The 112,168-nt window shown below is 51.0% G+C and carries 118 protein-coding genes, 3 tRNA genes, 2 pseudogenes and 1 CRISPR repeat array (1 of these 124 cut by a window edge); of the genes and pseudogenes, 59 read left to right on the plus strand and 64 right to left on the minus strand.

Annotation, left to right across the window (positions count from 1 at the left end; translation table 11 throughout):
- Positions 1-499 precede the first annotated feature (499 nt).
- Together pyrE and rph are read right to left on the minus strand one after the other, a co-directional pair.
- Complete coding sequence (gene pyrE, locus OA57_RS07830) at positions 500-1,141, minus strand: orotate phosphoribosyltransferase (RefSeq protein WP_034615998.1); 642 nt, start codon at positions 1,139-1,141, stop codon at positions 500-502.
- A gap of 9 nt (positions 1,142-1,150) precedes the next feature.
- Positions 1,151-1,870, minus strand: a complete 720-nt coding sequence (gene rph / locus OA57_RS07835) for a ribonuclease PH (RefSeq protein ID WP_034616000.1) — start codon at positions 1,868-1,870, stop codon at positions 1,151-1,153.
- A 131-nt stretch (positions 1,871-2,001) separates the two neighbouring features.
- Between rph and OA57_RS07840 the strand changes: the two genes are divergently transcribed.
- Positions 2,002-2,865: a YicC/YloC family endoribonuclease gene (locus tag OA57_RS07840; protein ID WP_034616002.1), complete on the plus strand. Its 864-nt coding sequence runs from the start codon at positions 2,002-2,004 to the stop codon at positions 2,863-2,865.
- Between the two features lie 39 nt (positions 2,866-2,904).
- Here the strand turns inward: OA57_RS07840 and OA57_RS07845 are convergent, their stop codons facing one another.
- The 3 genes from OA57_RS07845 to epmB form a co-directional block, all read right to left on the minus strand.
- The gene (locus OA57_RS07845) at positions 2,905-3,312 is read right to left on the minus strand and encodes an MliC family protein (protein ID WP_034616004.1); all 408 of its coding nucleotides are present in this window, start codon (positions 3,310-3,312) and stop codon (positions 2,905-2,907) included.
- A gap of 71 nt (positions 3,313-3,383) precedes the next feature.
- A complete protein-coding gene (locus OA57_RS07850; protein WP_034616006.1) occupies positions 3,384-4,493 on the minus strand; it encodes a LysM-like peptidoglycan-binding domain-containing protein in 1,110 nt (369 codons plus the stop codon).
- Between the two features lie 110 nt (positions 4,494-4,603).
- Entirely contained in the window at positions 4,604-5,632 is a 1,029-nt protein-coding gene (gene epmB / locus OA57_RS07855) for an EF-P beta-lysylation protein EpmB (RefSeq protein ID WP_034616008.1), read from the minus strand.
- Between the two features lie 74 nt (positions 5,633-5,706).
- Between epmB and efp the strand changes: the two genes are divergently transcribed.
- Positions 5,707-6,273 (plus strand): elongation factor P, encoded by a 567-nt coding sequence (efp, locus tag OA57_RS07860; RefSeq protein WP_034616010.1) that lies wholly within the window; start codon positions 5,707-5,709, stop codon positions 6,271-6,273.
- Positions 6,274-6,363: 90 nt separating this feature from the next.
- Here the strand turns inward: efp and folA are convergent, their stop codons facing one another.
- From folA to OA57_RS07875, 3 genes are read right to left on the minus strand one after another with little or no spacing between them, the layout of a single operon-like run.
- The gene (folA, locus tag OA57_RS07865) at positions 6,364-6,843 is read right to left on the minus strand and encodes a type 3 dihydrofolate reductase (RefSeq protein ID WP_034616013.1); all 480 of its coding nucleotides are present in this window, start codon (positions 6,841-6,843) and stop codon (positions 6,364-6,366) included.
- A 24-nt stretch (positions 6,844-6,867) separates the two neighbouring features.
- A complete protein-coding gene (locus tag OA57_RS07870) occupies positions 6,868-7,335 on the minus strand; it encodes a threonine/serine exporter family protein (RefSeq protein WP_034616016.1) in 468 nt (155 codons plus the stop codon).
- A 1-nt stretch (position 7,336) separates the two neighbouring features.
- On the minus strand, positions 7,337-8,128 hold the full coding sequence (locus tag OA57_RS07875) for a threonine/serine exporter family protein (protein WP_052122434.1): 792 nt from the start codon (positions 8,126-8,128) through the stop codon (positions 7,337-7,339).
- A gap of 116 nt (positions 8,129-8,244) precedes the next feature.
- Between OA57_RS07875 and proB the strand changes: the two genes are divergently transcribed.
- Both proB and proA read left to right on the plus strand, forming a co-directional pair.
- Positions 8,245-9,384 carry a glutamate 5-kinase gene (proB, locus tag OA57_RS07880; RefSeq protein ID WP_052122435.1) on the plus strand — a complete coding sequence of 380 codons (1,140 nt, stop codon included), beginning with the start codon at positions 8,245-8,247 and terminating at the stop codon, positions 9,382-9,384.
- An 85-nt stretch (positions 9,385-9,469) separates the two neighbouring features.
- Complete coding sequence (gene proA, locus OA57_RS07885) at positions 9,470-10,732, plus strand: glutamate-5-semialdehyde dehydrogenase (RefSeq protein WP_034616019.1); 1,263 nt, start codon at positions 9,470-9,472, stop codon at positions 10,730-10,732.
- A 33-nt stretch (positions 10,733-10,765) separates the two neighbouring features.
- Here proA and OA57_RS07890 read toward each other — a convergent pair whose 3' ends face one another.
- Positions 10,766-11,197 (minus strand): hypothetical protein, encoded by a 432-nt coding sequence (locus OA57_RS07890; RefSeq protein WP_034616022.1) that lies wholly within the window; start codon positions 11,195-11,197, stop codon positions 10,766-10,768.
- Between the two features lie 208 nt (positions 11,198-11,405).
- Here OA57_RS07890 and tpiA point away from each other — a divergent pair, with 208 nt between their 5' ends.
- Positions 11,406-12,173, plus strand: a complete 768-nt coding sequence (tpiA, locus tag OA57_RS07895; protein WP_034616024.1) for a triose-phosphate isomerase — start codon at positions 11,406-11,408, stop codon at positions 12,171-12,173.
- Positions 12,174-12,233: 60 nt separating this feature from the next.
- Here the strand turns inward: tpiA and OA57_RS12920 are convergent, their stop codons facing one another.
- Entirely contained in the window at positions 12,234-12,500 is a 267-nt protein-coding gene (locus tag OA57_RS12920) for a YchJ family metal-binding protein (protein WP_084589899.1), read from the minus strand.
- 525 nt (positions 12,501-13,025) lie between these two features.
- Between OA57_RS12920 and OA57_RS07905 the strand changes: the two genes are divergently transcribed.
- Positions 13,026-13,334 (plus strand): hypothetical protein, encoded by a 309-nt coding sequence (locus tag OA57_RS07905; RefSeq protein ID WP_034616026.1) that lies wholly within the window; start codon positions 13,026-13,028, stop codon positions 13,332-13,334.
- Here the strand turns inward: OA57_RS07905 and OA57_RS12900 are convergent.
- The 3 genes and pseudogenes from OA57_RS12900 to OA57_RS12610 all read right to left on the minus strand — a co-directional run.
- On the minus strand, positions 13,316-13,453 hold the full coding sequence (locus tag OA57_RS12900; protein WP_084589900.1) for a GpE family phage tail protein: 138 nt from the start codon (positions 13,451-13,453) through the stop codon (positions 13,316-13,318). The genes OA57_RS07905 and OA57_RS12900 overlap by 19 nt on opposite strands.
- Positions 13,453-13,776, minus strand: a complete 324-nt coding sequence (locus OA57_RS07910) for a phage tail assembly protein (protein WP_034616029.1) — start codon at positions 13,774-13,776, stop codon at positions 13,453-13,455. Before OA57_RS07910 ends, OA57_RS12900 begins: the two co-directional genes overlap by 1 nt.
- Positions 13,777-13,859: 83 nt before the next feature.
- A pseudogene (locus OA57_RS12610) lies at positions 13,860-13,958 on the minus strand (phage major tail tube protein); the annotation flags it as partial.
- A 171-nt stretch (positions 13,959-14,129) separates the two neighbouring features.
- On the opposite strand from OA57_RS12610, the pseudogene OA57_RS07915 reads away from it, so the two are divergent.
- A pseudogene (locus OA57_RS07915) lies at positions 14,130-14,805 on the plus strand (helix-turn-helix domain-containing protein).
- Between the two features lie 212 nt (positions 14,806-15,017).
- Here the strand turns inward: OA57_RS07915 and OA57_RS12615 are convergent.
- The 7 genes from OA57_RS12615 to OA57_RS07945 form a co-directional block, all read right to left on the minus strand.
- Positions 15,018-15,155 (minus strand): SEC-C metal-binding domain-containing protein, encoded by a 138-nt coding sequence (locus OA57_RS12615; protein WP_152596735.1) that lies wholly within the window; start codon positions 15,153-15,155, stop codon positions 15,018-15,020.
- Between the two features lie 44 nt (positions 15,156-15,199).
- Positions 15,200-15,276 (minus strand) — tRNA-Arg (locus tag OA57_RS07920).
- Positions 15,277-15,338: 62 nt separating this feature from the next.
- Positions 15,339-15,415 (minus strand) — tRNA-Arg (locus OA57_RS07925).
- Positions 15,416-15,425: 10 nt separating this feature from the next.
- Positions 15,426-15,515 (minus strand) — tRNA-Ser (locus OA57_RS07930).
- A gap of 141 nt (positions 15,516-15,656) precedes the next feature.
- Positions 15,657-17,675, minus strand: coding sequence for a DNA helicase Rep (gene rep, locus OA57_RS07935; RefSeq protein WP_034616031.1), 2,019 nt, complete (start codon positions 17,673-17,675; stop codon positions 15,657-15,659).
- Positions 17,672-17,893: a YceK/YidQ family lipoprotein gene (locus OA57_RS07940; protein WP_034616034.1), complete on the minus strand. Its 222-nt coding sequence runs from the start codon at positions 17,891-17,893 to the stop codon at positions 17,672-17,674. Before OA57_RS07940 ends, rep begins: the two co-directional genes overlap by 4 nt.
- A 139-nt stretch (positions 17,894-18,032) precedes the next feature.
- The gene (locus tag OA57_RS07945; RefSeq protein ID WP_034616036.1) at positions 18,033-18,635 is read right to left on the minus strand and encodes a DUF1349 domain-containing protein; all 603 of its coding nucleotides are present in this window, start codon (positions 18,633-18,635) and stop codon (positions 18,033-18,035) included.
- 356 nt (positions 18,636-18,991) lie between these two features.
- Between OA57_RS07945 and OA57_RS07950 the strand changes: the two genes are divergently transcribed.
- Both OA57_RS07950 and OA57_RS07955 read left to right on the plus strand, forming a co-directional pair.
- Positions 18,992-20,209 (plus strand): YbfB/YjiJ family MFS transporter, encoded by a 1,218-nt coding sequence (locus OA57_RS07950; RefSeq protein WP_235424657.1) that lies wholly within the window; start codon positions 18,992-18,994, stop codon positions 20,207-20,209.
- A 122-nt stretch (positions 20,210-20,331) separates the two neighbouring features.
- Positions 20,332-21,267 carry an AraC family transcriptional regulator gene (locus OA57_RS07955; RefSeq protein WP_161788341.1) on the plus strand — a complete coding sequence of 312 codons (936 nt, stop codon included), beginning with the start codon at positions 20,332-20,334 and terminating at the stop codon, positions 21,265-21,267.
- Between the two features lie 281 nt (positions 21,268-21,548).
- Here the strand turns inward: OA57_RS07955 and OA57_RS12770 are convergent, their stop codons facing one another.
- The 4 genes from OA57_RS12770 to OA57_RS07975 form a co-directional block, all read right to left on the minus strand.
- Positions 21,549-22,157, minus strand: a complete 609-nt coding sequence (locus tag OA57_RS12770; RefSeq protein WP_200883612.1) for a DNA/RNA helicase domain-containing protein — start codon at positions 22,155-22,157, stop codon at positions 21,549-21,551.
- On the minus strand, positions 22,078-22,776 hold the full coding sequence (locus tag OA57_RS12775) for a hypothetical protein (protein WP_052122437.1): 699 nt from the start codon (positions 22,774-22,776) through the stop codon (positions 22,078-22,080). The genes OA57_RS12770 and OA57_RS12775 overlap by 80 nt, the downstream gene beginning before the upstream one ends.
- A gap of 219 nt (positions 22,777-22,995) precedes the next feature.
- Positions 22,996-24,105 carry an alpha/beta hydrolase gene (locus tag OA57_RS07970; RefSeq protein WP_034616045.1) on the minus strand — a complete coding sequence of 370 codons (1,110 nt, stop codon included), beginning with the start codon at positions 24,103-24,105 and terminating at the stop codon, positions 22,996-22,998.
- A 170-nt stretch (positions 24,106-24,275) separates the two neighbouring features.
- Complete coding sequence (locus tag OA57_RS07975; RefSeq protein WP_034616048.1) at positions 24,276-25,253, minus strand: aldo/keto reductase; 978 nt, start codon at positions 25,251-25,253, stop codon at positions 24,276-24,278.
- 29 nt (positions 25,254-25,282) lie between these two features.
- Between OA57_RS07975 and OA57_RS12710 the strand changes: the two genes are divergently transcribed.
- Positions 25,283-25,444 carry a hypothetical protein gene (locus OA57_RS12710; protein WP_161788342.1) on the plus strand — a complete coding sequence of 54 codons (162 nt, stop codon included), beginning with the start codon at positions 25,283-25,285 and terminating at the stop codon, positions 25,442-25,444.
- Here the strand turns inward: OA57_RS12710 and glsA are convergent.
- Genes glsA through OA57_RS07990 form a run of 3 tightly spaced genes read right to left on the minus strand, consistent with a single transcriptional unit; the run spans position 25,434 to position 29,371 of the window.
- On the minus strand, positions 25,434-26,357 hold the full coding sequence (gene glsA / locus OA57_RS07980) for a glutaminase A (RefSeq protein WP_034616050.1): 924 nt from the start codon (positions 26,355-26,357) through the stop codon (positions 25,434-25,436). The genes OA57_RS12710 and glsA overlap by 11 nt on opposite strands.
- Before the next feature lie 59 nt (positions 26,358-26,416).
- On the minus strand, positions 26,417-27,976 hold the full coding sequence (gene gadC, locus OA57_RS07985) for a putative glutamine/gamma-aminobutyrate antiporter GadC (RefSeq protein ID WP_034616052.1): 1,560 nt from the start codon (positions 27,974-27,976) through the stop codon (positions 26,417-26,419).
- Positions 27,977-27,991: 15 nt separating this feature from the next.
- Positions 27,992-29,371, minus strand: a complete 1,380-nt coding sequence (locus OA57_RS07990) for a glutamate decarboxylase (RefSeq protein ID WP_034616055.1) — start codon at positions 29,369-29,371, stop codon at positions 27,992-27,994.
- A 214-nt stretch (positions 29,372-29,585) separates the two neighbouring features.
- Here OA57_RS07990 and OA57_RS12620 point away from each other — a divergent pair, with 214 nt between their 5' ends.
- From OA57_RS12620 to OA57_RS08030, 9 genes are all read left to right on the plus strand, one after another.
- Positions 29,586-29,768: a hypothetical protein gene (locus tag OA57_RS12620; RefSeq protein WP_152596736.1), complete on the plus strand. Its 183-nt coding sequence runs from the start codon at positions 29,586-29,588 to the stop codon at positions 29,766-29,768.
- A 231-nt stretch (positions 29,769-29,999) separates the two neighbouring features.
- Positions 30,000-30,902 carry a LysR family transcriptional regulator gene (locus OA57_RS07995; RefSeq protein ID WP_034616058.1) on the plus strand — a complete coding sequence of 301 codons (903 nt, stop codon included), beginning with the start codon at positions 30,000-30,002 and terminating at the stop codon, positions 30,900-30,902.
- 158 nt (positions 30,903-31,060) lie between these two features.
- Entirely contained in the window at positions 31,061-31,903 is an 843-nt protein-coding gene (locus OA57_RS08000; RefSeq protein ID WP_034616062.1) for an SDR family NAD(P)-dependent oxidoreductase, read from the plus strand.
- Between the two features lie 30 nt (positions 31,904-31,933).
- Positions 31,934-33,055, plus strand: a complete 1,122-nt coding sequence (locus OA57_RS08005; protein ID WP_034616066.1) for an MBL fold metallo-hydrolase — start codon at positions 31,934-31,936, stop codon at positions 33,053-33,055.
- 29 nt (positions 33,056-33,084) lie between these two features.
- Entirely contained in the window at positions 33,085-33,885 is an 801-nt protein-coding gene (locus OA57_RS08010) for an SDR family NAD(P)-dependent oxidoreductase (protein ID WP_034616069.1), read from the plus strand.
- Positions 33,886-34,302: 417 nt separating this feature from the next.
- Positions 34,303-34,743 (plus strand): MarR family winged helix-turn-helix transcriptional regulator, encoded by a 441-nt coding sequence (locus tag OA57_RS08015; protein WP_034616071.1) that lies wholly within the window; start codon positions 34,303-34,305, stop codon positions 34,741-34,743.
- A 483-nt stretch (positions 34,744-35,226) separates the two neighbouring features.
- A complete protein-coding gene (locus OA57_RS08020; RefSeq protein ID WP_034616074.1) occupies positions 35,227-36,285 on the plus strand; it encodes a DNA cytosine methyltransferase in 1,059 nt (352 codons plus the stop codon).
- A 22-nt stretch (positions 36,286-36,307) separates the two neighbouring features.
- A complete protein-coding gene (locus OA57_RS08025; RefSeq protein ID WP_034616077.1) occupies positions 36,308-37,972 on the plus strand; it encodes a TIGR02391 family protein in 1,665 nt (554 codons plus the stop codon).
- 6 nt (positions 37,973-37,978) lie between these two features.
- Positions 37,979-38,413 (plus strand): very short patch repair endonuclease, encoded by a 435-nt coding sequence (locus tag OA57_RS08030; RefSeq protein ID WP_034616081.1) that lies wholly within the window; start codon positions 37,979-37,981, stop codon positions 38,411-38,413.
- Positions 38,414-38,460: 47 nt separating this feature from the next.
- Here the strand turns inward: OA57_RS08030 and OA57_RS08035 are convergent, their stop codons facing one another.
- The 3 genes from OA57_RS08035 to OA57_RS08045 all read right to left on the minus strand — a co-directional run bounded on the left by OA57_RS08035 (position 38,461) and on the right by OA57_RS08045 (position 41,328).
- Positions 38,461-39,564, minus strand: coding sequence for an alpha/beta hydrolase (locus OA57_RS08035; RefSeq protein WP_034616085.1), 1,104 nt, complete (start codon positions 39,562-39,564; stop codon positions 38,461-38,463).
- A gap of 27 nt (positions 39,565-39,591) precedes the next feature.
- Positions 39,592-40,035: a nuclear transport factor 2 family protein gene (locus OA57_RS08040; RefSeq protein ID WP_034616088.1), complete on the minus strand. Its 444-nt coding sequence runs from the start codon at positions 40,033-40,035 to the stop codon at positions 39,592-39,594.
- 363 nt (positions 40,036-40,398) lie between these two features.
- Entirely contained in the window at positions 40,399-41,328 is a 930-nt protein-coding gene (locus OA57_RS08045; RefSeq protein WP_034616092.1) for a LysR family transcriptional regulator, read from the minus strand.
- 113 nt (positions 41,329-41,441) lie between these two features.
- Between OA57_RS08045 and OA57_RS08050 the strand changes: the two genes are divergently transcribed.
- A complete protein-coding gene (locus OA57_RS08050) occupies positions 41,442-42,611 on the plus strand; it encodes an MFS transporter (RefSeq protein WP_034616438.1) in 1,170 nt (389 codons plus the stop codon).
- Positions 42,612-42,723: 112 nt separating this feature from the next.
- On the opposite strand, the gene OA57_RS08055 is transcribed toward OA57_RS08050, so the two are convergent.
- On the minus strand, positions 42,724-43,836 hold the full coding sequence (locus OA57_RS08055) for a cupin domain-containing carboxymuconolactone decarboxylase family protein (RefSeq protein WP_161788343.1): 1,113 nt from the start codon (positions 43,834-43,836) through the stop codon (positions 42,724-42,726).
- A gap of 40 nt (positions 43,837-43,876) precedes the next feature.
- On the minus strand, positions 43,877-44,968 hold the full coding sequence (locus OA57_RS08060; RefSeq protein ID WP_084589901.1) for an alpha/beta hydrolase: 1,092 nt from the start codon (positions 44,966-44,968) through the stop codon (positions 43,877-43,879).
- Positions 44,969-45,273: 305 nt separating this feature from the next.
- Between OA57_RS08060 and OA57_RS08070 the strand changes: the two genes are divergently transcribed.
- The 4 genes from OA57_RS08070 (at position 45,274) to OA57_RS08085 (ending at position 47,628) form a co-directional block, all read left to right on the plus strand.
- Positions 45,274-46,158 (plus strand): LysR family transcriptional regulator, encoded by an 885-nt coding sequence (locus OA57_RS08070; RefSeq protein WP_034616100.1) that lies wholly within the window; start codon positions 45,274-45,276, stop codon positions 46,156-46,158.
- A gap of 42 nt (positions 46,159-46,200) precedes the next feature.
- Positions 46,201-46,620 (plus strand): cyclophilin-like fold protein, encoded by a 420-nt coding sequence (locus OA57_RS08075; protein ID WP_235424658.1) that lies wholly within the window; start codon positions 46,201-46,203, stop codon positions 46,618-46,620.
- A gap of 268 nt (positions 46,621-46,888) precedes the next feature.
- Positions 46,889-47,152 (plus strand): hypothetical protein, encoded by a 264-nt coding sequence (locus OA57_RS08080; protein ID WP_034616104.1) that lies wholly within the window; start codon positions 46,889-46,891, stop codon positions 47,150-47,152.
- Positions 47,153-47,265: 113 nt separating this feature from the next.
- A complete protein-coding gene (locus OA57_RS08085) occupies positions 47,266-47,628 on the plus strand; it encodes a hypothetical protein (protein WP_034616106.1) in 363 nt (120 codons plus the stop codon).
- Positions 47,629-47,736: 108 nt separating this feature from the next.
- On the opposite strand, the gene OA57_RS08090 is transcribed toward OA57_RS08085, so the two are convergent.
- Positions 47,737-48,654 (minus strand): LysR family transcriptional regulator, encoded by a 918-nt coding sequence (locus tag OA57_RS08090; RefSeq protein WP_034616110.1) that lies wholly within the window; start codon positions 48,652-48,654, stop codon positions 47,737-47,739.
- Positions 48,655-48,792: 138 nt separating this feature from the next.
- Here OA57_RS08090 and OA57_RS08095 point away from each other — a divergent pair, with 138 nt between their 5' ends.
- Entirely contained in the window at positions 48,793-49,791 is a 999-nt protein-coding gene (locus OA57_RS08095) for a zinc-dependent alcohol dehydrogenase family protein (RefSeq protein WP_034616113.1), read from the plus strand.
- A gap of 104 nt (positions 49,792-49,895) precedes the next feature.
- On the opposite strand, the gene OA57_RS08100 is transcribed toward OA57_RS08095, so the two are convergent.
- Positions 49,896-50,828 carry a poly(ethylene terephthalate) hydrolase family protein gene (locus OA57_RS08100; RefSeq protein WP_052122439.1) on the minus strand — a complete coding sequence of 311 codons (933 nt, stop codon included), beginning with the start codon at positions 50,826-50,828 and terminating at the stop codon, positions 49,896-49,898.
- Positions 50,829-50,880: 52 nt separating this feature from the next.
- A complete protein-coding gene (locus OA57_RS08105; protein WP_034616115.1) occupies positions 50,881-51,108 on the minus strand; it encodes a glycine zipper 2TM domain-containing protein in 228 nt (75 codons plus the stop codon).
- Between the two features lie 132 nt (positions 51,109-51,240).
- Between OA57_RS08105 and OA57_RS08110 the strand changes: the two genes are divergently transcribed.
- The 8 genes from OA57_RS08110 to OA57_RS08145 all read left to right on the plus strand — a co-directional run bounded on the left by OA57_RS08110 (position 51,241) and on the right by OA57_RS08145 (position 60,874).
- The gene (locus OA57_RS08110) at positions 51,241-51,771 is read left to right on the plus strand and encodes a TetR/AcrR family transcriptional regulator (protein ID WP_052122440.1); all 531 of its coding nucleotides are present in this window, start codon (positions 51,241-51,243) and stop codon (positions 51,769-51,771) included.
- A gap of 349 nt (positions 51,772-52,120) precedes the next feature.
- A complete protein-coding gene (locus tag OA57_RS08115) occupies positions 52,121-53,677 on the plus strand; it encodes a class I SAM-dependent DNA methyltransferase (protein ID WP_034616117.1) in 1,557 nt (518 codons plus the stop codon).
- Positions 53,667-54,968 (plus strand): restriction endonuclease subunit S, encoded by a 1,302-nt coding sequence (locus OA57_RS08120; protein ID WP_034616119.1) that lies wholly within the window; start codon positions 53,667-53,669, stop codon positions 54,966-54,968. Before OA57_RS08115 ends, OA57_RS08120 begins: the two co-directional genes overlap by 11 nt.
- Positions 54,969-54,970: 2 nt before the next feature.
- Positions 54,971-55,549: an anti-phage protein KwaA gene (gene kwaA / locus OA57_RS08125; protein WP_034616122.1), complete on the plus strand. Its 579-nt coding sequence runs from the start codon at positions 54,971-54,973 to the stop codon at positions 55,547-55,549.
- On the plus strand, positions 55,546-56,517 hold the full coding sequence (kwaB, locus tag OA57_RS08130) for an anti-phage protein KwaB (RefSeq protein WP_034616125.1): 972 nt from the start codon (positions 55,546-55,548) through the stop codon (positions 56,515-56,517). Before kwaA ends, kwaB begins: the two co-directional genes overlap by 4 nt.
- Positions 56,514-59,699 (plus strand): type I restriction endonuclease subunit R, encoded by a 3,186-nt coding sequence (locus OA57_RS08135; protein WP_034616128.1) that lies wholly within the window; start codon positions 56,514-56,516, stop codon positions 59,697-59,699. Before kwaB ends, OA57_RS08135 begins: the two co-directional genes overlap by 4 nt.
- Positions 59,700-60,028: 329 nt before the next feature.
- Positions 60,029-60,223: a nuclear transport factor 2 family protein gene (locus tag OA57_RS08140; RefSeq protein ID WP_235424659.1), complete on the plus strand. Its 195-nt coding sequence runs from the start codon at positions 60,029-60,031 to the stop codon at positions 60,221-60,223.
- A 9-nt stretch (positions 60,224-60,232) separates the two neighbouring features.
- Positions 60,233-60,874 (plus strand): NAD(P)H-binding protein, encoded by a 642-nt coding sequence (locus OA57_RS08145; protein WP_034616131.1) that lies wholly within the window; start codon positions 60,233-60,235, stop codon positions 60,872-60,874.
- 41 nt (positions 60,875-60,915) lie between these two features.
- Here the strand turns inward: OA57_RS08145 and OA57_RS08150 are convergent, their stop codons facing one another.
- From OA57_RS08150 to OA57_RS08175, 6 genes are all read right to left on the minus strand, one after another.
- On the minus strand, positions 60,916-61,605 hold the full coding sequence (locus tag OA57_RS08150; RefSeq protein WP_034616135.1) for a type 1 glutamine amidotransferase domain-containing protein: 690 nt from the start codon (positions 61,603-61,605) through the stop codon (positions 60,916-60,918).
- Positions 61,606-61,698: 93 nt separating this feature from the next.
- Positions 61,699-61,998: a DUF1330 domain-containing protein gene (locus OA57_RS08155; protein WP_034616138.1), complete on the minus strand. Its 300-nt coding sequence runs from the start codon at positions 61,996-61,998 to the stop codon at positions 61,699-61,701.
- Between the two features lie 230 nt (positions 61,999-62,228).
- On the minus strand, positions 62,229-62,966 hold the full coding sequence (locus OA57_RS08160; RefSeq protein ID WP_052122441.1) for a carboxymuconolactone decarboxylase family protein: 738 nt from the start codon (positions 62,964-62,966) through the stop codon (positions 62,229-62,231).
- On the minus strand, positions 62,944-63,354 hold the full coding sequence (locus OA57_RS08165; RefSeq protein WP_034616141.1) for a cupin domain-containing protein: 411 nt from the start codon (positions 63,352-63,354) through the stop codon (positions 62,944-62,946). Before OA57_RS08165 ends, OA57_RS08160 begins: the two co-directional genes overlap by 23 nt.
- A gap of 95 nt (positions 63,355-63,449) precedes the next feature.
- On the minus strand, positions 63,450-63,929 hold the full coding sequence (locus OA57_RS08170) for a (R)-mandelonitrile lyase (protein ID WP_034616144.1): 480 nt from the start codon (positions 63,927-63,929) through the stop codon (positions 63,450-63,452).
- Positions 63,930-64,047: 118 nt separating this feature from the next.
- The gene (locus tag OA57_RS08175) at positions 64,048-64,272 is read right to left on the minus strand and encodes a hypothetical protein (protein ID WP_034616147.1); all 225 of its coding nucleotides are present in this window, start codon (positions 64,270-64,272) and stop codon (positions 64,048-64,050) included.
- 61 nt (positions 64,273-64,333) lie between these two features.
- On the opposite strand from OA57_RS08175, the gene OA57_RS08180 reads away from it, so the two are divergent.
- Positions 64,334-65,227: an AraC family transcriptional regulator gene (locus OA57_RS08180; protein ID WP_052122442.1), complete on the plus strand. Its 894-nt coding sequence runs from the start codon at positions 64,334-64,336 to the stop codon at positions 65,225-65,227.
- 94 nt (positions 65,228-65,321) lie between these two features.
- On the opposite strand, the gene OA57_RS08185 is transcribed toward OA57_RS08180, so the two are convergent.
- From OA57_RS08185 to OA57_RS08200, 4 genes are all read right to left on the minus strand, one after another.
- The gene (locus tag OA57_RS08185) at positions 65,322-66,512 is read right to left on the minus strand and encodes an NAD(P)-dependent alcohol dehydrogenase (RefSeq protein WP_034616149.1); all 1,191 of its coding nucleotides are present in this window, start codon (positions 66,510-66,512) and stop codon (positions 65,322-65,324) included.
- 139 nt (positions 66,513-66,651) lie between these two features.
- Positions 66,652-67,416, minus strand: a complete 765-nt coding sequence (locus OA57_RS08190; RefSeq protein WP_034616152.1) for an SDR family oxidoreductase — start codon at positions 67,414-67,416, stop codon at positions 66,652-66,654.
- Between the two features lie 512 nt (positions 67,417-67,928).
- Positions 67,929-68,222: a DUF3861 domain-containing protein gene (locus OA57_RS08195; RefSeq protein WP_034616155.1), complete on the minus strand. Its 294-nt coding sequence runs from the start codon at positions 68,220-68,222 to the stop codon at positions 67,929-67,931.
- Positions 68,223-68,346: 124 nt separating this feature from the next.
- Entirely contained in the window at positions 68,347-69,237 is an 891-nt protein-coding gene (locus OA57_RS08200; RefSeq protein WP_034616158.1) for a LysR family transcriptional regulator, read from the minus strand.
- Positions 69,238-69,355: 118 nt separating this feature from the next.
- Here OA57_RS08200 and OA57_RS08205 point away from each other — a divergent pair, with 118 nt between their 5' ends.
- The 3 genes from OA57_RS08205 to OA57_RS08215 are packed head-to-tail and all read left to right on the plus strand — an operon-like array spanning position 69,356 to position 71,685.
- Positions 69,356-70,420 carry an alpha/beta hydrolase gene (locus OA57_RS08205; protein ID WP_152596737.1) on the plus strand — a complete coding sequence of 355 codons (1,065 nt, stop codon included), beginning with the start codon at positions 69,356-69,358 and terminating at the stop codon, positions 70,418-70,420.
- The gene (locus tag OA57_RS08210) at positions 70,420-71,097 is read left to right on the plus strand and encodes a nitroreductase family protein (RefSeq protein ID WP_235424660.1); all 678 of its coding nucleotides are present in this window, start codon (positions 70,420-70,422) and stop codon (positions 71,095-71,097) included. Before OA57_RS08205 ends, OA57_RS08210 begins: the two co-directional genes overlap by 1 nt.
- A gap of 6 nt (positions 71,098-71,103) precedes the next feature.
- Positions 71,104-71,685, plus strand: coding sequence for an NAD(P)H-dependent oxidoreductase (locus tag OA57_RS08215; protein ID WP_034616161.1), 582 nt, complete (start codon positions 71,104-71,106; stop codon positions 71,683-71,685).
- 74 nt (positions 71,686-71,759) lie between these two features.
- On the opposite strand, the gene OA57_RS08220 is transcribed toward OA57_RS08215, so the two are convergent.
- Positions 71,760-72,677: a LysR family transcriptional regulator gene (locus OA57_RS08220; RefSeq protein ID WP_034616164.1), complete on the minus strand. Its 918-nt coding sequence runs from the start codon at positions 72,675-72,677 to the stop codon at positions 71,760-71,762.
- 121 nt (positions 72,678-72,798) lie between these two features.
- Between OA57_RS08220 and OA57_RS12270 the strand changes: the two genes are divergently transcribed.
- A complete protein-coding gene (locus OA57_RS12270; RefSeq protein WP_052122443.1) occupies positions 72,799-73,194 on the plus strand; it encodes a cupin domain-containing protein in 396 nt (131 codons plus the stop codon).
- Entirely contained in the window at positions 73,175-73,924 is a 750-nt protein-coding gene (locus tag OA57_RS08230; RefSeq protein ID WP_034616166.1) for an SDR family NAD(P)-dependent oxidoreductase, read from the plus strand. Before OA57_RS12270 ends, OA57_RS08230 begins: the two co-directional genes overlap by 20 nt.
- A gap of 79 nt (positions 73,925-74,003) precedes the next feature.
- On the opposite strand, the gene OA57_RS08235 is transcribed toward OA57_RS08230, so the two are convergent.
- Complete coding sequence (locus OA57_RS08235; RefSeq protein ID WP_326979603.1) at positions 74,004-75,263, minus strand: mandelate racemase/muconate lactonizing enzyme family protein; 1,260 nt, start codon at positions 75,261-75,263, stop codon at positions 74,004-74,006.
- A gap of 52 nt (positions 75,264-75,315) precedes the next feature.
- Between OA57_RS08235 and OA57_RS08240 the strand changes: the two genes are divergently transcribed.
- Positions 75,316-76,233, plus strand: a complete 918-nt coding sequence (locus OA57_RS08240) for a LysR family transcriptional regulator (protein ID WP_034616172.1) — start codon at positions 75,316-75,318, stop codon at positions 76,231-76,233.
- 118 nt (positions 76,234-76,351) lie between these two features.
- Here OA57_RS08240 and OA57_RS08245 read toward each other — a convergent pair whose 3' ends face one another.
- From OA57_RS08245 to OA57_RS08255, 3 genes are all read right to left on the minus strand, one after another.
- On the minus strand, positions 76,352-77,767 hold the full coding sequence (locus OA57_RS08245) for an aldehyde dehydrogenase family protein (protein WP_034616174.1): 1,416 nt from the start codon (positions 77,765-77,767) through the stop codon (positions 76,352-76,354).
- A gap of 39 nt (positions 77,768-77,806) precedes the next feature.
- Complete coding sequence (locus tag OA57_RS08250) at positions 77,807-78,652, minus strand: SDR family NAD(P)-dependent oxidoreductase (protein ID WP_034616177.1); 846 nt, start codon at positions 78,650-78,652, stop codon at positions 77,807-77,809.
- 62 nt (positions 78,653-78,714) lie between these two features.
- Positions 78,715-79,536, minus strand: coding sequence for an SDR family NAD(P)-dependent oxidoreductase (locus tag OA57_RS08255; protein WP_034616180.1), 822 nt, complete (start codon positions 79,534-79,536; stop codon positions 78,715-78,717).
- Between the two features lie 106 nt (positions 79,537-79,642).
- Between OA57_RS08255 and OA57_RS08260 the strand changes: the two genes are divergently transcribed.
- On the plus strand, positions 79,643-80,551 hold the full coding sequence (locus tag OA57_RS08260; RefSeq protein ID WP_034616183.1) for a LysR family transcriptional regulator: 909 nt from the start codon (positions 79,643-79,645) through the stop codon (positions 80,549-80,551).
- Between the two features lie 173 nt (positions 80,552-80,724).
- Here OA57_RS08260 and OA57_RS08265 read toward each other — a convergent pair whose 3' ends face one another.
- The 6 genes from OA57_RS08265 to OA57_RS08290 all read right to left on the minus strand — a co-directional run bounded on the left by OA57_RS08265 (position 80,725) and on the right by OA57_RS08290 (position 84,421).
- Positions 80,725-81,381, minus strand: coding sequence for an FMN-binding negative transcriptional regulator (locus tag OA57_RS08265; RefSeq protein WP_034616186.1), 657 nt, complete (start codon positions 81,379-81,381; stop codon positions 80,725-80,727).
- A 157-nt stretch (positions 81,382-81,538) separates the two neighbouring features.
- On the minus strand, positions 81,539-82,216 hold the full coding sequence (locus tag OA57_RS08270; RefSeq protein WP_034616188.1) for an alpha/beta hydrolase: 678 nt from the start codon (positions 82,214-82,216) through the stop codon (positions 81,539-81,541).
- Positions 82,207-82,893 (minus strand): DsbA family oxidoreductase, encoded by a 687-nt coding sequence (locus tag OA57_RS08275; RefSeq protein ID WP_034616191.1) that lies wholly within the window; start codon positions 82,891-82,893, stop codon positions 82,207-82,209. The genes OA57_RS08270 and OA57_RS08275 overlap by 10 nt, the downstream gene beginning before the upstream one ends.
- A gap of 92 nt (positions 82,894-82,985) precedes the next feature.
- Positions 82,986-83,303, minus strand: a complete 318-nt coding sequence (locus OA57_RS08280; RefSeq protein WP_034616194.1) for an ArsR/SmtB family transcription factor — start codon at positions 83,301-83,303, stop codon at positions 82,986-82,988.
- Between the two features lie 329 nt (positions 83,304-83,632).
- The gene (locus OA57_RS08285; protein WP_034616198.1) at positions 83,633-83,956 is read right to left on the minus strand and encodes a DMT family transporter; all 324 of its coding nucleotides are present in this window, start codon (positions 83,954-83,956) and stop codon (positions 83,633-83,635) included.
- A 33-nt stretch (positions 83,957-83,989) separates the two neighbouring features.
- Complete coding sequence (locus OA57_RS08290) at positions 83,990-84,421, minus strand: MarR family winged helix-turn-helix transcriptional regulator (protein WP_034616199.1); 432 nt, start codon at positions 84,419-84,421, stop codon at positions 83,990-83,992.
- Between the two features lie 185 nt (positions 84,422-84,606).
- Between OA57_RS08290 and OA57_RS08300 the strand changes: the two genes are divergently transcribed.
- Positions 84,607-84,936, plus strand: coding sequence for a DMT family transporter (locus tag OA57_RS08300; RefSeq protein WP_034616204.1), 330 nt, complete (start codon positions 84,607-84,609; stop codon positions 84,934-84,936).
- A 146-nt stretch (positions 84,937-85,082) separates the two neighbouring features.
- A complete protein-coding gene (locus tag OA57_RS08305; RefSeq protein ID WP_034616207.1) occupies positions 85,083-85,796 on the plus strand; it encodes a pirin family protein in 714 nt (237 codons plus the stop codon).
- Positions 85,797-85,870: 74 nt separating this feature from the next.
- Here OA57_RS08305 and OA57_RS08310 read toward each other — a convergent pair whose 3' ends face one another.
- The 3 genes from OA57_RS08310 to OA57_RS08320 form a co-directional block, all read right to left on the minus strand.
- Positions 85,871-86,794: an alpha/beta hydrolase gene (locus tag OA57_RS08310; RefSeq protein WP_034616210.1), complete on the minus strand. Its 924-nt coding sequence runs from the start codon at positions 86,792-86,794 to the stop codon at positions 85,871-85,873.
- A 94-nt stretch (positions 86,795-86,888) separates the two neighbouring features.
- On the minus strand, positions 86,889-87,902 hold the full coding sequence (locus OA57_RS08315) for an NAD(P)H-dependent flavin oxidoreductase (protein WP_052122445.1): 1,014 nt from the start codon (positions 87,900-87,902) through the stop codon (positions 86,889-86,891).
- Positions 87,903-88,090: 188 nt separating this feature from the next.
- Positions 88,091-89,188, minus strand: coding sequence for an SMP-30/gluconolactonase/LRE family protein (locus OA57_RS08320; protein WP_034616212.1), 1,098 nt, complete (start codon positions 89,186-89,188; stop codon positions 88,091-88,093).
- 231 nt (positions 89,189-89,419) lie between these two features.
- Between OA57_RS08320 and OA57_RS08325 the strand changes: the two genes are divergently transcribed.
- Positions 89,420-90,283, plus strand: a complete 864-nt coding sequence (locus OA57_RS08325) for a LysR family transcriptional regulator (protein ID WP_034616215.1) — start codon at positions 89,420-89,422, stop codon at positions 90,281-90,283.
- Between the two features lie 59 nt (positions 90,284-90,342).
- Here OA57_RS08325 and OA57_RS08330 read toward each other — a convergent pair whose 3' ends face one another.
- Entirely contained in the window at positions 90,343-91,230 is an 888-nt protein-coding gene (locus tag OA57_RS08330) for a LysR family transcriptional regulator (protein ID WP_034616219.1), read from the minus strand.
- 170 nt (positions 91,231-91,400) lie between these two features.
- Here OA57_RS08330 and OA57_RS08335 point away from each other — a divergent pair, with 170 nt between their 5' ends.
- Positions 91,401-92,492: an alpha/beta hydrolase gene (locus OA57_RS08335; protein WP_084589906.1), complete on the plus strand. Its 1,092-nt coding sequence runs from the start codon at positions 91,401-91,403 to the stop codon at positions 92,490-92,492.
- Between the two features lie 263 nt (positions 92,493-92,755).
- Positions 92,756-93,046, plus strand: a complete 291-nt coding sequence (locus tag OA57_RS08340; protein ID WP_152596739.1) for a hypothetical protein — start codon at positions 92,756-92,758, stop codon at positions 93,044-93,046.
- An 84-nt stretch (positions 93,047-93,130) separates the two neighbouring features.
- Here OA57_RS08340 and rplS read toward each other — a convergent pair whose 3' ends face one another.
- The 4 genes from rplS to rpsP are packed head-to-tail and all read right to left on the minus strand — an operon-like array spanning position 93,131 to position 95,115.
- Complete coding sequence (rplS, locus tag OA57_RS08345; RefSeq protein WP_034616228.1) at positions 93,131-93,478, minus strand: 50S ribosomal protein L19; 348 nt, start codon at positions 93,476-93,478, stop codon at positions 93,131-93,133.
- A 36-nt stretch (positions 93,479-93,514) separates the two neighbouring features.
- Positions 93,515-94,264: a tRNA (guanosine(37)-N1)-methyltransferase TrmD gene (gene trmD / locus OA57_RS08350; RefSeq protein WP_034616232.1), complete on the minus strand. Its 750-nt coding sequence runs from the start codon at positions 94,262-94,264 to the stop codon at positions 93,515-93,517.
- Between the two features lie 54 nt (positions 94,265-94,318).
- Complete coding sequence (gene rimM / locus OA57_RS08355; RefSeq protein ID WP_034616234.1) at positions 94,319-94,843, minus strand: ribosome maturation factor RimM; 525 nt, start codon at positions 94,841-94,843, stop codon at positions 94,319-94,321.
- A gap of 23 nt (positions 94,844-94,866) precedes the next feature.
- Complete coding sequence (gene rpsP / locus OA57_RS08360; RefSeq protein ID WP_034616236.1) at positions 94,867-95,115, minus strand: 30S ribosomal protein S16; 249 nt, start codon at positions 95,113-95,115, stop codon at positions 94,867-94,869.
- Positions 95,116-95,368: 253 nt separating this feature from the next.
- Between rpsP and cas3 the strand changes: the two genes are divergently transcribed.
- From cas3 to OA57_RS08425, 13 genes are all read left to right on the plus strand, one after another.
- Positions 95,369-97,993: a CRISPR-associated helicase Cas3' gene (gene cas3, locus OA57_RS08365; RefSeq protein ID WP_052122446.1), complete on the plus strand. Its 2,625-nt coding sequence runs from the start codon at positions 95,369-95,371 to the stop codon at positions 97,991-97,993.
- Between the two features lie 133 nt (positions 97,994-98,126).
- Positions 98,127-99,650: a type I-E CRISPR-associated protein Cse1/CasA gene (gene casA, locus OA57_RS08370; RefSeq protein ID WP_052122447.1), complete on the plus strand. Its 1,524-nt coding sequence runs from the start codon at positions 98,127-98,129 to the stop codon at positions 99,648-99,650.
- A 12-nt stretch (positions 99,651-99,662) separates the two neighbouring features.
- Positions 99,663-100,181: a type I-E CRISPR-associated protein Cse2/CasB gene (gene casB / locus OA57_RS08375; protein ID WP_034616238.1), complete on the plus strand. Its 519-nt coding sequence runs from the start codon at positions 99,663-99,665 to the stop codon at positions 100,179-100,181.
- Positions 100,174-100,821 carry a type I-E CRISPR-associated protein Cas6/Cse3/CasE gene (cas6e, locus tag OA57_RS08380; protein ID WP_034616239.1) on the plus strand — a complete coding sequence of 216 codons (648 nt, stop codon included), beginning with the start codon at positions 100,174-100,176 and terminating at the stop codon, positions 100,819-100,821. The genes casB and cas6e overlap by 8 nt, the downstream gene beginning before the upstream one ends.
- Positions 100,822-100,836: 15 nt before the next feature.
- Positions 100,837-101,886: a type I-E CRISPR-associated protein Cas7/Cse4/CasC gene (gene cas7e / locus OA57_RS08385; RefSeq protein ID WP_034616242.1), complete on the plus strand. Its 1,050-nt coding sequence runs from the start codon at positions 100,837-100,839 to the stop codon at positions 101,884-101,886.
- Entirely contained in the window at positions 101,879-102,592 is a 714-nt protein-coding gene (gene cas5e, locus OA57_RS08390; protein WP_034616245.1) for a type I-E CRISPR-associated protein Cas5/CasD, read from the plus strand. Before cas7e ends, cas5e begins: the two co-directional genes overlap by 8 nt.
- A 20-nt stretch (positions 102,593-102,612) precedes the next feature.
- Positions 102,613-103,488: a type I-E CRISPR-associated endonuclease Cas1e gene (gene cas1e / locus OA57_RS08395; RefSeq protein WP_034616248.1), complete on the plus strand. Its 876-nt coding sequence runs from the start codon at positions 102,613-102,615 to the stop codon at positions 103,486-103,488.
- A complete protein-coding gene (gene cas2e, locus OA57_RS08400; protein WP_034616250.1) occupies positions 103,466-103,750 on the plus strand; it encodes a type I-E CRISPR-associated endoribonuclease Cas2e in 285 nt (94 codons plus the stop codon). The genes cas1e and cas2e overlap by 23 nt, the downstream gene beginning before the upstream one ends.
- Positions 103,751-103,799: 49 nt before the next feature.
- A CRISPR array of direct repeats spans positions 103,800-104,743; the repeat unit is 29 nt; unit sequence GTCTTCTCCACGCCTGTGGAGGTGTTTCT.
- A gap of 108 nt (positions 104,744-104,851) precedes the next feature.
- A complete protein-coding gene (locus OA57_RS08405) occupies positions 104,852-105,220 on the plus strand; it encodes a YbaN family protein (RefSeq protein ID WP_034616251.1) in 369 nt (122 codons plus the stop codon).
- Positions 105,221-105,310: 90 nt separating this feature from the next.
- Positions 105,311-106,972: a bifunctional UDP-sugar hydrolase/5'-nucleotidase UshA gene (gene ushA, locus OA57_RS08410; protein ID WP_034616253.1), complete on the plus strand. Its 1,662-nt coding sequence runs from the start codon at positions 105,311-105,313 to the stop codon at positions 106,970-106,972.
- 91 nt (positions 106,973-107,063) lie between these two features.
- Positions 107,064-108,851, plus strand: coding sequence for a protein-disulfide reductase DsbD (locus OA57_RS08415; RefSeq protein WP_084589903.1), 1,788 nt, complete (start codon positions 107,064-107,066; stop codon positions 108,849-108,851).
- 231 nt (positions 108,852-109,082) lie between these two features.
- Positions 109,083-111,497, plus strand: a complete 2,415-nt coding sequence (locus OA57_RS08420; protein ID WP_052122448.1) for a TonB-dependent receptor — start codon at positions 109,083-109,085, stop codon at positions 111,495-111,497.
- Positions 111,498-111,777: 280 nt separating this feature from the next.
- Positions 111,778-112,168, plus strand: the 5' portion of a protein-coding gene (locus tag OA57_RS08425; protein WP_034616255.1) for a TonB-dependent receptor. Its footprint extends 1,937 nt past the window's final position; the window shows 391 of its 2,328 coding nt (coding positions 1-391); it begins with the start codon at positions 111,778-111,780; its stop codon lies beyond the right edge, outside the window.

Raw genomic sequence — 112,168 nt, forward strand, 5'->3', positions numbered from 1 at the left:
CCGACCGCACTTGGGGGAGATAGCCTCAAGGCTTACGGTTTATCTTTATTGAGAAATTTTACGGCTAAATCCGGGAATAACTCTTTATTAGATTTTTTGTAACCGGTTTTGAGATTGGATTTGTTGATAATAAGTTTAGATCAGTAAAGATTAAAAAAAACCGCACTTCAAACCCAGAAATAAAAGTGCGGTAAAAAAGGCGGCTTTAACCAGCCAACCTAAAAATCAAGTTTGGCTGATTAAATTCAAGTTTTCTGCGCAGAGAAAAATAGCCACATATTTGCTTTCCGAAAAAATATAAAGAAAAAATAAAATATGCTTTATTTATACAATATAGAAATCAATGTATCAATCTTTTTATGCGGATTATTTTTTATTTTTACGCTATAGTTTGATTGTTTTTTATAAAAAATCTTATTTTATTAGATATCATCTAATACTAACCGGTGTTGCGAACAGGAATGGCTGAGTAAATATATTACTTCAGCCTTAAGTGCGGTTAAATGCCGTATTGTTGTTGGTAACGGCGCATTGACGGCAGGTACTGCTGATATGTCGGATTGGCAGCCAAGAATTGTAATAAATCGTCTAGATTGATAATGGAAAAAACTCGACAGCCATAATCACGTTCGACTTCCTGAATGGCTGATAACGCCCCTGCGCCACGTTCTTGGCGGTTTAATGCGATCATGACCGCACTGAGTTTCGCCTGATTGTTTTCGATTAGGCGCATAGATTCACGGATCGCTGTACCGGCAGTAATCACATCATCGACCAGTAGAACTTTGCCCTGTAAAGGGCTGCCGATAAGGTTGCCGCCCTCACCGTGATCTTTGGCTTCTTTGCGATTAAAACAGACAGGCTTGTCGTTGTTAAATCGATTGGCTAGGGCAATGGAAACGGTGGTTGCAATCGGTATGCCTTTATAGGCGGGGCCGAAGATAACATCATAGTCAATATTTGAAGCTTGAATGGCGGCTGCGTAGAACTCGCCTAAGCGAGCGAGATCCTTGCCGCGATTAAACAGACCGGCATTAAAAAAATAGGGGCTGAGCCGACCGGATTTCAGAGTGAATTCACCAAATTTCAAGACATTACGACTCAGGGCGAATTCGATAAATTGCTGTTTGTATGCTTGCATACGCCGTCCTTATTCGGTGTCCAACGCTTGGCGTTGTACGGCAAAAATCTGTTCAATGCCGCCTTTTGCCAAATCCAGTAATTGTAATAATTCCCCATGGCTGAACGGATCACCTTCAGCTGTCCCTTGTACTTCAATCATTCTGCCGTCTTCCGCCATGACGACATTCATATCGGTTTCAGCGGCGGAGTCTTCCACGTATTCCAAATCACATACCGCATTACCGTTTACGATGCCGACCGAAACGGCGGCAACCAACCCTTTAATCGGATTGGTTTTTAAATCGCCGCTTGCCAGCAGGGCATTGACAGCATCGATCACTGCCACGCAAGCCCCGCTGATTGCGGCAGTACGGGTGCCGCCGTCCGCCTGGATAACATCACAGTCAACGGTGATAGTACGCTCCCCAAGTGCGGTTAAATCAATCATGGCGCGTAGTGAACGCCCGATTAAGCGCTGAATCTCCAGTGTACGGCCGCCTTGTTTGCCTCGCGCCGCTTCACGCTGCATTCTGACATTGGTTGAACGCGGCAACATGCCGTATTCGGCAGTAATCCAGCCTTGCCCTTGACCTTTCAAAAAGCGCGGAACACTGTTTTCCAGACTGGCGTTGCACAACACTTTGGTATCCCCGAATTCGATCAATACCGAGCCTTCGGCATGTTTGGTGTAGTGACGAGTGATTTGAATCGGGCGGGCGGCTTGTAAAGGACGGTCATTCGGACGCATTAGGTTCTCCATTATTCTCTTGAGTTATCCGACATATTCTAACACTAAACCGCACTTTTAAACACGACAGTCCGAGAAATAAGCAGTACAATGTTTGCGGTTTAATCATAGAATAATATCGAGGAAAAAACATGATTTACAGTATGACAGCCTTTGCCCGTTTGGAAGTTAAGCAGGCTTGGGGCAATGCCGCATGGGAAATTCGTTCCGTTAATCAGCGTTATTTGGAAAATTTTTTCCGCTTGCCGGAATCGTTCAGAGGGCTGGAAAATACACTGCGCGAGAAAATCCGCCGGCGAATTACCCGCGGTAAAGTCGAATGCAATCTGCGCTTGGAGTTGAAAAATCAAAGTGCGGTTGAATTGCAGCTCAATCAAGATCTGGCGCAACAGGTATTGAAATCATTGCAATGGCTGAAACAGCAAGCCGGTGAAGGTGAAATCAGTCTGACTGATGTATTGCGCTATCCGGGGGTGGTTGAGTCGGCGGAGCAGGATTTGGATCAAATCGGGCAGGATTTATTAACTGCTTTCGATCAATTACTGGACGATTTTATTGCCATGCGTGGGCGTGAAGGGGAGAAATTGCAAACCATTATCCGGCAAAAGTTGGATTTGATTAGCGTGGAAGCTGAAAAAGTGCGGTCGCAAATGCCGCAAGTTTTGCAATGGCAGCGGGATAAATTGCAACAGCGCTTTGATGAAATCCAACTGCAAGCCGATCCGCAGCGGCTGGAGCAGGAAATGATTTTGCTGGCTCAGCGGGTTGATGTTGCCGAGGAGCTGGATCGGCTGCAAATGCATGTAAAAGAAACGACATCAACCTTGAAAAAGGGCGGTGCGGTCGGTCGTCGATTGGATTTTATGATGCAGGAACTGAATCGGGAATCCAATACGTTGGCATCAAAATCGATTAATGCTGAGATTACGAATTCGGCGGTGGAATTGAAAGTGCTGATTGAGCAGATGCGGGAACAGATTCAGAATTTGGAATAGCGATAATGATAAAGTGCGGTCGAGAACCGCACTTGACGGTTATTGCGCTTTCGGCACGCATCCGCTGACAATCACTTCGCCTAAACTGTTGCTCAATACCGCACTTTGGGTTTTTTCCCACCAATTCCATTGAATATTGGCATAGCGTTTGCCGCTGTCGGATACCACCGGTTGTAAGTGTTGTTTAATGTTATTCAAGGTCAGTTGGATAGAGGGATTTTTCGAATGTTGTTTGATTGCCAGGGAATTCAGGACGATGACTTTGATTTCAACGTCGTTGTCGCAGTGATAATACTGTGTGGCATCTTCGCTTGGCAAGGTTTGCGTGGAAATAGCGGAGCCTGAGGTGTTTTGTCGGATCGGTTGCAGGGAGGAGGTGCCGTGATCGATATTCTGGCAGGCAGACAATAAGGCAATCAAGCCACCAAATAAAAGCGCTTTTATCATCGAATGTTCCTCGTCATAACTTAATGTGCAAAGTGGAAACGCCATTACCGGTGCGGTAATGGCGTTTGTGCTTATGGTCGATATTGATAAGAGCCGTCACTGTTGCGGCTGAAGCTGCTGCCGTTTTGTAGTGTCAATCGGCTGACCCTGCCTTGCGAATTCAGCTGAATAGTCACTTTATCGCCCGGTTTGAAGCTGCTTAGCGCTTTTTCGCCGCCATTGGCTTTGGTCATGGCGTTGACATCGGCAATATTCAGATTATTGTTACGGAAGACCTGCATTAATGACACGCCTTTTGGAATTGTCAACGTGCGGTTTGAAACCGATGCGCCGCTTTCTGTTGCCGCTTTGTTTGCCGTAGCTTTTGGCGGTGTGGCGGTTTTGGTCTGGTTTGACGTGGTATTGCTTGGTTTGCTTGTTGTTTTTGGCTGTGTTTTCGGCGCTTCATACCGTGGCGGCGTGACGGCGGTCGGCTGCTGTGCCGCTGGGGATTGCGTTGACGGCGGAGCCGACGGTTTTGTCTGTAGTTGTGTTGCGGCAGCTGCGGTATTGGTCACGGTATCGGTCAGCGAGACATGACTGCTCGGCAGGCTGTTTGTTGCCGTATTTGTCTGACTGTTCGGCGGTAACGGCAGATTGTTATCGGTTTGTTCAAGCGGCTGATTGACCGCTTCTTCTTCCGATTGGTTCAGCGGTTGGAATTCGATAGGCAGCGAGTTGGCATTTTGTGCTTGCAACGCATCAACCGTCGTGGTGGAGCTGGGTTTCAGCCAGAAGAATATCAGTAAAACCAGAATCAACCCGAGCAGGGCGATAAACAGGCGGCGGTGTTTAGCCGGCAGGCGATTGAGCAGCCCCCAGGTTTCCGGTTTTTTCAGGCGGTGGCTGAGCGGCTCGCGTACAGTGTCTTCCGTTGTTTTGTTAAGTGTTTCGGGCTGTTCGGTTTCAGTCTCGGTTTCGGTTTGTAGCGGTTGTTGCGGATTCGTCGGGTTCACGCTTTCCTCCTTGTGCTCACGTTTTGGTAAAAAACCTTTGGCTTTGTCCAAAAATGAAGGTTTCTCTTCAATCGGTTTTTTGGGCGTGATGGGCTCCATATTACTGAATTCAAATTTTAATTGATTTTGTTTATCGTTAGACGATGCGCCGCTATCGCCTGCGTTTTGTGAATTGTCAGAAGTCACACTGCACCTCAAATGTAAAAATACGTTTTTATGGATAAAAATATTTTTCTATTCTAAAGGAATTAGACAAAAGAAAAACTGTTTTTGCTGGAATTCGCCTGAATTTTTTTTCAATCGCCAGTAATCAGGGTTTTATTCGGTTCGCCGGCAATTTCTCGTGCCAGTTTCGGCACCAGATAGCCGGAGCTGATTTTTTGCAGCTCATGATAAATCGCCAGTGCTTGCCGATCATTGAGATAAAAATGCGTCGCTCCTTGTACTTTGTCGAGCAAGTGCAGGTAATACGGTAAAATGCCGGCGGCAAACAGTTTGTCGCTGAGACGCTTCAAGATTAATGCCGTGTCATTAATACCTTTCAACAATACCGATTGATTCAGTAGGGTGACATTGGCGGCTTTCAAGAGCGCCAAATGCTCAGCTAAAGTGCGGTCGATTTCGTTCGGGTGGTTAATATGTGTTACCAGCACTTTATTGAAACGTGAGCTTGCCAAGCGCCGACAAAGTGCGGGGGTAATCCGTTGTGGGATCACCACCGGCAGACGGGTGTGAATCCGCACCGTTTTAATATGTCCGATTTGTTCAAGTGCGGTCAGCAGCCAACCAAGCTCGTGGTCTTTTGCCATCAGCGGATCGCCGCCGGAAAAAATCACCTCTTCGATTTCGCGATGCTGTGCAATATAGTCAAGTGCGGTTTGCCAGTTGCGTTTGTTGCCTTTGTTGTCTTGGTAGGGAAAATGACGACGGAAACAATAACGGCAATTCACCGCACAACCGCCCTTGACCATCAGCAATACCCGATTATGGTATTTATGCAGCAGGTTCGGTACCGCACTTTGCTGCTCTTGCAGTGGATCGATACTGAAGCCCTCCGCTTGGATAAACTCCTGTTGAGCCGACATCACCTGTAAAAACAGCGGATCATGCGGATTACCTTTTTCCATTTTGTCGACAAACGGTTGCGGTACGCGCAACGGAAACAGACGACGTGCGGCGATATCATGTTCGAACCGCACTTTGGGTAAGTTCAGTTGCTCCAGTAGAATTTCAGGATCATTAATGGCATTGGCAAGGTAATCTAACCAGCTTGGTTGATCAATTGGTTCTTCTCTAAACAGGGGGTTTTGGGTTATCATATGCAAGTTTTAGGCAAAATTTTTGTGATCTTAATTCAGGATTGCCTTTAAGATCGCTTTTTTCAAATAATGAGGACATTATGGCAACATATTCTACCAGTGATTTCAAACCGGGTCTTAAATTTATGCAAGACGGCGAACCTTGCGTGATCGTGGAAAATGAATTCGTGAAACCGGGTAAAGGGCAGGCGTTTACCCGCACGCGTATCCGTAAACTGATCTCCGGCAAAGTATTGGATGTGAACTTTAAATCCGGCAACACCGTGGAAGCGGCGGATGTGATGGATACCAACTTGACGTTTTTGTATAAAGACGAAGATTTCTGGCATTTCATGAATAACGAAACATTCGAACAATTATCGGCGGATGCCAAAGCGGTCGGCGACAATGACAAATGGTTGCTGGATCAAGCGGAATGTATCGTGACCTTATGGAACGGCAGTCCGATCTCGGTGACACCGCCGAACTTTGTGGAACTGGAAATCGTGGATACCGATCCGGGCTTGAAAGGCGACACCGCCGGCACCGGCGGCAAACCGGCCACATTAAGCACCGGCGCAGTGGTGAAAGTGCCGCTGTTCGTGCAGATTGGTGAAGTGATTCGTGTGGATACCCGTTCCGGCGAATATGTTGCGCGCGTGAAGTAGTTTCTTCGGGAAAACGGGCGCGAATTTTTCGCTGTTTTCTTGTTTTACCCGTAAACAGATTGAAGGTAAAAACGGCTTTATCGCCGTTTTTTATTTTTCCAATATTAAGAACCGACAAGCGTAGGCATTTTTCTCATCGGCTTCACTGAACGTTTCTTCCACGGTTTTCCATTGCGTGAAATCAATCTGCGGAAAGAAAGTATCGCCGTCAAGTGCGGTTTGAATTTCAGTCAAATACAATTTATCGGCTAGCGGCAGGCTCAGTTTGAACAGCTCGCCGCCGCCGATAATCATCACTTCGGCTTCATCTTTACAGTGTGAAAGTGCGGTTTGCAGGCTGTCTGCCCATTGTATGCCGTGGTACACAAACGGATTGCGCGACAACACGATATTACGGCGGTTGGGCAGTGGGCGTCCGATCGATTCAAAGGTTTTACGCCCCATAATCACAGGTTTGTTCAGGGTGTTGCGTTTGAACCAAGCCAAATCTTGCGGCAAGTGCCACGGCATTTGATTGTCTTTGCCGATAACCCGATTTTGGGTGAAGGCGACGATAAGACTGATTTGCATGGATTTCCCCCCAGAGGATATCATTTAGATAACCGGTCGCCGACGATAGAACAGTAATCCCGGTAACGCCAGCCCGAACGCCAATGCGCCGATGATAAAACCGGATTTGACAAAATTATCAACGGCTTGCTGAAACAGAACGTCAGAATACCCGATATGGTGGATCTGTACAACCGCGATCATGGCTTTATAGGCAAATACACCCGGAATCATCGGAATAATGGCGGCGACGGTAAACACTTTCGGGTGCGCCAGATAGCGTTGCGACAGATAAACGCCGATAAAGCCTATCAGTGCGGCGGCAAAAAAAGTGGCGAATACCAATGGCATATCGACCGTCATTAACAATAATTTGCGAAAGCCGTGGCCTAATCCGCCGAGTAAGGCACAATATTTCAGTGCATTTTGCGGCACGTTAAACAGCAGGGCAAAACCGATCGCCGGAATGGCGGCAAACAGCATGTCGTCGAGTAACGTTAATAACACGTTCATATTATGCCCCCCATTGGCTGATATTCAGCAAACTTAATGCAAATACAATGCCGATGCAAGCGCCGAGCGTCAGTACGGTCGCCAATGCCCAGCGTCCGATTCCCATGTTGGTATAGCCTTTCAAAATATCGGACAAGGCGTTGATAAACGGAAAGCCGGGAACCAGTAATAATACGCTGGAAGCAATGGCGATTTGGGCGTCATTGCCAAGACCGAAACGCAATGATAAACCGGAAACACAGGTGGCGACAAATGCGGTGGCGGCAAAGACAATCATCGGGTTGTAGTGGTGCGCCGCCAGTTGTTGTCGGACGAACATGCCGCAACAGGAGGCGAGAAAGGTGATCAGGCAAATTAGGGCATCGCCGCCCGCCAAATGGGCAAAGCTGGCGCAGGACAATCCGACCATGAACAAGACATAATAACGGTTATATTTGAGCGGTTTTATATTATAGAGTTTCTTTCTGACCACTGCGCTGTCGTAAATATGGTGTTCGGCGGCAATCACAATGTGTTGCACTTCGGTGACCACATGCATATTGATACCGTGATCCTGATTGCGGCGTGCGGTGGTGATGCAATGTCCCTGATGTAACGTCGTCAGTACTACGGCATTGGCGGTCAGTGCCACTTCCACGCTTTCCACACCCAATGCTTTGCCGAGGCGGGTGGCGACTTGGCTGATAAGCGTGCTTTCAGCGCCGTGCTGTAACAATAAAAGTGCGGTATGCACACAAAGCCGGGTGATTTCCTGTTGTTCCGCTTGGTTGATGGCGGCATGTTGTGTTGCCATAATTTCTCCGAATAATACTGAATCAGACGCCTGTAAAAGCGATTTTATTACATGATTTTTATGCTGATTAATGGTAACGTAACATTCACTTTGTTATTTATTTTAGATCAAGAATTATGCAAAAACATTCGCATTCCGGCACTATTGAGAAAAAATCAGCAAAAACCATTGTATTGAAATTCGGCACCAGCGTGCTGACGCAAGGTTCGTCCAAGCTCAATCGTCCGCATATGCTAAATATCGTGCGGCAGTGCGCGCAATTGCAGCAAGAGGGATTTCGTGTGGTGATTGTGACCTCCGGCGCAATGGCGGCAGGAAGGCATTATTTGCAACATCCGCAATTGCCGCCGACCATTGCGTCTAAACAGCTGTTGGCGGCCGTGGGGCAGAGCCAGTTGATTCAAACCTGGGAGCAGTTGTTTGATATTTACGATATTTATATCGGGCAAATGTTGCTGACCCGTGCCGATGTAGAGGATCGCGAGCGTTTTTTGAATGCGCGCGATACGCTGAATGCGTTGCTGGACAACAATATTATTCCGATTATCAATGAAAATGATGCGGTGGCAACAGCGGAAATCAAAGTGGGCGATAATGATAATTTATCGGCGTTGGCAGCCATCTTGGCAAATGCGGATCAATTGTACCTGTTGACGGATCAGCAAGGACTGTTCGACAGTGATCCCCGAGCCAACCCGAACGCCAAACTGATTCCGTGTGTCGACAAGATTACCGATCACATTCGCGCCATTGCCGGCGGCAGCGTATCGGGCTTGGGGACCGGCGGTATGAGTACGAAAATTACGGCGGCGGATATCGCTACCCGCTCCGGAATTGAAACCATTATCGCCCCCGGCAGTCAGGCGAATGTGATTGTCGATTTGGCGCACGGTGAAGCGATCGGGACCAAATTCAACGCCTTGCTTTCGCCGTTGCAAAGCCGTAAACAGTGGTTGTTTGCCGCCCCGTCGGTCGGCGTATTGGTGATTGATGCCGGGGCGCAAAGTGCGGTTTTGACACAACAGCGTTCCTTACTGCCGGCGGGGATCGTGCGGATAGAAGGGCGCTTTTCCCGTGGCGAAGTGGTGAAAATCCGCACGTTACAGGGCAAAGATATTGCCATTGGCGTCGCTTGCTACAACAGTGATGCGCTGGCATTAATCAAGGGCAAAAAATCGACTGAAATCGCCGCAACAATCGGTTATGAATACGGTGCGGTGGCGATTCACCGTGATGATATGGTGGTGTTGTCGTAAGTGAAATCGACATCGTGTCATGTAGATTAAGGTCTGATTCCGCACCACTTTTGTCACACCGACATAATAACGGGAGAAAACGAGAATGACGATAAATATCATTGAAATGGGCAAAAAAGCCAAACAGGCGGCATTTGTACTGGCTCAGCTTTCCACGGCAGAAAAAAACCGGGCGCTGCAAGTGATAGCCGATCAACTGGAAGCCGGAGAAAGTGAGATTTTGGCAGCCAATGCGATCGATATTGAGCAGGCACAAGAGCAGGGCATCAGTGCTGCGATTATTGATCGCCTGCTACTGACGCCCGAACGTTTAAAGGGGATTGCCAATGATGTGCGTCATGTCATTTCGCTAGCTGATCCGGTGGGCAAGCTGATTGACGGCGGTACACTGGACAGCGGCTTGTCGATTCAGCGAGTGCGTGTGCCGCTCGGCGTGGTTGCGACCATTTATGAAGCTCGTCCGAATGTAACGATTGATGTGGCTTCGCTGTGTTTGAAAACCGGCAATGCCGTTATTCTGCGCGGCGGTAAGGAAACGCGCCACACCAATGAGGTGCTGCTGCAAGTGGTGCGGCAAGCCTTGCAACAGGCTAATCTGCCGGCGGAAGCCGTGCAGGCGATTATTGATCCGGACCGCACTTTAGTAATGCAATTATTAAAACTGGATCGCTATGTCGACATGGTTATTCCGCGCGGCGGCGCCGGGTTACATCAGTTATGCAAAGAGAATTCGACCATTCCGGTGATTGTCGGCGGGATTGGAATCTGTCATCTTTTTGTCGAACAAAGCGCTGATCTGCAACGTGTACTGGCATTGATTGATAATGCCAAAACGCAGCGCCCGAGTGCCTGTAATTCGGTTGAAACCTTGTTGTTGCAGCACAGTATTGCGGCAGAATTTATTCCTCGTTTGGTCAAACAATTGGCTGAAAAAAACGTGCATTATTATGCTGATGACAAGGCTCTGCCGATATTACAAAAGTACGGTGCGACGGCAAGTGCGGTCTGCGATGAAAAATTACGTAATGAAGCGCTGTGTAACGATGTCAATGTGGTGATTGTGGACGATATTGATCAGGCGGTTGCGCACATTCAGGAATACGGCAGCCACCATTCCGACGGCATTCTGACCGAATCACAGGCACTGGCGCGTCAATTCGTCAATCAGGTGGATTCGGCAACGGTGTACGTTAACGCCAGCACCCGTTTCACCGACGGCGCGCAATTCGGTTTGGGCGCCGAAGTGGCGGTCAGCACACAAAAATTACATGCCCGCGGCCCGATGGGGCTGGAAGCCCTGACTACCTATAAATGGGTGTGTTATGGGGATTATGTAAGCAGAAAATAAACCGAAAATCGGGCGTAACGCCCGATTTTTCTCTTACAACCGCACTTCAAACACACCTTTATTCGGATTGAGTTTAAAGCCCTGCTGGTGCCAGAATTCCCGCTGCGTTTGGGCGCTTTCCACCACCAACAGATTACTTTGGGTAAAGCTGACGAACTCTCGGCTTTTGCGCAGCAGCTCGCGTAAAATCTCTTGCTGATTGGGGATTTGGGTGACAAAGATATCGGTCAGTTGCCAATAACGTTGTAATCTGACGGACGATAAACGGGGATAAAGCTGAACAAAACCGACGGCTTGCTGATCGTTGACGGCGATAAACAGAATACTTTCGCTGAAACGAATCCGGTTTGCCAGAAAAGCCAATGCTCTTTCCGGATTGTCGTTCATGCCTTGCTCACGGCGGTATTGCTCGAACAAGGGCAGAATTAACTCAAGATTCCATAACTCAGCTTTAAATATCCGCATAACTGCCTCTAAATTAATCGGTTATTGCGCAAATTGTAGCGTTTTTATAAGCAATAATCATCTGTTGTTACAGAAAAAACGGCAAAAAAGTAAAAAAGCCGAAATTTTTTGAACGGAAAAAAGCAATTTAAGACAAGTTTTGCTATAGTGAGGAAAGTTTTTATTAATTAATCAGGCGCCGACGGAAGGCGCAAACAAGGAGAAAAAAATGGCACGTCGTCCTTTAGTGATGGGTAACTGGAAATTAAACGGCAGCAAAGCGATGACCCGTGAATTAATCGCCGGGTTAAAAGCGGAATTGGCCGAAGTGAAAGGCTGTGATGTGGCAATTGCACCGCCGGTGATGTATCTGGCGGAAGCAGAAGCCGCTTTGCAAGGCAGCAATATTGTCTTAGGTTCGCAAAATGCGGACGTGAATGTATCCGGCGCTTATACCGGTGACATCTCGACCGATATGTTAAAAGATTTCGGCGCGAAATATATTATCATCGGCCACTCCGAGCGCCGTACTTATCACAAAGAAAGTGATGAATTTGTGGCGAAGAAATTTGCCGCTCTGAAAGCTGCCGGTCTGATTCCGGTATTGTGTATCGGCGAATCCGAAGCAGAAAACGAAGCGGGTGAGACCGAAGCGGTTTGCGCCCGTCAAATTGATGCGGTGTTAAATACGCTAGGCGCAGAAGCATTCAATGGGGCGGTTATCGCTTACGAACCAATCTGGGCAATCGGCACCGGCAAATCGGCGACGCCTGCGCAAGCGCAAGCAGTGCATAAATTTATCCGTGATCACATTGCGAAACAAGATCAAGCCGTTGCGGATCAAGTCATCCTGCAATACGGCGGTTCTGTCAATGATGCCAATGCCGCAGAATTGTTCACCCAGCCGGATATTGACGGCGCACTGGTCGGCGGCGCTTCACTGAAAGCGGCGGCATTTGCGGTGATCGTCAAAGCGGCGGAAAAAGCGAAAAATTAATGTTGCGTTAAGCACACTTTCCACAAAAAAACCGAATCCTGACAACAGCGATTCGGTTTTTTATTGTGTTGAGTTTCTTAAAAAAGGTCCGCAGCATTGTTTAAATTTTTTGCCTGAGCCGCACAAGCAGGCCTGCTTCATACTGAGATTGATTTCAACGGTAGGATCAAGAAAATACCAAAGCCCATTGATATTGACAAAGGTGGACAACTCATGATGAACTTCCAGTCCGTTTGCGCTGCGGTAACAGGCGTTAAACGCCACTGTTGCCGCCCGCGAAATTTGAGAAACGCAACCGCTTAAAGTGAGAAAATTTAACGGCTTTATTTTTTCTCATTTAAAGCGGTTTTTTATACCGTTTAAATTCTCTTTTAATGATGTTTTAAATTCCATTTTAGACCTCCATACCTCTCCAGCCGATCTACTCGCCAGTCAGTTGTTTTAACCCCACTTTAGACTTCACTTCACCCACTAACAGAGTAATGCTGTGTCCAACAAAACAACAGGATAACAAGACGAGGTGAAGTATTCTTCCATTTAAAATGAGAACAGAAGATGAAATGATGGCAGAACTAGCACTGGTTGCTGTTCATTAAGCAGAGACGTTTGAGGTAGATGGTTCAACCTATACCATTAGCAATGACCGAGGTTTTACATTTGTCTATAACACCGATTTCCTACCCATACGCTTTATTGAAAGCGGCAAAAAAGACTGTGTAGTTCGCTTTCGTTCAACACTGGTGCCTAATAGCGATCCATTTTATGCACTACTTTCTGAAACCGATAACTAATTCATTTGCCATTTCAGATGTCCTGTGTTAAAAATGCGTCAAATACGGAAAAGGAGACGATATGTCAGACCTGTTTGAAATGTTGTTTGATAGCGACAACCCAGTCGGCGTAAAAGTGGCTGTTTTTAGCGTTCTTATCGCCTTAATTGGTGCCGCCGGTTGGCTACTGTTTTTCACGGTTTCCCTTGCCGCTGAATATAGCGCGCTACTTGCCACTGCTGTCACGCTGGGAATCATCGCTATCGGGGTCGTTATCGCACCGGCTATCGGTATAGCCTTAGCGGCGATAGCCGGTGTTGCAGGTTTACTCGCCCAAGGTGTTGTCAGCCTTATAACTTATATTCGTCAGCGTCAAAATACTCGCGCATAACCTGCTTTAATTTGCCTGTGCATTTGCGCTATCCACATTGGCAACTCCATTACATCGAGTTGCCAAATGTCGCTCGGCGACCAGCCAAACCACCACGCCAAGTCAGATAAAACCGGCATTAACTCGGCGATTTCTCCAACTTTCCCCCTTTAATCAACTCAACCGCGAAACCTTCCAGAACAATAAAATCCTCATTATCCAGTTGCTCCAAGTCTTCTGCGACTAAGTTGGATAAGCGCAATAAAACAAATTTAGCGGCTTTTACCCCTTGCTTTTCATAATCAAAGTTTTGATTTTCAATTTGCTCACGATCAGCTAATGTCATGCGGCGAATGGAGATTTCAGTAATATTCTCGCCGCTAGGGGTGGAAATCGGGTATTTCAGTACGTGGGTTTTGTACACGCGCAGATTAGATAAGACTTTTTGGGCTTCGTTAGACATAAAAACTCCTTAGTGATTGATTGTTTTCACTAAGGAGAATAGAGGAAGTTGCCGATAATTGATTTTAAACGGCTTTAAAGATTTTACTGCCCGATATTCGTGCGGTACTTCTGCAACACATCTTGTCCGTTGACACGGAAGGTGTTCGCTATCGCATCAAAGAATAAAATTTCCTTGCCGCTCTTAATACTAATAATTTACACTTGTGAGTAACTGGAAAGAACTATGATGCCATTTTGTTAGAGGCTCAATAGTTCTTTTCAAAAAAATCCAATTATTTTTAAATTCTTTTTTAAATCAAATAATTGTATTCTCACTTCTTTTGAAAAACTGAGTTCCTAAAAGGGGTTCTTATGGGGAACTTTAAAGAGTGGTTTTCCGTCGCTGAACTACTAGATAAAGAATTAAAGGATTTTCCAGCATCTGATAAGGGGCTGAGCAAAAAAGCAGAGCGTGAAAATTGGGTTAAAAGACAACGTTCGGGGGGTAAGGGAAAGACCTTTGAATATCACTACAGCTCTTTACCTGCTGAAGCTCAAGAGGCTTTAGGCTTTAAGGTGGAACCGGTCACTAACAAAGAAGTGAAGTACACCGAAGATGAGCTATCGTATATGGGTGATTTTGAGTTTATCCCATATTACGCTATTCGTGCATCGGCAGGTTATGGCGCATTTACTGAGGGCACTGCTGAACCCACACGCCACCTGGCATTCACTAAAGAGTGGATTGCGCGCAAAGGCCTGCGTAAAAAAGATCTCGTGATGATCAGTGCTGTTGGGGACAGTATGGAACCAAGCATTTATGATGGCGATGTGTTGTTGGTTGACACCGGCAATAAAACGCCACGTGACGGCAAAATCTATGTGATCCGCATTGATGGTTAAACGCATTCAGGGCTTGATTGGCGGCATTCGCTTGATTAGTGACAACAAAGATATCTATGCGCCAATTGATGTTGAGTTCGCGAAAAATACCAATATCGACATCATCGGTCAGGTTGTTCACGTGGGGCATAACTTGCTCGTTTAAACGCCGTTTTAACAGCATTTAAAAGATTTTGCCGTTTCTCATTTAAAGCGGTTATTTTCACGTTTCGGCCAAAATTTTTCTCACTTTCCATTTTCATTTTTTAATGGCACAAAAAAGGGGCTGAGTTTTCTCAAGCCCCGTTTTATCGGTATTTTCTCCCACTTATTCCCGCATTCTCCAACTTAATCCCTAACTTTTATTTTTTTCTCATATTAAGTGGTTGGATACAGCGAACGCATTAATTGTTCGGCATTGAGGGCGGTGTTTTTGCCGTTATGCAGTAAACCGCAGCAATCTTGATACTGTGTTTGGGATTGGCAAGGACACAATGAAGAAGTTGCAATTGTCATGGCGATATCGCAAGAAAATAAAAGAGATGAAACAGAGAAAAAAATGGCGCATCCGAGAGGATTCGAACCTCTGACCGCTCGGTTCGTAGCCGAGTACTCTATCCAGCTGAGCTACGGATGCGTCGTTTGAATGGCTAACCTGCATTTTTTCTTTTTACATTTTAATGAGAGTAAGCATTAAAATGGCGCATCCGAGAGGATTCGAACCTCTGACCGCTCGGTTCGTAGCCGAGTACTCTATCCAGCTGAGCTACGGATGCGCAGAACAAATGGCGGTGAGAGAGGGATTCGAACCCTCGATACAGTTTCCCGTATACACCCTTAGCAGGGGTGCGCCTTCAGCCTCTCGGCCATCTCACCGCAATCGGTTTGAGCGCACATAATACGGTTTTCGAAAAATATGTCAATTGCTTTTTAACGGAAACCGCACTTTTGTCTTTGTTTTGCTCTCGTTTGCTTGATTTGCAAGCAATTGCGGTGAAATCATCATCATAGCACGATTCAGTTTTTTCGTTTTAGCATCGCTTTTAAATTGGATACGTGACTGCTGGTTTTCTGTTCGATTTGGGCTTCGGTCATCGCCGGCTTATCCCGTTCCCATTGCAGATCATCTTGCGGCAATTCTTGTAAGAAACGGCTGGGTTCAGGACGAATCAGTTCGCCGTATTGCCGCCGCTCTTTACATAACGAAAATGTGAGTTCCTGTTGTGCACGGGTAATGCCGACATAGGCTAAACGTCGTTCTTCCTCTACATTGTTTTCGTCAATGCTGGTTTGGTGCGGCAAAATGCCTTCTTCCATGCCGATCAGATAGACATACGGAAACTCCAAGCCTTTTGAGGCGTGCAGCGTCATTAATTGCACTTGATCACTTTCGTCGTCTTCTTCACCGCGTTCCAGCATATCGCGTAAGGTTAGACGGGTTACCACTTGATTGAGCGTCATGGCTTCGTTGTATTCATCACCGCGTAACATGCCGGCGACCCATTCAAACAGTGTCGCGACATTTTTACTCTGCATTTCCGCCTGTGTCGGGCTGGCGGCGTGTTCATACAAATATTCCTGATATTGCAAGCCTGCCAGCATATCTCTGACCGCACTTTCGGCATCGCTGCGATGGGCTTGATCATGGCGTTCGACTATCCAGCGTGCGAAATTTTGTAATGCTTGGTAGCCGCGCGGCGGCAGGCGTTGAATCAGTTCAAATTCAAAAATGGCGGCAAACAGGCTGATATGCTTTTCTTGTGCCAGAATGCCGAGCTTTTCCAAGGTTGCCGTGCCGATTTCCCGTTTCGGGGTATTTACAATGCGCAGAAACGCCGCATCATCGTCTTGATTCACCACCAAACGTAAATAGGCCATCATGTCCTTAATTTCGGCTCTGGAAAAAAACGAGGTGCCGCCGGAAATTTTGTACGGAATGCGGTTTTGCATCAGCATTTTTTCCAACAGACGGGATTGATGGTTGCCGCGATATAAAATCGCATAATCACGGTAATGACTGCGGCGCAGAAAACGGTGCGCGACTAATTCCGCTACAATGCGTTCCGCTTCGTGTTCTTCGTTTTTGGCTTCGATAACAGCCAGTTTTTCGCCTTGCCCTAAATTTGAAAACAGCTTTTTCTCAAAAACATGATCGTTGTTGTCGATCAAAATATTGGCTGCGTGCAAAATCCGTGCGGTAGAGCGGTAATTTTGTTCCAGTTTGATGACATTCAGTGTCGGGAAATCGTCGCGCAAGCGGATCATATTTTGTGGGCGGGCGCCGCGCCAAGAGTAAATCGATTGATCGTCATCGCCGACCACAGTAAAGTTCGCTTGTTCTCCGACCAACAATTTGATCAATTCGTATTGGCTGGTATTGGTATCCTGATATTCGTCCACCAACAGATAGCGGATTTTTGCCTGCCAGCGTGACCGCACTTTGGGATATTGCCGAAACAGCAGGGTAGGCAGCATAATCAAATCGTCAAAATCGAGCGCATTATAGGCTCGAATCTGGTTATGATACTGTTCGTAGCAGAGCGCAAACAGCGTCTCTTTTTGCCCGTCGGCAATGCCTTTCGCCCGTTCCGGCAGGATCAGATCGTTTTTCCAGTTAGATATAGTGCTTAACAACTGATTGAGCAGATCTTTATCTTCTTTCAAATACGGCTCGGTCAGCGCTTTTAACAAGGCGAATTGATCGTGCTGATCAAACAGCGTGATATTGGCTTTGTAGCCCAAATGGCGATATTCCCGTTTGATAATATCGAAGCCAAGGGTGTGAAAAGTCGAAACAATCAGTCCTTTGCCGGCTTCTTTGCCGATCGAATGAGCTACCCGTTCTTTCATTTCACGAGCCGCTTTGTTGGTAAAGGTGACGGCGGCAATCTGCTTCGGCGAGTAACCGCACTTGGCGATTAAATAGGCGATTTTATTGATGATTACCCGTGTTTTGCCCGAACCGGCTCCGGCCAAGACCAGACACGGCCCGTGGGCATAGTCGACGGCATGTTGTTGTTGCGGATTGAGTTTCATTGGCCGTCCTGTGCCAAAGCGTAGGGCAAAAGTGCGGTATCCAGAATAAACGACAGCGGAATATCCAAAATCGGCAATCCCCAACGTTGTGCCATCTGGTAATCGTATTTCACTCCGGCATACGCCGAATAGGGCGTAGCCGGATTAATCAGGGTCACAATCGTGCCGCAGCCGCTTAACGTTAGACAAAATAACGAGAGTGAGAGGAATTTATACATGCGCTTTTGTCCGAATGGAAAATGGGGTGATTATAAAGAGAATCGCCGGCAAGGGGAAACGGTTTGTGTGCTGCTGAACCGCACTTGAATGCCGCCGCTGAGCAGCCTCTTAAAAGTGCGGTTTCAGACGGCCTCAACATTAATCGGGCGCTTGCCCGTTATGCGCCGGCCAGCGGCATTCGGTTAAAGCGAATTCGCTGAAAACAGCTTCAAAGCTCGATTCTTCCGGGCTGCACGCATAGATGCCGAAACGGATTTCGGCTTCGGCTTTGCTTAGGTGGCAAATGCGCATTTGGCTGAAGTTGATGCCGTCAAAAGAGGATTCGATACAAAAATCGGCTTCCCGCCGGCTCAGGCGGTAATAGATGGATTTGTGGGCGCTGTCGATGGCGGTTGTCGCCCAATCCGAATAGCCTTGATTGGTGACCACGCTGCCCAAATGCTGGAAATCGGCATTTTCATATTCAACCGAAGCTTTCAGCCAGTTTTCACTGTCCAGATAAACCACGATGCCGGCCTGATCAAAGCGGTGTTTGCTGTCAAAAGCAACTTTCACGCTGAAGGAAAAGTAGGCTTCGGCACTGGCCGTCTGAAATAAGGGCGCATTGTCATTTTGAAAATGGTAATAAGTGCGCTGCCACAAATCGGTATGCGGGCGCGTTTTGATGCGGATTTGCCGGTTCTGAATTTCCCATTCGGCCGGGTGGCCGGCCCATTGGAAGGTGTTGAAATCGATGGTCATGGTTGGCTCGTTTGTGTGTTAGGGCTGTTAATATTTCAGTTCGATTTGTGACGGCTTTTCACCCAAGAAAAGGCGTTTATAACGTAATATAAAGAAAAACAGTCTTAAAAGCTACAGCAGCGGAAAGTGAAATAGTGAGTATCCGTCGCATTTGATGCAAAAATTGTCGTGTTTTGCCACATTTTTGTCGTATACGGACTCGCATGATTGCCGGACGGTCTGTAAACTTCCTGTATCCAAATAGGCGTGAAAGTGAAACCCTATCAAATAATCGGTATTGGTTTCTACCGCTGAAATAACGCCCCATTCGTTTTACGGGCGCTTAAAGCGCCTTTTTTCATTGAGGATTGCAACCCATGTCACACACCATGCCGCATGCCGTTTCCCGCAGTGCGATGATGCGCTATATTTTTGCAGGTTTGTCGGCCAGTTTGATTGCTATCGGGCTGGCGCGTTTTGCCTACACGCCGCTCTTGCCGGAGCTGATTAACCAGCATTGGTTTTCTTCGGCCGATGCGGCTTATCTGGGGGCGGCCAATCTGGCCGGTTATCTGATCGGGGCGTTGCTCGGGCGGCCGCTGGCGGCGCGTTTTTCCAACAACCACACTTTGCGGCTGATGATGTTGGCGGTCACTTTGTCGTTTTTCGCCTGTGCGTTTCCGTTGTCGGTGGGGTGGTATTTTGTGTGGCGGTTGGTGTCGGGCATTTCCGGCGGGGCGATTATGGTGTTGGTGGCGGCCACGGTGTTGCCGCATGTGCCCGCCGGCAGCCGCAATTTGGCCAGTGGGGCGATTTTTCTCGGCATCGGGTTGGGCATTTTTGCCTCGGCCACGCTGGTGCCGCTGTTGATTGATTTGGGGCTGCGCGCTACTTGGTACGGCTTGGGCGTGGTGTCGGCGCTGCTGACCTTGTTGAGCTGGTGGAATCTGCCCAAGCCTGCGCCGCTGTTGCACGTGGTGCCGGCACATTCCGATGCGGCCGCAAACGGCAACGCCGCACCGCACTTGTCGTCCCCCAAACCGCTGTGGATTCTGTATGCGCAATATTCGCTGATTGCGGTCAGCATTGTGGCGCCGGCGGTGTTTCTGGTGGATTTTATCGCACGCGGTATGGCGCTGGGCACGCACACCGGCGCGCTGTTTTGGGGCGTGTACGGTATCGGCTCGATGATCGGGCCGGTGCTGTACGGCTATTTTGCCGACCGTTTCGGCGCCAAGCCGACCCTGCGCATGGTGTTGCTGGCTCAGATGCTGGCCTTGTTTGCACTGGCTTACAGCGATCATTATCTGCTGCTGATCGGGCTGACCGTTATCATCGGCACGTTTCCGCCGGGCATTGTGCCGCTGATGTTGGCGCGGATTAACGAAACCGTGCCCGAGCCGCACAAACAGCATCTGGGCTGGAGCCGGGCAACAGTGTTTTTCGCCGCCTTTCAAGCCGCTGCCGGTTATTTGCTGTCGATGGTGTTCAACCTCACCCACGGCGGCCACCGCACGCTGTTTGCCATCGGCGCGGCGGCGCTGGTGCTGGCGCTGTTGTTGGAAGCGCTGAACCGCCGGCGTGGAAAATTTTAGCGTGACTTCCCGCCCAATTGTTCTACAATCAAACCACCGGCAACCGATAAAGCAACCGTATGCACGCACCCGATAAATTTCCCTTGAATCACAACATCTTAATCCAAATCAGCAGCATGGGTATGGACATCGTGCAGCTGATGAAAGCGGCCGGCATTTCGCCGACCGTATTATCCGACAGCCGCCCCACCCTGCCGACTGCGCACTATTTCGCCTTTTGGCAAGCCGTGGCACAGCAAAGCGGCGACCCGCTGCTCGGCCTGAAAATCGACGGCGGCGACAATCAGGCCGGCTGCGACCCCGCCACCATCGTGATGATGCATTCCTGCCATTTTCTCGCCGCACTCGAACGGCTGGCGCGCTACAAAAAAATGGTCTGCCCGCAACGGATCTGCATCGACCGGCGCGCAGAAGAAACCGCCGTTTCCTCACAATGGCCGTTCAGCGAGCAGCCCGAACCCGACATCATCAGCGATATGTTTTTCCGCTCCATCCAGCACACCCTCGTCCTCAGCCTCAACCCCACACCCGCCCCGTTGCGGATCGAGCTCACCCGCAACCGCATTCCGCCGGGCTATCAGGCTTATTTTGGCTGCCCGATTATCACGCAAGCCGAACGCAATGCCATTGTTTACGCCAACCGCACCCTCGAGCTGCCGCTCAACAACCACAACGCCGAACTGCTGCACCTGTTCCAACCGCTGTTGGCGCAAAACAGCGGCGCGCCCTATCCGCAAAGCCTGCAACAACAAGTGCAGCAGGAAATCGCCCGCCTGCTCAACGGCAACAAACCCACGCTCGAACAAATCGCCGCCCGCCTGTTTATCACCCCGCGCACCCTGCAACGCCGTCTGAAAGCCGAAAACCTCAGCTTCGGCCGGCTGCTCGAAGCCACCCGTGCGCAAACGGCGGAACAACTGCTGCAACGCCAAGACATGGGCATCGGCGAAATCGCCTTTTACCTCGGCTACCAAGAAACCCACTCCTTCAGCCGCGCCTTCCACCAATGGCACGGCATCTCCCCGCTGCAATGGCGCAAACAGCACGGGCTGGCTTGACAGCAGTTGGGAACCGGCCTCGGTTTGCTTTGTCGGGATACCCGAGGGTGTCCTAAACAGCTTCGTCGAATGAAATGACACTGTTTAAACAAAGGCCGTCTGAAACCGCACTTTGGCTTTTTTCAATCAAACACGGCAATAAATACCGTTTCCCGCGAATATGTGTTAATTGGCGGCACGTTATCCAATGCATTGATGTGAAAATGATTTTATCTGTTGAATAAGACAAAGGCCTTTTATTTATTGAATTAGAACTAACTCACAACCAACCCATAATAGTTTTATATCACAGATAAGCCACATTTTTTTAGGTACTCAAAAGTACTATCATAAAGATTCTTAGGTCTTGTCACATCAGTACCATCAACTTCCGGAATATAAATAATCATTCCTTGTCTGGCTCTGGTCAATAAGACACGGTATGAGTTTAATAAATAATCTTTAGCAGACTGTTGATTGATATTTTGCCACTTTGTCCCTTTAAAATTCTGATAATGCCATTGGCTGTTATTGTGATACAAATTGATATCCCATGCTACACAAGTAAAATCAATCTCCAAGCCTTGTATATCAAATTCGGTCGCAATTTCTTCTAAGTAATATGATGCACGAACATCATTTTGATCATTTAAAAACCAATTGGCTGGAGATATTTCATTTTTAACATCAATGCCTTCTGAACGTAGCCTTCGCCCACCAGAACTTGCAACAATACCTATTCTTTCTGTTCCTTTTGCTTTTTGTTTTAACCAATTTTTTGCGGTATTTAAATTTCTGGTAAGCAAAATAGGGTAGCTATCTTTGATTAAATCAAAAATCGCTTTTTGCCTTATCAATAATGCGATTAATTGCAGCGGCAGTTCGAGAAAGATTGATTGCGCCGGAATCACTTCTCGAAATTTCCTGAACATTATGCCCTTTATAAAGTGCTGCTTGAGCCGCTTCAATAATGGTTGGCGTCGGTTTGTATACGCTAGCTTCCCAAGCTGCAGCATTGATATTGGATTGTGCACTTTGAGCCGATAAGATCGCTTTTAACGTGTGCTCAAAATTACTTTCATTACACAATATGCAATCGTCTAAATGGGGGGCGGCTGTTATGTTGTTTACTTGATTGGGAGCTTTTGTTGCAACCAATATAGGAATAATGGTCTGATTATGGCTGCCTTCATGAAAATTCAATAAATCCAAGCAATAATCAATAGTTTGATCCTGAGCGTCTTTTGTGTAGCGCGTGTCGCCAATCTTGAATTCGATAACAAAAATGATATTTTTTGAAATAATGATGTTATCAACCCGCTTTCCCATTCTGGGAATCGAAAATTCAAAGTAAATATTTCCCTCAATATTCTGAAGCTGTGATTTTAAAAATGCAATTTGCTTTAACCAAGCATTTTTTTGTAAATCCTCAAGATCGTGTTGATGATTTTTTGCCAATCGCCCAAAAATTGCATTTGTATCTTCTGATAAAAATTTTTTTATCGTATTTTGATAATAGCTTCTATTCATTTTTAATATCTTTTGTTTAGGTATGATTCGTTATTTATATCACCAATTATACTTTTAAAATTTAAAATCAGAAGCTAATAATTTCATCAATCTCTCATCATGATACGGCTTAACTGCAAGCGCATGATCAAAATCATCATGTTGCTGTTTTTGTGGAAGTAAATATTCCCGTTCGGCATCTGCACCCGTCGTGCCGCAAGTTAAGCGGCACGACGGTGTTTAGTTATCCAACCCTTTTGCCTTCAGCCAACCCGCCAAATGTTCCGCTACTTCTGCATTGTTTAAATCGGAAAACGGGAAATGGGTGTTGCCTTTGATGCCGGCTTTAGGCAGCTCGACCACGGTAACATCACCGCCGTGTTTGTTGACCGCATCGGCCCATTGTTTGGCCAACTGCAACCGCACATGCCATTGCTCGCCGCCTTGTGTGCCGTCTAATTGCTCGGGGATAAAGTCGCCGAAATAAATCACAATCGGCAGGCGGGTCAGCTTGTCAAATTGCGCTTTGGGTACGCTCATCGGGGCGACATCGCCGAAGCGGCTTGTTAATGCCGGCGGCGTTTCGCCTTCGGGAAACGGGAAGTTGCCCGGCTCATAGGCGGCGATGGCGTTGACTTTGTCGCTTGCCATGGCGGTTGTCCAGCCAATCACGCCGCCGGCGGAATGGGTGATGAAAATGCCGCCGCCGGTTTTGTCAAACAGCTTCACCATGCTGTCGGTTATCACGCCGACGTCAAATGCGCCGGTGCTCGGGGTCATTTGGCGGAAGAATTGTGCTTGGGCGGCTTTGTCGCTCGGAAATGCCACGCCGGGATTCATGTTCGGATATACGCCGATGCGGAATTGGGCGTACCAAAATTGGTCGTCAGGCACGGCGGCGAGTTCGGCGGCTACGGTGCTTTGCCCGGCTTGGCCGCGCCGCGGTTGGTCGACCAGATAAATCGGGTAGCCTTTGCGTAAAAACAGCGTGTCGAAGCCTTCACGGCCGTCGGGCGTGGTTTGCCAGCTGCGTGCGGATTGGCCGTAGCCGTGTAAAAACACCAGCGGGTGCGCTTTGGCACGGGTCGGAATTTGGTAAAACACGCTGGCGTGATCGCCGTGCAGGGTTTGACCGCCGGCCTGCACCGAGGCGTTGTATACGTCCCAAAAGTTGTTGCTGCTTTTGCCGGCGATTGCGGCGGGAACCGGTGTGTAAGTGCCGGGGCTGGTTTTTACTGTGCCGCCCACGGCAAAACTGCCTTGTTGTTCAATCGACAAGGGCGCGGCGAAACCAACGGTTGCCAGTGAGCAGGCTGCTATCAATAATGTACTAAGGCGTTTTTTAAACATAAAATCTCCTTGGATTTGACGTTTCAGCGGATCAATACCGACATCATCGGCTTGTTAAACCTGAATGTTATTATTTACCAACGACTCGCCCATCGGCGGATCATGATGGGCGAAAACAGCTACTGCCGCTTTTAAACCGCACTTAAGCTTGCAGACGGCCTGAAGCGGTATCAATACCGCGCGCCCACCACGTCAATCTCTGCCATCGCTTGTTCGATGGACGATAAATCGGCGGGGGTCAGTACAATATCCGCCGCGCCCAGATTTTCGTCTAAGCGTTTCAGGTTGCGGCTACCGGGAATCGGTACGATCCACGGTTTTTGTGCCAGTAGCCAGGCTAAGGCGATTTGCGCAGGTGTCGCACCGCCCTTTTCCTGCCCGATGCGCAGCAGTAAATCCACCACCGCCTGATTGGCGCGGATGGCTTCATCGGTGAAGCGCGGGTTGTTGGCGCGGATGTCGTTGGCGGCGAATTTTTGGCCGACGGTGATGGTGCCGGTGAGAAAACCGCGCCCGAGCGGGCTGTAGGGCACTAACCCGATGCCCAATTCTTCGCAGGCAGCCAGCACATTATTTTGCTCGATTTCGCGCCAAAACAGTGAATATTCGCTTTGCAGGGCGGTAACGGGTTGTACGGCATGGGCGCGGCGGATCTGTTCGGCGTTCGATTCCGACAGCCCGAAATGCTTCACTTTGCCCTCGGCGATCAAATCTTTCACCGCTCCGGCCACCTCTTCCACCGGCACTGCCGGATCGGGGCGGTGTTGGTAAAACAGATCAATCGCCTCAACCTGCAAGCGTTTGAGCGATGCTTCCGCCACTTGGCGGATACGCTCGGGGCGGCTGTTCAGCCCGGCGGCGATGGTCGGCTTGCCGTCTTTATCGGGATTGAAACCGAATTTGGTGGCGATAACCACTTGGTTTTTAAACGGCGCCAGCGCTTCGCCCACCAATTCTTCATTGTCAAACGGGCCGTATACTTCGGCAGTGTCGAAAAAGCTGACTCCATGTGCAACCGCTTGGCGGATAAATTCAATCATCTGCGCTTTGTCGCCGACCGGCGCATCGCCGAACGTCATGCGCATGCAGCCCAAGCCCAGCGCCGATACGCTCAAGCCTTGTGCGCCGCCCAATTGTCTGTGTTTCATGATTTGCTCCTGTGGCTTGCGATAAAAATATGTCAAGATTCAGCATAACCCGATCTGCCGTTGAGATAAACCGCACTTTGCCGAATAAGCCGTTTAGCGTGGTTAAACAATCGGGCGCGGGCATGAAAAGGCCGTCTGAAAGCCAAAGTGCGGTTTCAGACGGCCTCGGGTTGGGTTTGCTCAGGCGTTGAAAAGGTTGAAGCCCAAATCCTGTGCCAGTTGCGCCACCATTTTTTGCGCGCGCACGCTGTTGCCGTGTTTGTCGAGCGGCGGGGAAAAGGCGGCGATGCCGAGTTTGCCGGGCACGACGGCCATCAGTCCGCCGCCGACACCGCTCTTGGCGGGCAGGCCTACGGTATACGCCCATTCGCCGGAGCCGTCGTATAAGCCTTCCATCATCATTTCGGCCAGAATAGGCGCCACATTCTGCGCTTTCAATACGCGCTTGCCGCTGCGTGGGTTGATGCCTTGGGCGGCCAGTGTGGCGGCGATGGTGGCGAGGTCGACCGTATTGATCAGGGTGGAACATTGGCGGGTGTAGACATCGCAAGCCTCCATCGGGTCGCCATAGATAAAGCCGGCCGAATACAGCAGCCAGGCGATGGCGCGGTTGTGGAAATTGGTGGTTTGCTCCGATTGGTTGACCTCGGCCGACAACTGAACCGCATCGCTGCCGAGTGCGCGTTGGCAATCGAGAATTTTCTGCCAGCGTGCTTCGGCCGAATCCGCTTCAATCAGGCTCACGCTCGCCATCGCGCCGGCGTTGACCAGCGGCGATAGCGGTTTGTCGTGGTGCAGCTCCAGCGCCATCACCGAATTAAACGGCAATCCGGTCGGGCTGGCGCCGATTTTGCTGCGCACCGCCGCCGCGCCCTTTTCTTCCAACGCCAGCGCCAAGGTGCAGACTTTGGAAATCGATTCGATGGCAAAGGCGAAATCGGCATCACCGGCGCTGAACACTTCGCCTTCTGCGGTCACCACCGCCAACGCCGCCAGCTGCGGCGGCACGTCGGCCAGATAAGGAATGTAATCGGCATTGCGGCCGCCGTGGGCTTGGGCGTGCTGTGCATAGGCTTTGGCCACCGCTTGTTGCAACTCTTTCATGATAAAACTCCTTGAAAAAACGGCCTCTGCCGTTATCGGGCAGGAGGCCGTCTGAACACTTACTGCGTGTGGGTGTCTGCTTTTTGCGCCGCAGCTGCGTTTTGCACGACAGTGGCGGTATCTGCCGCCGATGGCGACGGAATACCCGGATGGCCGTTGGCTTCAGCCTGCCAGGTAAACGGCGCGAAATCGCTGTTTTCCGCCCGCCAGTGCGGTTTGCGCACGTGGTAAATCACAAACGGAATGATGCAGAACACCACGGTGGCGGCGATCAAAATACCGATATACAGCTCAGGGCTGCCGACGGCAATCTGATTGGGCGGAATAAAGCTGAACAAAAACGCAATCGCCGAGCCGATAAAGCCGGCACCGCCGATAATCCACATGCCGATATCGCCGCCGGGAATGCGGTATGGGCGCGGGCGTTGCGGCTGGCTGTAGCGCAGATAAATCGCCGCCGCAAACATCAGCAGATACATAATCAGATACAGAATCACGGTCAGCTGCCCTAAAATCTGATAGGCCGACTGCACGCTGGGCAGCACCACAAACAAGATCGACAGCAAGGTCACAATCAAGGCCTGCAACAGCAAAATATGCGTGGCCATGCCGTTTTGATTGGTGTGTTGCCACCAGCGCGGCAGGTAGCCCGCTTTGGCAATTTCCAGCAAGCCCGACGAAGGCCCCGCCACCCAAGTGACCACGCCGGCCAACACGCCCACGGCCAAGGCCACCGCCACCACCGGCGCCAGCCACGACAAGCCCGCCCATTTAAACATATCGCCATAAGCCACCAGCAGGCTTTGGGTGAGATTGATGTCGGCATGCGGAATCACAAACGCAATCGCCAGCGTGCCGAGAATAAAAATCGTCACCGTGCCGATGGCGGCAATCATGATGGCAATCGGGTAATTGCGGCGCGGATTGTCGACTTCCTGCACATGAATGGCGTTCATTTCCATACCGGCATAAAACAGGAAAATGCTCGCCGCCAACACGATATTGTCAAATTTTGAGAAATCCGGCATCAGCTGACTCCAAGAGAGCTCGATTTGCGAAGGCTGGCCGGAAAAGAGATAGGCAAAGCCCAACACAATCAGAATTACCGCCGGCACAATGGTGCCGATGATGCCGCCCCATTTCGACACCTTGGCAAACGCATTCACGCCTTTAAAGGCGATAAACGTCGCCAGCCAGTAAATCGCCAGCACAATCGCCAACACAAAAAACTTGTTGGCCGACAGCGCCTGATCCCAAGTTTGATCGGGGCCGATAAACGCCAGCGACACCGAGCCGAAGGTCAGCGCGGTGGGAAACCACACCGTCACCTCGATCCACAGCATAAACATCGCCAAAAAAGCCCATTTCGGCCCGAAGGCCTCGCCCACCCAGCGGAAGACCCCGCCTTTTTCCGGCCAGCCGGTCGCCAATTCGGCCGCCACCAGCGAAACCGGAATCAGAAAGAAGATTGCCGCAAACACATAATAAAAAATCGAACTCAAGCCGTATTCGGCTTCAGCCGGCAAACCGCGAAGGCTCACCACCGCCACAATGTTCATAATAACCAGTGTGGTGATGCCGAGCTTTTTCACGGCGCCGTTTGCAGATTGTGTCGCCATGATAAAACTCCTTCATCAAGTGTGATTGAAACTGCTGCCTTCAGCAAGGCCGCTGCGTTGCGGATGGTCGTGCAGATATTGCAGCACCGCTTTATAGTCTTTCAGCAGCAAATCGGCAAAATCCATCTCAAAGCCGCGGCGGCACATAATCCGCATCACGGTCACATCGCTGCAATCGCCGGTCAGCGCAAACGCCGGCACCTGCCAGCCGCGCAGCCGCAGCCGTTCCGACACGTCATAAAGCGTGTAGCCCGGGTCACTGCCGTCTTTCAACTTGAAACACACCGCCGGAATGCCTTCTTTCGGGTCGCCCTTGCAGATAAACTCATACGGCCCCAAATCCGCCAACGCCTCGGCCAAATACGCCGCCACCAGATAAGACGCCGTATGCACCTTGCGGTAGCCCTCACGCCCCAAGCGCAAAAATTCATAATATTGCGCAATCACCTGACCGGCGGGGCGGGAAAAATTAATCGCAAACGTGCCGACCTGCCCGCCCAGATAATCCACATTAAACACCAGCTCCTGCGGCAGCGAAGCCTGATCACGCCACAACACCCAGCCGCAGCCCAACGGCGCCAGCCCGAATTTATGGCCGGAGCTGCTGATTGATTTCACCCGCGGCAGGCGGAAATCCCACTCGATTTCCGGCGCGCAGAAAGGCGCCAAAAAGCCGCCGCTGGCCGCATCGACATGAATATCGATATCCAGCCCCGTTTCGGCCTGCAATTGATCAAGCGCATCGCTGATGGCTTTCGGAAACTCATAATTGCCGGTATACGTTACGCCGAAGGTCGGCACCACCCCGATGGTGTTTTCATCACAAGCCGCCAGCATCCGCTCCGGATCCATAAACAGCTTGCCCGGCGCCATCGGAATCTCACGGATTTCCACATCCCAATAGCGGGCGAATTTATGCCAGCACACCTGCACCGGCCCGCACACCAGATTCGGCTTATCGGCCGGCTTGCCCGCCGCTTGCCGTTTTTGGCGCCAACGCCATTTCATCGCCATACCGCCGAGCATACAAGCCTCAGAAGAGCCGATGGTGTTGGTGCCGACCGCACTTTCACCTTTTTTCAGCGGTGCATGCCACAAATCGGCCATCATGCGCACGCAGCGGGCATCGATTTCCGCCGACTGCGGATACTCTTCTTTATCAATCCAGTTTTTATTGATGGAAAGATCCATCAGTTTGTGTACATTTTCGTCATCCCAGGTTTGGCAGAAGGTCGCCAGATTTTGTCGGGCGTTGCCGTCAAGAAACAGCTCGTCATGAATCATTTGATAAGCCACATCTTCCCGCATTTCCGTTGGCGGAAAACGGTTGGCCTCTGCCGCCAAGCGCATGCTCACCGAGCCGAAACGCGAATCGTAAATGTCTTGCTTACTCATTTTGAACCTCCTTGGGTAGAATAGATAAATGTGAATATCACAACTATTCACCCCTTCACCTTACGCCCCAAAAATGAAAAAACCAACGTTTTTTCACCCAAAATCGATGGAAATCAAAAAATCACCACAACGATTTTTATTTTTTCAATATTGCGACAACAGCCTGATTCCAAACACAAAATGCCGCAGTACAATAAAAGGTTTGGCCGTTGAAATGAAATCATTATCCATTACCCGACGCCGCCCTGCACACCACGCCAAGCCACAACAAGGCCGTCTGAAAAAACACCGAAGTGCGGTTTTCAGACGGCCTCAAATGAAGAGCAAATCTTGCGCGGCTAAGCCACACACACGGCAAACCTGCCGACAGGCGTTTCGGCTCATCATGCGCAAATAAACCGCAATGCCGTCTGAAAAAACAGCAAAGCGCGGTTTCAGGCGGTATCAAATAGAGTGGAATATTCGGCGGCTAAGCCACACACAAGCGCTTCAGACAAGCACCTGAAAACAACCCGCAAGGCCGTCTGAAAAACCCAAAGTGCGGTTTCAGACGGCCTCGGTTCAGCACAATATAACTTGCCCTCGGATTTTGCTATAGTGTTCCCCAAAACCCAAACAGGACGGTGATATGCTGAACAAACCGGAAGCATTGCGCATTTTCTGCACGGCGGCGGAAACGCTGCAATTCAACGAAGCGGCGGTGCGCTTAGGCGTGGCGGCGCCGATAGTGTCGCGCACCATTCGCCGGCTGGAAAGAGAGCTGGGCGAAATTCTGTTTCAGCGCAACACCCGCCAAATCAAGCTCACCCGTTACGGCGAATATTTTTACCCGTTGGCACGGCAATGGCTCTCAGACGGCGAGGCCTTGTTCCAAGCGGCGCAAACCCCGTTGCAGGGCGAAATGCGCGGCGTGGTGCGGGTGGCGCTGCCGCGCTTTATCCAAAACGAAGCGCTGCTTCAGGCGGTGTTAAGCCGTTTGGACGACTACCCCGACATCGTGCTCGACTGGCGGGTGAGCGAGGCGCATGTGAATATTGTCGATGCACAGATTGATGTCGGCATCCGCATCAGCAGCATGCCCGACAACCGCTTGGTGGTGCGCCCGATTATGCCGATGGGGGCGCAAGTGGTGGCGGCGCCGTCGCTGCTGGCACAATGGGGCGAGCCGAAAGATTTACACGATTTGCAGCAGCGCTTTCCGCTCAGCGGCCTGATCAACCCGCACACCGGACGAATGTGGCAGTGGCAGTTTGCCGACGGCGCCGCATTTCTGCCGAAAAATCCACGCTTTATCACCGCCAATGCCGAAGCGGAAGTGGCGGCGGCGCTCGGCGGACGAGTGTTTGCCCACTTGGCCGACCATCTGGCGATGCCGTATATCAAGCGCGGCGAGTTGGTGCCGGTGTTGAACCGATATAAAGCAGAGCCGTGGCAGCTGTATGTTTACCGCCCCTCCGCCACCTTACTGCCGGCACGGGTGAAACTGGTGTTCGACATCTTGGCAGACATTTTGCGCAAAGAATTTTTATAGTCATATCAACACCATCAGGCCGTCTGAAAAGCCAAAGTGCGGTTTCAGACGGCCTGATTATTGCATTTTCGTTCATTCTGAAATCACATTTCAATACATTGTTTCCCGTGCTTGTTTTGCCGATAATAGTCAAAATCAATGCAACACGGAGCAGCAACATGAAGCAGGATATTTTACAACCGGGGCGGGCGGCGGTGATTACCGGTGCGGCCAACGGCATCGGCGCGGCGCTGGCGCACAAATTGGCCGGATTCGGCATGCGCTTGTGCCTGTTCGACCGTGATGCGGCGGCGTTAAACACACTGGCGGCAACGCTGAACACCGAAACCGAGGCGGTGGTCGGCGATGTGGCGTCGAGTGATGATCTCACCCGTTTGCGCGACACCGCTTTCGGGCGCTTTGGCGAAACCGCACTTTTAATCAACAATGCCGGCATTCTCGCCGGCGCCGGGCCGTGGGGCGAAATGGCGGCGTGGCGGCGGCAGCTGGAGGTGAACCTGTTTGCCATCGTGCAGGCGCAGGCGCTGTTTGTGCCGCCGATGCTGGCGCAATCCGGGCGCAGTGCCGTGGTAAACCTCGGTTCGAAAGAAGGCATCACTACACCGCCGGGCAATGCCGCCTACTCGGTCGCCAAGGCCGGGGTGAAAGTGCTGACCGAGCAGCTGGCACACGAATTGCGCCAAACCGCCGGCGACAAAATCAGCGCCCATCTGCTGGTGCCGGGCTATACCTGGACGCCGATGAACTTCCCCGATCAGGATTTGCGCCGGCCGGCCGACAAACCCGATGAGCCGTGGACGGCGGCGCAGGTGGCCGATTATTTTGCCGACCGTTTTACGCAAGGCGATTTTTACCTGATCTGCCCCGACAATGCCGTCAGCGCCGAACTCGATGCCAAACGCATTCAATGGGCGGCAGACGACATGATTCACAACCGACCGGCGCTGTCACGCTGGCACCCCGATTGGCAGGCACGTTTTGCCGAATGGGTTCAATCATAAGGCTTCCCGCCGCGAAAGGAACGTGATTTGATGAAAAAATGGCAACGCTACAGCCTCTACACCTTGACCGCACTGGCTGTTGCCGTGGCGGCGGCGGGCTGTCAGCTATCCCGCAATATCGGCGCGCTGCCCGATGAAACCCGTTTCGCATCACTCGATTATTACCGTGACGGCCGCTTTCACAACCTGTATGACGAATTGGTGTTTTACCCCGAAAAAGCGGCCGGCAAAGGCGGCTGGCGGCGCTACAGCGGTTATGCCCCCGCCGCGCCGCTGCCGATGGCGGCATTAGACGGCGGCAGCTTTGCCCAAGCCGAACCTTTTGCTTATTACTGGCTCGGCCACAGCAGCGCCATTCTTGAATTGGACGGCAAACGGCTGATTATCGACCCCGTGCTCGACAATGCCGCACCGCTCAACCTGCCGTTTGTGGTGCCGCGCTTCCAAGCGGCGCCGATCACACGCAACGCCTTGCCCGCCGCCGATATCGTGCTGATCACCCACGACCATTACGACCACCTCGAAGCCGCCACCATCCGCCGTTTGGCAAAACCGACAGCGGGTGCGATACCGCACTTTGTTGCCCCGCTCGGTGTGGGCGCACGCTTGCAATCGTGGGGCGTACCGTCTGAAAACATCACCGAGCTGGGCTGGGGCGACAGCGCCACCGTTGCCGGGCTGACTTTCCATGCCGAAACCGCACTGCACTATTCCGCCCGCTGGCGCAACGACCGCAATAAAACCCTGTGGGCTTCGTTTGTGATCGAAGGCGCAGGCAAACGGCTGTTTTGGAGCGGCGATTCCGGCTACGGACGGCATTTCGCCGAAATCGGTAAAAAATACGCCGGCTTCGACCTCGCCTTTATCGAAATCGACGCCGCCAACCCCGGCTGGCCGAACACCCATATGTTCCCCGAACAAGCCGTGCAAGCCGCCCTCGATCTCGGCGCCGCGCGCATGCTGCCGATTCACTGGGGCGTATTCAGCCTCGGCCGCAACCCGTGGAACGAATCGATCAAGCGCACAAACGCCGCCGCCCAACGTGCCGGCCTGCCGTTAGACGTGCCGAAAATGGGCGAAAAATACCAGCCGCACCGCTTCCAAAACGACCATTGGTGGCAAAACCCGGCCTTGTTGCAAAGCGGTCAGTAACCCCTAATCATTAAAATAAGGAGATTCACATGAGCAAACCTTTAGCCCTGATTACCGGCGGCTCCGCCGGCATCGGCCTCGAAATCGCCCGCCTGCTGGCAGCCGACGGCCATGATTTAATCATCACCGGCGCCGGCGAACGCGTATTTGCCGCCGCCGACAGCCTGAAAAGCCACGGCGGCGAAGTCATCTCCGTGCAGTCCGACTTGGCGACCGAAGCCGGCAATCAAGCCGTGCTTGATGCCGTCCGCCACAGCGGGCGCACGGTGCGGGTGTTGGTGCTCAACGCCGGCATCGCCGTCGGCGGCGCCTTTATCGACAACCCATTGGAAAAACATTTGCAGCTGATGGCGCTCAACATGGCCTCGCCGGTGCGGCTGGCACATGCGCTGATTCCGCCGATGATCGCCGCAGGCGGCGGCAAAATTCTGCTGGTCAGCTCACTTTCCGCCAGCACGCCCACCCCGTATGAAAGCGTATACGGCCCGTCGAAAGCCTTTTTAAGCGCCTTCGGCAACAGCATTCGTGAAGAGTTGAAAGACAGCGGCATCAGCGTAACCAACCTCCACCCCGGCGCCACCGCCACCGAATTCCACGCCCGCGCCGGCATGCAAACCACCGCTTTCGGCGACAACAGCTGGAAAAACGACCCCGCCCAAGTCGCCCGCCAAGGCTACCAAGCCATGCAGCGCGGCGACACCAACGTCGTCGGCGGCGACAGCACCACCCAACAAGCCTGGCACGACAACAAAACCCGCAGCGAGGAAGAAAAAGCCCGTATTCACGCCGAACGTGCAAAACCCGGCTCCCCCCTAAGCCGCGGCGTATAGCCGCTTGCCGTCTGAACCGCACTTTGGATAATAAAAGTGCGGTTCAGACGGCCTTTGCCTTATGCAACAGATAAAATCATTTCCACATCAATGCATTGGATAACGTGCCGCCAATTAACACACATTCGCGGGGAAACGGTATGGATTAGGGTGTTTGATTGAAAAAACCAAAGTGCGGTTTCAGACGGCCTGATATTCTTTCAGCCGCTTCAATCACAACCGGCATGGCGCTTTTCCACCCTTCGCCCCACCGCATTGCTTGTTCCTCAATGCCATTTCCGCGCCGTCTGAAAAATAAATTTCATCAAACTAGATTGCGAAAAATTTAATTTTTCTCTATTCTATTCGGCATGAAACAACCCGCGCGGCTTTTTTAAACCGCTATTTATCTTTATTTGCGCCATCGAGGCCGTCTGAATGTACCAACAATTAAAACTGGATAACCAATTCTGCTTTCCGCTGTATGCGCTGTCGAAAGAAATCACCCGCCGCTACACCCCGTTTTTAGAGGCGCTCGATTTAACCTATCCGCAATATCTGGTGATGATGGTGCTGTGGGAACACGACGGGCAGAGTGTCAGCCAAATCGGCGGCAAACTGCATCTCGACAGCGGCACGCTCACCCCGCTGCTCAAGCGTTTGCAGCAAAAAGGGCTGCTTGAGCGCCGGCGCGCCGAATATGATGAACGCATGGTGCAAATCGCGCTCACCGCACAGGGCCGCGCACTGGAATCGCAAGCCGCCGCCGTGCCCGAGCAAATGGCACAATGCGTGCCCATCAGCCCGGAAGAAGCCGCCCTGCTGCGCAGCATCAGCAAGCGCCTGCTGGCACACGACCCCAACCAAGCATCATCGTAAAAAGCGTGCATTCTGAATTGTCAGGACACCCTAAGGCTTTAGTGCCGTAAAATAAGTTATTATTGGCTCACATAAAATCTAGCCCAATCCGCAAACAAGATTTTTTGGAGCAACTTCCTAAACATCGAGAAGAAGATGGAAATACGTCTGTCTCGATGAAAAACTGCTTTGAGCGGCTACTACCTCATAGTCTACTTTGAATCCCATAGAAAATACCTGAGTATGGATCGAAAGCTTGTGTAAGATTTGACGCCTAATATTTTGTTAATGCTTTATTTTTTCTAAGATATTGCGAATTTACAGCACATTTGCATGATTTAACTATGTCATTTATTTGGAATACGGATACATTAAGTTCAATTAAAAGGACACATCGAATGAAAAAAGCTATGCAACGAAAAGCTATCACTTTAAACTATTGGAAATCTATCACTTGTATGATACATAAACCAAATTTATCTAAAAGGGTTAAAAACTTTAAAGATGAAATATAAAAATTTGAAAGCATTGGACTTTTTTTGTGGTGGCGGTGGGATGAGTTACGGTTTGCAAGAGGCTGGAATTCGCGTGCTCGCAGGAATCGACTATGAAATATCCTGTAAAGAAACTTACGAAGCGAACATCCGAGATGCGGCTTTTATTCATGCCGACGTTTTTGCCTTGCAGGAAAGTGAATTGGCTCGCTCGCTAGGTCTTTCCCGAAAAGACGACAACTTAATTTTAATAGGTTGCAGCCCTTGTCAATATTGGAGTGTCATTAGAACTAGTAAAGAGAAATCCGAACAATCAAAAAGCCTGTTATCCGAATTTCAACGTTTCGTCGAATACTTCATTCCCGGTTATGTCGTCGTGGAAAACGTACCGGGCATTTTTAGTCGCCGAAAAGAGAGCGGATTGGATGTTTTTGTTAATAAATTAGAAGTTTTGGGTTATACCGTCCATTTTGGAATACATAACACACAATACTATAATGTTCCTCAAAGTCGCAAACGTTTTACTTTAATTGCAAACAGAGTGAGCAAAGATAAACTGGAACCAATAGAATCCAAAGACAAAGTTTTGACCGTCAGGGATGTATTGGGTGAAAAAAACGGTTTCCCTAAAATTACCGCAGGACATCAGGATAATACCGATTATATACATAGTTGCGCCGGATTATCCGATATCAATATGCAAAGAATACGCCTAATTCCTAAAAACGGCGGTAATCGTTTGGCATTTGCGAATCGACCTGATTTACAATTGAAATGTTTCGTCAACAAAGACAACTGTTTTAAAGATACTTTCGGGCGTCTGTGGTGGGATCAGCCCTCTCCGACCATCACCACTAAATTCTTTAGCGTTTCTAACGGCCGTTTTGTTCATCCGGAAGAGGACAGAGCCTTGTCTTTGCGCGAAGGCGCCACTTTACAATCGTTTCCGAAACATTATGTTTTCAAGGCGAACAGTAGAGACAAAATCGCTCGATTAATCGGCAATGCCGTACCGCCTAAATACGCTGAACAAATCGGGAAGGCGATTATTAATAACAGTTTAAAATGATAATAACGAAGCGGAGATTAAAATGTCTGATAAGCAATTAAAAATGAGTTTTCAGCCGACTGTAATCGAACATCTCGGCGTAAAAATGTATTCTCATACCATCCCTGCTATTGCAGAGTTGGTGGCGAATGCTTACGATGCGGGCGCAACGGTAGCTGAAGTTCTTCTTTACGATAAACCTGAACATAAAATTGTAATACGGGATGACGGAATAGGTATGAGCTTTGATGAAATCAATGATTTTTATTTGAAAATCGGTCGTAATCGTCGTAAAGAAAATCAAATTTCTTGTCCAAATAGAAAACCGACTGGAAAAAAAGGGCTCGGCAAGTTAGCCTTATTCGGACTGGGTAATAAAATTGAAATATCCACGATAAAAAACGATGAAAAAGTCACCTTTACATTAGATTATAAAGAAATTTTAAACAGTGAAGGCGATTACAGCCCTACGTTCGATATTACTGAGGTCAATTCTTCCGACGGCGTCACCCACGGAACAACGATAACGCTTACGGAATTAACTAAGAAGCAAGGCTACCCTTTAGATAAGTACGTTGAACACCTTGCAAGATTATTCAACTTCACTGATTCTAACTTCATTATTCAAATGTGTTTAAATGATGGAGAAGTAAAAGTTATAGACAATCATTTGAAATATAAATTCATTACGCCGCAATTTGAATGGAATTATGAAGAATTGATTAAAACGGGGACATTAGCGGATAAGGCTGAAAAATACACTTCTTCCGGATTAATAAACGGTAAATTCATCACCACAGAAAAACCGTTGAAAAACAATATGAAAGGCATTACTCTCTTTGCAAATGGGCGTAGGGTTAACGCTCCCGAATTCTTCAGAAGCAGCGAATCTAGCCATTTTTATTCTTATCTGACCGGTTGGTTAAACGTCGATTTTATTGACGATGATAACGAAGACTTAATTTCTACGGATAGAACTTCGTTGGACTGGAAACAACCCATTACCACAATGTTAAGGAGTTTCTTAAGCGAAACTGTCTCTGTAATCGAACGTGATTGGAGAGAGAAAAGAAAAACTGAAAAAGACAAGAGAATGAAAAGCGAAAATAATATTGACATACAGGATTGGCAAAGTAAATTACCTATTGATATTAAAAATTCGGTTCAGGATATTTTACGGCAGGTCGAAGATTCTGAATTAACGGTATTAGAGCAAGTCGAAGTGGTTAAAGCTTTACGCACTTTAGTTCCTGAGTATCCCTATTATCACTGGAGAGGATTGCATACTGAAATCCGGGACTCATCACAAAAATATTATGAAAAAGAAGATTATTATAATGCCTTTGCAGAAAGTGCCAAAAGATATGTTGCTAATACTCGAAAAAAGTCTGGATGTACACAATCCAAAGACCAAGGATTGATGGGAGAAGTGTTTGGTATAGCAAGGGATGGTAAGAAAAAATTAAAGGTTACAAAGAAATATAAAGAATTAAATCAAAATGTATTTTCAGAAGATACTTTAACTTCAATAGAAGAGGGACAGAAGTATCTTTCTATGGGAATAATAAGCGGATGTAGAAATCCTATAGCACATTCTGAAATTAAAGATTTAAAGAATTCTGGGCTTTTTAATGAAAAAGATTGTCTAGATGCATTAGGATTGCTTTCACACTTACAAAGAAGATTAGATGATTCCGAATTAGAATAATTTGAGATGACTGATATTTTCTCTCCGAAAAAACGTTCCGAAATCATGTCGAAGGTTAAAAGTAAAAATACCAAACCCGAGATATTAGTCGGGACGTTTTTATTTTCAAAGGGATTTCGGTATCGAAAGAACGATAAACGATATACCGATGTTCCCGATATTGTTTTGCCTAAATACAAAACCGTCATATTTGTACACGGCTGTTTTTGGCACGGGCATACCTGCCCTAGGGGAAATCTTCCAAGTAGTAATCGTGAATTTTGGCAAGAAAAAATAACGAAAAATAAAAAACGGGATGTAAGAAGCTGCAACTCACTTGAAGATTTAGGATTTAAAGTTATCGTTATTTGGGAATGTGAGTTGAAAAATAAGACGTTACGCGAAGCTCGTTTACTTCGGCTTATCGATGAAATCAGAAACGCCGCCCAAACCGCACTTTGATAATCCAAGTGCGGTTTCAGACGGCCTGACTGATGAACTCGTTAACCTTACCGATCCAGCCCTTTTTCTTTCAGCCATGCAGCCGCCAGCGCAACCAGTTGGCGGTTGTTTTTTTCGCCCATCAGGAAATGTGAGTTGCCGCTGATGCCGATGTCGGGCAGGTGGACGAGGGTGGCGTCGCCGCCGTGGCGGTTGATGGCGGCCACAAATTGTTTCGCCATTTCCAGCTCGGTGCCCCATTTGTCTTCGCCGACGTGCTCGGAGCCGACCTTGATGTAGTCGCCGTAATACAGCACGATCGGCATGCGGGTGAGTTTCAGAAATTCTGCCATCGGCACGCCGAGGGCGGTGGCGCTGAGGGCGGCGAAGCGGGCTTGGGTAACGGCGGGCATTTCGCTGTCGGGGAAGATAAACGGGGTGCCGCCGGGTTCATAGGCGATGATGGCTTTAACGTTGTCGCTGCGCAAGGCGGTACGCCAGCCGATGGTGCCGCCCATGGAGTGGGTAACCAGCACGGCGCCGCCGGTTTGTTCGACCAGTTGCGCCAGCACATCGGCGTTCAAATCATTGTCCAGCGGGCCGGAGCCGATGGTCCAGCTTTGTTGGAATGCCTGATAATGAGCTTCGCCGCTCGGAAATTGGGCGTTGGCCACAGCTTCGCCTTGGGCGTTGTAATGCCCGATGCGCGAGAGCAGGTAGAGGGTTTTGTCGCCGTACATCGGGTTGGCTGCCCACGGCGTGTCGGGCGTAACCGCTTGGGTCGACAGATTGGCTTCGCCGCTGCGGGGCTGGTCGAGCAGATACACGCTGTAGCCTTGTTTCAGAAACAAGGTGTTGAAGCCGTCGCGCCCGTCGACGGTAGATTCCCACGTGCGCTTCGATTGTGCGCCGCCGTGCTGGAAAATCAGCGGATAAGGCTTGGCGTTGACCGGCGTTTGGTAGCTGACGTAGGCGAAATCGCCATAAGCCCGCTGGCCTTGCGGTGAAATGAAATGATCGGGGCTGAACGTGCCGGGGTGGGTGATGTAGCGCCCGCCCACGGTAAAGCTGCCTTGTTTGGCGAGATGAATCGCTTGCGGATCAAGCTGTTGGCAGCCCGCCAACGCCAGCGATAAGGCGGCGAGCAGCCAGGCGGATGTTTTGGCTTTCATGCGCTGTTCCTCTTGCGGCACCGGTGCTTAAGCGCCGATTTCGCGGCTGTCGCTGATCATAAAGTTGGCAATGCGTTTTGAAATCAGCCACTTGCCGTCTATTTTGCGGTAGCTGTCCTGATAGCGCACGCTGTGGCTGTGCAGCACCTGTTTGCCCTCTTGCTCGCCGACCAATTGCACCGCACAATAATTAATCGCATCGGCGCTGTCGCTGCTGTTAAATGTCACCGTGTGCTGGCCGTTCAAATGGTAAACACGCTCAAAACCCGCCAGAAAATCGGTAAACACTTTTTCAATCTCGCCCCGCCCGTGCATATCGGCAAATAATTCGCCGCCGATATAGGTGGTGACTTGCGCATCTTCGGTAAACAGCGGCATCTGCTCCGCCACCCGTTTTTCATCAGCCAAGTTGGAGAACGTGTCTACCAAATCTTTTAACGCTTGGCGCTCGATCAGTTGTTCTAAAGTCATTTTCTTTTCCTTTAATCGTGAAATCAATCGGTTGACAGCCCGTCACATAGCCGTCGATGGGATTTATCATAAGCAGAAACAGCCGGCTTGACTAGCGGGGCAATGCTCATAGAAATCATGAGGGAAATTCATGAATTGAATGGTTGCCTTAGGATTCTCTCGTGAAGAACAGGCCGTCTGAAACCGCACTTTGGCTTTCAGACGGCCTTTAACGATTGTTTTAATCAATCTGCTTATCAGCAAACGATTGGCTGTGTTTATCCTCATTCACAAACATAAGCGGACAGGCGGCATATGGTTTTCAGCCTGCCCGCTTGTCGGCTTGTATCGATAAAAAACCGCACTTTGGCTTTTCAGACGGCCTCAGCCTGCCGATGGCTGCGCCGCCTGCGCCCGATACCACGGCATTTGGGGGATTTGCTGCGCCAGAAAATCAATCCACACGGCGGTGCGGGCGGATAAGGTGCGGTGGCGGTAATACACGGCGTAGAGCGGTTGGGTAACGGTTTGCTGCTGCGCCGGCAACACCGGCACCAGCGTGCCGTTTTGGCGGTCTTGCCAGGTCATCAGCTCGGAAAGGCAGACGATGCCGTTGCCGGCGAGGGCAAGGTGGCGCAGGGTTTCGCCGCCGGAAGCCCGAATGGCGGGTTCGATCTCCAGCAGCCTGCCGTTGTGGTCGAGAAGCGGCCATTGGTTGAGCGAGGCGGGGCTGCGGAAGCCGAGCAATGCGTGGCGTGCCAAATCGGCGCTGGTTTGCGGCGTGCCGTGTTGCGCCAGATAGGCGGGCGCAGCCAGCACGCAGACGGCGGTGTGCCCGAGCAGACGGGCGTGCATGGCGGAATCTTGCAGGCGGCCGATGCGCAGGGCGACATCGGTGCGCGCTTCGATTAAGTCAATCAGGTTGTCGTTGCTGTCGAGCTCGATGTCGATCTGTGGATATTGGCGGCGGAATTCGTGCAGCAGCGGCGCGAGCACGTGCAGCATCACCGGCACCGACGTGTTCACCCGCAACAGGCCGCCGGCTTCGGCGCGCCGCATCGCCAACCGCTCTTCGGTCAGGTGTACTTCATCCAGTATCCGCCGCGCTTGTGCCAACAGCAGCCGCCCTTCATCGGAGAGCTGCATACGGCGGGTGCTGCGTTGCAACAGCGTCAGTTGCAGGTTGCCCTCCAGCCGTGCAAGCTGGCGGCTCACTGCCGACACGGGCAAATCAAGCCGTGCCGCTGCGCCGCTGAGCGAGCCGCTGTCGACAATCTGCACAAAGATATTCAAGGCGTCTAAATCCAGTTTCATGCTATTTTTGCGGTTTTTGTAAAAGTAATTTGCATATTACCGTGTTTTTTCGCAAAGATAAATGCGGCATGATGCCCTCTGTTGCATCTGAATCCGTCAAAGAGGAAAAAATCATGCCGCTTGCTTTGTTTGCATTAATGCTCGGTGCGTTTGCCATCGGCACCACCGAATTTGTGATTGTCGGGCTGCTGCCCACCATTGCCGCCGATTTGGGCGTTACCCTGCCTTCCGCCGGGCTGGCGGTGAGCCTGTATGCCTTGTCGGTTGCCGTCAGCGCGCCGCTGCTGACCGCCGCCACCGCCCGCTGGCCGCGCAAAAATGTGCTGCTGATGCTGATGGCCGTTTTTGTGGTCGGCAACCTGCTTGCCTGGCAGGCGACGGGCTTTGCCACTTTGCTGAGCGCCCGTGTGGTCACCGGGCTGGCGCACGGGGTGTTTTTCTCGATCGGCGCCACCATTGCCACTCAATTGGTCGCCAAAGAAAAAGCCGCCCAAGCGATTGCGATGATGTTTACCGGGCTGACCGTGGCGCTGGTTACCGGCGTGCCGCTGGGCACATTTATCGGCCAACATTTGGGCTGGCAAACCACGTTTTTAATCGTGTCGGCACTGGGCGTGGCGGCGTTTGCCGGCAGTCTGCTGTTTATCCCGCGCCAATTGCAGCAAAGCACCCCGCCCACCCGCAGGCAGCAGCTGGCGGTGCTGACTTCGCCGCGCCTGTGGCAGGTGTATGCGATGACCGTGATCGGCTACGGCGGCACTTTTGTGTTGTTTACCTTTCTGACGCCGATACTGCAACAGCTGGGCGGCTTCGGCAATAACGCCGTCAGCCTGATGCTGGTGGCTTACGGCACCGCCGTGGCAAGCGGCAACATTCTCGGCGCCAAGCTGGCCGACCGCAGCGGCGCACGCACGGCCTTGAAAATTTTGTTTGCCGCGCAGGTGTGGGTGTTGCTGTCGTTTATCCTCACCGCAACCCACCCCGCCGCCCTCGCCGTCAGCACCATCCTGCTCGGGCTGACCAGCTTCGCCACCGTGCCGCCGCTGCAACTGCTGGTGGTGCAGCAAGCGCAGCAAGACGCCCCGCAAGCGGTTGAAGTGGCCTCCGGTTTCAACATCGCCGCCTTCAATCTGGGCATCACCTTCGGCGCCGCCCTCGGCGGACAAATCGTAGCGCACAGCAGCCTGATCCACACCGCCTGGGCCGGCGCCCTGCTGCTGACCATCGCCGCACTGATGGCCGGCCACCGCCACAAAACCACCCCCACACCCACCCGCGCTTGAGCAGGCGGAAAGGCTCAATAGGCTTGACTAAGGAAAGGCCGTCTGAAAATGCACTGATACAAAGTGCAGTTTCAGACGGTCTCGTTTTTAGCCTATATTGTTATTTGCCTTACTACCGATTCAACACCTCGCGTGCGTGTTGGGCGGCGGTGGGGTTGGCTTGGGCGGCGAAGGTGTCGAGCATTCGTTCCAGTTGGGCTTGGCTCACGCCGAGGTTTTGGGTGTTGCGAAAATGGGAGGCGAGTTGTGCTTCGACGCCCGGGCCGAGTGAGGCGATGGTGGCGAGTACCACCAGCTCGCGGTCGACATAGCTGAGGGTGTCGCGGCTGAACAGGTAGCCGAACAGGTTGGCTTTGAGGGCGTAATCGATGCCTTCGCTGTCGAATAAGAGGCTGTTGCCGGCGGCGCGGCTGCCCATGTCGGTTAATGCTTGTATGCCTTTGTGGTAGTTGTTGCTCTGGTCGGCTTCGGTGGCGGCTTGGCTTGGTTTGCCCGGCGGGTCTTGAATGCCGTTGTCTGCCCGCTCTTTGAGCAGGTTGTTAAAGGTGGTCAGGCCGTTCAGGGCTCTGGGAAAGCCGGCGTAGGCGTGCAGGTGGGTGAAGATTTCGCGGATTTCGTTTACGCTTAAGCCTTGTGCCAAGCCGTTTTCAAGTGCGGTTTTCAGTTTGGCGGTGTTGCCCTCGGCGGTGAGGGCGGCAATCGGCACAATGGCGAGCTGGCGCGCGGTCAGTGGGGTGGTTTGTTGCACGCTGTGGTTTGCTTGGGCTTGGAAGGCGGTGAGGGTGGCGGGGTCGACGGCTTCCAGCCAGGTGGTTTGATTGCCGGCGGCATTGGGGCTGATGGTGATGTGCGCCATGCTGCGGTTGGGGGCGGCGCCGTGCCAGTGTTTGACATCCGGCGGAAACCACACGGCATCGCCTTTTTTCACGGCTTGAATCGGTTTGCCCCATTCTTGCACCAGCCCTTCGCCTGCGGTGATGATCAGGTATTGGCCGTTGCTGTGGCGGTGCCAGTGGTTGATGGTGCCGCTGTCGAATTCGACAATCGCCCAGCCGTCGGCGCTTTGGTCGACGGTGGGATAGCGGGCGAAACGGGCTTTGCCGCTGAAATAGGCGCTCGGCGCATCGGTGTATGGTAAGGCGGATTGCGGCAGGTGTTGCAGCTCGGCGGCGCCTTTGAAATCGGCGGCGAAGGCGCTGCCTGCCAGTGTTAGCCCTAGCCCCAATGTGGCGTGAAGTGCTTTTTTCATTTGCTCTCCTGATGGATTATAGGTTTTTGCCGTAAAAATCGTTGAGCTTGGTGCTGATTTGGCTGACGTATTCCGGTTTCCAATAGGTTTGGATATGGGTGGCGCCGGGGATCAGAAACAGCTCTTTATTGTTTGTGCCGGTGGCGTTTTTAAACACTTCTTCGGTCATATACAGGCTGTCGGCCTTGTCGCCCGCCATCATTAACAATGGCTGGTTGATCAGCTCGACTTGGGTGTTGGCATCAAATGCCATCAAATCCGCCAGGCTGCTGAGGGTGGAATGGGTTTGCGAATTGGGGTGGAAGTGGCTGCGGGCGTAATATTCGTAGCCTTCACGATACATTTCAAACGGCAGCGCGGCAATTTGCGCTTCGGTCATACCTGCGGCAAAAGAGGGGGTGTATTGCACTTCGCCGCCGGCGGCTTCTTGCGCACGGGCAGCGGCGGCTTGTGCCAAACGCGCTTGAATGCTGTCGGTTTGCGAACGCATAAAGCCGTTGCGGCGGGCGTCGCCGCTGTTGAACAGGCTTAGGGTGGCAACCGCTTTAAAGCGTTTATCCGCCTGTGCGGCTTTAATCGAATAACCGCCGCCGCCGCAAATGCCGAGCAGGCCGAGGCGGTCGGCGTCGGCGCCGGGATATCGGCTGACAAAGTCGGCGGCGGCGCGAATGTCTTCAATGCGGTTTTGCGGTTTGTCGACATAGCGCGGGCTGCCGCCGCTGCCGCCTTGATAAGCGGCGTCAAAGGCAATGGCGATGTAGCCTTGCTGCGCCAGATTCTGCGCATACAGCCCCGCCACTTGCTCTTTCACGCCGCCGTTGGGGTGCGCCACCACGATGGCGGGGTATTGTTTATTCGGGTCGTATTGCGCCGGCGTGTAGACATTCGCTGCAATATCAATGCCGTTGATGTGGTATTGCACCGGATGGATGTTGACTTTGCCCGCTTCGTTGCGGGTAATTGCGCCGCGATACACCAGCCCGAACGGGTTGGCTTGGGCGGTTTGGGTGGCGGCGGTGTTGTCCGCCGAGGTGTCGGCATAGCTGTTCATGGTGCTGAATCCTATTAATATGGCCAAGAAAGCGGGTTTGAGTATGCGGTTTTTCATTGTCTGCTCCGGGCTGTGTGTTTATCAGTGTTTATCTTAAACGGCTGAATCGTTCGGATAAACCGCCTTTTGCTGAATAAACTGTTTAGCCGTTTGAAACAATATGATTGAGGCCGTCTGAAACCGCACTTGGCTTGATCGTCGGCGCCACGGCGGCGGAAACCCTTTGCCATTTCGCCCGAAATGGTTAAGATGTAGCGGAATGAAGAAAGAAGTGATACAAGGCGAAGCAACGCCGCCGCACTTTTTGTTCATTTCACGATAAAGCCATCTTTGCCCGCCGCATCGCAAGACAGGGGAACATCATGCGCCATTTCAACGAGCTTCACGCCTTTATCACCGTTGCCCGAGCAGGCAGCTTCACCGCCGCCGCGCAACGGCTGGGCGTGTCGAAATCGGCGCTCAGCCAAACCATCGGCCATCTCGAAGGCCGCCTCAACCTGCGCCTGTTTAACCGCACCACCCGCAGCATTTCGCTCACCCCCGCCGGCGCGCAGTTGTTTGGCGAAACCGAACCGCACTTTGCCGCCATTCAAGACGGCATCGACAATTTGGGCAATTTCAAAGACACCCTCAGCGGCAGCATCCGCATCAACACCAGCGAGCTGGCCGCCAACTTGATTCTCTATCCCAAACTCAAACCGCTGCTGGCGCAATATCCTGAGCTGCATATCGATTTAGTGGTCGACAACCGCTGGGTCGACATTGTCGGGCAGGGCTTCGATATGGGCGTGCGGCTGGGCTATGCCGTGCACCAAGACATGATTGCGGTGCAAATATCCGCCGCCGCCAAAATGGTGGTAGTGGCCAGCCCCGACTACTTGCACGGCAAACCCGCCGTAGCGGACATCAGCGATTTGCTGCAACACCGCCTGATCGGCATGCGTTTTTCGTCCGACCATCAACAGACGGCGTGGGAGTTTAGCGTTAACAACCAAACCGTCGCCTTCCAGCCGCAAGCGCCATTTTCAGCCAACAACAACCTGCGCTACCAAGCCGTGCGCGACGGGCTGGGCATCGCCTGGCTGCCCGAAATGGCGGTAAAAAACGACCTCGACAGCGGCAGCCTGATCGAGCTCTTGGGCGAATACGCCATCGTTTACGAGCCGCTTTATCTGTATTACCCTAACCGCAAAGGCCACTTAAACATCTTCAAAATCGTGGTAGACGCGCTGCGTTGGCGCGATTGACCGTTTGAGGCCGTCTGAAAGACCTGAAAAAAGGAGAAGAACATGAAAAAACGCTTAGCCGCCATCACCTTAGCGCTGATCGGATTGGCGCTTCACCCCCTATCGGAGGCCAAAGACATGAAAGTCAAAATCACGCTCGACAACCACGTGCGCTACGCCACCCTCGCCGACAACCCCGCCGCCCAAAGCCTGTTTGCGCGCCTGCCGCTCAGCCTGCCGCTGAAAGATTACGCCGCCACCGAAAAAGTTGCCTACCCCAACTTCAAACTCAACACCAACCGCGCCCCCGCCCGCTACCGCGGCCGCCCCGGCGACATCACCTATTACGCCCCGTGGGGCAACCTGGCGCTGTTTTACCAACGCGGCCCCGAAGCCGCCGGCCTGATTTACCTCGGCCGCTTCGACAGCGACTACCAACCCCTGCTCAACGCCGGCCATATCAAAATCGAAGCCGCACATTAACCCTAACCGCACTGCTAAGGCCGTCTGAAAACCGTTTCACATCAAAAGTGCGGTTTCAGACGGCCTATGGGCTTCCAAGACGGATATGTGATACGCATTTTATCAAGTTGGCGTGTTATGATTTGCTGTAATAAATATACAGGTTTTTAAATAAGTATCGTCAAATCAGCAACTAACGACAACATGATGATGAAGAATGGTTTTTTGTGCTTTACCGCTTTGGCATTACAAAATCCGAAATCATCAACAATCTTAAAGGCGGATACCCATGGCAAACAGAATCTTAAAAGACATACGCTACTACGAAAGCACGCATCAGAATATTGAAGGGCAAAGCCTTCCCAACAATTTAGGCAAACTTTTCGTTCCGACCGGCGATACGCCCTACATCGGGCAACGCATCGCAAGAAAGTTGAACGAGCTGAAATACTCTTATGGGGAGTTTGACCATATCTATATCAACTTCACAACCTTCATTCAAGCGCATGAAATCATTGTTTCCGACAGGGATACTGATAGTAGAATCAAATAGATAGATTTGGCATTGATGCGGATAAATTAAACTCGCTTCAAGACATTGAAAAAGACCATTTTATAAAATCTTCAACTTTCAAAATATTAAGCCATATAAGCCAAGGTGAGAATTTGGCATTGGTGAAGCAGACTGAAAAATTGTTGGCTGAATTGGATACAGAAATCAAAATTCACTTCAAAACCAAGGAAACAAATTCGTACAAAGTGGTTATCTATTATCAAATAGCATCGATAAACGGCGGCACGCAAGCATTAATCGAGTATCACGACAAGAAAAACAATATTGGTAAAACAGCGAGCTATAAACTTCAACATGATGAAGATATTGATACGCAGGTCGACACCATAAGTGTCAAAGACGGCCTAATTATGTTGAAACTCAAAAAATCGTTTAGCGCCACACTCATCAATCAACGATACAACACACCGATAGTATTGAAAATTAGCGAACTCACAGAAATAAACTGCCATTAAATATACTGTATCTTGATGCCGTCTGAAAGCCTCACTTTTGATAATAAAAGTGCGGTTTCAGACGGCCTTAAACAGACAATCGACGCCCAAGTGCGGTCGGATGGGCGGTTATGGCTGTGGTGTTTGCAGTTCGGCAAGTAAAAAATTTGTTAACGCTTTAATTTTCATGATGCTTTTGCTGGCGGGCGGGTAAACCAGATAAATACCGTCGCGCTCTTTTGCGGTGTCGGGCATGAGTGTCCACTCGGGCAGAAGGCGAACGAGCCGGCCTTGGGCGAGCGGGGTGTCGATCAGCCAGTCGGGCAGGTGGGCGATGCCGATAGCGGCTAAGGCGTAGTTCAGCAGCAGCTCGGTGTGGTTGGTGCTCAGGCTGCCTTGCACTTGCACGGTTTGCGTGCCGTGGTGTGGGTGGCTGAACGACCATTTTGCCGCCGTATGATGAGGCGGCATGAAAACCAGACAATTGTGCTGCGGCAAATCGCTTGGTGCGGCCGGCGTGCCCCGCTGCACCAGATAGTCGGGGCTGGCGCACAACACGCGTTGCTGCGGGGCAAGGTATTTCGCCACCAGCCCGTCATCGCCGACCCGACCGACCCGAACGGCCAAATCATAGCGCCCTTCCGCCAAGTCAAAAAAATCATCGGCGGCATGGGCTTCCAGCCGGATATGCGGATAGCGGCGGGCAAATGCGGCCAACAGCGGCGCCAGCTTGGCATGGCCGTAAGCCGGCGGATAGGTAATGCGCAGTTTGCCCTGCAATTGCTCGGCTTCCTGCTTCAGCGAAAGGTTGGCGGCATGCAGCTCGTCTAAAACCGCGCGGGTTTGCTGCAAATAATGTATGCCGGCATTGGTTAGGGTGATGCGGCGGGTGGAGCGGTTTAACAGGCTCACGCCTAAGGTTTGCTCCAAGCGGTCGATTTGTCGTGCCACCGATGAAACGGCCAGATTAAGTTGGCGGGCGGTGGCGCTGAAATTGGCAGTTTCGGCAACGGAATGAAAAATGGTAAGTGCGGAAAAAAAGTCCATATCAGGTTTCTCTTTTGCGTAAAAGGCAAAGCTGTTTCGCTTTTATGGCATATTATCATTATTTTTAGGTGTAATATAATGGTGTCGAACGGATTTTTTAGTCATCGAAACCTTTACCGCAAAACCAAGGAGCGCAACATGTCAAAACGCATTGTATTTAATCAAACCGGCGATGCCGATGTATTAGAGATTATCGAACACACCGAGCCGGCACCGGCCGCAGGCGAAGTTCAAATCAAGGTGCACGCCATCGGCTTGAATCGGGCGGACATTATGTATCGCAACGGCGAAACCGGCGTGAAGGATTTTCCCGCCCGTTTGGGTTATGAAGCCAGCGGCGAAGTGGTGGCGGTGGGCGGCGGCGTGGCCGGATTTGCCGTGGGCGATCGGGTGGCGTCGATTCCGGCATTCAGCTTTGCCGACTATGCCGCTTACGGCGAAATCGTCAATCTGCCCGCCCGCGCACTGGTGAAAATGCCTGCCGGCCAGTCGTGGGTTGAAGCGGCGGCGAGCTGGATGCAATACATCACCGCATTCGGCGCACTGGTGGCATATGCCCGCTTGCAGGCGGGGGATTTTGTGATTATCAATGCCGCCTCCAGCAGCGTGGGTGTGGCAGCGATTCAAATCGCCAATATGGTGGGGGCGGTGCCGATTGCCGTCAGCCGCAGCGCCGCCAAAACGCAGGAATTGCTCGATGCAGGCGCTAAGCAGGTGATTGTTGCCGCCGAAGAAAACCTGAGCGAGCGGGTGCTCGCCATCACCGGCGGCAAGGGCGCCCGTGTGGCGTTTGATCCGGTCGGGGGCAAAGGCGCCACAGAGATTCTGAATGCCTTGTCTGACGAAGGGCAGTATTATCAATACGGCACTTTATCGGGCGAACCGCTCACCGTGCCGGCGTGGACGCTTATCGGCAAACGTCTGACTTTGCGCGGCTATGTGTTGTTTGACATCACGCAGAATGCGCAAAAGCTGGCGCAGGCCAAAGCCTTTATCACCCAAGGGTTGAGCGACGGCCGATTGAAACCGCTGATTGCCAAAGTGTTTGACTTTGATGATGTCCGCCAAGCACACCGCTTGATGGAGCAGGGCAGCCAAGTGGGCAAAATCGTGCTTCAAACCCATTTGCAACAATAAGCCAACGGCGTTGGCCCGACTCATTATCATCTTCCTATAAGAAGCCGTCTGAAACCGCACTTTGATGATGAAAGTGCGGTTTTCAGACGGCCTTGATGCTTCATTTAGCGCTTAATCTGCACATCCTGCCAGTTTTGCGTATTGCGGCGGATTTCGGGCGCAGCGCCGGCAAACACTTGTGCGGCTTCGCTGTCGTTCATCAGCGTATAGCGGAACCATGCCGTCATGTAGCCGTCGGGCAGATAGAGCAGTTCGCCATGGTCTGCATGGCTGCGCCGTGCCATCACGGTGAGGCCGTTGCCGGATATTCGGGCGTAATTGTCGCGCAGGGAGGTGAGCGGTGCAATGCCGCTGTCGGGGTCTTTGCCGTCGCCGCCGTCAAAAGGGCCTGTGCCGGCGTTCATAAAATACGGCACGTTTATTTTGCCTACGTTATACGGCCATTTCAGCGCTAAAGCCAAGGCATGTTTGGGGGTGCTGGCCGTGTAGAGCGCTTTGAACTGATGGCTGTTGGCGAAGTTGCCGACCGCATTAATAGCGCCGACACCGCCTTGCGAATGACCACTCACGCCGGCACGGTTGATGTCGAGCTTGCGGTAGAACAGGCTGTCGGGATGTTGATTTTGCTGCTGCAAAAAGGCCAAGCTTTGCGATGTAGACGAGCCGTCCCAACTGCTGGAGTCGTCGTTGCCGATGACCACAAAACCCCATGAGGCCAGATGGTTAAAAATGGCTTCATATTTGTAATATGCCACACCGGAGCCGTTGGCAAATACCACCACCGGATAAGTCTGCTTGCTGTGCGGCAGATCGGCGGGATACCAAACCTTGTATGTTTTAAAACGCTGCCGGCCGCCGGCAAAGGTTTGCGAGGCGGTATGAAAAGTGCCCGGCGCGGTGTATTTGCGCTCCAGCGGCATTCCGGTTTGCGTTTTCTGATAGTAGTCTGATGCGACCATCGCCGGCATCATGCGGTCTAGCGCCGAGCAGCCGGCTAAAGCGAGCAGCGTTAAAGCAGCCGCTAAGATCTTTTTCATGGGCTTTTCCTGATTAAAATATCGCGTGAAACTGTTTCAGACGGCCTGCGGCTTATCGGCGGTAATAGCGGTCTTCTTTATTCAACTGGCTGCCGATCACGCCGCCCAGCGCCGCACCGCCCAACGTTGCGCCCGAATCACCGCCGATCAGATGGCCGGCGGCACCGCCGATGACCGCACCGGCAACCATATTACGCTGTTGGCGGTCCAAGCTGCCGCACGCACTTAATGACAGAATGATGGCAAACACAGCCAATATTTTGAAAACAGTTTTCTTCATGATGTATCCTTACCGGTTGGCATATTGATGAAAAGTGTTACATCTGTAACAATGTATACGGTATGGTAATCAGCGATTCAAGCAAAGGCAATGCAAAATCGGCAAGCTGAAACAAAACGGGGAATATGTAACATGGCAAAAACGCTCAACACAGTGGTGAAAGAAAGCATCACCCAAGCCCTGCTGCGCCTGATGGAAACGCAGGATTTCTATGCCGTCAGTATTACCGACATCACTAAACTGGCAGGGGTGAGCCGCATTTCGTTTTACCGTAATTTCGACTCGAAAGAAGATGTGCTGATCAAACATCTGCAAACAGAAACCATGGCGGAATTGGCGGCAAACATCATCGAACCCACCACCCGCTATATTTTTATCGGGATTTTTCATGCCATCAACCGTGTCGGTGAGCTGGTAGATTTATTGTATGCCCGCAATCTGTCACACCTGTTTTTAGCATACATCCGCGCCTGCTGCGGCGCCCGCCCTGAATTGGACAACGAAACCGCACATCGGAATTCACTAATTATGGGCATTTGCTTTGGCGCATTAGATGAATGGATACGGCGCGGCCGTCAGGAAGACGTGGAAGAAATGGCGGCGTCGGTGCACCGGCTGTTGGATAAAATCGCAACGGAATGGGATACGCCCAAAGAAACGTAGCGCTGCTGTCAGGCCGTCTGAAAACCGTTTCGTATTAAAAGTGCGGTTTCAGACGGCCTGATGAAATTCCAAAATCATGTATAGCAACATGATTGAAAATAACAAATTTTGATTGATGTGTGAGATGCTGGCTTTAAAAGCTCTTTATGATTAATGCGCATGGAAAATCAGTTTTTAGTTATTTTTATGGTCACGGATTGAACTGTTTCTATATTTAGATATTTATTCAATGATATAATATTTATTTGTTAATTTAATTGTGCTATCTCAAATGAATGCCATAAGCATTATTATGTTAAAAAATGGTAGTTTGGGCTAATAGAGACATTACACAAAGGATAAAAACACTATGGCACAAAACGACACCAAAAAGAACGGTAATGGGGGCAATCTCGGTTTCGAGGCAGACCTTTTCAGGGCTGCCGACAAGCTGCGTGGCAATATGGAGCCAAGTGATTACAAGCATGTGGCACTTGGGCTCATCTTCTTAAAATATATCTCCGATGCTTTCGAGGCTAAGCACAATGCACTGCTTGCAGAAGACGTGCAGGCAGCCGAGGATAAGGACGAATATCTCGCCGACAACGTGTTCTGGGTGCCAAAAGAAGCGCGCTGGTCACATCTGCAAGCCAACGCTAAATTACCCGCCATCGGAACATTGATTGATGATGCAATGCGTGCCATTGAGAAGGATAACGAGTCGCTCAAGGGCGTTTTACCCAAAGATTACGCCCGCCCTGCACTTAACAAGGTGATGCTGGGTGAACTCATCGACCTGATATCGGGTATTACTTTGAACGAAGAAGGCGACCACTCAAAAGACATACTTGGGCGGGTATATGAATATTTTCTCGGTCAGTTTGCAGGTGCTGAAGGCAAACGTGGCGGTGAATTCTACACCCCGCGCTCAGTGGTGCGTGTACTGGTTGCAATGCTTGAACCTTACTCTGGTCGCATCTATGACCCGTGCTGTGGCTCCGGCGGGATGTTTGTGCAGTCGGAAAAGTTCGTACAGGAGCACGGTGGACGCATCGGCGACATTGCCATCTACGGGCAGGAATCGAACTACACCACATGGCGACTGGCAAAAATGAATCTGGCTGTGCGGGGTATTGACTCTGATATTCGCTGGAATAATGAAGGAAGCTTTCATAAAGACGAACTGCGGGATTTAAAGGCAGACTACATCCTCGCCAATCCCCCATTCAATATCTCCGACTGGGGCGGCGACCGCCTGCGCGACGACGTGCGCTGGAAGTTCGGCGCACCGCCCGTGGGCAATGCCAACTACGCGTGGCTGCAACACATCCACCACCACCTCGCACCCAACGGCACGGCCGGTGTGGTACTGGCCAATGGATCGATGAGTTCCAACCAATCCGGCGAAGGCGAGATCCGCAAGGCGATGCTCGAAGCCGACGCGGTGGATTGCATGGTGGCACTGCCGGGTCAGCTCTTCTACTCCACGCAAATACCAGCGTGCCTGTGGTTTCTGGCCCGCAACAAAAATCCCGGCAAAGGCTGGCGTGACCGGCGCGGGCACGTCCTGTTTATCGATGCCCGCAAGCTGGGCGTGCTCATCGACCGTACCCGACGCGAATTGAGCGACGCCGATATTCACCGCATCGCCACCACCTACCACGCCTGGCGCGGTGAGCAAGGCGCGGGCGAATACGCCGACGTGGCCGGTTTTTGCAAATCCGCCTCACTGGCAGACATCCACAAACACGGCCATGTACTCACACCGGGGCGCTACGTCGGCGCGGCCGCCGTGGAAGACGACGGCGAGCCTTTCGCCGAAAAAATGGCGCGGCTCTCGGCGCAGTGGCGCGGGCAACGCGCGCAAGCGGCCAAGCTGGATGCGGCGATTGAGGCCAACCTGAAGGAGCTTGGGTATGGGGAGTGAGTGGACAGAAGAGCGGTTCGGCAGTCTCGTTCGATTCATTTCAGATAAATCACAGGCCAAAGACGCAAGTATTGACACCTACATATCCACTGAGAACATGATGGTGGATTTTGGAGGGATTGCACCTGCGTCTGCGCTTCCACTTACTGGCAGCGTTACCAAGTTCAAGGTTGGCGACACGCTTTTTTCAAACATCCGTACTTACTTCAAAAAAGTATGGCACGCGCGATTTGATGGATGCTGCTCGAACGACGTGTTGGTGTTTCGACCCGTAAATAAAGGTGCGCTGGCGCAGGACTACTTGCATCAGATATGTCGATGGGAAAAATTTACCGAACTGAGTATCCGAACATCAAAAGGCGCAAAGATGCCGCGTGGTGACAAGGGCGCCTTGGCAGATTTTAAATTTCGGCTCCCTCCCATCGACGAACAACGCGCCATCGCCCACATCCTCGGCACGCTGGACGACAGGATCGAACTCAACCGCAGGCAGAATGAAACGCTGGAGGCCATGGCCCAGGCGCTGTTCAAGGCGTGGTTTGTTGATTTTGAGCCTGTACGAGCCAAAATGTCGGGCCGCTGGCAGCGAGGGCAATCATTGCCCGGCATGCCCGCACATCTTTACGACCTGTTCCCCGAACGGCTGGTAGCGTCGGAATTAGGAGAGATTCCGGAAGGGTGGCGTTATTCGACGATTGGTGAAGAAGTCACGGTCTGTGGCGGCTCTACGCCCAGCACGAAAGAATCGGATTTTTGGGAAGGTGGGCAACACTGCTGGGCAACGCCCAAAGACCTGTCTGCCCTGAGGTTTCCTGTTTTGCTAGACACGAATCGAAAGATTACGGATGCTGGTCTTGCAAAGATCAGTTCTGGGCTCTTGCCAGTCGGCACGGTGTTGCTCTCTTCACGGGCACCAATTGGCTATTTGGCGATTGCCGAAGTTCCGACAGCGATCAACCAAGGCTTCATCGCCATGAAATGTGATGGCGCTCTGCCAAATGTCTTCGTGTTGCCGTGGTGTAGGGAAAGCATGGATGCCATCGTCGGCAACGCTAATGGTTCGACTTTCCAAGAAATCAGTAAAAGCAACTTCCGACCACTTCGTATCGTAGTTCCTTCCGACCCGGTGCTGACAAGTTTCACCAGGTCAGCAGGGTCTCTTTATCGACAACTGGCGGAAAACGAACGTGAGTCCCGCTCCCTCGCCCAACTGCGCGACACCCTGCTGCCTAAGCTTATTTCTGGCGAGTTACGCGTGCCGGATGTCGAGCGCATTTTGGGAGAGACGTAAGCATGACAAACACACGTCAGAAGATTGATCTTTACATCCTATCTCTGGGTTTATTGTTTATCTTCTTTTTCATTATTTCGGTGGAGCCTCCAACGTCCTTTTTTTTTGAGGAGTTCGAGAGCTGGGAAAATCTCGTAATGAATAACCCTCTCCCCGTGATTTCAATATTCGGCCTGCTTTATTGTCTGTTTGCATATCTTCGATTTGACTTCGATTTGAAAGGCGCGAACGAAATACCTTTCGAAGTAAAGAAGCTGGAAAATATTAACTACGAGCATCTGACGTTTCTTGCCACCTATGTAGTGCCACTGATCAGCTTCGATTTTGACAGTGGCCGACAACTGATTGTGCTGGCGCTTCTGCTTGTAGTGATGGGGATAATCTATATCAAGACGGATTTGTTTTATGCCAATCCGTCCCTAGCGCTTCTTGGTTTCCACATATACCGTGCCAGCGGTCATTTCAAGAACGGTGAGAGGGAAGGAATTACATTGATTTGTCGTGAGCGGTTGGTGGAGAACCAGAGGGTTTCGTACATAAAGTTGGATGAAAAAATTTACTATGTAAGGAGTGTCAAGTGACTACAGATGAACTTAAAGAGGCTTTGCGGGCCTACTACGACGATCAAGGCAATATCGGCGTTTGTGTGTATGCGCTGATGAAAGATGCAAAGAATCCAGGCCCCTTCAAACTGGACATTGAAGCCGATGCAGAGGCTGGACTCAAAGCCTTATTCATGCAAAGTCTGCAGGATGAAATTTTAAGTCGAGATGAACTTTCAGTCCTTAACTTATCCAGTGCAGATGAGCGTGTCAATGCCATCTATATTTACGATCTCGACATTCCCGAAGAACTGGCCTCTTTTGAAAAAGAGATAGCACAAGATAATCTGCCTGCACTGGATTTAAATAAAAGAAGTCTGTCGTCTATCAAGGCGCTTCTCATCGAAATTGGCAATAATACTGGTCAGTTAGTTTTGTACAAGACGATGGCTCCTGTCAATATATTTGGTCGCTCAAGTTTTTTCCTTCGAAAGCATAAAAGTCGCCTCGAAAAGCTGAATGACGAATTTCTGCGTGTCAGTGCTGGCTTCCAAATGATGAGGATTAACGAAACCGTGCTGGTGCTGAATCTTGAGGCACTGGAACGCAACTTCGGGTTTCACGATGTGATCAAAAAGGAGGCCGAACTTGGCATTGATGCCATCGTCTCGGCAGAATTGCTGACTAATCCAGATGTCTTGCAAGAACTGATTGATGATGTGAAATATGCCCGCCGATTTACCAAGGTTGCAAAAGCATCGCCTGTGCTTAAAGCGGGGGTGTCAGGAGAAAGCATCGTCCAGTTCTGCAAGACATTTCCCAATCTTGTTGGCCGCATCAAATTCAATGAAGAGAACAACAAGGTGTTTCTCGATACCAAGGTATCCAAGGATTTGTTCATCAAGGTTTTGATGGACGATTTTCTCACCTCTGAACTCACCGAATTCCACTACGCCAGTGTCGCAAAAGATGCGGTGGAACCAGGTGTCGAGGGGACTGGCCAATGACGTTTCTACCGGAAGCCGCCGTAGAGCTGGCACTGCTGACACAATTGCAAGAGTTAGGCTACAACGTCGAACGTGAGGAGGATATCGGCCCTGATGGATATCGACCAGCGCGTGAGAGTTACAGTGAGGTTATACTCAAACAACGCTTTGAAGATGCCGTTGCACGTCTGAACCCTAGCCTTCCGCTAGAGGCGCGTCAAGATGCCGTGCGGCAGGTGATGCAGTCCGAGTTGCCATCGCTGCTTGAAGAGAACCGCCGCCTGCATAAGCTGATGACCGAAGGCGTGGACGTTGAATATTACGCCGACGACGGCACGCTGACAGCAGGCAAGGTCGCGCTGATCGACTTTGAGCGGCCAGAACAGAACGACTGGTTGGCAGTGAGCCAGTTTGTGGTGATTTCCGGGCAGTACAACCGCCGTCCTGACGTGGTGGCGTTTGTAAATGGCTTACCTCTGGCTGTCATCGAGCTGAAAGCACCGGGCAGCGCGGGTGCACATCTGCTGGGTGCATTCAACCAGCTTCAGACCTATAAGAAGCAGATTCCAGCATTATTTAGCACCAACGCATTACTGGTGACTTCAGACGGCATCTGTGCCCGTATGGGGTCACTTTCGGCAGATTTTGAACGCTTTATGCCGTGGCGCACCACAGACGGAACGGATGTTGCTCCAAAAGGGGCGCCGGAACTCTCTACATTGATTGAAGGTGTCTTTGAGCATCGCCGCCTGCTTGATCTTTTGCACCACTTCACGGTGTTCGGCGAAACTGATTCGGGGCTGGCTAAGATCATTGCGGGCTATCACCAGTTTCACGCGGTGCGGCGCGCGGTGGCGTCCACCGTTCGTGCATCCGCCCCGTGGGATGGCGTGCGCGAAGAGCCCGCCAGTTACGGCCTGCCCAGTGTGAAAACGCAGGCCCAAGGTGACAAGCGCGCGGGGGTGATCTGGCACACGCAAGGTTCTGGCAAAAGCCTACTGATGGCATTTTATGCGGGGCAACTCGTTAAGCATCCCGCAATGGCTAATCCGACGCTGGTGGTGTTGACCGACCGCAACGACCTTGATGATCAGCTCTTCTCTACCTTCTCGATGTGCCAAGATCTGATACGGCAGACGCCGGTGCAAGCCGAGAGCCGGCAAGATTTACAAAATGTGTTAAATCGAGCATCGGGTGGTGTGATTTTCACCACCTTGCAGAAATTTGTTGAGGTTGCACAGCCACTTACCACGCGCCGCAACGTAGTCGTTATCGCCGATGAAGCGCACCGCAGTCAATACGGCTTCAAGGCCAAGGTGGATACGAAAACCGGTGAAATCTCTTACGGCTTTGCCAAATACATGCGCGATGCACTGCCGAATGCATCCTTCATCGGCTTCACCGGCACGCCCATCGAGGCGGACGATGTCAATACCCCGGCGGTGTTTGGCCACTACATTGATGTGTATGACATCAGCCGCGCAGTGGAAGATGGTGCGACTGTGCCGATCTATTACGAATCGCGGCTGGCGCGCATCGAACTTGATGAGGCAGAGAAGTCAAAGATCGACGCCGAGGTCAACGCATTGACTGAAGGCGATGAAGAAGCCGAGCAGGAGCGTTTAAAGCAGAAGGGGTCAACGGTGGAGGCTTTGGTGGGTAGTGATAAGCGCCTCGCTCTCGTGGCCAAGGACATGGCCGCCCACTTTGAGGATCGCGTGGCAGCCCTCGACGGCAAGGCGATGGTGGTGTGTATGAGCCGCCACATCTGCGTCAAACTCTACGACGAAATCGTCAAGTTGCGCCCGGATTGGCACAGCACTGATGATAACGCGGGCGCAGTCAAAATTGTGATGACGGGTGCAGCGAGCGACCCACAGGAATGGCAGCTGCATATCGGCAACAAAGCCCGGCGTGATTTGCTGGCCAAGCGTGCCCGCGATCCAAAAGACTCGCTCAAGCTGGTGATTGTGTGTGATATGTGGCTGACCGGCTTTGATGCGCCGTGTATGCACACGATGTACGTCGACAAGCCGATGCAAGGGCACGGGTTGATGCAGGCCATTGCCCGCGTGAACCGTGTGTTCCGCGACAAGCCTGCAGGGCTGATCGTAGACTACATCGGCATTGCGCAAAACCTGAAGTCAGCTCTACAGCAGTATTCCAAGAACGACCAGGAAAATACGGGCGTTGACGAAGCACAGGCCACCGCGGTAATGATGGAGAAATACGAAATCGTGCGAGACATGTATCACGGTTTTGATTACACCCATGCAATGAATGGTACCCCGCAGGAGCGGCTAGCGATGATGGCGGGGGCTATCGAGTGGATTCTCGATATACAACAAAAGCTGGCAGAGAAAGAGAAGACAAAGGAAGGTAAGAAAAATGCTCACCGCCGATACCAAGATGCCGTGCTGGCCTTGTCCAAGGCATTTGCTCTGGCATCTGCTTCTGACGAAGCCCGCGAAATTCGAGAGGAAGTCGGCTTCTTCCAGGCGATTCGTGCCGCATTGATCAAGAGCAGCACTGGCTCTGGTGTAACTTCGCAAGAACGAGAACTGGCCATTCAACAAATCGTCAGCCGTGCGGTGGTTTCAACAGAGATTGTGGATATTTTGGCTGCTGCGGGCATCAAAAGCCCGGATATATCCATCCTCTCGGATGAGTTCCTTGCCGAAGTTCAGCAGATGGAGAAAAAGAACCTTGCATTGGAAGCCTTGCGCAAGCTGATCAACGACGGCATTCGTTCACGTAGCAAGGCCAATGTGGTGCAGACCAAAGCGTTCTCGGAGCGATTGGAAGACTCAGTGGCACGCTACCACGCCAACGCCATTACCACTGCTGAGGTGTTACAAGAATTGATTAACCTAGCCAAAGATATCCGTACAGCTCGTCAACGTGGCGAGGAAGCCGGGCTGTCGGATGAAGAGATTGCTTTTTATGATGCCTTGGCAGAAAACGAAAGTGCGGTGCAGATGATGGGCGATGACAAACTCAAGCTGATTGCTCATGAATTATTGATAAGCTTGCGAGAAAATGTATCCGTTGACTGGGCGCACCGTGAGTCTGCCCGGGCCCGCATGCGGGTATTGGTAAAACGTATTCTTCGCAAATACGGCTACCCGCCCGACCTTCAGAGCATGGCAGTGCAAACAGTATTGCAGCAAGCCGAGGCATTATCTTCAGTGTGGGTTAGCTGATATTGATTTGATATTTAGCCAAAAAATTTTGCTTCTTCAAACTATAACCAGCCTAAAGTGCGGTTTCAGACGGCCTGATCGCTGTTCCCCGCCATCACTTCCCGCAGCCAGCGTTGTATGGGGTGGTGGCGTTGGTGCCAGACGAGCATTTGTCGCCGATTACCAAGCCATCGAACACCTGTTGATCGATCAATACAGCGAAGGCGGCAAACAGGCCGACACTCGTATCATGAAGCCGGTATTTAACGAACAAGCCACGATTTATAGTGCCGATGAAAACGGCAAATTGGCAGGCGGTGCGATTCAAGGTCTGTTTGATGTGATCGATAATGTGTTCCGGCCGTCTGAAAACCCCGAAAGTGGCGATTGCCTATATCGATATCGGCGGTACGGCGGCGTCGGCACGGGTCGACACTGATGACTTGAACGGCTTTGGTTTTGCCGATTATTTCAACCTGTTGAAAATTGAAGGAAAATGGACGATTGTCAGCAAAATCTTCCATACTCATTATGCTGAGGTTTAAAGGAACAATATGAACATTTTGATTATCGGCGCCAACGGCCGTGTCGGCTCGCAACTGGCGCAAATCCTCGCCGAGCAAGGGCTCACGGTGCATGCCGCCGCCCGTCAAGCAAACCCTGATTGGCAACACGGCCATATCCGCCATCAGCCGTTCGACTTAACCGCACCGTTGGCGGATATCAGCCAAATCATGGCAAGCGTCCGCCCTGATGTGGTGTATTTCACCGCCGGTTCGCGCGGCAAAAATCTGTTGCAGGTCGACGCTTTCGGCGCGGTGAAAGCCATGCAGGCGGCAAAAGCGGGCGGTGTGGGGCGGTTTATTTTGCTCAGCTCGGTGTTCGCCTTGCAGCCTGAGCGTTGGGGTGAAAAATTTTTGGCAAACATCACCGATTACAACATCGCCAAATATTTCGCCGATGATTGGCTGGTGCATCGAAGCGGTTTGGATTACACCATTTTGCAGCCCGGCGCACTGCAAGAAGGCGAAGCCGACGGCAACATTCAAACCGATGTCGCCGAGCCGCTCGCCAACAGCATCGGCAATGTCGCCGCCACGCTCGCCGCCTTATTGCATGCGCCGAACACCATCGGCAAAGTCATCACCATGGCCGACGGCAACACTCCGATCGCCACCGCACTTGAGGCCGTCTGAAACATAACCGGCAGTGTTCAGACGGCCTGAGGTTTTGCTGTTTATCGGCCGTTTAGCGCATCCCGCAGCACTTCGCCCAAGCTGGCGGCGGATTGCGGGTTTTGGCCGGTAATCAGGCGGCCGTCTGCGACTACTTTATCCGACCAGTTCGGCGAATCCTGATGATGTGCACCGCGCTCGTTGAGGGTAGAGGCGAGTAAAAACGGCACCACATCGGTGGATTGCACTTCTTCCTCTTCCGCATCGGTAAACGCGGCTACGTTTTTACCGGCGACCAGCAGGCTGCCGTCTGAAAGGCGTGCGTTTACCAGCGCTGCAGGGCCGTGGCATACGGCGGAAACGATGCCGCCGGCTTCATAGATTTCGCGGATGGCTTTTTGCGCAGCGGCATTGTCGGGAAAATCCCACATGGTGCCGTGGCCGCCGGCAAAGAAAATCGCGGCGTAGCGGCCGGGGTCGATATCGTCGATACGCAAGGTGTTGGCGATGGCATGGCGGAAATTTTCATCGGCCCAGTAATGTTTGTTGACCGGGTCGTTCATGTCTTCCAAACCGTCCAGCGGTGCGGCGCCGCCTTTGATGGAGGCAAATTCCACTTCAATGCCGGCTTGTTGCAGTTTTTCCAGCGGATGGGTAACTTCGGCCAGGTTGAAGCCGGTGGGAATGCCGGTGTCGCCTTTCACATCTTGGCTGGTGACAACGAATAATACGGGTTTGTTTGGCGTGTTCATAATGGGGCTCCTGTGTGTGGATAGGGATAGATGAGGCCGTCTGAAAAACAAGTTGTGCCTGCGGCGTTCAGACGGCCTGAGGTTGACGGCCGATTACTGCGCCAAGCCGTCGATAATATAGGCACGCGTGCGGGCGGCTTTTTGGCGGATGGGGATAATGGCTTGGTAAGCGGCCGAGTGGTACCAGGCTTGTGCTTTTTCCATATCGTCGAATGCAATCACGGCCATGCCGCCTTTAACGGTGTCGCCTTCCAACGATACCACATTGTGGTCGAGGGAAACCAAACGGCCGCCGAACGGCTCAAGTGTTGCGCCGATTTGGGTGAGGTAGGGGGTCATGCCTTCGGCATCGGAAATTTCAAATTCGGCGACAAATAAAGCAGGGTTGTTCATTTTTTGCTCCTGAGTGTGAAAGATAAAATCAAAGCTGAAACAGAGCGCAAAGGGGTATCCGTTTCGACAAGATGCAGTTTAAACGGCTTGCTGGGTAAAGTGTAGGCTGCTTTTGTTGTAAAGATATTTTCCATAAAGGCAATAATCCGCCCGATAAAAAAGCCTGTTTGATACCCGGTTAGACATAAATGGGCATCAAACAGGCTTTCGGATATCGGCAGCAGCGCCGGTTACAGCGCTTCAATGGCTTGCAGTTGTTCGTCTGTGAGGCCGTTGTGTTTGCCGATGGCTTTGTGGGCGTTTAATTGAGATTCCACGCCGTTGATATTCGCCAGTGCGGCGATGGTGATGATTTCGCGCTCCTGCCAGTTGAGCAGGTCGCTGGCGAAGATGTCGCCGAAAAGATGGGTTTTCAGATAGCGGTCGGCATCGGGGGCGAAGTCAAACAGCGCACCGCTCACGGGCTGGCCGACCAGCTCGGTTTGGGTTTGCGTGCCTTTGTGCAAGATATCGGTATCGGCAGGCAAGGGCGTGGCGGTGCGGCCTTCGCGGGTGGCAATACCTTGCGCCTTGCGGCTGTTTGTGACGTTCATCAGGGTGGTCAGCGCATTGAGGCTGCGGGGAAAGCCGCAATAAGCATACAGCTGCACTAACGCATCTTTGGCTTCGTTGACGCTCAGGCCGTTATCCAGCGCTTGATTGAGCGCGGCGGCAAGTGCGGTTTGGTCGCCCCGGGCAGTGTATTTGCCGATGAGGGCGAGGTCTTGTTGGCGGGTGGTCAACATGGTGGCTCCTGTGCTACGGCTACTGATTTCTGTTGCCTGAATCGCGGGCGCAGCGGCCGTTTGTGCGCACGCGGTAAGTGCAAACAGGCAGGCAAGTGTGATGAGCGGTTTGGTGAGCGGCATCGGGTTTCCTTTCTTGGGCGTGATCAAACGGGTGTCGTCAAGCATGTTCAACAGCGGCATATTCTTCCTCGGTAACCGCTGCGCACCATTCGGTGTGGGCGCCGGCTTGCGGCACCATGATGGCGATGTGGGAAAACCAGCTGTCTTTTGCCGCGCCGTGCCAATGTTTGACATCGGCGGGAATATCGATGACCACGCCGGGAACCATGGCTTGCGCGGGCTTGCCCGCTTCTTGATACCAGCCGCGCCCGGCGGTGCAGATCAGCAGTTGGCGCTGGCCGTGATGGATATGCCAATGGTTGCGGCAGCCCGGCTCGAAGGTGACGTTGTGGGCGGGTGCATCACCGTCGGCAAGATTGGCAAGATAGCTCTGACCGGTGAAATATTGGGCGTAGGCATCGTTTTTTTCGCCAAGGTCAAACATTTGCGCAAAAGGGTGGTTGTTCATTTCAATCTCCTGATCAATCTCCTGATTGTGGCATCCGGTAACGGTATCGACAGGTTTATCTGCCCGCCGAGCCTATTGCTGGGTTTGTTTCACTTTTAATGGTTGTGATATTGGGCATCGCTCACTTTTTCCAGCCACTCAACGTTTTTACCGTGTTCATCGCTGGCGGTGAGGGCGAGGTGGGTCATGCTGCTGCCGGGTGCGGCGCCATGCCAATGTTTCACGCCGGGCGGGCACCAAACCACATCGCCGGGGCCGATGGCCTGCTTCGGTTTTCCCCATTCCTGAGTATAGCCGCTTCCGGCGGTCACAACCAACCGCTGCCCTGTCGGGTGGGTATGCCAGGCCGAACGTGCGCCGGGCTGAAAGGTAACATAAGCGCCGGATTCGTGATTGTGTTCATTCGGGTCAAACAGCATATCCACACGCACATTGCCGGTGAAATATTGCTCGGGGCCGGCGAAGGATTGCTGTGCGGCAGCGCGGGTAACGGTTTGCACCGGCTCCGTTGCGGCGGCTGACAACACAGCCGGGGCGGATGCGGCGAGGGCAATCAGCAAAGCATAAGGTTTCATGGCGGTATCCTTTGAAAGTTAAACGGCGGGTTGGAAGATAGTGTGAATAATTTTATTTGAATCTGTTGTTGCTTAAAGTGTATCTAAGTGTATCTCGGTTATTCAGACGGCCATTAGCCTATTTCTCGCCAATTTTTGCCTGATTGTCTGAAAAATTGGCTTTTGCTTGGTGTGCTTGCCAAGGCAGCGTAGAATCATCTGAAATTTTAGGCAAGCTTGATGGGTAATGTTTATAATCAAATGGGTAAGATGTTTTCAATACCTGTTTGATATCTATCTGAAAAAATGTAGGCGGCTTCACTTTTCGCTTGCTTGCAGCTTGATGATTCAGCCGATCAGGCAAAGATTGCCTGATGGAAAAACTTGCCTAATCTTATGCCGTCTGGAAAGAAAAGGAAAATAGGATGGACACTTTATTCAAACTGGCAGCACGCCACGCCGTTGATATCATGCCCGGCACCACCGATTATCCGCCGCACCGCTTGCTGGCAGATGTAACACCTTACCGTTTTTCTGCGCCCACCAAACCGGAAACCTGCATCGAAACGCCGTTTTGCGCACTGGTGTTGCAAGGTGAAAAAAATGTGTTGGCCGACAACCGCCGCATGCAGCTTCGTGCCGGCCACATCAATCTTGCCGCTGCCAACATGCCGATTACTTCCAGTATCGTTACCGCCAGCGCCGAGCAGCCTTATTTGGGGGTGATTTTCCGCCTTGATCTCGATGAAATCAGCCACCTGATCAGCGAACACCATTTGCAACCGCCAAGCATCGGCGAACAAAGCCATGTTGCACTGGCCGACACCACACCCGAGCTTAGCGATGCTTTTCGCCGTCTGCTTGCTCTCCTCGACCGCCCGGACGCCTGCCCGATACTCGCGCCGCTGATCCGCCGCGAAATTCATTATTGGCTGCTGCAATTGCCCGTTGCGGCCATTTTGTTTCAAGCGGCATTGAGCGGCAGCCAAAGCTACCGTATCCGCCGCGCAACCGAATGGCTGCGCCACAACTTCAGCCGCCCTTTATCCGTGCAAGCCCTGGCTGAATATGTACAAATGAGCCTTTCCAGCTTTCATGCTCATTTCCGCAGTGTAACCGGCATCACGCCGCTGCAATTTCAGAAACAATTGCGCCTGCAAGAAGCCCGGCGTTTGATGCTGAGCGGCGAATGTGATGCAGGCGGTGCCGCCTTCAGTGTCGGTTACGAAAGCGCCAGCCAGTTTTCGCGCGAATACCGCCGCCATTTCGGCGCACCGCCTGCCCAAGATATTCACCGTTTGCAGGCCACAGCATCATGAGCTGTTTCACAAAGCCATACCCGTTCAAAAAAACAACCAGGCTGTGTTGGCACGCCTTGCGGGCTTGTTTGAATAAAGGGCATAACGTTTTTTATTAAAAAGTGGCGGCATCAATCACATAGCGGTAGCGCGCTTTTTTGTTGACCACATTTTCCCAGGCATCGTTGATTTGTGCCGCGCTGATCATTTGGATCGTGGGGCGGATATTGTTGGCAGCGCAATAATTCACCACTTCCTGCGTTTCCGGAATGCCGCCGATAAGCGAGGCGTTGAAGTTGACGCGCGATTGCGACAGAGCAATATTACTCAGTGTGATATTAAACGCATCAGGCATCCCCACCAGCGTGAAGCTGCCGTAAGGTTTGACGGTAGCGGCATAAGCGGCAACATCAAATTGCACCGGCACGGTGGCAATCATGTAATCCAACCGGCCTTTATACGGCTTCAATTTATCGAGATTATCGACCACAATCACTTCTTTGACACCAAAGCGCCTGATATCGCGCACTTTTTCCGGCGAGGTGGTAAAGGCATACACTTCTGCGCCTTTCGCCGCGGCCAGTTTCACCGCCAGATGCCCCAAACCGCCGATGCCGGCCACGCCGACTTTGTCGCCTGATTTGATGCCGGCTTTCATCAGCGGCGAATAAGTGGTGATGCCGGCACACAGCAACGGTGCGGCTTCTTCCAGCTTGATGCTGTCGGGAATGTGTACGGCGAAATGGTCGCGCACCACGATGTTGGTGGAATAACCGCCCTGGGTGATGCCGGAGGGCGAGGCTGGGTCGGGGTAGCCGTAGGTAAACACAGTGGCGTTGTTGTCGCAATGTTGTTCCAGCCCGGCGAGGCAGCTTTCGCAACGCATGCAGCTGTCTACCATGCAGCCCACGCCGGCGCGGTCGCCTACTTTGAATTTGGTCACATTTTTGCCCACGGCGGCCACAATGCCTGCAATCTCATGGCCGGGCACTTGCGGATATTGCTGCTGCCCCCAATCGCCTTTCATTTGATGGATGTCGGAATGGCAGATACTGGCGTATTTCACGTCAATCAAAATATCGTTATCACCCACTGCACGGCGCTCAAATATCCATGGGGCGAGTTTGCCGGAGTTGTCAAACGCGGCATAACCTCTGGCGGTGATCGGGCGGTAAAGCGGGGCGGCAGATGAATGACCTCCGCTAACCGTCTGCGCCTTGACAGCGTTTAACAGCATGCCTGCACCGGCAGCCAAGCCGTATTGCACGAATCTGCGGCGGGAAAAAGAATGGTTAAAATCGTTCACAACAGGCTCCTTATCAGATAAATAGAGACCGGCGTCATCACAAGCAAGCCGTCTGAAAACATGCAGTCTTGTTCACGAATATTGCCTGATTTTGCCGGCAATCATATTCAGACGGCCTGAAAGGGCGATGGCTGAGCGGTTAGCGCATAATCAAACCGCCGTCTACAGAAATCGATTGGCCGGTGATGTAGCCGGCTGCATCGCTGCACAGCCACAGCACCGTGGCGGCTATTTCTTCCGGCCGGCCGTGGCGGCGCATCGGCACGTTTTCCAGTATTGCATCCAGCGCGGCTTGCTGGCCGCCTGCTACCATCTGCTCCGCCATCGCCGTCCAAATCAGGCCGGGGCATACGGCGTTGATGCGGATGCCTTGTTCGGCGTATTCCAGCGCAGCGCTTTTGGTAAAGCCCAACACACCGTGTTTGGCAGCGTGATAAATGCCGCGTTGCGCACCACCGACCAGGCCACCCAACGACGAGCAGTTCACAATCGCGCCGCTGCCTTGCCGGCGCATCTGTTGCAATTCAAATTTCATACAGCTCCAAATGCCGCGCAGATTGACACCGGTAACGCGGTCATAATCTTCGGCACTGGTGTCGGCAGTATCCGCCAGCACGTTTTGAACACCGGCATTGTTGTATGCCGCATCCAGCCGCCCGAATTCGGCCACCGTTTGCGCCACCATAGCCTGCACTTCGGCATCTTGGGAAACATCGCAGCGAATCGCCAGCGTGCGGTGGCCTTGTGCCGCCAATTCTGCCGCAGCCGCCCGCACGGCATCTTCGTTCCAGTCGGCCATTGCCACTGCCGCACCGGCTTCTGCAAATGCTTTGGCGGTTGCCAAACCCAAACCGGAAGCAGCTCCGGTAACCAATGCCACTTGATTGGAAAATGAAATATTCATGATCATCCATACCTTTAAAACGTGAAAAAATGCAGCGCCATTGCGGCTGCCTGCTGTTGAATCATTAAAAGTATGATACGCCGCAGGCAGTCGGGTGCATTATCCTGTTTCTCTGTGTTTTTTGCCTGATTCTCCAAATCAATCTATGGCTGTATCTGATGGATGGGTATGAAAACCGGTTGGCGGGCTACATTTTATCTGCCGCGCCGTCCTTTGCTAGAGTATCCTGACAATCCCCTTATAATCGAATTGTCCGGACACCCTAGGGTATTCTGACACCTTAAGCCGCATCACAACCAACAGGCCGTCTGAAACTTTATCGCATTTCAGACGGCCTGTTGTTTGATAAGCTATAGTGAAATAAAAGAAAAACTGATACCGATTCACAAAAATAACCTGACGGCGTTGATCCGCCTTGCCGGCTCACTTTTGTGAAGGTGCACAACAAAAAGATAATAAACTTCAAATCGTGCGCAGGGCGTTTGGCGCAGCCGCGCATGCGGTTTAAGCGGCTATGCCGTTTTTTTACCCTTTACAATCTGCATGATTTCCAACAGATGCGGGCGCAATTGGGCAAACAAAGGGTGGTTTTTATTTTCCAACATCACTTCGCTCATCAACTTCAAACCCAGCGTAAAGCGCTGCGCCATTTCCGGTGTCATATCTTCACGCCGGCTCATCATCTCCAGAATCGAAAAAATATTGTCGTGGTTCGGCGCATCAAACACCAGCGGCGCCTGCTCGACGGCATGACCGTCGGCATCGGCAAGATATTCAAGGGTAACGCGGTATTGGTGTTGTTTCATACGGCATGCTCTTTCAAGTATCATCTCAGGCAAATATCATATACTTTGTGATTGAAAAAAACAAACTGACCACAGGCCGTCTGAAAACTTATTGCGGTTTCAGACGGCCTGTTTTTTATCGGTATTATTCGCGCAATACGTCGACCAGTGCGTTGAGCAGTGGGGAGTGGGTGCGGCGGTTGGGGTAGTAGAGGTAGTAGCCGGGCAGGGTGGCGGCCCAGTCGTCGAGTACGCTGTGCAGTTCGCCGGCGGCGAGTTGGCGGCGCACGGAGAAGCGCGGCGCCCACACCAGCCCCCAGCCGGCGAGTGCGGCTTGTTCCATCAGCGCGGGGGTGTTGGCGGTGAAGCGGCCTTGCGGGCTGACGGTGATAAGTGCGCGGCTGGTCGGTTCGCTGAATTCCCAATCCAAAATGCCGCCGTGGGTGGGCAGGCGCAGTTTGATGCACTGGTGGGCGGTCAGATCTTGCGGGGTATGTGGCGTGCCGTGGCGGTTTAAATAGTCGGGGCTGGCGGCGACGCACATGTCGATATCGGGCGACACCCGCACGGCAATCATGTCTTTGGCGACGTTGTCGCCCATGCGGATGCCGGCGTCGAAGCGTTCGGCGACGATGTCGACAAAGCGGATTTCGGTGGCGATTTCGAGCGCAATATCGGGAAAACGGCGCACGAATTGCTGCAATTTTTCCCATAACACAAACGACACGGCGTGCTCCATGCCGTTGATGCGCAGGCTGCCGCGCAGTTGTTTTTGTGCCGACAGGGTTGCGCTGATTTTGTGGTCGATGTCGTCAAACAGCGGCTGCAATTGTTGATACAGCGTTTCGCCGGCTTCGGTGGTGGCGATGCTGCGGGTGGTGCGGTGAAACAGTTTGATCCCCATGCGGCTTTCGAGCTGGCGGATGCTGTGGCTGACGGCGGAGCGCGATACGCCTAATTGTGCGGCGGTTTTGGTGAAGCTGGCGGTTTCGGCGACCGATAAAAAGGTGCGTAAGTCGTTGAGGTTTTCGGGCATGGTGTTCGGCTGATTGGTGATTTGTTTTCACCAATGTATGCAGATTTGCCTATCTAGTCAAGCAAATGGGCGGTTTATACAATAGCGGCGAATATTAATCCACTCAGGAGCCATAAAGATGAACAAAGCATTCACCCAAACCGCACTTTTCACCCTCACCGCGCTGGCCGTCTTCAGTGCGCCGGCGCTGGCCGGCGGTGATGCCGCCAAACTGCCCGCGGCACAGGCGCAAAGCGAAGCCGAGCAGGTGTATTCACGGGCGCACCGCCTCTCGTTGGCAGAAAATAGGCAGAAAGTGCATTATTTGAACGGCGACATACGAATGGCGGCGAATGTTTATTACCCTGACCACTTCGACCGCAGCAAACGCTATCCGGCGGTGATTGTCGGCCATCCGGGCGGCGGCGTGAAAGAGCAGGCCTCGGGGCTGTATGCCAAACTGTTGGCGCAAAAAGGCTATGTGGCGATTGCGTTTGACGCCTCGCACCAAGGCGAAAGCGGCGGTCTGCCGCGCCATCTGAACGACCCGTATAAACGGGTGGGCGATTTCAGCGCCACGCTGGATTATCTGGCCACGCTGCCGTTTGTCGATGACGAGCGTATCGGCGTATTGGGCATTTGCGCCAGCGGCGGTTTTTCGGCCAATGCGGCGATTAACGATAAACGCATCAAAGCCTTAGGCACGGTCAGCGCCTTTGTGCGCTACAACACCGCTTGGGACGGCACGCCGATGAGCGCCGCCGCACAAGCCGAGTTGTTAAGTGCGGTGGCGGTGCAGCGCAATCTGGAAGCGCAAGGGGCGGCGGTGAAAACCATTCCGTATCTGGAGCCGGTCAACGCCGACACGCCGCCGGATTTGGTGGCGGCGTATGAATATTATCTGACCCCGCGCGGCCGATATCCGACCGCACAAAACCAGATGACGATGAGCAGCTTGGGCAATCTGATCACCTTTGATGCGCTCAATTCGGCAGACCAACTGCTCACTCAGCCGCTGCTGGTGATTTCGGGCGACCAATCCGGCTCCCTGTGGCAGAGCCGCCAAGTGTTCGAGCAGGCGGGTTCGACTGAAAAAGAGCTGTTTTTGATTAAAGGGGCGAACCATATGTCGATGTACGACAACTTAGATTACGTCAATCAGGCGGTGGACAAACTGACGGTGTTTTTCGGGGAGAATTTGTGATGCAGCAGCAACAAAATCAAATGGCAACCCGTTTGCTTGATGTGATTCAGGCACGCCATTCGGTGAAAGGCTTTGACCCCGATGTGAAAATCCCCCGTGCCGACATGGAGGAGATGTTGCGGCTGGCGATGCTTGCGCCTTCCAGCATCAACCTGCAACCGTGGCGTTTTGTGGTGGTGGAAAGCGAAGCCGCCAAAGCTAAATTAAACGGGCTGCTGATGTTCAACCAACACCAGCTCGACACCGCCTCGGCGATGATCTTGGCGCTCAGCGACATGCAGCATTTTGATTATGGCGAAACCATTCAGCGCCAAAACGTAGCGGCGGGCTATATGCCGGAGGCGGTCAAACAAAACAACCTCGCCTTTATGCAGCGCTGGCAGCGGCATTTGGGCGAACAAGGTATTCGCGAGCAGGGCATTATGGATGTCAATCTGGCGGTGATGCAGCTGATGCTGGTGGCAAAAGCGTTCGGTTACGACAGCAACGCCATCGGCGGATTCGAGCGCCGACAAGTGCTTGACGCGCTCGGCCTCGACCGCAACCGCTATGTGCCGGTGATGTTTCTCGCCATCGGCAAAGCCGCCAAACCCCCGCGTTTGAGCAGCCGCCTGCCGCTGGCATACACCGTATCGTGGAATGACGGGCAGTCGTTTGCCCATCCGTCTGAAGGGTAACAAAAGATGAAAAAAATATTGATAATCAACGGCCATCAGCCTTATTCGTTTTCCCCGGGGCGGCTGACACAATCGCTGATTGAAACCGCCGCCGCCACCTTGCAGGCTAAAGGTTATGAAGTGCGGTATGCCAAGGTATCCGATTACGATGTTGAAGCGGAAGTGGCCAAACACCAATGGGCAGACGCCGTGTTGCTGCAATTTCCTTCCAATTGGATGATGGTGCCGTGGTCGTGCAAAAAATACATCGACGAGGTGTATACCGCCGGCATGGCGGGTGTGTTTTGCGACACCGACGGCCGCTCCGCCGCCGCACCGAAGCAAAACTACGGCACCGGCGGGCTGATGCACGACAAACATTATATGCTCTGCGCCACCTTCAACGCCCCTGCCGAAGCATTCGGCAACCCTGCGGAATACCTGTTTCAAGGCAAAAGCCTCGACGATTTACTGTTCCCCGTGCACTGCGTATACCGCTTCTTCGCCATGCACGCCCTGCCGAGCTTCGCCTGCTACGACGTGGTGAAAAACCCGACCATCAAACAGGATTTGGCGGATTTTGCCAAACATATCGACAAGCATTTTTAACGTGTCGGCGCAATCAAACAGGCCGTCTGAAACCGCACTTTGATGGGTTTCAGACGGCCTTTTATCAAGCGGAGTTAGCGCACTTGATGCGGTTCGGCGCAATAGATTTGCTGCAAAATATCGCTTAATGCCTCGAATACGGTCAGCACGGCGGGGCTGGTGATGACTTGGTAGGGGCGGTAAAGATAGAGCTGCCAGGCTTGATAATCAAGTTGCGGGAACAGCTCGATCAGACGGCCTTGTTGCAGGTGGGGACGGCACAGCAGCTCGCTGATTTGGCCGAACGCCTGCCCCGATAGGGTCATGCCCAGTTCGAGATAAGGGTCGTTGGTGGTGAGCTTGATGTGCCGCGGCATGAAGCTGAGCCGCTCGTTAACGGTCAGCGGCCAGCATTTGCCGGTGGCGGGGTTCACCAGCCCGACAAAAGGGTAGTGGTTTTGCAAATCGCCGACCGCCTGCGGCCTGCCGTAGCGGCGGATAAATTCAGGCGATGCCACGATCAGCGGGCGCTCGTCGATGATTTTGCGCACGATGAAATTCGGCGCGGGGCTGATGCTGCTGCGGATGCCGATGTCGATCCGCTGGCGGATGCTGTCTGATTTGCTGACATCGGTTTGCCAATCAATCTGAATATTGGGGTAATCCGCCAGCTTGTCTAACAGCGTGGTGAGAATGTACGCTTTTTCCGGCAAATCCAGCGCCGTGATGCGCACCACGCCTGAAATTGACTGCTGCTGTTTTTTGCGCTTGAACAGCTTTTCGCTGTCGGCCAGCAGTTGTTGCGCCTGCGGCAGCAGCTGTTCGCCGAAAGGGGTGAGCGTGACCTTGCGCGAATTGCGTTTAAACAGCGTTTCGCCCAATTCTTCTTCCAATTCGGCAATCACCCGACTGACCACCGGCGGGGAAATGGCGAAATGAACCGCCGTTTCACGGAAATTCAAGGTGTCGGCCAAGCGGCAGAAATAGCGCAGTGCGTCGAATTTGTTCAGCATCGTTCTGATTTTCCTTATGCTGGTTTTCATTATTGTTAATTTTATCGGAACCTTACAGGGCATACAATAAGCGACAGCACGTGCACGATAAAGCAAAATCCAATCAATAAAGGAGCAAAACATGAAAAAGTGGTTAATGGCCTCGGCCTTGATGCTGGGCACCGGCGGCATGGCGCTCGGCAGCGGCCTTGCCGGCAGTGAAATCCGCGGCGAGGGGAAAATTGTCGACGAGCCGAATGTGGTGATTTATCAAAATACGCTGGCGAAAAACGCCCGCATCGAGCGGCACAATTATCCCGATTCGCAGGCGCTGCTGTTTTTCACGGTCACGAAAGGCAAAGTCAGCGTGTTATTGAACGACAGTGAACGGCACGAAATCGAAACCGGCACCCTGTTGCGCTATCGGGGCAGCGATTTTGTGCAATCGACCGCACAGGAAGATTCTGTGATTCTGGTCACCATCATTCCGTCTCAAGCAGGCGCAAAAGGAGCAAAACATGGCAAAACTAACCGATAAAATCGCATTAATCACCGGCGGCGGCTCGGGCATCGGGCGTGAAACCGCCAAACGGCTGGCCGACGACGGCGCACAAGTCATCATCATCGGGCGGGGCGAAGCGGCGCTGCAAGAGGTGGCGGCATACCATACGCAGATTGATTATTTAACGGCCGATGTGGCCAGCTCCGATGACATTGCCAAGGTAATGGCCGAGATTAAGCGGCGTTTCGGCCGATTGGATATTTTGGTCAACAATGCCGGCATTGCGCCGAATACGCCGTTTGAATCGTTGCAGATGGCGCAGTATGACCGGATTTTCAACGTCAATGTGCGCGGGTTGATCGACGTCACCCGCCAAGCGCTGCCGCTGCTGCAAAAAGCCGGCGGCACGGTGATCAATATTTCGTCCGGCGCGGCACACCGCCCGCAGCCCGGCCTTGCGCTGTATTCCGCCAGCAAAGCGGCGGTTTCGGCGCTCACCAAAGCATTGGCAAAAGAGCTGGCTGCGCTCGGCGTGCGGGTGAACGCCCTCAGCGCCGGCGCAACCGATACGCCGTTGTATGATAAAACCGGGCTGGCGACGGCAGCCGACAAACAAGCCTATATGGATAGGGTCAAACAAGGCATTCCGCTCGGCCGGTTTGCGCAAGCCGAAGAAATTGCCGCCGCTGTGGCGTTTTTGGCTTCCGACGATGCCGCTTATGCCTTGGGCGCAGATATCGTTATCGACGGCGGCTTTTCCGCTTGACGGTTTGACAACAGGCCGTCTGAAACCGCACTTTGATGGGTTTCAGACGGCCTTTTATCACGGTAGCCGACGGCAGCGCTTATTCCGCCAATTCGCGCATGACTTTGATCAAATCGGCTTTGCCTTCAAAACCGATGCCCGGCAGCTCCGGCATCACGATGTGGCCGTCTTCCACTTGCACGCTGTCGGGGAAGCCGCCGTAGGGTTGGAACAGGTCGGGGTAGCTTTCGTTGCCGCCCAAGCCCAGTCCGGCGGCGAGGTTGAGCGACATTTGGTGGCCGCCGTGCGGAATGCAGCGTGAGGGCGACCAGCCGGCTTGTTTGACCACTTCGAGCGTGCGCAGGTATTCGACCAAGCCGTAGGAGAGGGCGCAGTCGAATTGCAGGTAGTCCCGATCGGGGCGCATGCCGCCGTAGCGCAGCAGGTTGCGGGCTTCGTGGTGCGAAAACAGGTTTTCGCCGGTGGCCATGGTGCCGGGATAGAATTCCGCCAGCGTGGCCTGAAGCGCGTAATCGAGCGGGTCGCCGGCTTCTTCATACCAAAACAGCGGGTATTCGCGCAGCAGTTTGGCGTAGGCAATGGCGGTTTCCAAATCAAAGCGGCCGTTGGCGTCGACTGCCAAACGGGCTTCGCTGCCGATTTCCTGCAACACCGCTTCGATGCGGCGCCGGTCTTCTTCTAATGAGGCGCCGCCGATTTTCATTTTGACCACGTTGTAGCCGCGGTTGAGGTAGCCGCGCATCTCTTGCTGCAAGGCTTTCAAGTCTTTGCCGGGGTAGTAATAGCCGCCGGCGGCATACACAAACACGCGCGGGTTGGCTTGAATGCCTTCACGCTCCGCCAGCAGGTGAAAGAGCGGTTTTTGTGCGATTTTCGCCACGGCGTCCCACACCGCCATATCGAGCGTGCCGACCGCCACTGAGCGCTCGCCGTGGCCGCCCGGTTTTTCATTGGTCATCATTGCCGCCCAAATGCGGTGCGGATCGAGGTTGTCGCCCTGATCGTTCAGCAGGCTGTCGGGGTCGGCCTGCAAAATGCGGTTGCGGAAACGGTCGCGGATCAGCCCGCCTTGGCCGTAGCGGCCGTTGGAGTTGAAACCGTAGCCGACCACACGGCGCCCGTCGATCACCACATCGGTCACCACGGCCACCAGGCTGCTGGTCATTTGGGAAAAATCAATATAAGCATTCCGAATCGGGGATGCGATCGGTTTGGTGATTTCGAGAATGTCGACAATACGCATAGCGGCCTCCATGATGGCGTTGCGTGATGCAAGATTTGCATCGTTATGAGGTTGAATACAGCAAATTTCAGACGGCATATTTACTGCGGGTTGCACAAATATTAAGATGGTGCGGCGTATCCGTCCAATGTTGATAAGGAATGCTGTGATGCAAAATTCTCATAACCTAGAGCTGGCCTGGCTTCAAGATTGTTTGGCTCTGGCCGAAAAACGCCATTTTTCACAAGCCGCCGCCGCGCGCTATGTCACCCAATCGGCATTCAGCCGCCGCATTCAGGCGCTGGAAGCGTGGGTGGGCACGCCGCTGTTTGCGCGCAACCGCCGCCATGTGGCGCTGACCGCCGCCGGCGACTATTTTTGCCGACATGCGCCCGAGGTGATTCAGGCGGTCGGCAAATTGCGTGATGAAGCGCTGGCGATTGCCGACAATAAGCCGCCGCACGTGGTGATTGCCGCCACCCATGCGCTTTCGTTTTCGTTTTTCCCCGAGCTGCTGCGCCGCAACCACCAACTGGCGCAGGCGGGCGCATTCCGGCTGCTGTCCGACACCTACCACGCCTGCGAACGCAGCCTGCTGCAAGGCGAAGCGCAATTTTTGTTGTGCCATTATCACGCCGGTATGCACAGCCGGTTGACGGAAAGCCGTTTTGCCCATCTTTGCTTGGGGCGGGAGCGCCTGATTCCCTACAGCAAAACCGCCGCCGGCCGGCCGCAATGGCGTATCGGCGGGGCGGAAAAAATCCCCTATCTCTCGTTCAGCAACGAATCGGGCATCGGCCGCATCATCGCCGATTCCGCCGCTTTCCGTCGGGTGGAACCGCACTTGGTGCGGGTGTTTACCGCCGATTTGGCGGCCACCCTGCTGGCGATGGTCAACGGCGGCGAAGGCGTGGCGTGGCTGCCGCAAAGCTTGGCGCAGCAAGATGTGGCAAACGGCCGGATCGCCCCCGCCGGCGACGACCCGAGCTTGCGGCTGCCGCTCGACATCCGACTCTACCGCGCCCAAAGCGAATTGCCGGCGGCGGTGGAACAGTTATGGCAAAGCTTTGCCGCACAGCAGGCGTGAGTTGGGGTGTCCTGACAAACGGGCAAGATTGAGGCCGTCTGAAACCGCACTTTGTGATCAAAGACGGGTTTCAGACGGCCTGTGTGAGCGCACAAGGTTTCACAAGTGCGGTTTTGCCTCAGCCGATAATCGCTTTCGGTTCCAGATAGGCGTCAAGGCCATATACGCCGAATTCACGCCCGTAGCCGGATTGTTTGAAGCCGCCGAACGGGGCGAGCGGGTCGTGGAAAGCGCCGTTGATGCACACCCGGCCGGCATCGATTTGCGCAGCGAGGCGGTAGGCACGCTGTTTGTCGGCGGCGGTGATGTAGGCAGCCAAGCCGTAGGGGCTGTCGTTGGCAATGGCAACCGCATCGGCTTCGTCCTGATAGGGGATAACGCACAACACCGGCCCGAAAATTTCTTCTTGTGCAATGCGCATATCGTTGCGCACATCGGTAAACACGGTGGCTTTGACAAAATTGCCGTCTTCCAAGCCTTCAGGTTTGCCCAAACCGCCGGCGAGCAGCGTGGCGCCCTCTTCAATACCGAGACGGATATAGTCTTGCACCCGCGCATATTGCGTTTGGCTCACCATCGGCCCGACGGCGGTGTCGGCTTCGGCGGGGTTGCCGACTTTGATGGCGCCGACGGCTGCGCTGATGAGGCGGTTAACCTCGTCTAAACGCGATGCCGGCACCAGCAGGCGGGTGGCGGCAATACAGGCTTGACCGCTGTTGATGTAGCAGGCAGACAGGGCTTGCGGAATGGCGGCGGCGAAATCGGCATCGTCCAAGATGATGTTGGCTGATTTGCCGCCCAGCTCCAGCGTCACCCGTTTCATGGTTTCCACTGCGCCGGCGGCGATGATTTTGCCGACGGCGGTGGAGCCGGTGAAGGTGATTTTGGCGATGTCGGGGTTTTCGGTGATTTCTGTGCCGACCAGTGCGCCGGTGCCGTTGAGGATATTCACCACGCCTTTGGGCAGCCCGGCTTCGTGAAAGCATTCCATCATCAGTGCAGTTTGGCGGGCGCTCAGCTCGCTCGGTTTGACCACGCAGGTGCAGCCGGCGGCGATGGCGGCCGATACTTTGGTGGCGATAAAGCCGTTGCTGGAATTCCACGGCACAATCACGCCGACCACGCCCACCGGCTGCAACCGCACTTGCGAATCGCCCACGCGCGGGGTGAAATCGTAGTGCTCGAGCAGTTCGGCCATGTTGTTGAAATCATCAATCGCACCGTCGATCAGCAGCGTGGTGAATCGCAGCGGACAGCCGTATTCTTCGATCATCACGCTGATCAGCTCGTTGCGGCGGCGTTTCAGCACCGCATGCATGCTTTTCAGATGGCCGATACGTGCTTCTTTCGTGGTTTGGGAAAAGGTTTTCAGGGCGGCTTTGGCGGCGGCAACCGCATTGACGGTGTCAAGCCCGTCGGCCAACCGCACTTGGGTCAGCGGTTCGCCGTTCAGCGGGCTGTTCAGGGTCAGCGTGTCGGTGCCGTGCGGGGTCACAAATTCGCCGTTGATATAGATTTTGTCGAGTATTTTCATGAGGTTTGTCCTAATATGCGTTCAGACGGCATCGAATCATCAGGCATTCGGGGTAAAGCCGGTTTTGCCCTCAAACGCCACTGATTTTGCCAAATCCTGCTGTGCTTCGAGCTCGTCGAGCTGGCGGCTGTAGGCCTGTTGCAGGGTGCTGAAGGTGTCTGTGCCCAGTGCGGTGCGCAGCGGCGGCTGCGGCATTCGGATTAAATCATCAATGACGGCGGCGATTTTCACCGGATCGCCGGCGATGTTGTCCGAGCCGTATTGCCGGATATAACGGCGCATTTGCCCGACGGTGCTGTCGCGGTAGGCTTCGGATTCTTCAGACCAGTTCAGATTGTGAATAAAATCGGTTTGCATCGAACCGGGTTCGACAATCAAGGTGTTGATGCCGAAGTCTGCCAACTCTTGCGCCATGGTTTCGGCAAAGCCTTCCAAGCCGAATTTGGCGGTGTGATACATGGCGCCGCCGGCAAACGATACCCGCCCGCCGACGCTGGTGATGTAGACAATCACGCCGTGTTTTTTGGCACGCATCGCCGGTAAAAATGCACGGGTGAGGTAAATCGGCGCCAGCAGGTTCAGGTTCAACTGCTGCTGCACCTGCTCGTCGCTCAATTCTTCCATCGCCCCCAAAATCGCCCCGCCGGCATTGTTGATCAGCACGTCGGTGTCGGGGTGCTTGGCGGCGGCTGCGGCGAGGGTGTCGAGGCGGGTCACGTCCAACTGTTCGATAATCAAGCGTTTGCCGTATTGTTCGGCTAAGGCCGCCAACGCAGCCGGTTTGCGTACTGCCGCCACCACGGTGTGACCTTGGTTGAGGGCTTTTTTAACCAATTCGATGCCCAAGCCGCCTGATGCGCCGGTGATAAAGTATTTTTGTGTCATGATAATGCCTCAAATAAACTGAAATATGGCTTTTCAGACGGCATCAGGCCGTCTGAAAGCGCTTATCTGCCCAATGCCGCACGGGAAACGTTGTCCCAGGCTTCCCAAGTTTCGATGCGTTTGGCGTAGACGTCTTTCACCAACGGCAGCAGGTCGCCCAAAATCAGCCGCAGCGGCGGGTTGGGCGCATCGACCACTTGCAGAATCGCCGCTGCACTGGCTTGCGGTATGCCGAGCCGGTCGGCGGTGAGCATGGTGGCAAGTTCGGCACGCAGCGGGTCGTAAGCCGCCAGTGCCGGGGCGGTTTTTAACGACGTGCCGCTCAGAAAATCGGTGGCATAGCCGCCCGGCTCGATCAAGGTGGTGCGGATGCCGAACTGCGCCACTTCCGCCGCCAACGCTTCCACCATGCCTTCCACCGCAAATTTGGCGGCTTCGTAAATGCCCGATGTCGGCATTGCCACCAAGCCGGCCACGCTGCTGACCGCCAGAATATGGCCGCTGCCTTGCGCCCGCAAAATCGGCAGCGCCGCCTGAATCAGCGACAGCGTGCCGAATACATTGGTTTCAAATGTGGCCCGCACATCGGCCATTTCCGCTTCTTCCACCGCCGCCATATAGCCGAAGCCGGCATTCGACAACACCACGTCCAAACGGCCGAAATGGTGTTGGGCGGCTTTAACGGCGGCAAACACCGCTTCACGGTCGGTAACGTCTAATGCCAGCGGTAAAAAGGTTTCGCCGTAGGTCTGTTTTAATTCGTCCAGCGCGTTGATGTTGCGGGCGGTGGCGGCGACTTTATCGCCGCGGGCAAGGGCGGCTTGCGCCCAGATGTTGCCGAAGCCGCGCGATGCGCCGGTAATCAGCCAAATTTTTGGTGTCATGCTGTTGCTCCTCTGATGAAATATCAACCATGCACACAGTATAATTGATGAGAATATCAATGATAATATGCTAAAATAAGAACAAATTAGTGCAGGAAATAGAACAATGGCAAAAACCAGCTTGGTTGAATTACAGATAGTGATGGCGGTGGCGCAGCAGGGCGGCTTTCGGGCGGCGGCGACGGCGCTGGAGATGTCGCCCTCGGCGCTCAGCCATGCGGTCGGCCAGCTGGAGGCAAAATTGGGCGTGCGCCTGTTTAACCGCACCACCCGCAGCGTGACCCTGTCGGCGGCGGGGCAGAAATTTATCGAGCGCATCAAACCGGCATTGGCTGAAATCGAAGCGGCGATGGTGGAGGCCGGCGATGCCAACAGCACGCTTGCCGGCACTTTGCGTATCAACACCGCCGAACGGGCGGCGCAGGAAATGTTGCAGCCGGTGATTATCGAATACCTGCGCCGCTATCCGCATATGCAGATTGATTTGGTGAGCGACGGGCGCTTGATCGACATTGTCGCCGACGGCTTCGATGCCGGCTTCCGCCTCGCCGAAGCCGTGCCGCAAGACATGGTGTCGATTCCGCTCGGGGCCGACATTCAGATTATGGCGGTGTGTTCGCCCGACTATCTGGCAAAACACGGCCGCCCGCAAACGCCGTATGATTTATACCAACACGCCTGTATCCGCTACCGCTTCACCAGCGGCAAGCTGTTTCGTTGGGAATTCGAGCACGGCGGCGAGCAGATTTTGATTGATGCCGCCGGTCCGCTCACCCTCGACAGCCCGCTGCTGATGGCGGAAGCGGCGCTGAGCGGCATCGGCATTGCGTTTGTGTATGAAGGCTATGTGCGTGATTATCTGGCGGACGGCAGGCTGGTGCAGCTGCTGGGCGAATGGACGCCGAAATACGCCGGGCTGTGTTTGTATTACCCGCGCCAACGCCACATCAGCGCCGGCCTGCGTGCTTTTATCGACTTGGTTAAAGAAGTGCGGTCGGTGTTTCAGACGACCTGAATTGGCGCATTTTTCAGACGGCATCAATAAGATGGGCGGCGGTCATATATAAACGCCGCCGCATTTTTTATTTGTTTCAGTATAGCGCTTGAAGTGCGGTGATGATTGAATGTCAGGCCGTCTGAATTGGCTTTTCAGACGGCCTGCTGATTCGGGGTTAACGTGCGTTTATTTCAGCGCTGTTTTTCAGGGTCGTGCGGCTGATATTGCGCCACTTGTTCGGCCATGCGGCGGGCGGCGGGTGTGCCCAGTTGCTGTAGCCCGTTGATTACGCCTTGGCGGTTTTCGGCACGTTGGTTTTGGCTTAATTTATATTTTCCTTCCAACTTTTCAATCGTCAGCTCAAAGCAGACAACGCCTTTGCTTTGCGCATGAATGTAATCGTCGGGGGCGTCGCTCAGCTGCCACGCCGTGCCGTTGTCGGGTTCGTGCTGCGCGGTTTGGGCGGCTAACAGGGCTTTGACTGCCGCCGAATCTTCAAGCAGGGTTAATTTGCCTTGCGCATGCACCGCCTGAAAATTCCAAGTCGGCACGGCTTTGTGGTCGCGCTGTTTGCTCGGATAATAATTCGGGCTGATGTAATGGCCGGCATCTTGGAAAACTGCCAGCCAGTTTTGCCCGCCGAGCGCCTGTTTCCAAATCGGATTGCCGCGCGAAAAATGGCCGCGCAAACAGCCGTAATCGGTGCCGTTGTCCGCCCAAAGCAGCGGAACGTGGGCGGCATCCAACCCCGCTTCGGTGCGGGCAACCAGCGTGGCCAAAGGGTGGGCGTGCATAAAACGGCGAAGCTCGCCGAAGTCGGTTTGTCGGAATGTGGACGGGTTGTACATAACGCCTCCTGTGTGGTCACACTGAGTTTAAAAAACAAATGCTTGGCTGGCAAGCAGGGAATGGCTGATGAATTGAAACGGCATGGCAAGGCCGTCTGAAAACCATTGCCAAGTGCGGTTTCAGACGGCCTTTGTTTGCCTGAAGGGATTGACGGCGTTATGCCGAGCGTGCCGCCAACCAGGCCGCTAAGTCATCGATTTCGGCGGCTGAAATTTGGTGGCCGATGGGGTAGCGCTGAAAGCTGAAATCCCGTTCTTGCGCCAGCAGGGCGTAGCCTTTGCTGATTTGGGCAAGGGTGATGGTTTGGTCTTGCTCGCCATGCCCGACAAAAATCGGCGTGTGGCGGTTGGCGGGGTGGCATTGCGGCCATTGCGCCGCCAGCGGCAGGTAGCCCGATAAGCCGAAAATGCCGCCGAGTGGGGCGGAATATCGCAGCCCTGCCAATAAACTCAGCGCACAGCCCTGCGAGAAACCGCCGATAAAGAGGCGGCGGCTGTCGATGCCTTGTGCGATTTGTTCGTCGATCAAGTGGTGCAGATAGGCGGTGGCTGCCGACAAGCCGGCTTCATCTTCGTTTTGCAAAAAATTGCTCTGGCGAAGATGGCTGCCCGGCAAGTCATACCATGCCGACACCGCCTGATTGCCCGCCCATGTGACCGTGCGGACGGGCGCGTGCGGCAGCACAAAGCGGGTGTGCGGCAAGCGGAGCGCCAAACGTTCGGCCACGGGTTTGAAATCGAAGCCGCTGCCGGTCAGTCCGTGCAGAAAAATCACGCAAGCAGTGGCGGCGGGCGGCGTGATCAGCAGCGGTTCGGCGCGGGGGATTAACGGCATCCGTCCACTCCGCAGGCCGCGCCTTCTTGCAGCAACGGCTGTGCCGAATCGGCCCAAACTTGGTTCAACACCGATAAAAAGTGGGCGGCAGGTTGCGAACCCGCCAACGACACTTGGCCGTCGACCACAAAAAACGGTACCGCCTGCACGCCTACCTGCTGCGCCTGCGCCAAATCGGCGCGGGTTTCGGCGGTGAAAGCATCGGAATCGAGCATATTTTCCACCTGTTCGCGCGCAATGCCGACCGCTTCAGCCAAGCGGATTAAGTTGTCACGGTTTGCCAAGGGCAGATTTTCAATAAAATACGCCTGAAACAAACGCTCGTTCATCGCATCGCCTTTGCCGAGGCTGTGCGCCAATTTGGTCAAACGGTGGGCGTTGAAGGTGTTGGTGTTTTGCACGTTTTCATAATTCATCGCCAGCCCGGCCTTGTTTGCCATGGCTTCGATGCCGCGAATCATCTGCATTGCGCCTGTCGGGCTTTTGCCGTATTTGCGCTCAATCCGCCCTTGGGTGGTGTTGCTCACGCTGTCGCCGGCGTGCGGATACAGCTCAAACGCTTTATGCACGATTTCCACGTCATCGGCGTGTTCAAACTGCGCAAGGGCTTGTTCTAACTGGCGTTTGCCGATATAGCAAAACGGGCAGGCATAATCGGAATACATTTCGATTTTCATATTGGTTTCCTTTATTTATTCTAAAATCTAGAATGATAGATGTGTTGCAAGTTTAAAAAATGCCGCAACGGCATTTAGGACAGCCTGGGGTTTTACAGCTGCTGCTGCAAACGTGCCAAAAAATCGGCGGCGGCTTCGGCATTATAGCGGTAATACGTCCACTTGCCCGAACGTCTGGCACTCACCAGCCCCGCCTGTTTCAAGGCATTGAGATAGCCCGACACCACCGACTGCGCCAGCCCCGATTTAATCGTCACCGCCACCACGCACACCCCGCCGTTGTCGTCGAGCGCGTCGGCGCTGAACTCCGCCCCCGAAAAATGCACCTGCGGCGCTTTCAGCCATTGCAGCATCTGCCAGCGGTATTCGTTGGACAGGGTTTTAAAGGTGTCGGTGATGTCTGTGGTCATTAATCTGCTTCTCATGCGTTGAATTGCTGGCTATTATATCTATAAATCTAGATTTGTCAATTCTTTTTGCGTGCGAAAAAAACAGGCCGTCTGAATAGCCATCAAAGTGCGGTTTCAGACGGCTTTTATATCGGCAATCCGCCAAGTATACGGTTTGCAAGGCAGCCCCACGGACGCAGGCTTATTTTGAGTAAGGGCGGCATTTTGCCATGCTGCGGAACGTGCTTTGCTGATATGTTTCGTTTTTGTAAGCAATCATAGGTGCCGAAACAGAAATCAGGCCGTCTGAAAAGCCATCAAAGTGCGGTTTCAGACGGCCTAAGGTTATTTCAATGGCCGCTGCTGAGTTTCATCACCACCACGCCGGAGACGATCAGCAGGGCGCCGAGCCATCTGCCGAGGGTGGAGGCGTCGCCTAAAAACAGTACGCCGACCACGAAGGCACCGACGGCGCCGATGCCGGTCCAGACGGCGTAGGCGGTGCCCATCGGAATGGTTTTTTGTGCCAAAAACAGCAGAAAGCCGCTGGCGGCCATAAACGCCACTGCCAACAGCGCGCCTTGCCAGCGCCAGCCGTCTTGTTGTGCCAGTTTCAAGCCCAGCGGCCAGCCGATTTCGAGGCAGCCGGCGATAATCAGGTAAATCCAACCCATGGTGTGTTCCTTTTTTTGTGTGAAGGTGATTGATTATTGGTGGTCGGCGAACATGGTTTGCGCCAAGACATCGGTGAAGCGGTGCATTTCTTCAATCAGCCGTGTGCCGGCTTGTTCGCCGAAGTTTTCGAACAGCTGCCGCTCCATGGCCTGCATTTGTTCGACAATCGGCAGGGCGAAGGCGGCGCCGTGTGCGGTGAAATGCAGGGTTTTTTCGCGTTTGTCGCGGCTGCTTAGGCCGAAGCTGAGATAGCCTTGTGCGTGCAGTTGCCGGCAGACGGAAAACACGGTTTGTTTGGGCAGCTGCCAGCTTTCGCCGATCTGTTTCTGCGTACACGGCCCTTGCGCGGCGAGGGTGTAGAACACTGCCAGGATGTTGTAATTGATGCCGTGCTGCTTCGCCCAGCGGTCGTATTGTCGGCTGATTTGCGCCATCAGCGCGCCGAGTTGATCCATTTGATGCATGTGAACGCCTTTAGTCTGAAAATTGACCGGTTTGGTATTGTAGTCAGTTTTCAGACTGTTTTCAAGGGCGGTTTGCTGTGCGGCAAAACCGCACTTTGCGCACAAAAAATCTTTAAAAACAAGACTGCACAAGCCGTCGGCGTTTGGCTACAATGCCGTTTTTGTTGTTTGGCTGAGGTGTTTTGATGCATGGGTTGTTTTTGGCGCTGGCGATTGTCAGCGAGGTTTTCGGCTCTTCGATGTTGAAATTAAGTGACGGTTTCAGCAGATTATGGCCGTCTGTCGGGGTGGTGATCGGCTTTGGTTTGGCGTTTTACTTTTTGGCGCTGGCATTAAAAGCCATTCCGCTCGGTACGGCTTATGCGGTTTGGGCAGGGGTTGGGCTGGTGTTGACGGTGCTGGTCAGCCTCGTGTTTTTCGGTCAGAAAGCCGATGCGGCGGGAATTTTCGGCATCGGGCTGATTTTGGCGGGCGTGGTGGTGCTGAATGCGTTTTCGAGTATGGGCGCGCATTGATGTTTGAGGCCGTCTGAACGGCTTTTCAGACGGCCTAAAAGTTTCTTATTAGGAAATGATGGCATTCTGTTTGGGGGATTTATTTGCTGATTTGTTCAATTTATACTGCTTGCACGATAAATCAATTCATCAGCAAAGGAACTTCTATGATCGAACACCGTCCGTTTTCGCAACTCGGTGCCGCCAACCACGGCTGGCTTGATGCCAAACACCATTTTTCATTCGCCGAATATGACGACCCGCAGCGTATGCACTGGGGCAATCTGCGGGTGTGGAACGATGACACCATCGCCGCCGGCAGCGGTTTTGCGCCGCACCCCCATGCCGATATGGAAATCATCACGTATGTGCGCAAGGGGGCGATTTCGCATCAAGACAGCCTCGGCAACCAAGGCCGCACCGAAGCGGGCGATGTGCAGGTGATGAGCGCCGGCAGCGGCATCCGCCATTCGGAATACAATCTGGAAGACGAAACCACGCAGATTTTCCAAATCTGGATTTTGCCCGAACAGCGTGGCGGCGCGCCGGCGTGGGGCACGCAGCCGTTTCCGAAAAGCGACCGTGCCGGGCAGTTTGTGATCTTGGCCAGCGGTATAGAAAACGATTTGGCCGATGACACGGTGTTGCCGATCCGCACCGATGCCCGTGTGGCGGGGGCAACCTTGAAAGCCGGCGAAAGCCTGACGTATCGCTTTAGCGATGCCTCGCGTTACGGCTATCTGGTGCCGGCGGCGGGCGACATCACCGTGAACGGCGTGGCGCTGGCCGCACGCGACGGCGCCGCCATTCACGGCGAAACACTGCTCACCATCACCGCCCGCAGCGATGCCGAATTGGTATTGGTCGACAGCGCCGGTTAAGCGTTTGCCGGTAAGTTAAGGCCGTCTGAAAACCGTTTCACATCAAAAGTGCGGTTTCAGACGGCCTTGATGTTTTATTGATGGGTGCGGCGGTTCAGCCAGTCGATGATATCGCGGGTCACAATATCGCCGCCGTTTTCCAAAAACAGCAGATGACCGATGTGGCTATAGAGCCTGAGGCTTTTATCGGTCGAATTGGTTTGCCCGTAAAAATCAATGGCATCTTGCGGTAAAACATATAAATCGGCATCACCATTGAGCAGCAGCACGGGGTCGCGGAATTGATAGCTGTTTTCACGCAAATATTTCAAGCCGCCGTCAAAGGCATTAATCATGGCAACCGAGCAATCTTGCAACATCAGCGGGTCGTTCGGCAGGCTCAGCCCTTCGCTGGGTTTCGATGTCGGCAGATTGAGCGTTTGGAGGGCGGCCTGTGTGCAGGAAACGGTGCTGTTCGGGTCTTCGGGGCGGGGCAGATGGCCGAAATTCATTTGGTTATAACGCAAAAGGCCGGCAGCCAAAATATAGCCGTTCACCGCTTCAGGGTATCGGGTGCCGTATAAGGCGGCGAGGTGTCCGCCCATGCTGTGCCCGATGAGATAAATCGGGGTGCCGGGGTTTTCTTTTTTGGCTTTTTTGATGACTGCATCCAGATCGGCAACCATGCCGGAAAAGCCGTTGATCGGGCGGTCTCTGCCTTCGGATTTTCCGTGGCCGTGCTGGTCGAAACGGTATACGGCAAACCGGTTTTGATTCAATTGCTTAACAACGTCATCAAATACGCCCGAATGGCTGGCTAAGCCGTGTACGATAATCACCACCGCTTTGGGTTTTGTCTGCGGGTAGTCTTTTTGCAGATATAAATTCAAGCCGTCTTGGCTTTTGATGGTTTCAATTTGCGGGGTGTTCACCGGGTTGGCAAGGGCGGTTTGTATCGGTGTTATGCCGGCAATCGCCAGGCTCAATGCCAGCAGGCTGCTTGCGAATATGTTTTTCATATTTGTTTTCTTTGATGTCGGTTAGGGTTAAGTTGTTTGCTTGAGGCCGTCTGAAAGCCAAAGTGCGGTTTCAGACGGCCTTGATGTTTGCTGTTTAAGCCGCATGGTGGGTGATGTGCTGCGTGGTTTGGGCGGCGGCAAAGTCCTGCATCAAATCGTTGATCACCGCTTGCACGCTGCGGATTTCATGGATATAGCTGATGCCGTTGCCGACCGAGATATAGCCCTCGTCGGCACGCCCTTCTTCGAGCATACCCAAGCGCATGCCGTAACCGCCTTTAGACGCTTCGAGCAATTCGTCACGGCTGGCGCCACGGTTGTCCATCGCCACCAATTCATGCGCCAATCGGGTGGGCAAAGAGCGGTAATAAGCGGGCTGAGTGCGGTAGAGCAGTAAATCTTGTGCGCTGCTGTCGACAATGCGCTGTTTCACGCTTTCTGCCATGCGGTTTTCAACGGTGGGCAGTAATACTGTGCCGACAAACACGCCTTCGGCACCCAAGGCAAGGCTGGCACGCACGCCGCGCACATCGGCAATGCCGCCGGCCGCCATCACCGGAATGCTGACCGCATCGGCGATTTGCGGCACGATGGAAAAGGTGCCGATCACTTGTGAGGGCACGGTACCGCCTTCGTCAAAACCGGTTGCCACCAAAATATCGGCGCCGAGCTGTTCCGCTTCACGGGCGTTTTGCGGAGTGGGCGTGCCGGCACGGAAAATGGTTTTGACCCCGGCGGCTTTGAATTTTTGCATAAAAGGGCGGTAGTCGATGCCGTCCAACTGATTGATAAGGGCAACTTGCACGCCCTCTTCGATAATCAAATCGACCAAGGCGCCCATGGTGCTGAAATCATAAGACAAAATAATCGGCATGCCGAAAGGCTTATCGGTTAAGGCTTTGGTTTTGCGGATTTCGGCACGCATGGTGCTCAGCAAGGCTTCGGTGGTTTTCGGCGCTTTCATCAAGCCGGCGTTGGGGCCCAGCATGCCCAAACCGCCGGCATTGGAAACGGCAGCGACAAATTTGGCGTCGGTCATCCAGCTCATCGGGCCTTGCACGATAGGATATTGAATGCCGAGAATTTGGGTGATACGGTTGTTTTGCATGATGTTTACCTGTATGAAATAGTTGGAATGGACGTATTGTATATTTTCAAAAAGCTAAAATGAATGCTGGAAAATGGAAAGTTGGTTTTCATTTTTGGAAATATAAAGCCAAGTAAGCGGTCAAAATGGCAACGGGGGTGCACGATTGACCGCTTGAACATGGAATATGCTTTAAGCAGCTGCCTGTTTTACTTTACTGTAAAATAAGCGGCTTTATTTCGATAAAAAGAGCCGAGCCAATACGTGTTGCCCACCGGCAATACGGTAGAAACCCCACTAAATTCAGTAGTATAGCGGCCTTTCATCACCGGCTTGAGGGTGAGATTTTCAGGGTTGATTTGGGTAATATGAAAATCTTTCAAGCAGTCGGGGCGAATGCCTTGATGACAGTCTTGCAGCATAGAGCCGGCGGTGATTAAGACATTGCCGTGCCAGTGCAAATTGTCTGCCAAGCCATAATTTAAGGTGTTTGTGGCCACACGCTTAGCCGGGTTGGCAGTGGTGAATTGGCTTACCCCTTGCATATGCGCAACATAAATATATTTTCCGTCTTGAGAAAGCTCGATGCCGTTATTGCCGTTCAACTCTGTGCCTTGTAATTTTTCAAAGCGGCGGGTTTGGGGTGTCCAGCGATAAACCGCTCCGGTGGGCTTTCCGCCGAACATATCCTCCAGCGTGTGCGCCGGATGAGTCATGACCGTTGTGTAAATAGCGCCGTCTGCCCCTGCCACAACGCTGTTGCCGGCCAAGCCGTTTGGCAAGCGCACATTGCCGAGCCAAGCTAGCGTCGGTTTGTCGGCGTTGATATCAACTTCAAAAATTTCAATGGTTTCACGGGTGGGGGCGGAACTGTCTGCACCATAATGATTAACCACATAAAGATGTGCCTTGCCGCCGCCGATTTCACGCAAACTGATGCCGTGCGCCTGAAGTTTATCGGGCTGCGGCTGTGGTTCGCTATCGGGGTATAACGCTGACGGCGATGAGGCTTTTGGTGCAATCCATTTTTGTGCGGTTTTGTTTTGGCTGTCAATCAGATGCAAACCGCTTTTGGGCGCCATGCCGCTGGCAATGATCCATTTCGAATCGGGAACGGCAACTAAATCTTCCGGGCTTTGTATGCCGTTGATGTAATGTAATGCTGTGACCGATGCGGCTTTTGTTAAATCATGGGTTTGTTTGGGGTTGTTGTTATGCATGGTGTCGGCTATCGAGTTACAGGCAGTATTCATTAAGGCCGCACTCAGTATGAGGGCGGCCATCGTGTGTTTAACAGTGAGTTTCATCAAAATAACCTTGTGTTTGTTAGAAAGAAAAGGATATTATAAGATTTCAAAAATGATTGATGAATGGTGAAAAATGAAAATATCGTTTTCATTTTCGGAAAACAAAAATATCGGCAAAATCTATAAATTCAGCTTATATTTTTGCATCGTAATAACGTCTGCGAGAGGTATGATTTCCTCTCAACATCTTCTTCAACACTTTCTTGTGCAAGTCAACCCACAGGTGTGATGATGGATTTAAATGCAATACGCTTATTTGTCGCCGTGGTGCAAGCAGGCAGTTTGTCTAAAGCCAGCCAGCAGCTTGATGTGCCGATTGCCACCATCAGCCGGCAATTAAAAGCCTTGGAAAAATCGCTGAATACACAGCTGTTCGACCGCTTTAAAACCGGCGTGAAGCCGACCATGCTCGGGCAAAAGCTGTATGAAGACGTGTATTTGAGCGTAGATAATCTGTTGCAGGCAGAGCGGGCGTTGGGCGATACACAGCAGCAATTGAGCGGCAAGCTGCGGATTTCGACCCCGTCCGGTTTCGAGCCGGTGTGGGATTGGGTGAGCGCGTTTCAGCAGCAGCATCCGCAAGTTGAGGTGCATTGCCTGGTGACCGATCGGGTGTTGGATTTGGTGGAAGACGGCATCGACGTGGCGTTTCGGGTCGGCGATTTGCATACCGACAGCGTAATCGCCCGCGAGCTGATGCCGCTGCGCGCCAAACTGGTGGCCACCCCTGCGCTGTTGGCACGGTTGGGCGAGCCGCGCGAACCGGCGGATTTGGCGCATTTCCCCTGCGCCGGCTGGGCGACCAACGGCCAGAAAACCATGCAGTGGCAGTTGGGCGGGCAAAGCGTTACCCTGCCGTGCCGTTTCGGCGCCAACGACAGCTACGCCCTCGCACACATCACCCAAAAAGGGCTGGTGATTGGCCAATTGCCCGATTACATCGCCGAACGCCTCATCCGCGACGCCGGCCTGGTGGAAGTGCTGCCCGACCACCCGCAACCCAGCCACCCCGTGCACCTGCTCTACCCCGCCCACCGCCACGCCTCAAGTTTGATTCAAGCGTTTTTGGGGTTTTGTTTGGCAAGTGTCGGTTAAGCATGGCGGTAGTAAGATTGAGTGATAACCCGATGCGGTCATTGACCGCACTTGGCGGGTTATCTTATTCGCAAGGCATCAATTACCGCTCTTAATGCAAGGGAAGCATTGCGGTGGGGGTAATAAAGATACAATGCCGGCAATGTCTGGCTTTGTTCGATAAAAATGCGGATAAGTTGACCGTTCCCCAGCTCGAATGCCACTAAGCTTTCCGGCAGATAAGCAATGCCCAGCCCCTTTTTGGCGGCGGTTAAGGTGGTGTAATCATCATTAAAAATCCATTGTCCCTGCGGTTTGATTTTGATGGTTTTGCCGTTTTGATTGAATTCCCATGTAAACACACCGCCGTCACTCAATCGATAAGCGATGCAATTATGCTTGGCTAGCGCCTCTATCGTTCGTGGAAAGCCGTGTTGTTCAAAATAGCTCGGCGTGGCGACCACCGCCATTTTCAACACATCACTGATTTTGACGGCAATCATATCCTCCGCTACGTCAGCACCTAACCGAATACCGGCATCAAAGCCGTCGGCAACAATGTCCACAAAACGGTTTTCGCTGATCATTTCCAAACGAATATCGGGGTATTGTTCGGCAAAGTGAGCCAGTTTGGGAATTAAAATCGTATTAATCGGTTGTAAAGCGCAGTTGATTCGCACCAAGCCGGACGGGGAGTGGCGGTAATGTTCAAGTAAATTTAGTTCGTTATCCAGCTTGTTAAAGCTCTGTTCGGCGGTTCGGAAGAGCTGTTCTCCCGCTTGGGTTAAGGATACGCTGCGGGTCGTGCGGTGAAATAACAGTAAGCCGAGGCGCTGTTCCAACAAACGAATGGCTTTGCTTAATGCCGGTGATGATATGCCCAGTTTGGCTGCGGCTTTGCTGAAATTTTTTTCCCGCGCTACCAATAAAAACGAATAGAGATCGTTATAGTTTTCACGTTTATGCATATTTAAAATATTCCGCCATTGTTTTTTATACAAGGGATTATTAATAACTATAAGTTAATAGTATATGTATTTTTTAGCATATTATCATCTTATTTGTAACCGAATATAATGTAACTCATCGAAGGCAAAGTGCGGTCGAAATGAATCGAATTTTAAAAGAGGAAACCGTGATGAAATTAAAAGCATTAACAGCAGCATTGGTCTTGGGTTCAACCGTTGTGGCAGGTAACGTGATGGCGAATACAACATCCTCGGCAACCGTCATTGAGGTGCCGGCGCAAACCATTCAATTAACACAGGAATGGGATAAAATTTTTCCGAAAAGCGATAAAGTCGAGCATCGCAAAGTGATTTTCAAGAACCGTTACGGCATCACCTTGGCGGCGGATTTGTATAGCCCGAAAGGAGCTGGCGGCAAATTGCCGGCGATTGCCGTGGCCGGTGCGTTTGGGGCGGTGAAAGAGCAGTCGTCCGGGCTTTATGCGCAAACCATGGCGGAACGCGGTTTTGTCACCCTGGCATTTGACCCGTCTTATACCGGTGAAAGCAGCGGTGTGCCGCGCAATATGGCATCACCCGATATTAACACCGAAGATTTTAGTGCGGCAGTCGATTTTCTGGGGTCGTTAGATAATGTTGATCGCAACAAAATTGGTATTCTGGGAATTTGCGGTTGGGGCGGCTTTGCGCTGAACGCCGCCGTATCGGATACGCGCATTAAAGCGGTGGCCACCAGCACTATGTATGATATGACCCGTGTGATGGCGAAAGGCTATAATGATAGCGTTGATGCCGAAGGACGCCGTGAAATGAAAACGCAAATCAACAATTCCCGTTGGGAAAGCTCAAAAAATGGTTATGCGACTTTAACACCGGCCAATAATCTTCGTGCAGAACAAATTACCTCGGATACCCCGAAATTTATTGCCGATTATTCAGAGTTTTATACCACAAAACGGGGTTTCCACCCGCGGGCGGTCAATTCAAACCCTGACGGCTCTTGGGCAGACACGGTACCGTTGGCGTTAATCAATATGCCGATTTTGCAATATGCGGCTGAACTACAAACTCCGGCACTGGTGGTGCATGGCGAAAAAGCGCATTCCCGTTATTTCAGCGAAGATGCATTTAAAGCCTTAGGCAGCAAAAACAAAGAGTTGTACATCGTACCCGATGCCTACCATACGGATTTATACGACAACACTACCGGCAAGATTCCGTTCGATAAATTCGAGCAGTTCTTTAAAGCGAATTTGAAATAAACGATAACGTTATACAGCTTCGATATGATGTAATCGTTGCTTAAAACGAAAAATAGTCAACAAAACATGCCGTTACCGATGAGAAAGCGGTAACGGCATGTTTGTTTGAATTTTTACCGATGATCTACTGTAAACGCGTTATCACTGATTGTGGCTGAAGGGTGAATTAAAAGACAATTTGACCGCACTTTATGCTTATTATGCTTAAGGATTATTTAATCTTTTTATGTTGCAATAAAGTCCGTCATTAAAGAGAGGAAAGCATGATGAAAAACATCAAAGGGTTATTTAAAAAGTTCACACAAAAAATAAGTCATCTATGGCACAAACAGTCGGTGGTGTTGCGGCAACACAATGTAATCGCGAAAATGGCATTGTTGCCGATAATGATTTTTACGGGAGCCGTATTATTAGTCGCCGGGTTCTTGTCGTTTTTATTATTCGGCATGTTATTGCTGATCGCCATGCTGCGCTTGCGGTTCCAGCCTCAAAGTGCGGTCAGGTCGGATCAGGTGATTATCGAGACGACGGCGGTGAGACGGGATTTTGCGTAGTTTTCCCGTTAAAAACAGAAACTTGGGAAACAAAAAGGCTTCGGAATTCCGAAGCCTTTGTCTTTGCATAAATCACCTTGCGGCTTAGTTCAAACGCTCTTTGATACGTGCGGACTTACCACTACGCTCACGCAAGTAGTACAGTTTCGCTTTACGTACCGCACCTTTACGCTTCACGCTGATGCTGTCGATAACCGGGGAGTGCGTTTGGAATGTACGCTCAACACCGACACCGTTTGAGACTTTACGCAGGGTAAATGCAGAATGCAGACCGCGGTTACGAATTGCGATAACCACGCCTTCGAACGCCTGCAAACGTTTTTTACTACCTTCGACAACCCATACTTTCACTTCCAGCGTATCACCGGGACGGAAGCTAGGTACGTCTTGTTTCAATTGTTCTTCTTCAAGTTGTTTAATAATGTTACTCATAATAAATACCTTTTATTCCTAGATGTAACTGAATCTTTACTTTTGCTGTTTAATATTATCCAACAGCACTCTCTGTTCGTCAGTCAGAGCTAGGCTCTCCAATAGCTCAGGCCGGCGGGTCCAAGTGCGGTGCAATGACTGTTGTAAACGCCATTTGCGTATTTCCGCATGGTTGCCCGACAGCAATACCGGCGGTACGGCGACTCCGTCCAACACATCGGGACGGGTATAGTGCGGACAATCCAACAAACCGTCGGCAAAAGAATCTTCTGCTGCGGAAGCTTGCTTGCCCAATACCCCGGGAATAAAACGGGCAACGGCGTCGATTAACGTCATTGCCGGCAATTCCCCGCCGGTGAGGACATAATCCCCGACCGACCACTCTTCATCGATTTCCGCCTCGATTAGGCGTTCATCGATACCTTCGTAGCGTCCGCAGACCAAAATCAGTTTCTGATCTTGTGATAACTGCCGTACGCCGCGTTGGTCGAGTTTGCGTCCCTGAGGCGAAAGATAAATCACTTTCACCCCCTCGTCACCTGCTGCCTGTTTTGCGGCTTCCTTTGCGGTCAGGATTGCATCACGCAATGGTTGCACCATCATCAGCATTCCCGGGCCGCCGCCATAAGGGCGGTCGTCCACCGTGTTGTGCTTATCGTGCGTAAAATCGCGAGGATTCCAGCACCGCACTTGCAGCAAGTTTTGTTTTACGGCTCGTCCCGTAACCCCGAATTCTGTGATTGCTTTAAACATTTCCGGGAAAAGACTAATAATCCCAATCCACATATTGTTACCTATGCTAAAAATGTTACCGCCAAAGCGCCCACATCGTTCCTGAGGTTAGAAACCAGCGTCCCAATCCACTTCAATAGTCTTTGTGGCGAGATCGACTCTTTTAACTACTGTTTGTTCAAGATACGGAATTAACCGCTCTTGTTTGCCGAAAGCATCGTTAAGATTGGCTTTTACCACGAATACGTCGTTCGAGCCGGTTTCCATCATGTCGCTCACTTCGCCCAATTGGTATCCTTGCAGGTTGATGACTTGGCAGCCGATCAGATCGTGCCAGTAATAGCCTTCTTCCAGTTCAGGGAAATTGTCGGCGCTTACCCCGATTTCAACATTGGTCAGCGCTTGTGCTACGTCGCGATCATCGACATTTTTCAGTTTAACGATCAAATCGTTACTGTGATAACGCCAGCTTTCCAGTTCGGTGGCTTGCCATTGTCCCTTGATATTCAGATACCAAGGCTGATAATCGAAAATGCTTTCTGATTCTTCCGTTGATGAATAAATTCGCAACCAACCGCGAATCCCGTAAGTTGATCCCAACTTGCCGACAGTGCTGATGTTTTGCGTACTCATATTCACCTACTGATTTTTGCTGATTAAGCTGCTTTTTGCGCTTCTTTAACTAACGCAGATACGCGCTCGGATAAAGATGCACCTTTTTCGATCCAGGCGTTTACACGCTCTAAATCCAAACGTAAACGTTCTGCATTACCGGCAGCAAGCGGATTGAAAAAACCGATGCGCTCGATAAAACGACCGTCACGCGGGCTGCGGCTGTCCGCAACAACTACTTGATAAAATGGGCGTTTTTTTGCACCGCCACGAGATAAACGAATGGTTACCATAGCGTCCTCTAAAATGATAGTAAAAATAAAACCCTCGTTCGAGGTGAGGGTGTAGTGTCCTTTTTATCGCCATACGGCCACAAAAAGTCGTCAGATTTTACTCTTTTCTCGAAGAATTGCAAGTTTTAGTACGCTTGTCCGCTTTCATGCCGTGAATAAAATTTATTCGAGTTAAATCGATTTTTATTTGCAATGATAAATATTCTTTTGGTAAAACAGAGACGTATATTTTAAATATTAAAGGCGGCAAATCATGGCGGCGTTTAAAGCGAAAAAAATGAATAGGCAAAACCAAGCCGTTATTCCTTCAGTCATTTATCAAGACTGTTTAGCAAAAACTTATCGTTTATCCGATGGAACGACGATTCCGGGGCGGGGAGTCTTTGAACATTGTGTCATTGTCGGTGAAGTGGCTAAAAAATTATTGGCATTAATTCCCGCTTCTTTACGGAAAGAATTATTTCCGGCAGGAACCGAATTGCTCGCTGCTGTACATGATATTGGCAAAGTGTCCGTTCGTTTTCAAAATAAATTAAAAAAGGCGATGGATTCCCGTCTGGTTTTGAACATTGATGATAGGAAATGGAATGGGCATGGCGGCGTTACATTTTTAACCTTATTAGCGCTAATTAATGAAAAATCCGCTGTGGCTGCGGGGCAACATCACGGGCGTTATCCACATTTAGCCAAAGTGGAAATTACCGACCCGCAACATTCAGAATTCTTAGGCGGTGAGGGATATCATGCTCAGCGTCTTGCCTTAATTGACGCATTGAAAACCCATTTTCAAACGGATTTTCCGATATTGGTAAATGAACAGCAGGTTTTGGCGGTTTCCGGCTTGATTACCGTGGCGGATTGGATTGGTTCCGGTGAATTATTTGAAGATCCCCAGCAAAATTGGCGGCAATTTATAGCACCTGCAATTTTACACGCCGGTTATCAAGCTTTAACGGTACGTCCTGATTTGTCATTTGAAACAATTTTTGGTTTTGAGCCGCATTTGGCGCAGCAGCAGCTGTTTGAACAGGTTAATCAGCCCGGCGTTTATGTATTGGAAGCACCAATGGGAATGGGTAAAACCGAAGCTGCACTCTATGCTGCATATAAAATGTTACAAAGCGGATCGGCAACAGGATTTTATTTTGCCTTACCGACGCAATTAACATCAAATAAAATCTATCAACGCGGCAATGAATTTTTGGCGCAGATTTTGGATTCCGCGAATTTGCAGCAGGCGTTGTTGATACATGGTTCGGCATGGCTGCAACAATTTGAAATGGGGGAAGATGCGGCAGCGGGCGGTGCTTGGTTTAATCAGCATAAAAGAGCGGTGTTGGCACCGTTTGGTGTGGGGACGATCGATCAAATTTTATTATCGGTAATGCGGGTAAAACATGGCTTTGTGCGGGCTTTCGGTTTGGTTGGAAAAGTCGTTATTTTAGATGAAATCCATTCATATGATTTATATACCGGCGTTTTGGTACAGCGTTTAATTTCGGTATTACGTAAATTAGGTTGTAGTGTCATTATCTTAAGTGCAACGTTAACACGTCAGCGTCGATTGGAATTATTGGGGCTTGAGCCGGCAAAATATCCGGTACAGGAAGCGCCGGAGCCTTATCCTTTAATCAGTGTGTCCAATTCTGATCACCCTTATCGAACGCTTGCAGTTGCCCCACCGGCCGGCAAATCCATATTACTGAAAAATGCCACGCGTCAAACTGCTCTTGAGGAGGCATTATCTCGGGCAGAAAAGGGGCAGCAAGTGCTCTGGGTTGAAAATAGTGTTGCTGAAGCGCAGGAAACCTATCAGATAATTGCCGCACGTTGTAGCGGCATGGAGATAAAGTGCGGTTTGCTCCATTCTCGTTTTACGGCGCAAGATCGGGAAAAGAATGAAGGCGAATGGATTGATTTATATGGTAAAGCGGGGTGGGAAAATAGAGACTCCGCCCCACGCTTATTGCGGGGACGAATTTTAATCGGTACGCAAGTTTTAGAACAATCCATTGATATTGATGCGGATTTCTTAGTTTCAAACTTTGCGCCAAGTGATATGTTATTGCAGCGTTTAGGACGATTATGGCGGCATGAGGGAACACCTCGTGTCCCATCGGCAAAAGCGGAAGCATGGTTAATCATGCCGGCATTGCAAGATGCGATTGATGATCCCATCAACGCCTTTTCAACCTCGGCATTTGTGTATGCGCCCTATGTTTTATGTCGTAGTCTACTGGTTTGGGCGCATTTAACCGACATCACCTTGCCCGACGATATTCGTCGGATTTTAGAAATGACCTATGCTGAACGCAGCGAAAGCGGCAAATTGGCCCAATGGCGACATTATTTAGAGAACGGTAACCAATCCTATGGTTTTCCGAAATCTCGCGGGCGTCAGCAGTTGCAGCAACTTGCGTTAGCGGCACAAATGAATCAAGGATTTGCAGAAGATGACGATAAGGTACAAACTCGTTTCAGTGAACAGGATAGCCAAGATATTTTACTGTTACGTCATGTGCGCATGCTTGAAACGGAAAAAGCGACAGAACTGACCTTGTTGGACGGCTCTGTTTTAACATTGCCTTTAAATGGGCGCCGATTGCCACGTAAAGTACAAAAGCAGTATGCCGCACAATTAATGCAACATAAAGTCAGTATTAATAGCCAATATGCGCCCAAAGCACAAACCGTGGATTCTCTCTCTTTTTTAAAGGATTATTGCTATCTTGGCGGGAAAAGGGAAGGAGAGCGATCTTTGTTAACGGTTGCCATCGTGTCCGATGACGGTGCGCTAACGGGGTGCTCATTATTCCATTTAGAATGCCAAAAACCGCTCTTTTATTCTCCAACTATCGGATTAAACGTTCAAAAGTAGAATTTTACAAAAAATCGTGATTATTTTTACTTAAAATTTGAACTTAATCACATTTTTAATATGTTTAATAATATATGATTATTATCGCCTAATGTAGAGGCGTTAAAATGAAAAAGCATGGCGAGGTGTTTCTATGTTGAATAAAATAACAGATAGTCTTCTTCATAATCATGAAGGTTTTAATTTAATTGATTCTCGCTGGATTCCGATAGCTGATCACGGTTTGGTCGGCTTGCGTGATGTTTTTAGCGCACCTTATTTAGGCAGACTGGGCGGAAATGCCATGCAAAAAATCGCCTTGTTCAAATTATTGTTGGCAATTGCTCAGGCGGCTTATACCCCCAAAGATGATGACGAATGGAACGCGCTTACGCCCGAAGAATTGGGGCAACGATGTGTCGCCTATTTGGAAAAATGGTACGACCGATTTGAGTTATATGGCGATTCCCCCTTTTTACAAATGCCTGAAATCTCTGGCGCAGCTATACAGGATTTTGGTGCGGTATTGCCGGAGATTGCCACCGGCAATACCACGGTTTTTACCCAAACCCAGCGGGAAAAACCGTTATCGAATGCAGATAAAGCCTTATTAATTTTAGTGTTATGCAGTTTGGCATTGGGCGGGAAAAAAACGGATAACCGCATCGTCTTAAGTTCAGGTTATCGGGGAAAATCGAATGATAAAGGTAAGCCTTCCACCGGCAAAGCCGGGTCTGCATTAGGATTTATGGGGTTGCTGCATACGTTTTATCTTGGTAACTCGATACTTGAAACGATTTATTGCAACTTATTCACGGCAAGTGATATTCAACAAATGACCGTTTTTGCCGAAGGGTTGGGTACTCCGCCTTGGGAACGTATGCCAAACGGGGAAAATGATTCGATTGCACAAACGCTGAAACGAAGCTTCATCGGGCGCTTACTTCCAATGGGGCGGTTTTGTTTATTGGCAGAAAATGGCTTGCATTACAGCGAAGGTATTCAGCATTTTGGTTATAAAGAAGAAAAAGTTGCCGATCCGAGTGTTGCGATTAATTTAAGTGGTAAAGAGGCAAAAGTGCTGTGGGTTGATCCGGAAAAACGCCCATGGCGAGAGCTGACCGCTCTTTTGAGTTTTATCGAAACGGCAACGTTTAACTGCCCGCAATTGAGTTTACCGGCGAGACGGGTAAAACGAAAATTCAGTAATATCGGCATCTGGTCGGGCGGATTACGGGTAAGCAGTAACGCCGGTGAACAATATGTTTCCGGAACTGACGATTTCGTCGAATCAGCCGCTTGGTTTGATACGGAATATTTTAATCAAACTTGGTTTGAGCAATGGAAAAACGCCATGCAGCAATTGGATAAATATGCGAAAACGGTTTATTCAACCGTTGCCCAATTTTATCGTGAGCAAAAATTAGACGGAAAAGCCCAAGCTACTTTAGCTGCTAATCAGTTTTGGCTGTTGTGTGAACAGAATTTACAGGCGTTGATTGAGGCTTGTGAATTGATTACAGAAGATGAAAACAGCAATTCTGTCCCGCTAAATATGTTATACCGCTCTTTTATCCGTTATGCATATCAAATCTATGATCAATACACCGCCAATCAAACGGCAAGACAATTAGAAACGTGGGCAAAATGCCGTCCACATTTCGCAAAAAACAGTTAACAGGAGATTGTTATGCAAAATGCTGACAGTACAAAGGTGAAAACGGATGGTTTCATTCAATACATCATACAAAATTGTGCAAAAGATAAGGGCTTTGCGGCATTAGTGAAGCGGGCTGATAATCCGAATACCGAATATTACAGTTGGGAAATTTTGGCGCGCTTTATTGATTTAACCGATGATTATAAACGCCTGCCATACGCGTATATTGCTGCTGCGATTGCAGATGGAAAAATACAACAAAACGGCACGCAAAGTATCGGACGGATTTTAGCTAAATGTTATGACGGTACAAACGGGGCGGGGAATCAAGAAGAACAGGCGAAATTGCGATTAAGACGTCTATTGGCGTGTCAAAACAGTGTTGAAGCGAGCAATGTTTTACGCGGGTTATTGAGTTTGATTCGGGCTAAAAATTTAGCGGATCAATTGGATTATGCGGAATTATTAAAAAATTTAATTTATTTCAATGATAGTGTTAAAGCACGTTGGGCAACGGCATTTTATCGTAGTGAGGTCGGAAATGAATAAAGCATTGTATGCCAGCGTATTAAAATTAGGGCGTAGAGAAATCACGCGGTTTAATATTCGAGATGCGTATGCGTTACATAAGGTTATTTATTCTTTATTTGATAAAGGAAATGCGGGTTTGGAACGCCGTTTTTTATATTGCGAAAAAGGTACGGCATTTGATTTACAGAGTAAAGAATACGTTAAACAGGTCATTCTGCTGTCCAGTGAGTATCCGCAAAATAGCGTGCGAGATTATTGTTTTGATTTGAAAACATGCGAAATCCCCGATGGCTTTTTGCAGCATCAGCAATACCGTTTTGAAATTAAAATGAATGTGGCAAAAAGGGATAATCAAAGCCAGAAGATGACTCCTTTAAAAGATAAAGAGGCCATTTTTCTTTGGTTTTTGCAAAAGAATGCGCAATGGGGGTTTCAAGCCGACCCGCAGCATTTACAAATTAATGCACACAACGTGATGCGTTTCGACAAAGGCGAAAGAGCGGTTACATTAAATGTCGTGACGTTTCAAGGCGTATTGTGTGTAACCGATAGAATAAAATTTCAACACGGTTTTCAGCAGGGAATAGGTCGCGGGCGCTCATTTGGCTTAGGTTTATTACAACTTATTCCGATTAACGATACCTTTTTTTCTATTTGATTTCAGGAGATGACCATGACAAATCCACTTAAAAATACACGCATTGAATTTCATATTTTGCAATCTTTTCCGGTAACCTGTCTCAATCGTGATGACGTCGGCGCGCCAAAATCCGCGATCGTTGGCGGTGTACCGCGTGCGCGCGTGAGCTCGCAATGCTGGAAGCGGCAGGTTCGTTTGGCGATGGCCGATTTTGATATTAAATTAGCCGTGCGGACGAAAAGAATTGCGGAATGGATTTCAGCAAGTTGCTTATCTTTAGGAGCAACCGAAGAACAAGCGAATAAGTGCGGCAGTAAGGTTGGCGGCTTTTTGACAAAAGATACGCTGCATTTTATGACCGAAACGGAAGCGGCTGCCTTTACTGCATATTGTCAACAACAAGCCTTTGATGACAGTAAATTAAAAGATAAAGAGGTATACAAACTCGCTAAAAAGGTATTGAATCCTGCTTTGGACGGTTTGGATATTGCATTATTTGGACGAATGGTGGCGCAGGCTGCCGATCTCAATGTTGAAGCGGCCGTTTCTTTCTCACATGCGATTTCAACACACAAAGTAACTTCCGAAATTGATTTTTTTACTGCGCTTGATGATCGGTCAAATGAAGATGAGACGGGTTCGGCGCATATGGGCGCATTGGAATTTAATTCCGCAACTTATTACCGTTATATTAGCGTGGATTTAGGACAGTTGCATCAGACTTTGCAGGGGCAAGATCTTAAAAAAGCGGTTGACGCCTTTATCAAAGCGCTTTATGTCGCTGTGCCGGCCGCACGACAAAGTACACAATCCGGTGCGAGCGGGTGGGAATATGCGAAGATTTTGGTGCGTAACGGACAGCGTTTACAAGTTCCGTTTGAAAGAGCGGTTAAGGCGGAGAGACAGGAAGGTTATCTAAAACCAAGTATTCAGACGCTTAAAGATTATTTGCAGCACAAAGAAAAACTTTCAGGCTCACTGTTTGGAAAAATTGCTGAGTATGATTTCGGTGAGGATGAAAATTTTAATATCGATCAATTGATTAGCGCATTACATTCACATATAGAGGTTGCCGATGAGTAATCCTTATTTGCTGCTATGGTTCGAAGCGCCATTACAAGCCTGGGGATTTGATTCTAAATTCGGACGGCGGGAAACTTTAGCATTCCCAACGAAATCCGGCGTATTGGGACTCCTTTGCTGCGCATTGGGCTATTCTGGTGAACAACGTGAATTTTTAGCGGCTTTTGCGGAATTGGATATGCAGGTTGTTGCTTATCCAAGAGAATCCAAACAAAAAATGACGCAATCAACAATATTACGTGATTTTCACATGGTTGGTAGTGGTTACGACGAGAGTGATCCTTGGCAAAAAATGTTGATTCCTAAAACAAAAGAGGGGAAGCCGGCCGTTGGCGGCGGGGCTAAATTGACATATCGTTATTATCTGCAGGATATGGCGTTTGCCGTGGCTTTGGAAGTGCCTCATCAACAGATTGAATTATTGGTGGAAGCGATGAAAAGCCCGGTGTGGGATTTGTATTTAGGTCGAAAGTGTTGTGTGCCGACAGAATTTATCTATCAAGGTGTGTTTGAAAGCAGTCAGCAAGTATTTACTCATGCAGAACAGTTCAATCTTAATCGAAAAAAGAACCGCTATGCTAAATTTAAAGTGATTCAGGGCAATCAGCCTGATTTGGGTGAAGTACTTGCTTTGAATGATGTACCGTTGAATTTTGGCGAAAGTAAACACTATCGTGATCGTTTTATTACGATTATTGATTTATAACAACTAAAAGGGAGCCTGTCATGGCAGAAAATCAACGCTTGCTAATTAAAATTACGCGCGATTCTTTGCCCCAAGTTAAAGATAAATACCCTTATATTTATCTCGAACGCGGCAGGCTGGAGATTGATGACAGCAGTGTAAAGTGGATAGATTGCGACAACAATGTTGTTCGCCTGCCGATTGCAACCATTAATTGCTTATTGCTTGGCCCTGGAACCAGCATTACTCACGAAGCAATAAAAGTGATTGCGACAGCCAATTGCGGACTGTGCTGGGTGGGGGAGGATAGCTTACTCTATTATGCCTCCGGCATTGCCCCCACCAGTAATTCTCGTAATTTTCGCCTTCAAATGCAGCTTTCTGCCGATCCTAAAAAATCGCTTGATATTGCACGTAAATTATTTGCTAAGCGGTTTCCTGATTTAGATTTAACCGATAAAACGTTAAAAGAAATGATGGGGCTTGAAGGGCAGCGAGTGCGTAGTTTATACCTTGCAAAAGCAGAACAATACCAAGTGGGGTGGAAAGGGCGGCAATATGTTCCAAATAAATTTGAATTAAGTGATTTAACCAATCAAATTTTAACTGCAACCAATACCGCACTTTATGGCATCTTGTGTTCTGCAATTCACAGTATGGGATATTCCCCTTATATGGGATTCATTCATTCCGGCAGCCCCTTACCTTTTGTCTACGACTTAGCGGATTTATACAAAGAAAATTTATGCATTGATTTGGCATTTTCACTTACTAAAACAATGGCGGGGTTATATAACAAACATGCTGTTTCTTCTGCTTTTCGTTCTCGTGTAATTGAAACAGATTTGTTGACTAATATCACCCAAGATATTACTGAACTCCTTGGAGGAAGAAATGCTCGTCGTACTGGCAAATGATTTGCCGCCGGCCGTTCGAGGGCGGATGAAACTCTGGTTTGTTGAACCAAAACCAAACGTTTTTGTCTCTGGGGTGAAAGATTCTGTCGCTAAAACCGTTACGGAATATTTACTCAGTCATTGCTCGGTTGAGAGTGGGCTTGTTATTTTTCGACAAACACCGCACATTCCATATTATGAAATACAGACGCTTGGAAAAACGAAAAAAGAGTTGATTAAAATTTCAGGCTTACAACTTGTTATAGAAAAAAATCTAGATTAAGAAATACTAGATATTGTATTTTTTATTCGCTCTTTTACAATATAGTGGTGTCTTCTCCACGCCTGTGGAGGTGTTTCTGACCAAGCGGATTTATTGAGAAAGACCTTACGGTCTTCTCCACGCCTGTGGAGGTGTTTCCTATCGCGATATAACGTGGCCTCCGCCTCAAAGGTCTTCTCCACGCCTGTGGAGGTGTTTCTTATCTGGTTAAGGGGATAAAGGTTAAAGTGCCGTCTTCTCCACGCCTGTGGAGGTGTTTCTTCTGCCGCCTAGTCCTTTGGCTACCAATAAGGGTCTTCTCCACGCCTGTGGAGGTGTTTCCGAAACGGACTTGAATCCAAAATTGAAAAATCGGTCTTCTCCACGCCTGTGGAGGTGTTTCTTCTTTCCAAGTTCCAAACGTTATTGTTGATGAGTCTTCTCCACGCCTGTGGAGGTGTTTCTGGGATTTTGGCGGTTGTGCCGGAATCAGAATCGTCTTCTCCACGCCTGTGGAGGTGTTTCTTTGATAAGTTGGATATTTATGTCTAAGTATAAGTCTTCTCCACGCCTGTGGAGGTGTTTCTCTGCCCTGAGCTAGCCCCGCTTTTCTCACGGTGTCTTCTCCACGCCTGTGGAGGTGTTTCTTAATACTAAAACTAAAGCATCTGCATACGGCGGTCTTCTCCACGCCTGTGGAGGTGTTTCTAGCTAAAAGCCCTTTAAAATAGCTTTAAAGGGGTCTTCTCCACGCCTGTGGAGGTGTTTCTATAGTTCACCATATTAGCGACTTTGAAAGCCGGTCTTCTCCACGCCTGTGGAGGTGTTTCTAAGATCAAGAGGACAGGGGAGTTTTGGCGAGGGTCTTCTCCACGCCTGTGGAGGTGTTTCTAGATCAACAGCGCAGAACAATTTAATAGATCAGTCTTCTCCACGCCTGTGGAGGTGTTTCTCATTCATGAAACCGACAGAGAAAACGCAAAGTGTCTTCTCCACGCCCGTGGAGGTATTATCTTGTATTACCTATAACAATTTTAATTTCATTATTTTCTTCCTCAAAATAACCGTTATAATTGAGAACGATTACTAATAAAGTGCGGTTTTACAGCGGTGGATTGACACATGAAGATAGTCTATATTTTACTTGGTTTTTTATCGCTCGGCTTAGGGGGGCTCGGTATTCTGCTGCCGGTGTTGCCGACCACGCCGTTTTTATTGTTGGCGCTCTATTTTTTCGGCAAAAGTTCCGAGCGGTTGCACGCTTGGTTTTTGCAAACCGCACTTTATGATAAATATTTGCGCACGTTTGACGAACAGCGGGCGCTGACGGCAAAAAGCAAGGCCTATATTTTGCTGCTTTCCACGGCAATGATGGCGCTCAGTTTTTATTTTATGCCGTCGATTTACGGGCGTATTTTTATCATTTTGCTGCTGTTGGCGGAATACTGGTTTTTCTTCTTCTGGATCAAGACCATTCCGGCGATAAAATAATAGCTTTTTTGTGTGTTTTTTAGGATACTCTACCAGACGTTTTACCTTGCTTTCCATTACACTCTTTTATGCTGATTAAGGAATATCTATATGAAATCTTTTTTAAAATTAACCGGTTGTGTCGGATTAGCCGTCGGTACGCTGGGCGTTTCGGCGTTGGTGCAGGCATACGAGCAAGACCGCACTTACCAATTGACCGTATTGCATACCAATGATCTGCACGGTCGTTTTTGGGCAAACAGCAACGGCGAGTACGGGCTGGCGGCACAGAAAACCCTGATTGATCGTATCCGTAAGGAAGTGGCGGACAAAGGCGGCGACGTGATTTTGCTGAATGCCGGCGATTTCAATACCGGCATTCCGGAATCGGATTTGCAAAATGCAAAGCCAGATATTGAAGCGATGAATATCATGGGCTATGAAGCGTTGACATTGGGCAATCACGAATTTGACAACCCGTTGCAGTTGTTGGATATGCAGGAAAGTTGGGCGAAATTCCCGTTCCTGTCGGCCAATGTGTTTGGTAAAAAAGACGGCAAGTTGTTGGTGAAACCGTACACCATTTTGGATAAACAGGGGTTGAAAGTCGCCGTGGTCGGTTTGACCACCGAAGATACCGCAAAACTGGGCAATCCTGAGTTTATGTCAAGCGTGGAGTTTATCCGCCCGGCGGAAGCGGCGAAAGATGTGTTGGTAAGTCTTAACGATAATGAAAAACCGGATATCAAAATCGGCTTGACCCATATGGGCTATTATCATGATGCGCAATACGGTTCTAATGCGCCGGGTGATGTGTCGATGGTGCGCGAGCTGGACAAAGGCGCGTTTGATTTGGTGATCGGGGGCCACAGCCATGATACGGTGTGTATCAACGATGACGGTAGTTTTAAGCACGATTATAGGCCGGGTGACGCCTGCAAGCCGGCATTTGAAAACGGCACTTGGATTATGCAGGCCGGCGAATGGGGCAAATATGTCGGGCGTGCCGATTTTGAATTTAAAAACGGCGATTTGAAGCTGGTTAATTATCAGTTAGTGCCGGTCAACCTGAAAGACAAAGTGAAAAATGCCGAAGGGAAAACCGACTATGTGCTGTTTCAGCAAGAGATTGCGGCGGATCCCGAATTATTGGCACATTTGAAAGTGTATCAGGACAAAGGTGATGAATTGCTCGGTGTGGAAGTCGGCAGTGTTAATGAAAAACTGGAAGGCGATCGTAATGTTATCCGCTTCCAACAAACCAATTTGGGGCAGTTGATCGCCCGCTCGCAAAAAGAGCGCGCCAAAGCCGATGTCGGCATTATGAATTCCGGCGGTATTCGTGCGTCGATCGAGGCGGGCAAAGTGACTTATAAAGATATTTTGACGGTGCAGCCGTTCGGCAATATCATCAGTTATGTCGAATTGAACGGACAGGCGTTGTTGGATTATCTGAATGTGGTGGCGCTGAAAGAGGTCGATTCCGGTGCCTATGCGCAATTTGCCGGTGTTAGCATGACTGTGGATCGCACGGCGAAAAAAGTGTCCGAGGTGAAAATCAACGGTGAGCCGCTGGATCTGAAAAAAGTCTATCGCATTTCCTTGCCGAGCTATACCGCCGCCGGCGGTGACGGCTATCCGCCGGTGGCGGACAATCCGACTTATGTCAACACCGGTTTTGTCGATGCCGAGAGTCTAAAACTCTATTTTGAAGAAAATTCGCCGATTGATGCCGCACAATTTAAAGCCAACGAAGAGATTATTTATAAATAATCCGAGACAGCAACAATAGATCTTGCTGCCAAAATCCGATAATGTATGCGCATTATCGGATTTTTTATACACGGATACTGAACGGAATAATATGTTGATTAAACCGCACTTTTCACGTCGGCTGGCTTTATTCAGCCTTTTCTTTGTCTTTTTTATCGGCACCGCTTTTGCCAACGGCTTGTTTGGCGAGAATAAAGTGCGGTTTTTGCCGCCGCAGGAAGCGTTCGTTTTTTCGGCGCAGGCGACTCAATCACAATTGAAGTTGGATTGGCAGATCGCTGACGGCTACTATTTGTATAAAAAAGAGATTTCCGTTGAAGACGGCAACGGTAATATTGCCGAATTGGGTTTACCGGCTGCCGAGCTGCACCAAGATGAGTTTTTCGGCGAAGTGGAGATTTACCGTCACCAACTGGCATTTGGTGTGCCGTTATCGGATCGCAACGGTAAAATTATAGTCAATTATCAGGGCTGTACCAGCGGTTTTTGCTATCCGCCGCAAACGGAAGAACTGGATTTAAGCGTGTTGCAAACCGGCACAAGTGCGGTCGCACAGCCTGAAAATGCGACAAACGGCAGTGAAAATCCGATTCAGGATAACAGCGTGTTTAACCGCAACAGCAGCGAGCAATTGGCAAATACTTTGGGCGAGAGCAAATTCAGTATTGTCTGGTTTTTTGTCTTGGGGCTGGGGCTGGCGTTTACGCCTTGCGTACTGCCGATGTTGCCGTTGTTGTCATCAATTGTGATTGGGCAGAAACAACGCCCGAAAAGCCTGCGGGCGCTGGCGTTGAGCCTGGTTTATGTACAGGGCATGGCGCTGACCTATACCGCACTTGGCTTGTTGGTGGTGGCGATCGGCTTACCGTTTCAGATTGCGCTGCAAAGTCCGCTTGTGCTGATCGCCTTCTCGATCTTATTTATCGTGCTGGCGTGTTCAATGTTCGGCTTATTTACCTTGCAACTGCCGTCGGGCTTACAAAATAAATTGAATCAATTTAGCCAAAAACAAAGCGGTGGGGCATATTGGAATGTATTTTTGATGGGTATGATTGCCGGACTGGTGGCATCGCCGTGTGTTAGTGCGCCGTTATCCGGCGCGTTGTTGTATGTGGCGCAAAGCAGTGATTTTGTGGTCGGCGGTTTGAGTTTATATTTGCTTGCATTAGGCATGGGCATTCCGTTGGTATTCGTCACCTTGTTCGGTAATAAAATTTTGCCGAAAGGCGGTGAGTGGCAGGAAAACGTTAAAATCGCTTTTGGCTTTGTGATGTTGGCGGTGCCGGTGTTTCTGATTTCCCGTTTACTGCCTGAGGTTTGGGAAAACCGCTTGTGGTCGCTGCTGGGCGTCTCTTTCTTTATCTGGTTGACGGCGGCGATCAGTGACAAAAAATCGATGCTCGGCATTAAACTATTGCCGTTAGTGGCGGCAATTGTGGCGGCGCAACCTTTGGTGGATTGGATAAAGCCGCTGATAACCGGCAAAGTACAAAGTGCGGTACAGCAAACCGAAACGTCGGTTGTATTTAACAATATTGCCGATTTTAGCGAACTGCAAGCGGCATTACAGCAAAACGGCAACCGAATCGTGATGCTGGATTTATATGCCGACTGGTGTGTCGCCTGTAAAGAGTTTGAGAAATATACCTTTAGTGATCCGCAAGTCCGGCAACAGTTTGCGCAGATGACATTATTGCGCGCCGATTTGACCCGTAACAGCCCGCAAAACCGCACTTTAATGGAACAGTTGAATATTGTGGGTTTACCGACCATTATTTTCTTTGATCAGAGCGGTAAGGAAATTCCGCAAAGTCGAATCAGCGGTTTTCTCGATGCCGAGCAGTTTAGTCGGTGGGTGCAGCCATTGTTGGAAAAATAGCGTCTGAAATCAAGCCGATAGCTCAGGTAAGAAATCGTGAACAAAAAACTATGGTGAAAATTTTAGCCATAGTTTTTTTATTTTCTTTTTAGATAATCCCGATAAGCAACGATCCCGTCTAATACCCAATAAAGTGTGATTTAAGTCACGGAATCTGTGCTCGGATTGACGTAGATTCGCCCTCTTTATCTGTCATTACGACCGTATTACTTTAATTAACGGGAGAAAATCATGAGATTATCCGGCTCACAACATATTGATATCGGCAGTAAATTAACATTAACGGCGGTTTTAGTGATAGGAGCTTTATCGCCGTTGAATCTGGCGTTGGCAGAACATGCTGATTTTACGACATTGGACGAGATTACGGTGAGCACTGATACTGAGGTGTTCAGCAGTAATCCGCTTTCATCGCTTGCAAAACCTAATGATATCGTTGTTTCGAAACATCAATTAAAAAGGGCTTCCAGCACATTGGGCAATGCGCTATCAAATGAATTGAGCGTACACAGTAACCAATTTGGCGGCGGTGCAAGTGCGCCGGTTATTCGGGGGCAAGAAGGCGTGCGGTTAAAAATCTTACAAAACGGCTCGGACGTGATTGATATGTCGCAGCTTTCACCCGATCATGCGATTGGTGTCGATACGTTAATGGCGGAGCGGGTGGAAATTTTACGCGGCGCATCAACGCTGTTGTATGCCAATGCATCGCCTGCCGGTGTAATCAATGTGATTGATAACCGTATTCCGACCAAAATGCCTGAACGGGGTTATCAAGCGGACTTCAATTTACGTTATAATACAAACAGTAATGAAAAATTAGCCACCTCAGCTGTCACGTTAGGGATCGGGCAGCATATTGCGTTGCGTGTTGAAGGATTGACTCGTCATGCCGATAATTATCATGTGTCCGAATTCAATTTAGGGAAGAAAATAGATTTCGTACCGGATTCATTTAATAAAACAAATGCCGGCACTTATGCGATCTCGTTTATTGGGGAGCGGAGTTATATCGGCGTTGCCTACAATGAACGCCGTGAAGTTTACGGGCTGCCCGGGCATAACCACGCTCTTGATACTTGCGGGGCGCATATTTGGGGACGAAATCCGGAGAGTGATTATTTTCTGGAAATTTATCCGCACTTAATGGGGGACGACGATTTGGTCAACACCCATTTTCATTGCGGCTCCAATCACGCTTCGGGCGGTGCGCATAACCATGACAACCCCTACGGGCATAAGCACGATTATACCTTAGGCGGCCCTGTAGTGGATTCTGTATCACGGCGTTATGATATTCGAGCTGAGCTTAAACAGCCTATCCGCGGCTTTGAAAAGTTGCGTTTGAGCTATTCGTCAACGGATTACAAACACGATGAACGCGATGGCAGTATTCCGGTAAATTTATTTAAAAATAAAGGCTATAATCTGCGTTTGGAATTGCAGCACAACGAAATAGCCGGTTTGACCGGCGTTTGGGGCGTGCAGTATCAAACGGCAACGAGCAGTGCCAATATTCCTCGGCTTCCGCCTTGCAGCAACAGTTTTGACGGCGACAGCAATGTGCGTTGTCCGGAGAAAATCAGCCCGAATGATCGCAAGCAGTGGGCATTAATTGAAAACAGCAATAAACAGTTAAGCTTTTTTGCCATAGAGCAATTAAGAGCCGGCAACTGGTTGTTTGACTTGGGCGTGCGGACTGAAAAGCAAACCATTCCGATTAAATATGACGTCGCAAACTTACGAACTATAAAAAAATCACTTGAATGTTCCGAGTGGTTCGGCGTCGTGAGTTGTGACCCCGGCTCGTTGAATGATCCTGATTTGTCGACTTATAGCCAGTGGGCGACTTCCTATTCTACGTCTGCAACTTGGAATTTTGATCCCGATTATGCGCTGTCTTTCACCTTTTCACACAATGAGCGCCATCCGACACCCATGGAATTATATTACCACGGTAAACATTTGGCGACGGTTTCTTTTGAATATGGTAATCGCTATTTAAATAAAGAGGTATCCAATAATATTGAAGCGGGATTCAGTTATGTCGGTGACAAGCTGAGCTACCATGTCAGTGTATATTATAATCGTTTTAAAAATCGTATCTTTAATCAAACTTTGGCGAAAGAAGGCAATCTCTCATTAAATCGTTATACCCAATCCAAAGCGGTTTATTATGGCGCAGAGGGGCGTATAGACTATCAATTTATGCCTGAACTCAGTGTCGGTTTATTCGGTGATTATATTCGCGGGAAGTTATTTGATTTGCCGCCGACCTATGCGGTAGATCATCTGTTTAATACGGCAACACCGATTCCGCAAGCGGATCAAAATGCCGCCAGAGTACCGCCGGCGCGGTTAGGATTGCGTATCAATACAAATCTGAGTGAACATTTGTCCGGCTCATTGGAATATACTCATGTTTATCAACAAAAGAAAGTTGCGCCGTTAGAAAATAAAACGTCCGGGGATCGTTTATTGAATGTCGGTTTAAATTACGCCAACAGGATTGGCTATATGGATTATACCTTATTTGTTCAAGCCAATAATTTATTAAACCAGAAGGTCTATTCCCATACGTCTTTCCTCCCTTTTGTGCCGCAAATGGGGCGGAATATTACACTGGGTATTGATTTCAGTTTTTAAATATAGGATTTTTTGTAGAGGAAATAATATTGTGTGGAAAAGAAACCGCACTTTTAAAAAATGAGGTTAATAAAAAACGGCGCAACATTCTATTTAACGGTTTATCCAATGTTGCGCCAAAAGCAATGATAATTTTTAAATGCTTGATAAATAATCTCAAAAATCCTGTTATTTAATATAATTTAAGGCTAAATGTGATGTATATCACGGAATCGTAGGCGGGATTCACGTAAATTCGCTCTCCTTTTTTCATCGATTAAAGTCAATAAGAGAGCGTAATATGCAAAAAATAGTCTTACCTTTTGTTTTATCGGTTATCTCGTTAGCAGTATCTGCGGCCGGTCAGGAAGCAGAATTATTACCGGAAATTAACGTTAACTATAAGATTTCACGGTCTATGTTGTTGGAGAACAGCGCGAGTGTACTCGACGGAAAAAAACTATCCGAACAAAATTACAGTACGTTAGGCGATACGTTGAGCAAAATCAGCGGGGTACAAAGTGAATCTTTCGGACCGAATGCCGGTCGTCCGGTGATCCGCGGGCTGTCGGGGCAAAGGGTTGAAATCTTGAGCAATGATTTACCGTTGAATGATTTGGGCGCAATCAGCGGCAATTTACCGACACCGATTGAGAGTCATTTGGCTGACAGTATCGAAGTGAACAAAGGAC

Origin of the sequence: Chelonobacter oris, assembly GCF_000772535.1 — a bacterium.
Classification (GTDB): Bacteria; Pseudomonadota; Gammaproteobacteria; order Enterobacterales; family Pasteurellaceae; genus Chelonobacter; species Chelonobacter oris.

Bases quoted from the DNA above. Each gene is read 5' to 3' on its own strand.
- proB (WP_052122435.1), top strand. From the start codon at position 8,245: ATGCAAAAACATTCGCATTCCGGCACTATTGAGAAAAAATCAGCAAAA.
- OA57_RS08405 (WP_034616251.1), top strand. From the start codon at position 104,852: ATGAAGATAGTCTATATTTTACTTGGTTTTTTATCGCTCGGCTTAGGG.
- OA57_RS07945 (WP_034616036.1), bottom strand. From the start codon at position 18,635: ATGACCATCGATTTCAACACCTTCCAATGGGCCGGCCACCCGGCCGAA.
- OA57_RS08090 (WP_034616110.1), bottom strand. From the start codon at position 48,654: ATGGACTTTTTTTCCGCACTTACCATTTTTCATTCCGTTGCCGAAACT.
- OA57_RS08070 (WP_034616100.1), top strand. From the start codon at position 45,274: ATGCGCCATTTCAACGAGCTTCACGCCTTTATCACCGTTGCCCGAGCA.
- OA57_RS08275 (WP_034616191.1), bottom strand. From the start codon at position 82,893: ATGAAAATCGAAATGTATTCCGATTATGCCTGCCCGTTTTGCTATATC.
- OA57_RS08045 (WP_034616092.1), bottom strand. From the start codon at position 41,328: ATGAAACTGGATTTAGACGCCTTGAATATCTTTGTGCAGATTGTCGAC.
- OA57_RS08140 (WP_235424659.1), top strand. From the start codon at position 60,029: ATGTGTTCCGGCCGTCTGAAAACCCCGAAAGTGGCGATTGCCTATATC.
- OA57_RS08330 (WP_034616219.1), bottom strand. From the start codon at position 91,230: ATGCATAAACGTGAAAACTATAACGATCTCTATTCGTTTTTATTGGTA.
- OA57_RS08230 (WP_034616166.1), top strand. From the start codon at position 73,175: ATGGCAAAACTAACCGATAAAATCGCATTAATCACCGGCGGCGGCTCG.
- OA57_RS08165 (WP_034616141.1), bottom strand. From the start codon at position 63,354: ATGAACAACCACCCTTTTGCGCAAATGTTTGACCTTGGCGAAAAAAAC.
- glsA (WP_034616050.1), bottom strand. From the start codon at position 26,357: ATGAAAGAGTTGCAACAAGCGGTGGCCAAAGCCTATGCACAGCACGCC.
- OA57_RS08305 (WP_034616207.1), top strand. From the start codon at position 85,083: ATGATCGAACACCGTCCGTTTTCGCAACTCGGTGCCGCCAACCACGGC.
- OA57_RS08000 (WP_034616062.1), top strand. From the start codon at position 31,061: ATGAAGCAGGATATTTTACAACCGGGGCGGGCGGCGGTGATTACCGGT.
- OA57_RS08180 (WP_052122442.1), top strand. From the start codon at position 64,334: ATGGACACTTTATTCAAACTGGCAGCACGCCACGCCGTTGATATCATG.
- OA57_RS07840 (WP_034616002.1), top strand. From the start codon at position 2,002: ATGATTTACAGTATGACAGCCTTTGCCCGTTTGGAAGTTAAGCAGGCT.
- OA57_RS08025 (WP_034616077.1), top strand. From the start codon at position 36,308: ATGTCTGATAAGCAATTAAAAATGAGTTTTCAGCCGACTGTAATCGAA.
- OA57_RS07940 (WP_034616034.1), bottom strand. From the start codon at position 17,893: ATGTATAAATTCCTCTCACTCTCGTTATTTTGTCTAACGTTAAGCGGC.
- proA (WP_034616019.1), top strand. From the start codon at position 9,470: ATGACGATAAATATCATTGAAATGGGCAAAAAAGCCAAACAGGCGGCA.
- pyrE (WP_034615998.1), bottom strand. From the start codon at position 1,141: ATGCAAGCATACAAACAGCAATTTATCGAATTCGCCCTGAGTCGTAAT.
- rpsP (WP_034616236.1), bottom strand. From the start codon at position 95,115: ATGGTAACCATTCGTTTATCTCGTGGCGGTGCAAAAAAACGCCCATTT.
- OA57_RS08160 (WP_052122441.1), bottom strand. From the start codon at position 62,966: ATGCCGCTGTTGAACATGCTTGACGACACCCGTTTGATCACGCCCAAG.
- OA57_RS08420 (WP_052122448.1), top strand. From the start codon at position 109,083: ATGAGATTATCCGGCTCACAACATATTGATATCGGCAGTAAATTAACA.
- OA57_RS08005 (WP_034616066.1), top strand. From the start codon at position 31,934: ATGAAAAAATGGCAACGCTACAGCCTCTACACCTTGACCGCACTGGCT.
- OA57_RS07910 (WP_034616029.1), bottom strand. From the start codon at position 13,776: ATGTCTAACGAAGCCCAAAAAGTCTTATCTAATCTGCGCGTGTACAAA.
- OA57_RS08030 (WP_034616081.1), top strand. From the start codon at position 37,979: ATGACTGATATTTTCTCTCCGAAAAAACGTTCCGAAATCATGTCGAAG.
- OA57_RS07890 (WP_034616022.1), bottom strand. From the start codon at position 11,197: ATGCGGATATTTAAAGCTGAGTTATGGAATCTTGAGTTAATTCTGCCC.
- OA57_RS08310 (WP_034616210.1), bottom strand. From the start codon at position 86,794: ATGAAAAACATATTCGCAAGCAGCCTGCTGGCATTGAGCCTGGCGATT.
- OA57_RS08040 (WP_034616088.1), bottom strand. From the start codon at position 40,035: ATGACTTTAGAACAACTGATCGAGCGCCAAGCGTTAAAAGATTTGGTA.
- OA57_RS08280 (WP_034616194.1), bottom strand. From the start codon at position 83,303: ATGACCACAGACATCACCGACACCTTTAAAACCCTGTCCAACGAATAC.
- OA57_RS08415 (WP_084589903.1), top strand. From the start codon at position 107,064: ATGTTGATTAAACCGCACTTTTCACGTCGGCTGGCTTTATTCAGCCTT.
- OA57_RS08220 (WP_034616164.1), bottom strand. From the start codon at position 72,677: ATGCTGAACAAATTCGACGCACTGCGCTATTTCTGCCGCTTGGCCGAC.
- rplS (WP_034616228.1), bottom strand. From the start codon at position 93,478: ATGAGTAACATTATTAAACAACTTGAAGAAGAACAATTGAAACAAGAC.
- OA57_RS07990 (WP_034616055.1), bottom strand. From the start codon at position 29,371: ATGAGTAAGCAAGACATTTACGATTCGCGTTTCGGCTCGGTGAGCATG.
- OA57_RS08255 (WP_034616180.1), bottom strand. From the start codon at position 79,536: ATGACACCAAAAATTTGGCTGATTACCGGCGCATCGCGCGGCTTCGGC.
- kwaA (WP_034616122.1), top strand. From the start codon at position 54,971: ATGACAAACACACGTCAGAAGATTGATCTTTACATCCTATCTCTGGGT.
- OA57_RS07905 (WP_034616026.1), top strand. From the start codon at position 13,026: ATGTCAGACCTGTTTGAAATGTTGTTTGATAGCGACAACCCAGTCGGC.
- OA57_RS08035 (WP_034616085.1), bottom strand. From the start codon at position 39,564: ATGAAAGCCAAAACATCCGCCTGGCTGCTCGCCGCCTTATCGCTGGCG.
- OA57_RS07995 (WP_034616058.1), top strand. From the start codon at position 30,000: ATGCTGAACAAACCGGAAGCATTGCGCATTTTCTGCACGGCGGCGGAA.
- OA57_RS08200 (WP_034616158.1), bottom strand. From the start codon at position 69,237: ATGCCCGAAAACCTCAACGACTTACGCACCTTTTTATCGGTCGCCGAA.
- cas3 (WP_052122446.1), top strand. From the start codon at position 95,369: ATGGCGGCGTTTAAAGCGAAAAAAATGAATAGGCAAAACCAAGCCGTT.
- OA57_RS07845 (WP_034616004.1), bottom strand. From the start codon at position 3,312: ATGATAAAAGCGCTTTTATTTGGTGGCTTGATTGCCTTATTGTCTGCC.
- OA57_RS08095 (WP_034616113.1), top strand. From the start codon at position 48,793: ATGTCAAAACGCATTGTATTTAATCAAACCGGCGATGCCGATGTATTA.
- casA (WP_052122447.1), top strand. From the start codon at position 98,127: ATGTTGAATAAAATAACAGATAGTCTTCTTCATAATCATGAAGGTTTT.
- OA57_RS08100 (WP_052122439.1), bottom strand. From the start codon at position 50,828: ATGAAAAAGATCTTAGCGGCTGCTTTAACGCTGCTCGCTTTAGCCGGC.
- rph (WP_034616000.1), bottom strand. From the start codon at position 1,870: ATGCGTCCGAATGACCGTCCTTTACAAGCCGCCCGCCCGATTCAAATC.
- OA57_RS08245 (WP_034616174.1), bottom strand. From the start codon at position 77,767: ATGAAAATACTCGACAAAATCTATATCAACGGCGAATTTGTGACCCCG.
- cas1e (WP_034616248.1), top strand. From the start codon at position 102,613: ATGGCAGAAAATCAACGCTTGCTAATTAAAATTACGCGCGATTCTTTG.
- OA57_RS07875 (WP_052122434.1), bottom strand. From the start codon at position 8,128: ATGGCAACACAACATGCCGCCATCAACCAAGCGGAACAACAGGAAATC.
- casB (WP_034616238.1), top strand. From the start codon at position 99,663: ATGCAAAATGCTGACAGTACAAAGGTGAAAACGGATGGTTTCATTCAA.
- ushA (WP_034616253.1), top strand. From the start codon at position 105,311: ATGAAATCTTTTTTAAAATTAACCGGTTGTGTCGGATTAGCCGTCGGT.
- trmD (WP_034616232.1), bottom strand. From the start codon at position 94,264: ATGTGGATTGGGATTATTAGTCTTTTCCCGGAAATGTTTAAAGCAATC.
- OA57_RS08050 (WP_034616438.1), top strand. From the start codon at position 41,442: ATGCCGCTTGCTTTGTTTGCATTAATGCTCGGTGCGTTTGCCATCGGC.
- cas2e (WP_034616250.1), top strand. From the start codon at position 103,466: ATGCTCGTCGTACTGGCAAATGATTTGCCGCCGGCCGTTCGAGGGCGG.
- OA57_RS08015 (WP_034616071.1), top strand. From the start codon at position 34,303: ATGTACCAACAATTAAAACTGGATAACCAATTCTGCTTTCCGCTGTAT.
- cas5e (WP_034616245.1), top strand. From the start codon at position 101,879: ATGAGTAATCCTTATTTGCTGCTATGGTTCGAAGCGCCATTACAAGCC.
- OA57_RS12615 (WP_152596735.1), bottom strand. From the start codon at position 15,155: ATGACAATTGCAACTTCTTCATTGTGTCCTTGCCAATCCCAAACACAG.
- rep (WP_034616031.1), bottom strand. From the start codon at position 17,675: ATGAAACTCAATCCGCAACAACAACATGCCGTCGACTATGCCCACGGG.
- OA57_RS08170 (WP_034616144.1), bottom strand. From the start codon at position 63,929: ATGAAACCTTATGCTTTGCTGATTGCCCTCGCCGCATCCGCCCCGGCT.
- OA57_RS08265 (WP_034616186.1), bottom strand. From the start codon at position 81,381: ATGTACAACCCGTCCACATTCCGACAAACCGACTTCGGCGAGCTTCGC.
- OA57_RS08210 (WP_235424660.1), top strand. From the start codon at position 70,420: ATGCAGCAGCAACAAAATCAAATGGCAACCCGTTTGCTTGATGTGATT.
- OA57_RS07870 (WP_034616016.1), bottom strand. From the start codon at position 7,335: ATGAACGTGTTATTAACGTTACTCGACGACATGCTGTTTGCCGCCATT.
- tpiA (WP_034616024.1), top strand. From the start codon at position 11,406: ATGGCACGTCGTCCTTTAGTGATGGGTAACTGGAAATTAAACGGCAGC.
- OA57_RS08120 (WP_034616119.1), top strand. From the start codon at position 53,667: ATGGGGAGTGAGTGGACAGAAGAGCGGTTCGGCAGTCTCGTTCGATTC.
- OA57_RS08215 (WP_034616161.1), top strand. From the start codon at position 71,104: ATGAAAAAAATATTGATAATCAACGGCCATCAGCCTTATTCGTTTTCC.
- OA57_RS08320 (WP_034616212.1), bottom strand. From the start codon at position 89,188: ATGAAACTCACTGTTAAACACACGATGGCCGCCCTCATACTGAGTGCG.
- rimM (WP_034616234.1), bottom strand. From the start codon at position 94,843: ATGAGTACGCAAAACATCAGCACTGTCGGCAAGTTGGGATCAACTTAC.
- OA57_RS08260 (WP_034616183.1), top strand. From the start codon at position 79,643: ATGGCAAAAACCAGCTTGGTTGAATTACAGATAGTGATGGCGGTGGCG.
- OA57_RS08075 (WP_235424658.1), top strand. From the start codon at position 46,201: ATGAAAAAACGCTTAGCCGCCATCACCTTAGCGCTGATCGGATTGGCG.
- OA57_RS08145 (WP_034616131.1), top strand. From the start codon at position 60,233: ATGAACATTTTGATTATCGGCGCCAACGGCCGTGTCGGCTCGCAACTG.
- OA57_RS08010 (WP_034616069.1), top strand. From the start codon at position 33,085: ATGAGCAAACCTTTAGCCCTGATTACCGGCGGCTCCGCCGGCATCGGC.
- OA57_RS08335 (WP_084589906.1), top strand. From the start codon at position 91,401: ATGAAATTAAAAGCATTAACAGCAGCATTGGTCTTGGGTTCAACCGTT.
- OA57_RS08250 (WP_034616177.1), bottom strand. From the start codon at position 78,652: ATGACACAAAAATACTTTATCACCGGCGCATCAGGCGGCTTGGGCATC.
- OA57_RS07975 (WP_034616048.1), bottom strand. From the start codon at position 25,253: ATGAAACACAGACAATTGGGCGGCGCACAAGGCTTGAGCGTATCGGCG.
- cas6e (WP_034616239.1), top strand. From the start codon at position 100,174: ATGAATAAAGCATTGTATGCCAGCGTATTAAAATTAGGGCGTAGAGAA.
- folA (WP_034616013.1), bottom strand. From the start codon at position 6,843: ATGCAAATCAGTCTTATCGTCGCCTTCACCCAAAATCGGGTTATCGGC.
- OA57_RS08020 (WP_034616074.1), top strand. From the start codon at position 35,227: ATGAAATATAAAAATTTGAAAGCATTGGACTTTTTTTGTGGTGGCGGT.
- OA57_RS08060 (WP_084589901.1), bottom strand. From the start codon at position 44,968: ATGAAAAACCGCATACTCAAACCCGCTTTCTTGGCCATATTAATAGGA.
- cas7e (WP_034616242.1), top strand. From the start codon at position 100,837: ATGACAAATCCACTTAAAAATACACGCATTGAATTTCATATTTTGCAA.
- OA57_RS08270 (WP_034616188.1), bottom strand. From the start codon at position 82,216: ATGCCGTTAATCCCCCGCGCCGAACCGCTGCTGATCACGCCGCCCGCC.
- OA57_RS08150 (WP_034616135.1), bottom strand. From the start codon at position 61,605: ATGAACACGCCAAACAAACCCGTATTATTCGTTGTCACCAGCCAAGAT.
- OA57_RS12900 (WP_084589900.1), bottom strand. From the start codon at position 13,453: ATGCCGGTTTTATCTGACTTGGCGTGGTGGTTTGGCTGGTCGCCGAGC.
- OA57_RS08105 (WP_034616115.1), bottom strand. From the start codon at position 51,108: ATGAAGAAAACTGTTTTCAAAATATTGGCTGTGTTTGCCATCATTCTG.
- OA57_RS08190 (WP_034616152.1), bottom strand. From the start codon at position 67,416: ATGAATATTTCATTTTCCAATCAAGTGGCATTGGTTACCGGAGCTGCT.
- OA57_RS08135 (WP_034616128.1), top strand. From the start codon at position 56,514: ATGACGTTTCTACCGGAAGCCGCCGTAGAGCTGGCACTGCTGACACAA.
- OA57_RS08340 (WP_152596739.1), top strand. From the start codon at position 92,756: ATGATGAAAAACATCAAAGGGTTATTTAAAAAGTTCACACAAAAAATA.
- OA57_RS12775 (WP_052122437.1), bottom strand. From the start codon at position 22,776: ATGAATAGAAGCTATTATCAAAATACGATAAAAAAATTTTTATCAGAA.
- OA57_RS12270 (WP_052122443.1), top strand. From the start codon at position 72,799: ATGAAAAAGTGGTTAATGGCCTCGGCCTTGATGCTGGGCACCGGCGGC.
- OA57_RS07955 (WP_161788341.1), top strand. From the start codon at position 20,332: ATGGACATCGTGCAGCTGATGAAAGCGGCCGGCATTTCGCCGACCGTA.
- OA57_RS08285 (WP_034616198.1), bottom strand. From the start codon at position 83,956: ATGGGTTGGATTTACCTGATTATCGCCGGCTGCCTCGAAATCGGCTGG.
- OA57_RS08110 (WP_052122440.1), top strand. From the start codon at position 51,241: ATGGCAAAAACGCTCAACACAGTGGTGAAAGAAAGCATCACCCAAGCC.
- OA57_RS08315 (WP_052122445.1), bottom strand. From the start codon at position 87,902: ATGCAAAACAACCGTATCACCCAAATTCTCGGCATTCAATATCCTATC.
- OA57_RS08240 (WP_034616172.1), top strand. From the start codon at position 75,316: ATGCAAAATTCTCATAACCTAGAGCTGGCCTGGCTTCAAGATTGTTTG.
- efp (WP_034616010.1), top strand. From the start codon at position 5,707: ATGGCAACATATTCTACCAGTGATTTCAAACCGGGTCTTAAATTTATG.
- OA57_RS08325 (WP_034616215.1), top strand. From the start codon at position 89,420: ATGGATTTAAATGCAATACGCTTATTTGTCGCCGTGGTGCAAGCAGGC.
- OA57_RS07970 (WP_034616045.1), bottom strand. From the start codon at position 24,105: ATGTTTAAAAAACGCCTTAGTACATTATTGATAGCAGCCTGCTCACTG.
- gadC (WP_034616052.1), bottom strand. From the start codon at position 27,976: ATGGCGACACAATCTGCAAACGGCGCCGTGAAAAAGCTCGGCATCACC.
- OA57_RS08155 (WP_034616138.1), bottom strand. From the start codon at position 61,998: ATGAACAACCCTGCTTTATTTGTCGCCGAATTTGAAATTTCCGATGCC.
- OA57_RS07950 (WP_235424657.1), top strand. From the start codon at position 18,992: ATGTCACACACCATGCCGCATGCCGTTTCCCGCAGTGCGATGATGCGC.
- OA57_RS08205 (WP_152596737.1), top strand. From the start codon at position 69,356: ATGAACAAAGCATTCACCCAAACCGCACTTTTCACCCTCACCGCGCTG.
- OA57_RS08195 (WP_034616155.1), bottom strand. From the start codon at position 68,222: ATGAAACAACACCAATACCGCGTTACCCTTGAATATCTTGCCGATGCC.
- OA57_RS08115 (WP_034616117.1), top strand. From the start codon at position 52,121: ATGGCACAAAACGACACCAAAAAGAACGGTAATGGGGGCAATCTCGGT.
- OA57_RS08290 (WP_034616199.1), bottom strand. From the start codon at position 84,421: ATGCATCAAATGGATCAACTCGGCGCGCTGATGGCGCAAATCAGCCGA.
- OA57_RS12620 (WP_152596736.1), top strand. From the start codon at position 29,586: ATGAAATCATTATCCATTACCCGACGCCGCCCTGCACACCACGCCAAG.
- OA57_RS12710 (WP_161788342.1), top strand. From the start codon at position 25,283: ATGTCAAGATTCAGCATAACCCGATCTGCCGTTGAGATAAACCGCACT.
- OA57_RS08300 (WP_034616204.1), top strand. From the start codon at position 84,607: ATGCATGGGTTGTTTTTGGCGCTGGCGATTGTCAGCGAGGTTTTCGGC.
- OA57_RS08080 (WP_034616104.1), top strand. From the start codon at position 46,889: ATGGCAAACAGAATCTTAAAAGACATACGCTACTACGAAAGCACGCAT.